Annotated in this window: 122 protein-coding genes, 4 tRNA genes and 1 riboswitch (1 of these 127 running past the window's edge); of the genes, 75 read left to right on the plus strand and 51 right to left on the minus strand. The window is 55.8% G+C overall.

What is annotated here, in order from left to right; genetic code table 11:
* Positions 1–145: 145 nt before the first annotated feature.
* Both fabB and fabA read right to left on the minus strand, forming a co-directional pair.
* Positions 146–1,363, minus strand: coding sequence for a beta-ketoacyl-ACP synthase I (gene fabB / locus RO22_RS17030; RefSeq protein WP_022520896.1), 1,218 nt, complete (start codon positions 1,361–1,363; stop codon positions 146–148).
* 13 nt (positions 1,364–1,376) lie between these two features.
* Positions 1,377–1,892: a 3-hydroxyacyl-[acyl-carrier-protein] dehydratase FabA gene (gene fabA / locus RO22_RS17035; RefSeq protein ID WP_022520895.1), complete on the minus strand. Its 516-nt coding sequence runs from the start codon at positions 1,890–1,892 to the stop codon at positions 1,377–1,379.
* 281 nt (positions 1,893–2,173) lie between these two features.
* On the opposite strand from fabA, the gene RO22_RS17040 reads away from it, so the two are divergent.
* A complete protein-coding gene (locus RO22_RS17040; protein ID WP_041158904.1) occupies positions 2,174–4,015 on the plus strand; it encodes a putative bifunctional diguanylate cyclase/phosphodiesterase in 1,842 nt (613 codons plus the stop codon).
* On the opposite strand, the gene RO22_RS17045 is transcribed toward RO22_RS17040, so the two are convergent.
* From RO22_RS17045 to RO22_RS17080, 8 genes are all read right to left on the minus strand, one after another.
* Positions 3,993–4,502 carry a DUF2878 domain-containing protein gene (locus RO22_RS17045; protein WP_022520893.1) on the minus strand — a complete coding sequence of 170 codons (510 nt, stop codon included), beginning with the start codon at positions 4,500–4,502 and terminating at the stop codon, positions 3,993–3,995. The genes RO22_RS17040 and RO22_RS17045 overlap by 23 nt on opposite strands.
* Positions 4,503–5,771: an SAM-dependent methyltransferase gene (locus RO22_RS17050; RefSeq protein WP_041158905.1), complete on the minus strand. Its 1,269-nt coding sequence runs from the start codon at positions 5,769–5,771 to the stop codon at positions 4,503–4,505.
* Entirely contained in the window at positions 5,768–6,565 is a 798-nt protein-coding gene (locus RO22_RS17055) for a DUF1365 domain-containing protein (protein WP_241254316.1), read from the minus strand. The genes RO22_RS17050 and RO22_RS17055 overlap by 4 nt, the downstream gene beginning before the upstream one ends.
* Positions 6,565–7,932 (minus strand): NAD(P)/FAD-dependent oxidoreductase, encoded by a 1,368-nt coding sequence (locus tag RO22_RS17060; RefSeq protein ID WP_041158906.1) that lies wholly within the window; start codon positions 7,930–7,932, stop codon positions 6,565–6,567. Before RO22_RS17060 ends, RO22_RS17055 begins: the two co-directional genes overlap by 1 nt.
* Complete coding sequence (locus tag RO22_RS17065) at positions 7,929–8,714, minus strand: SDR family NAD(P)-dependent oxidoreductase (protein ID WP_039860229.1); 786 nt, start codon at positions 8,712–8,714, stop codon at positions 7,929–7,931. Before RO22_RS17065 ends, RO22_RS17060 begins: the two co-directional genes overlap by 4 nt.
* Positions 8,715–8,750: 36 nt before the next feature.
* Positions 8,751–9,182, minus strand: a complete 432-nt coding sequence (locus tag RO22_RS17070; RefSeq protein ID WP_041158907.1) for a nuclear transport factor 2 family protein — start codon at positions 9,180–9,182, stop codon at positions 8,751–8,753.
* A gap of 31 nt (positions 9,183–9,213) precedes the next feature.
* Positions 9,214–10,626, minus strand: coding sequence for a deoxyribodipyrimidine photo-lyase (gene phrB / locus RO22_RS17075; protein WP_152618920.1), 1,413 nt, complete (start codon positions 10,624–10,626; stop codon positions 9,214–9,216).
* Between the two features lie 86 nt (positions 10,627–10,712).
* Positions 10,713–11,633: a MerR family transcriptional regulator gene (locus RO22_RS17080; protein WP_009288159.1), complete on the minus strand. Its 921-nt coding sequence runs from the start codon at positions 11,631–11,633 to the stop codon at positions 10,713–10,715.
* Between the two features lie 492 nt (positions 11,634–12,125).
* Here RO22_RS17080 and RO22_RS17090 point away from each other — a divergent pair, with 492 nt between their 5' ends.
* The gene (locus RO22_RS17090) at positions 12,126–13,028 is read left to right on the plus strand and encodes a TIGR01777 family oxidoreductase (RefSeq protein ID WP_041158909.1); all 903 of its coding nucleotides are present in this window, start codon (positions 12,126–12,128) and stop codon (positions 13,026–13,028) included.
* Here RO22_RS17090 and rapA read toward each other — a convergent pair.
* Positions 13,025–15,970 carry an RNA polymerase-associated protein RapA gene (gene rapA, locus RO22_RS17095; protein WP_027958784.1) on the minus strand — a complete coding sequence of 982 codons (2,946 nt, stop codon included), beginning with the start codon at positions 15,968–15,970 and terminating at the stop codon, positions 13,025–13,027. The genes RO22_RS17090 and rapA overlap by 4 nt on opposite strands.
* Positions 15,971–16,083: 113 nt before the next feature.
* Entirely contained in the window at positions 16,084–16,887 is an 804-nt protein-coding gene (locus RO22_RS17100) for a TlpA disulfide reductase family protein (protein ID WP_041158910.1), read from the minus strand.
* Positions 16,888–17,016: 129 nt separating this feature from the next.
* Here RO22_RS17100 and RO22_RS17105 point away from each other — a divergent pair, with 129 nt between their 5' ends.
* The 3 genes from RO22_RS17105 (at position 17,017) to RO22_RS17115 (ending at position 19,722) form a co-directional block, all read left to right on the plus strand.
* Complete coding sequence (locus tag RO22_RS17105; protein WP_041158911.1) at positions 17,017–17,262, plus strand: hypothetical protein; 246 nt, start codon at positions 17,017–17,019, stop codon at positions 17,260–17,262.
* Positions 17,263–17,381: 119 nt separating this feature from the next.
* Positions 17,382–18,590, plus strand: coding sequence for an ABC transporter substrate-binding protein (locus RO22_RS17110; protein WP_009288157.1), 1,209 nt, complete (start codon positions 17,382–17,384; stop codon positions 18,588–18,590).
* 151 nt (positions 18,591–18,741) lie between these two features.
* Complete coding sequence (locus RO22_RS17115) at positions 18,742–19,722, plus strand: Fic family protein (RefSeq protein WP_039860234.1); 981 nt, start codon at positions 18,742–18,744, stop codon at positions 19,720–19,722.
* A 132-nt stretch (positions 19,723–19,854) separates the two neighbouring features.
* Here RO22_RS17115 and RO22_RS17120 read toward each other — a convergent pair whose 3' ends face one another.
* The 6 genes from RO22_RS17120 to typA form a co-directional block, all read right to left on the minus strand.
* Positions 19,855–21,180: a branched-chain amino acid ABC transporter permease gene (locus RO22_RS17120; protein ID WP_009288155.1), complete on the minus strand. Its 1,326-nt coding sequence runs from the start codon at positions 21,178–21,180 to the stop codon at positions 19,855–19,857.
* Complete coding sequence (locus RO22_RS17125; RefSeq protein WP_022520880.1) at positions 21,180–22,184, minus strand: branched-chain amino acid ABC transporter permease; 1,005 nt, start codon at positions 22,182–22,184, stop codon at positions 21,180–21,182. Before RO22_RS17125 ends, RO22_RS17120 begins: the two co-directional genes overlap by 1 nt.
* Before the next feature lie 16 nt (positions 22,185–22,200).
* A complete protein-coding gene (locus RO22_RS17130) occupies positions 22,201–22,920 on the minus strand; it encodes an ABC transporter ATP-binding protein (RefSeq protein ID WP_022520879.1) in 720 nt (239 codons plus the stop codon).
* Between the two features lie 75 nt (positions 22,921–22,995).
* Positions 22,996–23,766: an ABC transporter ATP-binding protein gene (locus RO22_RS17135; RefSeq protein ID WP_022520878.1), complete on the minus strand. Its 771-nt coding sequence runs from the start codon at positions 23,764–23,766 to the stop codon at positions 22,996–22,998.
* A gap of 50 nt (positions 23,767–23,816) precedes the next feature.
* The gene (locus RO22_RS17140; RefSeq protein WP_039860221.1) at positions 23,817–25,262 is read right to left on the minus strand and encodes a sodium-dependent transporter; all 1,446 of its coding nucleotides are present in this window, start codon (positions 25,260–25,262) and stop codon (positions 23,817–23,819) included.
* A gap of 260 nt (positions 25,263–25,522) precedes the next feature.
* Positions 25,523–27,373, minus strand: coding sequence for a translational GTPase TypA (gene typA, locus RO22_RS17145; protein WP_027958794.1), 1,851 nt, complete (start codon positions 27,371–27,373; stop codon positions 25,523–25,525).
* A gap of 230 nt (positions 27,374–27,603) precedes the next feature.
* Between typA and RO22_RS17150 the strand changes: the two genes are divergently transcribed.
* The 16 genes from RO22_RS17150 (at position 27,604) to rpsG (ending at position 43,667) form a co-directional block, all read left to right on the plus strand.
* Complete coding sequence (locus tag RO22_RS17150; RefSeq protein WP_009288153.1) at positions 27,604–28,599, plus strand: biotin--[acetyl-CoA-carboxylase] ligase; 996 nt, start codon at positions 27,604–27,606, stop codon at positions 28,597–28,599.
* Positions 28,596–29,435, plus strand: coding sequence for a type III pantothenate kinase (locus RO22_RS17155; protein ID WP_009288152.1), 840 nt, complete (start codon positions 28,596–28,598; stop codon positions 29,433–29,435). The genes RO22_RS17150 and RO22_RS17155 overlap by 4 nt, the downstream gene beginning before the upstream one ends.
* A gap of 119 nt (positions 29,436–29,554) precedes the next feature.
* Positions 29,555–29,638, plus strand: a tRNA-Tyr gene (locus RO22_RS17160).
* Between the two features lie 106 nt (positions 29,639–29,744).
* A tRNA-Gly gene (locus RO22_RS17165) sits at positions 29,745–29,818 on the plus strand.
* A gap of 13 nt (positions 29,819–29,831) precedes the next feature.
* Positions 29,832–29,906, plus strand: a tRNA-Thr gene (locus tag RO22_RS17170).
* A gap of 258 nt (positions 29,907–30,164) precedes the next feature.
* Positions 30,165–30,240, plus strand: a tRNA-Trp gene (locus RO22_RS17175).
* Between the two features lie 73 nt (positions 30,241–30,313).
* Positions 30,314–30,697: a preprotein translocase subunit SecE gene (gene secE / locus RO22_RS17180; protein ID WP_008959179.1), complete on the plus strand. Its 384-nt coding sequence runs from the start codon at positions 30,314–30,316 to the stop codon at positions 30,695–30,697.
* Positions 30,698–30,705: 8 nt separating this feature from the next.
* Entirely contained in the window at positions 30,706–31,239 is a 534-nt protein-coding gene (gene nusG, locus RO22_RS17185) for a transcription termination/antitermination protein NusG (RefSeq protein ID WP_008959178.1), read from the plus strand.
* 119 nt (positions 31,240–31,358) lie between these two features.
* A complete protein-coding gene (gene rplK, locus RO22_RS17190) occupies positions 31,359–31,790 on the plus strand; it encodes a 50S ribosomal protein L11 (RefSeq protein ID WP_041158912.1) in 432 nt (143 codons plus the stop codon).
* Positions 31,791–31,792: 2 nt separating this feature from the next.
* Positions 31,793–32,485: a 50S ribosomal protein L1 gene (gene rplA / locus RO22_RS17195; RefSeq protein ID WP_027958796.1), complete on the plus strand. Its 693-nt coding sequence runs from the start codon at positions 31,793–31,795 to the stop codon at positions 32,483–32,485.
* Positions 32,486–32,804: 319 nt separating this feature from the next.
* Positions 32,805–33,305 (plus strand): 50S ribosomal protein L10, encoded by a 501-nt coding sequence (rplJ, locus tag RO22_RS17200; RefSeq protein WP_022520871.1) that lies wholly within the window; start codon positions 32,805–32,807, stop codon positions 33,303–33,305.
* A 112-nt stretch (positions 33,306–33,417) separates the two neighbouring features.
* Positions 33,418–33,786: a 50S ribosomal protein L7/L12 gene (gene rplL / locus RO22_RS17205; protein ID WP_022520870.1), complete on the plus strand. Its 369-nt coding sequence runs from the start codon at positions 33,418–33,420 to the stop codon at positions 33,784–33,786.
* Positions 33,787–34,118: 332 nt separating this feature from the next.
* Entirely contained in the window at positions 34,119–38,195 is a 4,077-nt protein-coding gene (rpoB, locus tag RO22_RS17210) for a DNA-directed RNA polymerase subunit beta (RefSeq protein WP_041158913.1), read from the plus strand.
* Positions 38,196–38,205: 10 nt separating this feature from the next.
* Positions 38,206–42,420: a DNA-directed RNA polymerase subunit beta' gene (gene rpoC, locus RO22_RS17215; protein ID WP_009288147.1), complete on the plus strand. Its 4,215-nt coding sequence runs from the start codon at positions 38,206–38,208 to the stop codon at positions 42,418–42,420.
* A 213-nt stretch (positions 42,421–42,633) separates the two neighbouring features.
* On the plus strand, positions 42,634–43,008 hold the full coding sequence (rpsL, locus tag RO22_RS17220) for a 30S ribosomal protein S12 (RefSeq protein ID WP_008959173.1): 375 nt from the start codon (positions 42,634–42,636) through the stop codon (positions 43,006–43,008).
* 188 nt (positions 43,009–43,196) lie between these two features.
* Entirely contained in the window at positions 43,197–43,667 is a 471-nt protein-coding gene (gene rpsG / locus RO22_RS17225; RefSeq protein ID WP_009288145.1) for a 30S ribosomal protein S7, read from the plus strand.
* Here rpsG and RO22_RS25370 read toward each other — a convergent pair.
* Entirely contained in the window at positions 43,600–43,815 is a 216-nt protein-coding gene (locus RO22_RS25370) for a pentapeptide repeat-containing protein (protein WP_083868854.1), read from the minus strand. The two genes, rpsG and RO22_RS25370, sit on opposite strands and share 68 nt — an antisense overlap.
* Positions 43,816–43,914: 99 nt before the next feature.
* Between RO22_RS25370 and fusA the strand changes: the two genes are divergently transcribed.
* The 33 genes from fusA to yegQ all read left to right on the plus strand — a co-directional run bounded on the left by fusA (position 43,915) and on the right by yegQ (position 65,368).
* Complete coding sequence (fusA, locus tag RO22_RS17230) at positions 43,915–46,038, plus strand: elongation factor G (protein ID WP_009288144.1); 2,124 nt, start codon at positions 43,915–43,917, stop codon at positions 46,036–46,038.
* 29 nt (positions 46,039–46,067) lie between these two features.
* Positions 46,068–47,261, plus strand: coding sequence for an elongation factor Tu (gene tuf, locus RO22_RS17235; protein WP_009288143.1), 1,194 nt, complete (start codon positions 46,068–46,070; stop codon positions 47,259–47,261).
* Positions 47,262–47,420: 159 nt separating this feature from the next.
* Entirely contained in the window at positions 47,421–47,732 is a 312-nt protein-coding gene (rpsJ, locus tag RO22_RS17240) for a 30S ribosomal protein S10 (RefSeq protein ID WP_007112007.1), read from the plus strand.
* A 160-nt stretch (positions 47,733–47,892) separates the two neighbouring features.
* On the plus strand, positions 47,893–48,531 hold the full coding sequence (rplC, locus tag RO22_RS17245) for a 50S ribosomal protein L3 (RefSeq protein WP_009288142.1): 639 nt from the start codon (positions 47,893–47,895) through the stop codon (positions 48,529–48,531).
* Positions 48,532–48,546: 15 nt separating this feature from the next.
* A complete protein-coding gene (gene rplD / locus RO22_RS17250) occupies positions 48,547–49,152 on the plus strand; it encodes a 50S ribosomal protein L4 (protein WP_007112005.1) in 606 nt (201 codons plus the stop codon).
* Complete coding sequence (rplW, locus tag RO22_RS17255; protein ID WP_008959167.1) at positions 49,149–49,445, plus strand: 50S ribosomal protein L23; 297 nt, start codon at positions 49,149–49,151, stop codon at positions 49,443–49,445. The genes rplD and rplW overlap by 4 nt, the downstream gene beginning before the upstream one ends.
* A gap of 17 nt (positions 49,446–49,462) precedes the next feature.
* Positions 49,463–50,293: a 50S ribosomal protein L2 gene (rplB, locus tag RO22_RS17260; protein ID WP_008959166.1), complete on the plus strand. Its 831-nt coding sequence runs from the start codon at positions 49,463–49,465 to the stop codon at positions 50,291–50,293.
* A gap of 33 nt (positions 50,294–50,326) precedes the next feature.
* A complete protein-coding gene (rpsS, locus tag RO22_RS17265; RefSeq protein ID WP_013330996.1) occupies positions 50,327–50,602 on the plus strand; it encodes a 30S ribosomal protein S19 in 276 nt (91 codons plus the stop codon).
* 18 nt (positions 50,603–50,620) lie between these two features.
* Entirely contained in the window at positions 50,621–50,953 is a 333-nt protein-coding gene (gene rplV / locus RO22_RS17270; RefSeq protein ID WP_007112002.1) for a 50S ribosomal protein L22, read from the plus strand.
* Between the two features lie 10 nt (positions 50,954–50,963).
* Entirely contained in the window at positions 50,964–51,665 is a 702-nt protein-coding gene (gene rpsC / locus RO22_RS17275) for a 30S ribosomal protein S3 (protein WP_009288141.1), read from the plus strand.
* A 15-nt stretch (positions 51,666–51,680) separates the two neighbouring features.
* Complete coding sequence (gene rplP / locus RO22_RS17280) at positions 51,681–52,094, plus strand: 50S ribosomal protein L16 (protein WP_007112000.1); 414 nt, start codon at positions 51,681–51,683, stop codon at positions 52,092–52,094.
* Entirely contained in the window at positions 52,094–52,285 is a 192-nt protein-coding gene (gene rpmC, locus RO22_RS17285) for a 50S ribosomal protein L29 (RefSeq protein ID WP_007111999.1), read from the plus strand. The genes rplP and rpmC overlap by 1 nt, the downstream gene beginning before the upstream one ends.
* Position 52,286: 1 nt before the next feature.
* Positions 52,287–52,547: a 30S ribosomal protein S17 gene (gene rpsQ / locus RO22_RS17290; RefSeq protein WP_007111998.1), complete on the plus strand. Its 261-nt coding sequence runs from the start codon at positions 52,287–52,289 to the stop codon at positions 52,545–52,547.
* Between the two features lie 49 nt (positions 52,548–52,596).
* Complete coding sequence (rplN, locus tag RO22_RS17295) at positions 52,597–52,968, plus strand: 50S ribosomal protein L14 (RefSeq protein WP_008959163.1); 372 nt, start codon at positions 52,597–52,599, stop codon at positions 52,966–52,968.
* A 14-nt stretch (positions 52,969–52,982) separates the two neighbouring features.
* Positions 52,983–53,297 carry a 50S ribosomal protein L24 gene (rplX, locus tag RO22_RS17300; protein ID WP_007111996.1) on the plus strand — a complete coding sequence of 105 codons (315 nt, stop codon included), beginning with the start codon at positions 52,983–52,985 and terminating at the stop codon, positions 53,295–53,297.
* Between the two features lie 18 nt (positions 53,298–53,315).
* On the plus strand, positions 53,316–53,855 hold the full coding sequence (rplE, locus tag RO22_RS17305; protein ID WP_007111995.1) for a 50S ribosomal protein L5: 540 nt from the start codon (positions 53,316–53,318) through the stop codon (positions 53,853–53,855).
* A 10-nt stretch (positions 53,856–53,865) separates the two neighbouring features.
* Positions 53,866–54,171, plus strand: coding sequence for a 30S ribosomal protein S14 (gene rpsN / locus RO22_RS17310; RefSeq protein ID WP_022520866.1), 306 nt, complete (start codon positions 53,866–53,868; stop codon positions 54,169–54,171).
* A gap of 32 nt (positions 54,172–54,203) precedes the next feature.
* Positions 54,204–54,596 carry a 30S ribosomal protein S8 gene (gene rpsH / locus RO22_RS17315; protein WP_007111993.1) on the plus strand — a complete coding sequence of 131 codons (393 nt, stop codon included), beginning with the start codon at positions 54,204–54,206 and terminating at the stop codon, positions 54,594–54,596.
* 9 nt (positions 54,597–54,605) lie between these two features.
* Positions 54,606–55,136 (plus strand): 50S ribosomal protein L6, encoded by a 531-nt coding sequence (rplF, locus tag RO22_RS17320; protein ID WP_009288139.1) that lies wholly within the window; start codon positions 54,606–54,608, stop codon positions 55,134–55,136.
* Between the two features lie 9 nt (positions 55,137–55,145).
* Positions 55,146–55,496 carry a 50S ribosomal protein L18 gene (gene rplR, locus RO22_RS17325; RefSeq protein WP_022520865.1) on the plus strand — a complete coding sequence of 117 codons (351 nt, stop codon included), beginning with the start codon at positions 55,146–55,148 and terminating at the stop codon, positions 55,494–55,496.
* Positions 55,497–55,507: 11 nt separating this feature from the next.
* Entirely contained in the window at positions 55,508–56,008 is a 501-nt protein-coding gene (gene rpsE, locus RO22_RS17330) for a 30S ribosomal protein S5 (protein WP_007111990.1), read from the plus strand.
* Between the two features lie 6 nt (positions 56,009–56,014).
* Positions 56,015–56,197 carry a 50S ribosomal protein L30 gene (rpmD, locus tag RO22_RS17335; protein ID WP_022520864.1) on the plus strand — a complete coding sequence of 61 codons (183 nt, stop codon included), beginning with the start codon at positions 56,015–56,017 and terminating at the stop codon, positions 56,195–56,197.
* Positions 56,198–56,200: 3 nt separating this feature from the next.
* Positions 56,201–56,635 (plus strand): 50S ribosomal protein L15, encoded by a 435-nt coding sequence (gene rplO / locus RO22_RS17340; RefSeq protein WP_009288138.1) that lies wholly within the window; start codon positions 56,201–56,203, stop codon positions 56,633–56,635.
* On the plus strand, positions 56,636–57,967 hold the full coding sequence (gene secY / locus RO22_RS17345; protein ID WP_008959155.1) for a preprotein translocase subunit SecY: 1,332 nt from the start codon (positions 56,636–56,638) through the stop codon (positions 57,965–57,967).
* A 64-nt stretch (positions 57,968–58,031) separates the two neighbouring features.
* Positions 58,032–58,145: a 50S ribosomal protein L36 gene (rpmJ, locus tag RO22_RS24240; protein ID WP_008959154.1), complete on the plus strand. Its 114-nt coding sequence runs from the start codon at positions 58,032–58,034 to the stop codon at positions 58,143–58,145.
* Between the two features lie 123 nt (positions 58,146–58,268).
* Positions 58,269–58,625, plus strand: coding sequence for a 30S ribosomal protein S13 (rpsM, locus tag RO22_RS17350; RefSeq protein WP_022520863.1), 357 nt, complete (start codon positions 58,269–58,271; stop codon positions 58,623–58,625).
* 39 nt (positions 58,626–58,664) lie between these two features.
* A complete protein-coding gene (gene rpsK / locus RO22_RS17355; RefSeq protein ID WP_007111985.1) occupies positions 58,665–59,051 on the plus strand; it encodes a 30S ribosomal protein S11 in 387 nt (128 codons plus the stop codon).
* A 12-nt stretch (positions 59,052–59,063) separates the two neighbouring features.
* Positions 59,064–59,684 (plus strand): 30S ribosomal protein S4, encoded by a 621-nt coding sequence (rpsD, locus tag RO22_RS17360; RefSeq protein ID WP_008959152.1) that lies wholly within the window; start codon positions 59,064–59,066, stop codon positions 59,682–59,684.
* Positions 59,685–59,782: 98 nt separating this feature from the next.
* Positions 59,783–60,778: a DNA-directed RNA polymerase subunit alpha gene (locus RO22_RS17365; RefSeq protein WP_009288137.1), complete on the plus strand. Its 996-nt coding sequence runs from the start codon at positions 59,783–59,785 to the stop codon at positions 60,776–60,778.
* 39 nt (positions 60,779–60,817) lie between these two features.
* Positions 60,818–61,204: a 50S ribosomal protein L17 gene (rplQ, locus tag RO22_RS17370; RefSeq protein ID WP_008959150.1), complete on the plus strand. Its 387-nt coding sequence runs from the start codon at positions 60,818–60,820 to the stop codon at positions 61,202–61,204.
* A gap of 331 nt (positions 61,205–61,535) precedes the next feature.
* Positions 61,536–62,867, plus strand: a complete 1,332-nt coding sequence (locus RO22_RS17375; protein WP_039860215.1) for a D-alanyl-D-alanine carboxypeptidase family protein — start codon at positions 61,536–61,538, stop codon at positions 62,865–62,867.
* Positions 62,868–62,960: 93 nt separating this feature from the next.
* Positions 62,961–63,836 carry a DMT family transporter gene (locus RO22_RS17380; RefSeq protein ID WP_027958798.1) on the plus strand — a complete coding sequence of 292 codons (876 nt, stop codon included), beginning with the start codon at positions 62,961–62,963 and terminating at the stop codon, positions 63,834–63,836.
* 140 nt (positions 63,837–63,976) lie between these two features.
* Positions 63,977–65,368, plus strand: coding sequence for a tRNA 5-hydroxyuridine modification protein YegQ (gene yegQ / locus RO22_RS17385; protein ID WP_009288135.1), 1,392 nt, complete (start codon positions 63,977–63,979; stop codon positions 65,366–65,368).
* On the opposite strand, the gene RO22_RS17390 is transcribed toward yegQ, so the two are convergent.
* The 6 genes from RO22_RS17390 to RO22_RS17415 all read right to left on the minus strand — a co-directional run bounded on the left by RO22_RS17390 (position 65,361) and on the right by RO22_RS17415 (position 69,576).
* Positions 65,361–66,098, minus strand: coding sequence for a DODA-type extradiol aromatic ring-opening family dioxygenase (locus tag RO22_RS17390; protein WP_009288134.1), 738 nt, complete (start codon positions 66,096–66,098; stop codon positions 65,361–65,363). The genes yegQ and RO22_RS17390 overlap by 8 nt on opposite strands.
* A gap of 92 nt (positions 66,099–66,190) precedes the next feature.
* On the minus strand, positions 66,191–66,628 hold the full coding sequence (locus tag RO22_RS17395; protein WP_051052153.1) for a DoxX family protein: 438 nt from the start codon (positions 66,626–66,628) through the stop codon (positions 66,191–66,193).
* A gap of 78 nt (positions 66,629–66,706) precedes the next feature.
* Positions 66,707–67,627, minus strand: a complete 921-nt coding sequence (locus RO22_RS17400) for a LysR family transcriptional regulator (protein WP_039860214.1) — start codon at positions 67,625–67,627, stop codon at positions 66,707–66,709.
* Complete coding sequence (gene thiE / locus RO22_RS17405) at positions 67,624–68,256, minus strand: thiamine phosphate synthase (RefSeq protein ID WP_039860212.1); 633 nt, start codon at positions 68,254–68,256, stop codon at positions 67,624–67,626. Before thiE ends, RO22_RS17400 begins: the two co-directional genes overlap by 4 nt.
* Positions 68,246–69,055: a hydroxyethylthiazole kinase gene (gene thiM / locus RO22_RS17410; protein WP_039860211.1), complete on the minus strand. Its 810-nt coding sequence runs from the start codon at positions 69,053–69,055 to the stop codon at positions 68,246–68,248. Before thiM ends, thiE begins: the two co-directional genes overlap by 11 nt.
* Positions 69,056–69,078: 23 nt before the next feature.
* Positions 69,079–69,177, minus strand: a riboswitch (TPP riboswitch).
* Between the two features lie 54 nt (positions 69,178–69,231).
* Positions 69,232–69,576 carry a hypothetical protein gene (locus RO22_RS17415; protein WP_022520854.1) on the minus strand — a complete coding sequence of 115 codons (345 nt, stop codon included), beginning with the start codon at positions 69,574–69,576 and terminating at the stop codon, positions 69,232–69,234.
* A 244-nt stretch (positions 69,577–69,820) separates the two neighbouring features.
* Between RO22_RS17415 and gloA the strand changes: the two genes are divergently transcribed.
* Both gloA and RO22_RS17425 read left to right on the plus strand, forming a co-directional pair.
* On the plus strand, positions 69,821–70,357 hold the full coding sequence (gene gloA, locus RO22_RS17420; protein ID WP_009288132.1) for a lactoylglutathione lyase: 537 nt from the start codon (positions 69,821–69,823) through the stop codon (positions 70,355–70,357).
* 9 nt (positions 70,358–70,366) lie between these two features.
* The gene (locus tag RO22_RS17425; RefSeq protein ID WP_022520853.1) at positions 70,367–70,735 is read left to right on the plus strand and encodes a DUF6164 family protein; all 369 of its coding nucleotides are present in this window, start codon (positions 70,367–70,369) and stop codon (positions 70,733–70,735) included.
* On the opposite strand, the gene RO22_RS17430 is transcribed toward RO22_RS17425, so the two are convergent.
* Positions 70,732–71,397 carry a cupin domain-containing protein gene (locus RO22_RS17430; protein ID WP_022520852.1) on the minus strand — a complete coding sequence of 222 codons (666 nt, stop codon included), beginning with the start codon at positions 71,395–71,397 and terminating at the stop codon, positions 70,732–70,734. The two genes, RO22_RS17425 and RO22_RS17430, sit on opposite strands and share 4 nt — an antisense overlap.
* Before the next feature lie 191 nt (positions 71,398–71,588).
* A complete protein-coding gene (gene ampC, locus RO22_RS17435) occupies positions 71,589–72,761 on the minus strand; it encodes a class C beta-lactamase (RefSeq protein WP_039860210.1) in 1,173 nt (390 codons plus the stop codon).
* A 149-nt stretch (positions 72,762–72,910) separates the two neighbouring features.
* Between ampC and RO22_RS17440 the strand changes: the two genes are divergently transcribed.
* Positions 72,911–73,786: a LysR family transcriptional regulator gene (locus RO22_RS17440; RefSeq protein ID WP_039860208.1), complete on the plus strand. Its 876-nt coding sequence runs from the start codon at positions 72,911–72,913 to the stop codon at positions 73,784–73,786.
* A 23-nt stretch (positions 73,787–73,809) separates the two neighbouring features.
* Here RO22_RS17440 and RO22_RS17445 read toward each other — a convergent pair whose 3' ends face one another.
* The 7 genes from RO22_RS17445 to RO22_RS17470 form a co-directional block, all read right to left on the minus strand.
* Positions 73,810–74,838: a metal ABC transporter solute-binding protein, Zn/Mn family gene (locus RO22_RS17445; RefSeq protein ID WP_009288131.1), complete on the minus strand. Its 1,029-nt coding sequence runs from the start codon at positions 74,836–74,838 to the stop codon at positions 73,810–73,812.
* A gap of 35 nt (positions 74,839–74,873) precedes the next feature.
* Complete coding sequence (locus tag RO22_RS17450) at positions 74,874–75,764, minus strand: metal ABC transporter permease (protein ID WP_009288130.1); 891 nt, start codon at positions 75,762–75,764, stop codon at positions 74,874–74,876.
* Positions 75,748–76,482, minus strand: coding sequence for a metal ABC transporter ATP-binding protein (locus RO22_RS17455; protein WP_035539377.1), 735 nt, complete (start codon positions 76,480–76,482; stop codon positions 75,748–75,750). The genes RO22_RS17450 and RO22_RS17455 overlap by 17 nt, the downstream gene beginning before the upstream one ends.
* Positions 76,479–76,628, minus strand: a complete 150-nt coding sequence (locus RO22_RS24785; protein WP_162836274.1) for a hypothetical protein — start codon at positions 76,626–76,628, stop codon at positions 76,479–76,481. The genes RO22_RS17455 and RO22_RS24785 overlap by 4 nt, the downstream gene beginning before the upstream one ends.
* 155 nt (positions 76,629–76,783) lie before the next feature.
* Complete coding sequence (locus RO22_RS17460) at positions 76,784–77,455, minus strand: hypothetical protein (protein WP_041158914.1); 672 nt, start codon at positions 77,453–77,455, stop codon at positions 76,784–76,786.
* Positions 77,456–77,746: 291 nt separating this feature from the next.
* Positions 77,747–78,052: a hypothetical protein gene (locus RO22_RS17465; protein ID WP_041158915.1), complete on the minus strand. Its 306-nt coding sequence runs from the start codon at positions 78,050–78,052 to the stop codon at positions 77,747–77,749.
* Between the two features lie 66 nt (positions 78,053–78,118).
* Entirely contained in the window at positions 78,119–79,087 is a 969-nt protein-coding gene (locus RO22_RS17470; protein ID WP_009288119.1) for an alpha/beta hydrolase, read from the minus strand.
* Between the two features lie 152 nt (positions 79,088–79,239).
* Here RO22_RS17470 and RO22_RS17475 point away from each other — a divergent pair, with 152 nt between their 5' ends.
* Complete coding sequence (locus RO22_RS17475; protein WP_009288118.1) at positions 79,240–80,268, plus strand: acyltransferase family protein; 1,029 nt, start codon at positions 79,240–79,242, stop codon at positions 80,266–80,268.
* 48 nt (positions 80,269–80,316) lie between these two features.
* On the opposite strand, the gene RO22_RS17480 is transcribed toward RO22_RS17475, so the two are convergent.
* A complete protein-coding gene (locus tag RO22_RS17480; RefSeq protein WP_009288117.1) occupies positions 80,317–80,940 on the minus strand; it encodes a hypothetical protein in 624 nt (207 codons plus the stop codon).
* 533 nt (positions 80,941–81,473) lie between these two features.
* Here RO22_RS17480 and glnA point away from each other — a divergent pair.
* Complete coding sequence (glnA, locus tag RO22_RS17485) at positions 81,474–82,880, plus strand: glutamate--ammonia ligase (protein WP_022520804.1); 1,407 nt, start codon at positions 81,474–81,476, stop codon at positions 82,878–82,880.
* 99 nt (positions 82,881–82,979) lie between these two features.
* Here glnA and RO22_RS25250 read toward each other — a convergent pair whose 3' ends face one another.
* A complete protein-coding gene (locus RO22_RS25250; protein ID WP_255200397.1) occupies positions 82,980–83,105 on the minus strand; it encodes a hypothetical protein in 126 nt (41 codons plus the stop codon).
* Between RO22_RS25250 and RO22_RS25255 the strand changes: the two genes are divergently transcribed.
* The 4 genes from RO22_RS25255 (at position 83,055) to ntrC (ending at position 86,159) form a co-directional block, all read left to right on the plus strand.
* The gene (locus RO22_RS25255) at positions 83,055–83,207 is read left to right on the plus strand and encodes a DUF4124 domain-containing protein (RefSeq protein WP_223828040.1); all 153 of its coding nucleotides are present in this window, start codon (positions 83,055–83,057) and stop codon (positions 83,205–83,207) included. The two genes, RO22_RS25250 and RO22_RS25255, sit on opposite strands and share 51 nt — an antisense overlap.
* Positions 83,144–83,428: a hypothetical protein gene (locus RO22_RS17490; protein ID WP_052475667.1), complete on the plus strand. Its 285-nt coding sequence runs from the start codon at positions 83,144–83,146 to the stop codon at positions 83,426–83,428. Before RO22_RS25255 ends, RO22_RS17490 begins: the two co-directional genes overlap by 64 nt.
* A 248-nt stretch (positions 83,429–83,676) precedes the next feature.
* On the plus strand, positions 83,677–84,735 hold the full coding sequence (gene glnL / locus RO22_RS17495) for a nitrogen regulation protein NR(II) (RefSeq protein WP_027958155.1): 1,059 nt from the start codon (positions 83,677–83,679) through the stop codon (positions 84,733–84,735).
* Complete coding sequence (ntrC, locus tag RO22_RS17500; RefSeq protein ID WP_039860203.1) at positions 84,732–86,159, plus strand: nitrogen regulation protein NR(I); 1,428 nt, start codon at positions 84,732–84,734, stop codon at positions 86,157–86,159. Before glnL ends, ntrC begins: the two co-directional genes overlap by 4 nt.
* A gap of 326 nt (positions 86,160–86,485) precedes the next feature.
* Here the strand turns inward: ntrC and RO22_RS24510 are convergent, their stop codons facing one another.
* The 5 genes from RO22_RS24510 to RO22_RS17520 form a co-directional block, all read right to left on the minus strand.
* Positions 86,486–86,659 (minus strand): DUF6435 family protein, encoded by a 174-nt coding sequence (locus tag RO22_RS24510; protein ID WP_007111925.1) that lies wholly within the window; start codon positions 86,657–86,659, stop codon positions 86,486–86,488.
* 88 nt (positions 86,660–86,747) lie between these two features.
* Positions 86,748–87,275 carry a YqiA/YcfP family alpha/beta fold hydrolase gene (locus tag RO22_RS17505; protein WP_009288115.1) on the minus strand — a complete coding sequence of 176 codons (528 nt, stop codon included), beginning with the start codon at positions 87,273–87,275 and terminating at the stop codon, positions 86,748–86,750.
* Positions 87,276–87,280: 5 nt separating this feature from the next.
* Positions 87,281–87,412 (minus strand): entericidin A/B family lipoprotein, encoded by a 132-nt coding sequence (locus RO22_RS17510; protein WP_027958157.1) that lies wholly within the window; start codon positions 87,410–87,412, stop codon positions 87,281–87,283.
* Positions 87,413–88,376: 964 nt separating this feature from the next.
* Positions 88,377–88,916: a phosphatase PAP2 family protein gene (locus tag RO22_RS17515; protein ID WP_022520798.1), complete on the minus strand. Its 540-nt coding sequence runs from the start codon at positions 88,914–88,916 to the stop codon at positions 88,377–88,379.
* Positions 88,879–90,042: a glycosyltransferase family 4 protein gene (locus RO22_RS17520; RefSeq protein WP_022520797.1), complete on the minus strand. Its 1,164-nt coding sequence runs from the start codon at positions 90,040–90,042 to the stop codon at positions 88,879–88,881. The genes RO22_RS17515 and RO22_RS17520 overlap by 38 nt, the downstream gene beginning before the upstream one ends.
* 323 nt (positions 90,043–90,365) lie before the next feature.
* On the opposite strand from RO22_RS17520, the gene RO22_RS17525 reads away from it, so the two are divergent.
* Positions 90,366–91,370 carry a porin gene (locus RO22_RS17525; protein ID WP_022520796.1) on the plus strand — a complete coding sequence of 335 codons (1,005 nt, stop codon included), beginning with the start codon at positions 90,366–90,368 and terminating at the stop codon, positions 91,368–91,370.
* A 308-nt stretch (positions 91,371–91,678) separates the two neighbouring features.
* Positions 91,679–93,349 carry a bifunctional metallophosphatase/5'-nucleotidase gene (locus RO22_RS17530; protein WP_009288113.1) on the plus strand — a complete coding sequence of 557 codons (1,671 nt, stop codon included), beginning with the start codon at positions 91,679–91,681 and terminating at the stop codon, positions 93,347–93,349.
* A 24-nt stretch (positions 93,350–93,373) separates the two neighbouring features.
* On the opposite strand, the gene RO22_RS17535 is transcribed toward RO22_RS17530, so the two are convergent.
* The 4 genes from RO22_RS17535 to RO22_RS17550 form a co-directional block, all read right to left on the minus strand.
* Positions 93,374–93,742: a DUF1428 domain-containing protein gene (locus RO22_RS17535; RefSeq protein ID WP_022520789.1), complete on the minus strand. Its 369-nt coding sequence runs from the start codon at positions 93,740–93,742 to the stop codon at positions 93,374–93,376.
* A gap of 21 nt (positions 93,743–93,763) precedes the next feature.
* Positions 93,764–94,126 carry a YciI family protein gene (locus tag RO22_RS17540; RefSeq protein ID WP_039860201.1) on the minus strand — a complete coding sequence of 121 codons (363 nt, stop codon included), beginning with the start codon at positions 94,124–94,126 and terminating at the stop codon, positions 93,764–93,766.
* Positions 94,123–94,968 carry a YciI family protein gene (locus RO22_RS17545; RefSeq protein WP_009288112.1) on the minus strand — a complete coding sequence of 282 codons (846 nt, stop codon included), beginning with the start codon at positions 94,966–94,968 and terminating at the stop codon, positions 94,123–94,125. The genes RO22_RS17540 and RO22_RS17545 overlap by 4 nt, the downstream gene beginning before the upstream one ends.
* A gap of 144 nt (positions 94,969–95,112) precedes the next feature.
* Entirely contained in the window at positions 95,113–96,024 is a 912-nt protein-coding gene (locus RO22_RS17550) for a LysR family transcriptional regulator (RefSeq protein WP_041158916.1), read from the minus strand.
* A gap of 99 nt (positions 96,025–96,123) precedes the next feature.
* Between RO22_RS17550 and RO22_RS17555 the strand changes: the two genes are divergently transcribed.
* Positions 96,124–97,176, plus strand: coding sequence for an aldo/keto reductase (locus RO22_RS17555; protein ID WP_009288110.1), 1,053 nt, complete (start codon positions 96,124–96,126; stop codon positions 97,174–97,176).
* 7 nt (positions 97,177–97,183) lie between these two features.
* On the opposite strand, the gene RO22_RS17560 is transcribed toward RO22_RS17555, so the two are convergent.
* The 5 genes from RO22_RS17560 to ugpB all read right to left on the minus strand — a co-directional run bounded on the left by RO22_RS17560 (position 97,184) and on the right by ugpB (position 102,912).
* Positions 97,184–98,413, minus strand: coding sequence for an RNA polymerase sigma factor (locus RO22_RS17560; RefSeq protein WP_039860200.1), 1,230 nt, complete (start codon positions 98,411–98,413; stop codon positions 97,184–97,186).
* A 99-nt stretch (positions 98,414–98,512) separates the two neighbouring features.
* A complete protein-coding gene (locus tag RO22_RS17565) occupies positions 98,513–99,568 on the minus strand; it encodes a sn-glycerol-3-phosphate import ATP-binding protein UgpC (protein ID WP_039860199.1) in 1,056 nt (351 codons plus the stop codon).
* 1 nt (position 99,569) lies between these two features.
* Positions 99,570–100,412, minus strand: coding sequence for a sn-glycerol-3-phosphate ABC transporter permease UgpE (gene ugpE, locus RO22_RS17570; protein ID WP_022520784.1), 843 nt, complete (start codon positions 100,410–100,412; stop codon positions 99,570–99,572).
* A gap of 199 nt (positions 100,413–100,611) precedes the next feature.
* On the minus strand, positions 100,612–101,496 hold the full coding sequence (ugpA, locus tag RO22_RS17575) for a sn-glycerol-3-phosphate ABC transporter permease UgpA (RefSeq protein WP_009288107.1): 885 nt from the start codon (positions 101,494–101,496) through the stop codon (positions 100,612–100,614).
* Positions 101,497–101,586: 90 nt separating this feature from the next.
* A complete protein-coding gene (gene ugpB / locus RO22_RS17580; protein WP_041158917.1) occupies positions 101,587–102,912 on the minus strand; it encodes a sn-glycerol-3-phosphate ABC transporter substrate-binding protein UgpB in 1,326 nt (441 codons plus the stop codon).
* Positions 102,913–103,128: 216 nt separating this feature from the next.
* On the opposite strand from ugpB, the gene argE reads away from it, so the two are divergent.
* Positions 103,129–104,292: an acetylornithine deacetylase gene (argE, locus tag RO22_RS17585; protein WP_041158918.1), complete on the plus strand. Its 1,164-nt coding sequence runs from the start codon at positions 103,129–103,131 to the stop codon at positions 104,290–104,292.
* A gap of 82 nt (positions 104,293–104,374) precedes the next feature.
* On the opposite strand, the gene RO22_RS17590 is transcribed toward argE, so the two are convergent.
* Entirely contained in the window at positions 104,375–104,686 is a 312-nt protein-coding gene (locus RO22_RS17590) for a hypothetical protein (protein ID WP_022520780.1), read from the minus strand.
* 184 nt (positions 104,687–104,870) lie between these two features.
* On the opposite strand from RO22_RS17590, the gene RO22_RS17595 reads away from it, so the two are divergent.
* The 8 genes from RO22_RS17595 to RO22_RS17630 all read left to right on the plus strand — a co-directional run.
* Positions 104,871–105,344: a YchJ family protein gene (locus tag RO22_RS17595; RefSeq protein WP_041158919.1), complete on the plus strand. Its 474-nt coding sequence runs from the start codon at positions 104,871–104,873 to the stop codon at positions 105,342–105,344.
* A complete protein-coding gene (locus RO22_RS17600) occupies positions 105,337–105,636 on the plus strand; it encodes a GIY-YIG nuclease family protein (protein ID WP_052475668.1) in 300 nt (99 codons plus the stop codon). The genes RO22_RS17595 and RO22_RS17600 overlap by 8 nt, the downstream gene beginning before the upstream one ends.
* Positions 105,637–105,671: 35 nt before the next feature.
* The gene (locus RO22_RS17605; RefSeq protein WP_027958175.1) at positions 105,672–106,706 is read left to right on the plus strand and encodes a histone deacetylase family protein; all 1,035 of its coding nucleotides are present in this window, start codon (positions 105,672–105,674) and stop codon (positions 106,704–106,706) included.
* 102 nt (positions 106,707–106,808) lie between these two features.
* Positions 106,809–107,144, plus strand: coding sequence for a hypothetical protein (locus RO22_RS17610; protein ID WP_041158920.1), 336 nt, complete (start codon positions 106,809–106,811; stop codon positions 107,142–107,144).
* A 230-nt stretch (positions 107,145–107,374) separates the two neighbouring features.
* Complete coding sequence (locus RO22_RS17615; RefSeq protein WP_052475669.1) at positions 107,375–109,231, plus strand: ABC transporter ATP-binding protein; 1,857 nt, start codon at positions 107,375–107,377, stop codon at positions 109,229–109,231.
* 50 nt (positions 109,232–109,281) lie between these two features.
* Positions 109,282–110,811: an ABC transporter substrate-binding protein gene (locus RO22_RS17620; protein ID WP_041158922.1), complete on the plus strand. Its 1,530-nt coding sequence runs from the start codon at positions 109,282–109,284 to the stop codon at positions 110,809–110,811.
* Positions 110,812–110,905: 94 nt separating this feature from the next.
* Entirely contained in the window at positions 110,906–111,829 is a 924-nt protein-coding gene (locus RO22_RS17625) for an ABC transporter permease (protein ID WP_009287871.1), read from the plus strand.
* Between the two features lie 2 nt (positions 111,830–111,831).
* Positions 111,832–112,007, plus strand: partial view of an ABC transporter permease gene (locus tag RO22_RS17630; protein WP_009287872.1) — the 5' end (the start) only. It continues 679 nt past the right edge of the window; 176 of the gene's 855 nt are visible here — the first part of the coding sequence; the start codon lies at positions 111,832–111,834; the stop codon falls past the right edge of the window.

Raw genomic sequence — 112,007 nt, forward strand, 5'->3', positions numbered from 1 at the left:
TAGCGTTGCACTACTAGTAACTTGAACGCTTCATTATGTTTCGTCATGAAAAACACCCCAATCGTTGGATGAGCGTCCAACTTTTGGGGTGCAGTTCACAATGGGCGCCGTTTTTATGCTTATCATGCGAGTAGCCGTACTAGCGTTAGTCGTTGAAACGCTGGAAGACTAAACACGCATTGGTACCGCCAAAGCCGAAGCTATTAGACAAGGCACGTTCTATCGTCACGTCATCGCGGCGTTCGGTGACAATATCAAAGCCGTCGGCCTGCTCATCCAAATCGGTGATATTCGCTGAGGCGGCAACAAAGTTGTGTTGCATCATCAGCAGTGAGTAGATCGCTTCCTGTACACCGGTAGCCCCCAGGGAGTGGCCGGTGAGCGATTTGGTCGAGCTCATGGCAGGTGTTGTATTCCCAAACACTTCGCGTATCGCCTTCAGTTCGGCAACATCGCCGACGGGGGTCGAAGTGCCATGGGTATTGATGTAGTCAATATCACCATCGACCGTTGCCATCGCCTGACGCATGCAACGCGTAGCACCTTCTCCCGAAGGGGCGACCATATCATGGCCGTCAGAAGTCGCGCCGTAACCCACCAGTTCGCCATAGATCTTGGCGCCGCGGGCTTTAGCGTGCTCGAGTTCTTCCAACACCAGCATGCCACCGCCGCCGGCGATAACAAAGCCGTCACGAGCTTTATCGTAAGGGCGTGAGGCCTTTTCAGGGGTATCGTTGTAGTGGGTAGAGAGCGCACCCATGGCATCAAACAAACAGGAGAGGGTCCAGTGCTCCTCTTCTCCGCCACCGGCAAATACCACATCCTGCTTGTTAAGCTGAATTTGTTCCATCGCGCTGCCAATACAGTGTGCGGAGGTCGCGCAGGCAGAAGAGATGGAGTAATTGACGCCTTTGATTTTAAACGGCGTTGCCAAGCACGCTGACACAGTGCTACCCATTGTCCGAGTGACGCGATAAGGACCAACGCGGCGCAGACCTTTTTCGCGCAGTATGTCGGCTGCTTCAACCTGATTAGCGCTTGAAGCACCGCCAGAGCCCGCAATAAGCCCCGTACGCTCGTTGGAGACCTGCGCTTCGCTTAGCCCAGCGTCTTCGATGGCTTGGGCCATAGAAACGTAAGCATAGGCCGCCGCGTCGCCCATAAAGCGGAGCAGTTTGCGGTCAATGAGTGCTTCAAGATCGATATCGACGCTGCCTGCCACATGGCTACGGAAGCCACGCTCGGCATACTCTTCCTTAAAACGAATACCGCTACGCCCAGTTTTGAGCGCGTCCAGGACCTGTCGTTGGTCGTTGCCAAGGCACGATACGATGCCAAGGCCGGTGACTACCACTCGTCGCATGGGAGCCTCCTGTTCAGAAATTCGCAGTGGAGGTAAATAGGCCAACGCGCAGATCATTAGCCTGATAAATGTCGCGTCCGTCGACGGTTACGGTGCCGTCGGCGATACCCAAGATAAGACGTCGGGTAATAATACGCTTAATATTAATGCTATAGGTCACTTTTTGTGCATCCGGCAGGATCTGTCCGCTGAATTTAACTTCGCCGCAGCCAAGCGCACGTCCGCGACCAGGGTGGCCTAGCCAGCCCAGGTAAAACCCGACTAGCTGCCACATGGCGTCTAACCCTAAACAGCCAGGCATAACGGGATCCCCAGGGAAGTGGCAGTCAAAGAACCACAAGTCAGGCGTGATATCCAGCTCGGCGATCAGCTCGCCCTTGCCATGCTCACCGCCCTCTTCGTGAATGTGCTTGATGCGATCAAGCATCAGCATGTTAGGAGCCGGGAGCTGTGCATTTCCGGGGCCGAATAGCTCGCCGCGGGAGCAGGCCAGCAGTTCTTCGCGATCAAAGGAATGTTGCTTGGTCACTGAATCGTTCCGAATATCAAATTGGTTGTGTGGCTAGTCTACTTCCCGAAACCGCTGAATGCACGTAACAGGCTATTTATCGTCCATCACTAGAGATTTTAGCGGGTTGGCCGATAGCACTAAAAGTGAGCGGCTTGGCTCATTAATAACCGATTATGCACAATAAGTGTTCCATTGCCGTAATATAGAGTATCCAAGTGACTTATTAGGCGGCATGATCAGCATGGCACCTAACGCTAATTTTTATCTGAGTTAATTTGTATAGGGTATAGCGAATCGCCATGTGGCTTCCTGTTTCACTCAATCGTCCGTTAGTTTGGGTCGCACTGACGGCGCTTCCCGCCTGTGTTTGGATACCTGATGCGATGCTACGTCTGGTGGCAGCATCGCTGGTCGCGCTTGGGCTGTGGGACGCCTGGAAACAAGTGCGTCAACAGCAGCTACGTCTGCGACTGTCGCAAGATACGTTAAGACTTGCCAGCGATGCCATGGTGATTAGCGATGCGCAAAATCGCGTGATGGTGGTTAACCCAGCATTTACCGAAATTACCGGCTATGCCAGCCAAGAGATTCAAGGGCTGAAGCTGGAGACACTGGCAGCCCCACGCCATGACAAAGCCTTTTATCAAACGTTTTGGAGTACGCTAAAAAGCACCGGCCGCTGGGAAGGTGAAATGTGGAGCCGCCGTAAACACGGCGACGAGTACCCCGAGTGGCTAAAAGTCCGTGCCGTGACCGACAAACGCGGCAACATTACCCATTTTATTAATTTGTTTGCCGATATTTCGGCACAAAAAGCTCGTGAGCGCGATTTACGCCGTATCGGCTATGAGGACCCTCTCACTGGGCTGCCTAACCGTCGCCGTCTCCACGATCTGCTTGCCTCTCGGCTGCGCCATTTACGCGCAGGTGAGAGCCTGGATATGGCGCTGGTGGATATAGATGGTTTGAAATCAGTCAACGATAGCCTGGGGGTTGAGCAGGGTGATCGGCTGTTAGCACGTTTTGCCCAGCGGCTAACAGGCTATGTAGCAGGGAGCGTGGTAGGGCGCCTGGGCGGCGATGAGTTTATGGTAATCCGTACCACCACTTTTGACGATCACGACCAGTGGGTAGCCACCCTGCGTGAGCATATGAGTCGGCCCTTTGAAATTAACGACCACTCGCTGCGCTTAGGGCTCACGATTGGCAGCTGTCGCGTGCCTGAAGATGGTAACGACTCCGGCGTACTCTTCCAGCGCTTAGAGTCGGCGCTTTATAGCGCCAAACGGCTAGGACGTAACTTAAGTCAGCGCTTTCGCCCGGCGCTGGATAAGCAGGATAATCCTCAACTGGCGCTGGTCAGTGACCTGCGCGCCGCGCTTATTTCCGGTGACCAGTTGGAACTGCATTATCAAACCCAGCATGACCCTGCCAGCGGCGAGCTGGTGGGCATGGAGGCGTTACTGCGTTGGCGCCATCCCAAGGATGGCATGATTTCCCCAGGCGACTTTATTCCGTTGGCCGAGGGGCATGGTTTAATGAGTCAACTGGGAGCCTGGGTGATCGAAAAAGCCTGTGCCCAGCAGGCCCATTGGCGTAATAGTGCTATGCCCAAGCTAACAATTTGGGTCAATATTTCGGCACTGCAGCTGTTTCAAGGTGACCTGGAGAGCCAACTGACGACCTGCCTAAAGCGTTACCAACTGAAGTCTTCGCAAATTGGCTTAGAGCTGACGGAGTCGGTGCTACTCGACGAGCGTGCGGGGGATATGGGGCCACGCTTGCAGGCGCTACGGGATCAAGGCTTTGCGATTGCCATCGACGACTTTGGTACGGGCTATTCGTCGCTTGGCTATTTGAAGCGCTTGCCGGTGGACAAAATTAAACTCGATCGGGCCTTCATTAAAGAGCTGCCGCACGATCAGGCGGACGCCTCGATTGTTAAGGCGGTGCTAGCGATGGCGGAAGGCATGGGGCTAGGAGTGATTGCCGAAGGTGTTGAAACCAAAGAGCAGTGTCAGTTCTTGGTTAATGCCGGGTGCACGTCCGTACAGGGGTTCTACTTTGCTCGGCCGCTTGCCGCCGCTGAGTTGGAAAAACGTCTGGTGCCTGCACCAGTCACCGTCCCCTCTGCCTCATAGGCTTAAAATAGCTAATACCCACACAAAGCAACGCCCAAACGAGCGCCTGAGCGGGCAGTAACCAAGCCGACAGGGTCACCTCTGCCAGTAGTGCGCCGCCATAATAAGAGAGTGGGCCACTAATGGCACCACATAGCGCGGCTAGCAGCGGGTAGCGCCACAGCCAGGCCAGTGAGTGATAGACCAGGGTGGCAAACAGCGGCCAGAGCATCCATAGCCATAGCGGCAGAAGCCCTAGCACCAGCGTTTGATCGTTAAAATCGAAACCACCTAGTAATTGCAAGCCTCCATCAATCACTAGTCCCAGCAGCGCAAATCCGGCGATAAAGCGCCACTCTCCGGGCCACGCGCAGCGCCATAGATGCCAGGCCAACAGGCTGCCCCCTGCAAAGGCTGCTACCCATGAACCACCGAGTACGCATAGTAGCCAGCCAGCCTCAAAGCGCAGGGCATTCAACACCAGCGTCTGCCACTTGCACGATACCATTTAGAGCGCGCCTGTGAGCGGAAGGGGTTTCGCCGCGGGTTTCGCCAGCAGTAGGTGGCAGGTGCCGATGGAGCGCTCGATAAAACCACCCTCGCAGTAGCACAGGTAGTAACGCCACATGCGAATAAAGCGCTCGTCGTAGCCCAGTGTTCTCACCTGCTCCAGGCTGGCTTCGAAGCGGTGGCGCCACTCGCGTAATGTGCGCGCGTAATGTGGGCCAATTTCATCCAGCGCGACGATGTTCAGCGACGTTTTACGCATAACGCTGGTTAACATGGCGTGGTGCGAGGGAAGAAAGCCGCCAGGAAAAATGTAGCGCTTGATAAAGTCCATATCGCGTTTAGCTTCTTCAAAGCGCTGATCGCGGATGGTGATGGCTTGCAGCATGGCCTGCCCATCGTCGGTCAGCAGGCTATCCAGCTTGTTGAGGTAGGTATCGAGGTACTGATGCCCCACCGCTTCAATCATCTCTACCGAAATGAGCCGGTCATAGCGGCCGGTCAATTCCCGGTAATCCTGCTTAAGCAGGGTGATTCTGTCCTCCAGCCCCTCTTCCATGATGCGTTTTGCTGTATGGGCGTGCTGCTCGTCCGAAATGGTGGTTGTGGTGACACGGCAGCCACGGGTTTTGGCTGCATAAATCGCCAGCCCTCCCCAGCCAGTGCCAATCTCTAGCAGGTGATGCTCGGGCTGCACATCGAGCTTTTCCAGCATCAAGTCGAGCTTGTAGGTAGAGGCCTCTTCCAAGCTGGCTTCGGGATAGGGAAACACGGCGCTTGAATACATCCAGTGGTGGCGATCTAAAAACGTCGAAAACAGATCGTTGCCAATATCGTAGTGGGCGGCAATATTGCGTTTCGAGCCAGTTAGGCTGTTGCGCTGAAAGCGGTAGGCGGCACCCAGCAGCCAGCGGGCAATGCGAGCGCTGCCGTTCTCCATTTTCCCATTCACATGCTCAAGGTTGGCAGCGAACAGCCGTACCAGGGCGACCAGATCGTCGGCGTCCCAATCGCCGTCCATATACGACTCGGCAGCTCCTACCGTGCCGCCAAAGGCGAGACGTTTCCAAGCGCGGGAGTGACGTATCACCACGGTCACCTGCAGCGGGCCTTGCTGACCCAAGTGATGACACTGATTGCCCTCAATCAGGGTGATACGTCCGCCGCGAAAGGTGTCCAGTTGGGCCATTAGGCGTGGCTTTAGCCACTTGGTTAAGCGGCTTTCGGCAACCGGTTGAAGGTTAGGGGGCGTGGAACGCAGGGTCGTCACTTTGAAGTCTCCTTGCGCTTGGGGTGGTTATAAACGGGGACGCGCTTAAGCCACAGGCGAAGCGCTTCAAAATGAATACCCGCAATGGTTTTCAGGCTCATCCATGGCTGGCGAGCCAAGGCTTTTAGCAACGTGCCGCGGGTGGCGGGTGAGGCGTCAAGGGTCAACGTGGCATCAAAATGGCACTGCTGATCCTGCCAATTTTCCATATGCAGAAAGAGCTTTTCGCCGGGTGCATTAAACTTCCAACGGTAAGTCATCTCCATGGGGTTAAACGGCGAGACGTGGAGGTCTTTATCGAAATGCGCTTGGTGACTATGGCGTGAGGGATCCACCGCGCTGGCGTAGCAGGTGCGCTCACGCCAGGGCATATTGGTGACCTCACTTAATACGGCTGTCAGTCGCCCCAGGTGGTCGTAAGCGTAGTAGACGGAAATAGGGTTAAACATGCAGCCCAGCGTGCGTAGCTGGGTAAGCACGCAGATACGGCCATTAGGCGCGCTTCCCAACTGCCGAATTAGCTCTTCGCGAACGGCGGTTTTCAGCGGGCGATCAACCGGCCCCAGATAGTCTTCGCGACGAAAACGCGCCAGCGCAGGGCGACGGGCACTAAAGCCGGGCACCTTGTCGAACAGCTCGGGCAGCTCGTCCAGATCCAGCCAGGCCATCCATAGCTGGTAACTAAAGGCGTGGGATTTGGGCGTAAAGCGCCGGTGGCGTAGGGTGCCACGATAAATACGCGAGCGTGGCTGGGTGGTTATCCCAGCTGTCATTTCAGTCAGCATGCTAGCCATCAACTCAGCCCCTCGACACCTTGCGGCGTTAGCAGCTCATGGGCAGGTAGCGCGGAAGGTGGCGCAGGCGGCGGGGCGGCTTCATCACAGCCTAACGCTTGCGCCACCCGCAGTGCGCTCCACACGCCGTCTTCGTGGAAGCCGTTACGCCAGTAAGCACCGCAAAAGTGGGTGCGATGGGCCGTAGACGAAATGTCGGCGTGTCGTGCCTGAGCCGCTTGGCCAGCCAGGGTGAACTGGGGGTGTGCGTAAGTGTAGCGGCCCAGCACCTTGTTTGGATCAATGCTGGCGCTGTCGTTCAGGGTCACGCAAAAAGTGGTGTCGCTCTCTATCCGTTGAAGGATATTCATAGCGTAAGTGACCGATACCCGTGCTTCGCTATCGCGCTGATCCAGGCGGTAATTCCAGCTCGCCCAGGCGCGCTTGCGCCGCGGCAGCAGGGCGGTGTCGGTATGTAGCACCACTTCGTTATCCTGGTACGGCATGGCGCCGAGGATCGCTTTCTCGTCGCCGCTGGCGTCGCCCAGCATGGCAAGGGCCTGGTCGGCGTGGCAGGCGAGCACTACTTGGTCAAAGCGCTGGGTTCCGGAGGGCGTGGTGATACTAACGCCGGTACTGTTGCGGGTAATTCGGGTGACCGGTGTATTGAGGTGAATACGCGATGCATAGGGCGCCGTCAGACCGGGGATATAGCTTTTCGAACCGCCCACCAGGGTGTACCACTGGGGGCGATGGTTGACCGATAGCAGGCCGTGATTGCGAAAAAAACGCACAAAAAACGCCAGCGGGAAAGCGCGTAAATCACTGATGCTGGCCGACCAGATGGCAGCCCCCATGGGCAGTAAGTAGCGCTGCTGAAAATCGCGGTTGTAGTGGTTGCGATCCAGGTATTCACCCAGGGTTATATGTTCGGGAAGCTGTTGGCTCTCCAGCGCGTTGGTGGCCTGCTTGTTAAAGCGCAGAATGTCGCCCAGCAGGCGATAAAAAGAGGGATTAAACAAATTGCGTCGTTGGGCAAACAGCGAGCCCAAGGTATGACCGTTGTACTCAAAATCCCGCGCTGTTTCATGTACCGAGAAACTCATTTCGGTGGCTTGTGAGGCGACGCCCAGGGTGGCCATAAGGCGCTGAAAGTGCGGATAGGTCCAGTCGTTAAAGACAATAAAGCCGGTATCAATAGCGTAGGAGTCTTCCGCAACGTTCACGTCCATGGTGGCGGTGTGCCCTCCCAGGCGTGAATCTGCTTCAAACAGCGTGACGTCATGTTGGGCGGAGAGGTACCAGCCTGCTGCCATGCCGCTAATACCGCTGCCAACAATGGCAATACGTTGTGATGCCCCAGAACTTTGCGATGCCATGGTGCTCATGACGACTCCTTTTGGCTGCGGGTCATGCGCAGGCCAATCTGACGGCGCACAGTGGGGGGCAAAATGCCCAGCAATTTGACCAGATAGGTAAACCGGCGTGGAAAGTGGATATCCAGCCGCCCCTTCACCAGCCCCGCGATAATGGCATCAGCTGCTTGCTCTGCCGTTACCTGCATCGGCATAGGGAAGTCATTACGTTCGGTGAGCGGCGTTTTCACAAAGCCAGGGTGGATCAGGCTGACCTCAATGCCCTCCTGATCAAGGTCTAAGCGCAGCGACTCTAAAAAGTAACTTACCGCGGCTTTAGACGCCCCATAGGCTTCCGCACGAGGTAGCGGTAAATAGGCTGAAGCGCTGGAGGTGGCGGCTAACCGAGCCAGGAGGCCCTCTTTGCGCGCCGCGCGCAACAGCGGCAGTGCGGCTTCGACGCCGTACAAAGTGCCGAATAGATTGGGCTTCAAAACCCGCTCGACTAAGTCCATATCGAACTGCTGAGCATTCAGATATTCGCAGGTGCCGGCATTAAAGAGCGCCAAATTTAACGCCCCGAGCTGCTCGCGGATGTCGTTACCCGCCTTGAGCACTGCTTGACGGTCGCTGATATCCAGCGGGAGAGGGTGGGCATTGGGGTGGCCATGGCTCAGAGCTTCGAGTGCTTCGTCACTGCGCGCGCTAAGCACTACCTGGTGGCCTTGGGCGATGAGCTTACGCGCAAGCGCTTCACCAATGCCGGAGGTGGCACCGGTTAACCAAATGCGTTGGGGCGTTTTCCATGTGCTCATTAAGCCTCCTCGGGTTCCCTGCGGTGATGTTATCGCTTAGGCAAGGTGTTTTTTTAACCAGCGAATGGCGCTTCCCATCAGCGGTAAATGTTCGTAAAGCATGGCGCCCGCATCAAAATAATCGCGATGACGCTCAACGCGCCCATCGGCGGCAAAGGTAAGTGCACTACAGCCTTCCACATTGACCGGCTGGCCACCTGCCAATCGGGGATGAATAAACGTCATGCTCCAGGTGACAAATGCTTGCTGACCCTGTAACTGTCGAGTGTGGTAAGTGAAGTGGCACTGCTCGACATTTTCATACATGGTTGAAAAATAAAGCGCTAACGCGTCGCGACCTTCAATATGGTGCAGCGGGTCACTAAAAATTATATTTTCAGTATATACCTCGTATAGCTTTTCTGTACAGGTATTGTCTAGTTTATTAAAAAAGGCGCAGAACGCCTCTAATACCGCAGGCTCAGCCATCACGGTCTCCCTAGTAGTTGCTACAACAGATTTATTTAGAGAGCGATTTAAATGCCTCTAAGGCGCGCTGACGTGCTGCCTTGTGATCGACAATAGGCGCTGGATAATCGACGTCGCTAAGCAGATCCTGAGGTGGCGCGTGGCGCGCTTTGGCGGGTAGTTTGGCAAGCTCAGGCAGCCAGTGGGCAATAAACTCACCGTCCGCATCAAAACGGGTGGATTGGGTGGTGGGATTGAAAATACGGAAGTAGGGCGCAGCATCAGTACCCGTAGAGGCCGCCCATTGCCAGCCGCCGTTATTGGCGCAGAATTCACCGTCAATCAAGTGGCGCATAAAAAAGGCTTCACCGCGTCGCCAATCAATCAGTAGATGTTTGCTTAAAAACATCGCCGTGATCATGCGCAGTCGGTTATGCATCCAGCCGGTGTTCACTAATTGGCGCATGGGGGCATCAACAATGGGATATCCCGTACGCCCCTCGCACCAAGCCTGAAAGCCTTCGTCATCGTCACGCCAAGCTAGTTGCTTGGTATGCTCCTGAAAGGGCTGGTAACGGCATACCTGCGGAAACCCCACCGCTACGTGCTGATAAAATTCTCGCCAGACCAGCTCGTTGACCCAGGTAGTAAGGCCGGTATCGCCATCGGCTAAGTGGTCGCCGTTTTCGCTCATCACCGCTTGTAAACATTGGCGATGGGAGATCATGCCTAGCGCCAGATAGGGCGACAGTTCACTGGTGCCGCGCACCTTCGGTAGGTCGCGCTGGGCGTTATAGTGACGACCACGAAAGCGTAGGAAGCGCGCTAAGTTATCCGCCGCGGCATTTTCACCGGCTGGCCACAGCTGCCCATCGATAGGGGAGCTATCAAGCTTGGGAAGTTCAGGCAGCGGGTCGCTTTGAATATCCAGCGCCGCTTGTACCTGTGGCGTCGCGCGCAGCGCCAACTGATCAGCGCTGACCTGCTTGTGCCACGCCTTGGAGAACGGTGTAAATACCCCGTAGTAGTCGCCCTTCCCGGTTAGCAGGCTGCCGGGGGCAAACGCTATGGCATCGTGGTAGCCATGTGCGGTAATCCCGGCCTGTTTGAAGGCGTCTTGCACAGCCTGGTCGCGGTGGCGCTCATTGAGCGCGTACTCGTGATTGAAGTGCAACTGCTCAACATCATATTCGCGAGCGATCTCAAGCAGCACCTCGGGTGCCTGGTCATAACGTTCAATATCGCGATGCAGCAGCGGAATATTCAAACCGTTAAGCGCCGTTTTGACGCTAGCGACGCCGCGCGCCCAAAAATCCAGCTTATTAGCGCCGTGGCCATGCGCTTGCCACTGAGGAATGCTGCGCAAAAACACCGCTATCACAGGGCCCTTAACCGCGGCGGCGGCGAGGGCACTGTTGTCGTCAATACGCAGGTCGCTGCGCAGCCATATCAACTGATGCTTTATAGGCTTTCCGGTCATAGGGGCCTCCTGCGGCACAAAAAAATGGCCGGTCGCCACGAAGGCGAACGGCCAGAATAAAGGCGCGCTGGTTAGAGTACGCCAGACTCGCGTAACAGTGGGCGCAACCGGGCAATCGCCTGAGGCAGGTCATCGCCCAGCATGTGTACTGGCCCATCGCGCAAATCGTTTTCGCGCAGACGAGCCACTTCGCCGCATACGCCGATGGGTACGTTAAGCGTCTCAGCCGCTTTAGGCAGCGCCTGGTTGATATAGCTATCGCTCTCCCGCTGACCGCTAGAGAGCAGCACCATGGACGAGTGCAGCCGCGCCACTGCCTGGGGAAGATCCTCAAGCGGCAGCGAGTGGTCAAGCATCTGCACCCGGTAGCCCTGCTCGCTGGCCATTAGCGCCGACATCAGTACCCACAGCGGGCCGGGGTCGTCGGGCATGGCGTTGAGTAGAATCAGCGGGCCACGGGTAGCCTGATTGGCATAGTGCAAGCGGATGCCCACCTGGCTGCGCAGAAAGGCTTCCAACGTGCGGCGAACAAGCTGGTCTGCCTGAATGGCCCACTTGGCTTCTAAGGTCAAAATAACTGGCTGCCAGAGTTCATTAATGGCCACGCTCAGTGGGTAGAGCGCCAAACTCTGATGATAAAACGCCTCCAGCTTGGCGAGATCCAACGCTTCGATAATAGCTTGCAACTGCTGGCGCTGGCTCGCCCAGTCTCCGGCATCAGGTGACGGGGCTTCAATTGTTTCTGGCTGGTCAAGCAAGTCGGCGACTTGACTGACCGGCACACCACGATTGAGCCACTGCAGGATGCGTTCGATGCGGGTGATGTCGTCCTGAGCGTAAAGACGATGACCTTTCGGAGTGCGCTGGGGGCGAATTAGCCCGTAACGTCGTTCCCAGGCGCGAAGCGTGACCGAATTCACCCCAGTTAAGCGAGAAACCTCGCGTATCGGATAGAGTGGCGTATCGGGGGGGTGGGTCGCCTTAAGACTCATGGGCGCCAGTACCTCTTCGTTGACTGCAGCGCGGCGCTGCAGGGGCTTGTTATTGTTCGCCGCGGCGAAGGTGATTCATGTTCCATTTAAAGGTTGCCTGATTTAAAAACTAAACATTAGCACGATACTGTATGCCCATTTGTACAACTTGTCGCTACCCGGTACAACCTTTATAAGAATCCTTCTTAATCATTTAAGCTCGCTCTTTATTGAACCGACCGGCCTATTAGCGCCTTTCCTAAACGGTGGCCGGATAGCCAAGCATCCTCAACGCGGCCGTCGCGGAAGCTGTCGCCGCACAGAGCCAGGCCACTTGCATTGTATAAGAAATCATGTGCGCAAGTAGTTGATGGCTGCGCATAGCGCCAGCGATAAGCAGCGCTTTTGATCATCATTGTGCGCCTGCCGGCCGCGTGAACTAGCCTGATAGGTAAGTGTCGGCCAGGCGGCTATGCAGGATTTCAACGATGCCACCAACAGGAGCAAAACCCCATGCGTGTATTAATCACCGGAGGCAGTGGCTTTGTCGGCCAGCGACTATGCCGGCAGTTAGTTGAACAGGGTCACGAGGTGCAGGTGGTCTCCCGCTCGCCTCACCAAGTGCGGGATCGTTTGCCGAACAATTGTGACATTCGCGATAGCGCCCAGGCGTTTATTGAATCGCCTCCGGACGCCTTGGTTAACCTGGCCGGTGAGCCGATTGCCGCCAAGCGCTGGAGCGATGAGCAGAAAGCCAAGCTGATTAACTCCCGGGTGGCGGCGACCGAGCAGTTGGTGGCGCTTTGCGAGCAGCTCAAAGCTAACGGCCAGCCGCTGCCCAAGGTGATGGTATCGGGTTCAGCGATGGGCTACTACGGCGATCAGGGCAAGCGCGTGGTGACTGAGAAGACCATGCCTAACGATGAGTTTGCCCATCGGCTGTGCAAACAGTGGGAGGCAGCCGCTAAGCCTATTGAGGCCATGGGCGTGCGGCTGGCAATTGTGCGCATTGGCCTAGTGCTAGAGGCGGGTGGAGGCAGCCTGGAGAAGATGCTGCCGCCGTTTAAGTGGGGGCTGGGTGGCCGCTTTGGCAGCGGTGAGCAGTTTATGCCGTGGATCCACCGCGACGATTTAGTCGCGGCGATCCTGTTTCTCATCAATCAAGAGGGCTTGAGCAGTGCCTTCAATGGCTGCGCCCCGCATCCAGTGACTAATGCCACCTTCACTAAAACCCTGGCCAGTCACCTCAATCGCCCGGCCATTTTCCCAGTACCCGCTTTTGTATTAAAAGCGGGCTTTGGAGAAATGTCGCGGTTACTGCTGACCGGAGCAGATATGCGCCCCGTGCGCCTGGAAGAGGCAGGGTTTAGCTTCCAATACCCCACCCTGGACAAGGCGCTTGAGGCGATCCTTTAGCGGTCGGCATCAACGGTGATAATCACCCGTACTGAGTCCAGCCGCAGGCGAGTGTTTTCAATGGCTTCGCTAAGTGCCTTGCGCTCATCTTTTAGCGCGTCGATTTCCGCACTGCGCACCGCCGGGTTGTGCTCGGCAAGTGCCGTTAAGCGGGCAATCTCGGCGTCCAACTGAGTGCGCATACGCGCTTCGGCGTTCTCGACGATGCTGGGCAACTGGCGCTCGGCTTCGCCTTCACCCTGCGTTAGCAGTTCACGCAGCTGGTCGTGACGGCTCTTGATCAAATCCCGCGCCAGCGACTTGTTGACCTTCTGCAGGTTTTTGCCCAAGCCGGTGAAGGAGATCTTGCTGGTCAGGTTGGCGCCCGATTCATCCAGCAGCAAACGCACCGCGGTGGGTGGCAGGAAGCGGTTAAGGTGCAGCTTCTTGGGTGCCGGGCAGTGAGTGCGAAACACCAGCTCGGCCATCAAGCGGCCGCTGGGAATGGCGTCGTGGCGCAGCAGAGCCAGCGCCGAGTTGCCCATGGTGCCATCCAGCACCCGACCCATCATTTCACGCAGCAGTGGGTGTTCCCAGGAGAGCCGCTGCACATCGTCACGGGCCAGCGCCTGGGAGCGGCTGTAGGTGGCGGTAAAGCCCTCTTCACCTTTAACCAGGCCCGGCAGGCCATCCAGCATATGTTGGCTGGGCTGCAGGTGCATTAAGCCCTTGCCGATCTCCTGGCTATCCACGCCGAAAATATCCAACGCTCGCTCAAGATAGCGCGGCAGGGCGGCGTCATCGTCAAGCTCGCGCACCGCGTCGATCACCTGCTGAGCGCGGGCGGGGCGGCAGGCGTTGAGCTCCAGCAGTCGGTTGCGGCCCGCATCGTGCTCCGCCAGCTTGGCGCTAAACATCGTGCGGGTTTCGGCGATGATCTCGTCAAGTGCCTCATCATCCAGCAAGGCATCAGCCAGGGCGTCACCAAAGGCATCAAACAGCTCGTTGCCGACCCCATGGGGGGCACTGAACGCATCCATACCTTCGTGGTACCAACGCAGCAGACGCTCGCCGGGGCTGCCCTCAAAAGTAGGAATATGCAGCTCAATAGCGTGGCGTTGACCGATGCGATCCAGGCGGCCAATGCGCTGTTCGAGCTGATCTGGGTGCTGGGGCATATCGAACATGACTAGGTGGCGGCAGAACTGGAAGTTGCGCCCCTCCGAGCCAATTTCCGAGCAGACCAGCACCTGTACGCCCTCATCCTCATCGGCAAACGCCGCCGCCGCGCGGTCACGCTCGATCAGGGAGAGGTCTTCGTGGAACACCGGAGCGTGGTAGCCGCCCAGCACCCGTAGCCCTTCAGCAAGGCCTTCAGCGGTTTCCCGGTGGTGGGCAATGACCAGGACTTTTTCGTTGGCGAAGCCGCTCTCACTGTCGTCGCTAAGCTTTTCCAGTAGCCAGTTAACCCGCGGGTCGATGTGCCACCAGTCTTCGCCATTGAGGGGATCATTGCTGAGCTCGCGGTAGGCCGCGTCGGGGTAGATCAGCACGTCGGGGTGATCCATGCCGGTCTCGATCAACAGCTCGTCGAGGTAGTCGTCGTCGCGCTCTAAGCGGCGCACCACGCGACGGTAGGCCGAAGGCAGCGCTAACGGTGCCAGGTTTAAGCGCCGCTCCGGGAAGCCTCCTACGTGACGGCGGCTGTTGCGGAACATCACTCGACCGGTACCGTGGCGATCCAGCAGCGCTTCGCTCAGCTGGTCGCGAGCGGTGTCCTGCTGCGCTTTGCTTGCCTCCGGGTTGCACAGGATGGCCAGCAGCGCCTGGCTGTCGCGGTCATCGGCTACCGCAGAGACGTCGGTACGGGCGCTAGGGTCGTCAGGCAGTGCCTCCAAGGCGTCGATGGCGCGGGCCACTTCGGTGTAGTGGCTCTCTTCGGCTTTGAAGCGCTCAAGATCGTGGTAGCGCTCGCTATCCAGCAACCGCAGGCGGGCAAAGTGGCTCTTGATACCCATCTGTTCGGGGGTCGCGGTGAGCAGCAGCAGGCCGGGAATCACCGCCGAAAGCTGTTCGACGCACCGATAGCCGGGGCCGCTGCCTTCTTCACTCCAGTCGAGGTGGTGCGCTTCGTCAACAATCAGCAGGTCGAACTGGCTGGCCAGTGCCTGCTCTTGACGCTGAGGGTTGGCAAATAGCCAGCCCTGGCTCGCTAGCACCAGTTGGGCGCTCTCAAAGGGGTTGGCGCTGCCGTGGGCCTGGCTCTGGGTTTCATCCAGTAGCGAGACGTTGAGCGAAAAGCGTCGCAGCAGCTCGACCAGCCACTGGTGAGTGAGGCTGTCGGGTACCAGAATCAGCGCCCGCTCTACGCGGCCATTGAGCAGTAGGCGGTGCAGAATCAGGCCAGCTTCAATGGTTTTACCCAGGCCCACTTCGTCCGCCAGCAGTACCCGAGGTGCATGGCGGTTGGCAACTTCATTGGCAATGTAGAGCTGATGGGGTATCAGATCGATGCGCGGCCCAGAAAAGCCCAGCGCGCTGTGCTGCTCGATACGTTGATAGTGGTGCAGGGTACGAAAGCGCAAATCAAACCAGTCGTTGCGATCGACCTGGCCGGTCAGCAGGCGGTCGCGAGCCTGGTCGAACTGCATGGTATCGGCGAGTTTGGCCTCGGGCAGCTCGCGCAGATTGCCTTCCTTGTCTTCACCGATATAGGTGATCAGGCCGTTGGACTCTTTGCTGTCATCGACAACGATCTGCCAGCCGTCAGCAGAGAGTACGCGGTCGCCGCTGCCGAACATAACGCGGGTCAGCGGGGCTTGGCGGGTGTTGTAGGTACGGGTTTCCTGACTGGCACTGAACAAAATGGTAACGCTACGGGCGTCGCAGTTAAGCACGGTACCGAGCCCAAGCTCGGCTTCGCCGTCGCTAATCCAGCGTTGGCCGGGAGAAAAATCGCTCATGATGCCTCGGGAGAGTCTGCAAAACGGGTCGACTGCCGCCGGTAGTGAGCGCCGGCAGCAACAGGGCGGGGGATTCTAACGCAAAGCAGCGGGGGGATTAAGGTGTATCGGCATCAATCTTGTAACCAGCGATCCAGCTGGGCGCGAGTAAGCTCGCCAACGTGGATATCCAGGGTGTTCCCCTGGCCGTCGAACAGCACTGTGGTGGGCAATCCCGGTGCTTGAAAAAGCGCCATCAGCTGCTGGCTGGGGTCACGCAGGGCGTAGCGAAATTCAAGCTGCTGCTCATCCAGGTAGCGCACCATGGGCAGTAGGTCTTCGCCTTGGTTAGCAACCACCACGCTGACACCATCGCGTTTTGCGGCCTCCTCGAGCAGCGGCATTTCACGCAGGCAGGGAGGGCACCAGGTCGCCCACAGGTTGACGATAATCAGGTCAGCGTTGTCGGTCAGTGAGGGCAGATGCACGTCATTGCCTTCCACATCCTCAAGGGTGATCTCCGGTAGGGCGTCAACCGCAAAGTCATTGCCCAGGGGCGCCAGGGTGACCAGCACCAGCCATAGGCTGGAGGCGGCGACCAGCATGGCCATTGCACCGCCCATAGCCAATAACCGCGCCCGCAGCGTCCAGGCCGTCCATACCAGGCCAGCCGTCATCCCCCATAGGCCATGGTAGCCGGGTTGCCACACTTTGAGCGCTTCAAGCGGGGCGTCGCTATAGCTATCCAGGTTGAGCAGGATATGGCCCACCCGAGCGCCCACTAACCAAACAATAATAAGCCCGGTAAACCAGCGCTGCTGAGCCGGGCGGGGCAGCCCTAACAAGAAGCGCGCGCAGAGCAGCAGTAGCAGCGCACAGCCAACGGCGTACAGGCGTGGTAGCGAAATCAGTAGCGGGCCGAGAGCAATGGCGTTCATGGGTATCCCGTTCAGGTTTTCAACGTAGGTTTTCAGCTTAGGTTTTTGATTCAGGTTTCCAGTTAAGCATGCTGCGAAGCAGGTACACTAGGAGACCATATCATTTGAGCTGAAAATTACGGAGACGTTATGCCCTCACCCGCTTTCGATAAGCTGCGCGCGCTAGCGATCGGATCCCAGGCGATTGGCTTGATCCTGATAATGACTCTGGAAACGGTGATGGGCAATGCGGCTCGCCCCTGGCAGGGTGTGGTGTTGGCCGCCATGCTGGTCACTGCGTTAACGATTGCGTTGGTGCGGCTTTACCGACGCAAACGCCTTCAAAAGCAGCTCGCTGAACGCAGGCGATATCTTGAGGAAGGCGAGGAGCGTTAGAAAGCGTTGCTTGTGTTTTTGCCGTTCCAGTTCCAGATTAATAGCAGCCTTAACGATTGTCCGCTGGGGCACACTAAAAAATTGCACAACTTTTTACGACACTGGGAGCGACAAATAATATGATCAATAAGCGCGCATTAGCCACCGCTGTGGCGGCCTCAACCCTGGCAATGACCGGGTTCGCACAGGCAGAGGTCAAAGTTGGCTTCTTGGGCGGCTTTACCGGGGGAATCGAAAGTTTAACGCCACCCATTTTTGAAGGTGCTCAACTAGCCGTAGAGCAGATCAATGAGCAGGGCGGCATTCTAGATGGCCAAACGTTGGTGATGCCGTCCGGTGATACCACCTGTTCCGATGCATCGGCTGCCTCTAACGCCGCCGACCGCATGGTGAACTCTGAAAATGTCACCGCGATTGTCGGTGCGCTGTGTACTGGTGCGACCATTGCTGCGGCTAATAACGCCGCCATTCCCGGTGGTGTGTTGATGGTGTCGCCCGCTTCGACTGCCCCTGCGGTATCTGAGCTGGACGATAATGATCTCGTCTTCCGTACCGTGCCGTCGGATGCTTTCCAGGGCGAGATCCTTGCCAAGCTGTTGCTTGAAAAAGGTATCGACGCAGTGGCGGTCACTTATGTCAACAATGATTATGGTCAGGGGCTTTCTGACGCCTTTAGCGCTGCTTTTGAAGCCGGCGGAGGTGAGATTACTGAGAACCTTGCCCACGAAGATAACCGCGCGGATTATCGCTCTGAGCTAGGCTCACTGTCAGTCAGTGGCGTGGATACTCTCGTCGTGCTGGCCTACGCCGACACCTCGGGTCAGACCGTGCTGCGCCAAGCCTATGAAAGCGGTATGTTTACCCAGTACGTAGGTGCTGACGGCATGGTCGGCGATAGCCTTATTGAAGCCATCGGTGCAGACGTGCTGGATGGCATGATCGCCACGCGCCCCGGCAGCCCTGACCTGCCCGGTACCGATATCTTTATCGAAGCCGCCGAAGCTGCTGGCTTCGATCCAAGCGCAGTATTTGCCGCCCAGGCCTACGATGCCGCTTTCCTGGTCGCATTGGCGATTGAGCAGAACGGCAGCGCCGAGCGTGAAGGCCTTTCCGAAGCACTGCGCAGTGTTTCCAGCGCCCCCGGCGAGGTCATTCTGCCCGGCGAGTGGGAAAAAGCGGTTGAGCTGATTGCCGCAGGCACCGACATCAACTACGAAGGCGCCTCTGGTTCGCATGAGTTCGATGACAACGGCGACGTGCCTGGCGTGGTGGTCGAGATGGCTGTGGAAGACGGCACCTTTACCAGCAAAGGTCAGGTTGATCTTTAATTCTCAGCATTAGTGTTAAAAATGCCGGGCTTATTAAGTCGGGCATTTTTTATTTGGCATGGCCCACCTTGTTGTCCTTAATCTTCCCTGCAATTCCACGTGTGATAGGATCAGAATTAAATTCTGAATGTGTGGGGGGATGATTAAACCCATGAGTTATAAACCCCCGTTTACCATCACCGCCGATATTCTCAATCTGGTCGCAGAGATCAGCGAGCAAGTGGGCAGACTGAACGCTAATGCACTGGATGCTTCGCCTCAGTTGCGCAAGCAAAACCGCATTAAAACCATTACCGGAACGTTGGCGATTGAAGGCAATACCCTGACTGAAGAGCAGGTCACCGCGATTGTAGACGGCCAGCGCGTGATGGGGAGTGTGCGCGAGTTGGCTGAGGTCAAAGGGGCGATTCAGGCTTACGATGCCTTACCCAAGCTGCAACCTGATAGCATCAATGACTTACTCACCGCCCATGGCTTGATGATGTCGGATATTCTGGTAAATGCTGGCGAGTTTCGGCATAAAGCGGTGGGCATCCACAAAGGGAATGTAGTACATCATGTTGCGCCACCTGCTCATCAGGTATCGGGGCTAATGGAGGATTTAACCCATTGGCTAAAACAGGCTAAAGACCATCCTTTAATTACCAGCAGTGTATTTCATTACGAGTTTGAATTTATCCATCCTTTTAACGATGGCAATGGTCGCATGGGACGCTTGTGGCAAACGCTGATTTTGTCGCAATGGCATCCGCTGTTTTTATCGTTGCCGCTGGAAAGCGTTATCAAAGACAACCAGCAGCGCTATTACCAAGCGCTTGAACAAGCGGATCAGCAAGCCGAGAGCACGCCCTTTATTCATTTTATGTTATCGGTCATCGCTCAGACACTAGTACAAAACGCCCCTGTAAATGTCCCTGTAAACGCCCCTGTAAATGTCTCTGGGCTAAAAACACCTGAAGCGATCATGGCGTTAATTCAGCACAACCCGGCGATTACTCGCCAGCAAATAGCCGACACCACAGGGAAAGACATACGTACTATTGGCCGTGCGATGGCCAAGTTACAGCAAGCGGGCAGGTTGAAAAGAGTAGGGTCAGATAAGTCGGGCCATTGGGAGATTATCAGTGAGTGAGCCCCACCCCACGCTTTTCGTTATACGAGTATTGATTGTTACCAAAACTTGTCGTACTGAAGGCGCTTGGTGACCTGTTGCTGCCCGAAAGCGCGCCAGATCTGGCGCGCCGGGCTTAGCTCATAGGTCATATCAATTGTGACTTTTGATTTTCTCGGGTAGTAGCCCTTTGGGCGCGAAGCGCAGCACCATGGTGATCAATAAGCCAATCACCAGCACCCGTGCCTGCAGGGCGCGGCTATCCATATTGCCTGGTGCATCCCAGCCGAAAGCGCCTTCGCCAAAGGCCACCGCTAACTGCATTAAGAACAGCGCCAGGGGCTCGGACATAATCCAGATAATGTACACCGCCACGGCGCCAAAAATGGTGCCCAGGTTATTGCCCGGTCCGCCCAGGATCACCATCACCAACACCAGGAAGGTATGGTTGAGCGGCAGGTAGCCTTGAGGATCGAAGAGGCTGTTGAAGGTGCCCAGTATGCCGCCGCCCAAGCCCATCAGAATGCAGCCCAGCACGAAGATTTCCAGACGCCGTTTGTTGATATCCTTACCCATCGCCGCAGCGGAGACTTCATTGTCGCGAATCGCCCGGATCATACGGCCCCAAGGGGCGTTGTAGGCGCGATTGAGTAAAAAGAAGATTACCGCGATGATCACCGCCGTAAACGAAAGGTAGATCGCTCGTGAGAGCGTAAACCCCAGTTCGGCAGGCCCCGGTGTGGGCCAGGGAAGTGGGGAAACCGTAGCGGTGCCGCGGGTCAGCCAGTCGGAGTTCTTTAGAAACGCCTTGATGATCTCGGCAATGCCGAGGGTGGCTATCGCCAGATAGTCGCTGCGCAAGCCCAAACAGATATGGCCAATAAAGTAGCCGACGCCACCCGCCAGCGCGCCACCGACAATCCAGCCGATCCAGGGCGGTAAGCCCAGCCCACCGACGAAGCCTGCCTGGCTTTCAATCGCATCAGTGACTTCACGCAGCTGGCTAATCACCACGAGGTAAAGCACCACACCCAGCACCACCGCGATCAACGTACGCAGGGGCTTGGGTACGCCCAGTCGATCCAGCTTGCTGGCGCCAACAATCAATACAATAGCGGCTGCGCCATAAAGCAGCACGCGGCCAAATTCGCCGGGTAGCGCCGTGCCCCAGAAGGCATCGTTGACCGGTACACTGAAAAACATCGCACAGAAGCCACCCAGGGCGACAAAGCCCATTACCCCGGCGTTGAACTGACCGGCATAGCCCCACTGGATGGTTAATCCCAGCGCGAGGATGGCGTAGCAGGCAGCTTCTACCAGCATGCGCGTGCTGTAGGCGGCGCCCATGATGGCGTAGACCGCCAAAACCGCTACGAGCAGCACACCAAACAGAATCAGCTCGCGCAGCGGGAAGCGACGGGCAGACGTGGCGTCTTGGGGAGTGTAGGCAGGGTTGCGCGTTTTTTCTGAGTTGCTCATTAGATCACCTTGCCCTTAAAGAGTCCGGTGGGACGCCACACCAAAATGGCTACCAGAATGAAAAACGGCACCACAATTTTGTACTCGGTACCCACAAAGGCCAGATTCGACGGTAGCTCGAGCCAGGCGGGCAGGCTGTCGCGGAAGGGGCGTAGCAGCACATTCCAGTTAAACACCGCCAGGGTTTCGGCAAAGCCGACCACAAAGCCACCGGCAATGGCGCCGTAAGGGTGACCAACGCCCCCCACAATAGCGGCGGCGAAAATAGGCAGCAGCAGAAAGAAGCTCAAATCGGGTTTGAAGGTAACGTCTAAGGAGAGCAGCGTTCCAGCAATAGCCGCCAGCGCTCCGGCAATCATCCAGGTCACCGCCACGATGGTATTGGTATTAATACCCGATGCTTGGGCGAGTTCAGGGTTATCCGACATGGCGCGCATTGCCTTGCCTAACCGCGAACGGTTAAGGAAAAGGTGTAGTGCGACGACCGCAACGATAGTGATCACGAACAGATAAATCTGCGGTTCGGTAACCACAATCGGTGCACGGGCACCCTCGAAGGGCAGCGCAAGGCGGAAGATCTCTTTACGGTCGTCGACATATAAACTCTGCCCGCCGGTGCCGGAAAAGAGGCGGATCAAGCCCTGTAGAATCAACGTGACCCCCAGCGAGCCAATCACCAGCACAATCGGTTTGACCCCATGGGCACGTAGCGGTTTATAGAAGGTTTTATCGATCCCCACGGCCAAAGCGGCGGTGAGCAGCATCGCCAGAGGCAGCATTAGCACGGCGGTGGGTACACCTAGGCTGGCGCCCGCTGCTGGGAACAGCGTGGTAAGCAGAAGCACCATAAAGGCGCCGAAGGTCATCATGTCGGCGTGGGCGAAGTGGGCAAAGCGCATAATGCTGAAAATCAGCGTTACCCCAATGGCCCCAATGGCATAAATAGAGCCGCTGACGCTGCCCGAAATCACCACATTATTGATGAAAAAAACCAGTTCGTTCACGTCTATCTCCCTGGGGCTAGCCGCCCAAAAAGCTTTTGGCGACATCGGGGTCGGCGAGCAGTGCCGCCCCAGTGTCGGTAAAGCGGTTTTGGCCAGCAGCCAGCACAAAGCCCTTATCGGCTATCGCGAGTGCCTGTTTGGCGTTCTGTTCCACCATCAAAATACCCACGCCAGCGGCGTTGATCTGTTTGACGCGGTCGAAAATCTCATTCATATACAGCGGCGACAGCCCTGCGGTGGGTTCGTCCAGCAACAGTAGGCTCGGCTCGGCCATCAGAGCGCGGCCCATGGCGACCATTTGGCGCTGTCCACCGGAAAGCTCACCGGCAGGCTGGCGGCGCTTTTCGTACAGCGGTGGGAAAAACTCATAGATCTGAGCGAGCATGCGCTTGACGTTTTGCGGCTTTAAAAAGGCGCCCATCTCCAGGTTTTCCTGCACCGAAAGGCTGGGGAAAACGTTCTTCTCCTGGGGCACGAAGCCCATGCCGCGCTGCACCAGCTGGTTAGGCGGCAGGTTTTGGATGGGCTGGCCGTTAAGCAGTATCTCGCCCTGATTAACATGCAGCAGGCCAAAGACCGCTTTCAGCATGGTGGATTTACCCGCCCCGTTAGGGCCGACGATAACACCGACCTCATCGGCTTCCAGCGTCATGTTTACCCCGTTAAGGATATTCATGCCGCCATAGCCGCCGTGCACATCCCGTGCGTCGATTAATGGCCTGGTTGTTGATGACATAAGCAAAGTATTCCAGCAAGGTCGCTTGGCAGCGACATCATTATATTAATTGGCTAATGGGAGAAAACGTCACGTTTAAGCGGCATCTGTACCGAAGTAGGCCTCGATGACCTCAGGGTTATTCTGGATGTCGTTGATATGCCCCTCCACCATCACACTGCCCTGAGCCAGCACGATAACCGGGTCGCAAAGGCGGGCAATCATCTCCATGTCGTGCTCAATGACCAGAAAGGTGTAACCCATTTCGCGGTTGAGCCGCTCAATATTGCCGATCAAATCACCCAGCAGGGTGCGGTTTACCCCGGCGGCGATCTCATCAAGTAGCACTACCTTGGCGTTGGTCATCATGGTGCGGCCAAGCTCCAGCAGCTTCTTTTGCCCTCCGGACAAATTACCCGCCAGCTCGTTGCGCACATGGTGCAGGCCAACAAAGTCGATGACTTCCAGGGCGCGGCGGCGCACCTCCGCCTCTTCTCGCTGCACTTTGCCGGGCTTTAGCCAGGCACTGAAAAGGTCTTCACCGGCTTGCTTGGGCGGTACCATCATGAGGTTTTCCAGCGCGCTCATCTGGCTGAACTCGTGGGCGATCTGAAAGGTGCGCAATAAGCCGCGATGAAAGCGCTGGTCGGCGCTGAGCGAGGTAATGTCTTCTCCATCAAGCAGCACATGGCCGCTGTCAGGGGTCAGGGCGCCAGCAATGAGATTAAACAGGGTTGATTTACCTGCGCCGTTGGGGCCAATCATCCCGGTAATGGAGCCCTTCTCCACTTGAATGGAGCAGTCATTAATCACCTGTAGGCCGCCGAACGCTTTGTTGACTCGCTGTACTTCAATAAGAGGGGTCATGGTGTCTCCACGCGATACAGGCGGCTAATTAAGCCGCCTGCACACTGTTATTAAGTTATTTGTCGTGGTTTTTTCAGCCACCGCTGGCTGGCTGCAAAGGCACCAATAATGAGCAGTGCGCCGAGGGTGGGGATAAGATAGCCATCCACCTGAGGAATGGTGCGTAAAAACACAAAGGCTACGGCGGCGGGGGCCACAAAGCGCACCAGAAACCGCCAGAATTTAAACCAAGTGACGCTGCTGCCCAGTTCCTTCATCACTTCGCTCTGGGTTAGCGCCCAACCGGCGAATAGGGCTATCAGCAGGCCGCCCACCGGCATAAATATATTGGTGAGTAGCTCGATAAACTCAAACGCACTGCGCCCAAACAGGCTATGGAAAATCGTCCCCTCGGCCCACATATTGAAGCTAACCACCGTCAACAGACCCATTGCCCAGGCGGCAATCACCATAATGGTAACGGCTTGTGGGCGGGTCATGTCGAAACGCTCCACCAGGAACGCCGCGACGGGCTCGATCAACGAAATAGAGGAACTGATAGCTGCGCCGAGAACCAGAATAAAGAACACCCCGCCCACCAAAGCGCCAAACGGCATTTCGGCAAACGCCAGCGGAAGGGTAACAAACATCAGCCCAGGGCCTTGCCCGGTTTCCAGACCGGCGCCAAACACCAGAGCAAAAATGGCCAGGCCCGCCACCATCGCCACGGCGGTATCGACGATGGCAACAGCAAAGGCGGTGCGGGTTAGTGAGACCTCGCTGGGCATGTAGGCGCCGTAAGCCATAATTGCCCCCATCCCCAGGCTAAGGGTGAAGAATGATTGGCCCATGGCCTGCAGCCAGCCTTCAAGGCTGAGGTCGGCGATATTAAAGGTAAACAGGAAGCTGGCAGCGGCACCTATATCGCCATTCACTACGCCGTAGGCCAGCACTACCAACAGAATTACAAACAGCGCGGGCATCATAATGCGCAGGCCTGATTCGATGCCTTTATGAATCCCCATGCCGACAATCAGCGCGGACGCGGCAATGAAAAGGGTGTGATAGAGCGTCATTAGGCCAGGGGCGGCCAGTAGTGCGTCAAAGCCAGTGCTAATGGTCTGAGCGTCGGCACCGACCAGTGAGCCGGTCAGCATCAGCCAAGTGTAGTGAATCGCCCAGCCGGCAATCACCGAATAGAAGCTTAAAATCAAAAACGCCGAGGCAGCGCCCAGCCAGCCGATCGTTTCCCAGGCCCGAGAGGTGCCATGGGTTTTGGTCAGGTGCCGCATACCCATAATCGGGCTCTGGCGGCTGGTGCGACCCAGCATGATCTCGGCAATCAGAATCGGTATGCCAACGGCGAAGATCGTCAGTGCGTAAACCAATATAAAGGCACCGCCACCGTTTTCACCGGTTAGGTAGGGGAAGCGCCATAGATTGCCCAAACCGACGGCGGAACCAACGGCGGCGAGAAGAAAAGTGCCTTTATGCGTCCAGACGTTATGACCGCTCATGGGTAAGAGTGTCCGTGTTTGGGCGTCAGGATGGGGGTAAGTATCCAAACACCTGTATGAATGTAGCGATGTCAGCGTGCCTTGGACGCGCTGAATTTAGCGTCACTGTGCGATAGAACGCGGCACCTTTCCAGCGTATTAGCGTTTAGGCTGCGTTTAGGGAAGTATCTTGGCAGCTATTGAGCGGTCATGAAGTGTGGCAACGAGGCATAAAAAAACCCGCTTTCGCGGGTTTTTGGGTACTGACTGCTTGGAACGGATTACTTCTTGCTGTAACGCTTACGCTCGGTTTCTTTCAGCAGCTTTTTGCGCAGGCGGATGTGCGCCGGCGTGACTTCGACGAGCTCGTCAGAGTCGAGGAACTCGATGGCCTGCTCCAGGGAGAACTTAACCGGCGGGGTTAAGACGATGTTTTCATCGTTACCGGTGGAGCGCATGTTGTCGAGCTTCTTGCCTTTGGTGGGGTTAACCACCATGTCGTTAGCGCGGTTGTTGATACCGATCAGCATGCCTTCGTAAACTTCCGTGGCGTGATCGATAATCAGCTTGCCGCGCTCTTGCAGCGCATACAGCGCATAGGCAAGGGCTTTACCGTCGACCATCGAAACCAACACGCCGTTGCGACGCTCGATAGAGGCTTCAGGCTTCAGCGGGCCGTAGTGATCAAAGCGGCTGGTCAGGATGCCGGTGCCCGAAGTCAGGGTCAGAAACTGGCCACGGAAACCGATCAAGCCGCGGGCAGGAATGATGAAGTCCAGGCGAACCCGTCCTTTACCGTCCGGCAGCATGTTGGTCATCTCACCTTTACGGTAGCCCAGCTCTTCCATGATCGAGCCTTGGTGCTGCTCTTCACAGTCGATGATGACCTCTTCGTAGGGCTCCTGCTTCTCACCGTCGATCTCTTTGATGATGACTTCAGGGCGGCCTACGGCCAGCTCAAAGCCTTCACGGCGCATGGTTTCGATCAGCACCGAGAGGTGCAGCTCGCCACGGCCAGAAACCTTGAACTTCTCAGGGGTTTCGCCCTGCTCAACGCGCAGGGCCACGTTGTGAATCAGCTCTTGATCAAGGCGATCCTTGATGTTGCGGCTGGTCACAAACTTACCGTCTTTACCGGCGAACGGTGAATCGTTGACCTGGAAGGTCATTGAAACGGTCGGTTCGTCGACGGACAGTGGCGGCAGCGCTTCGACCTTGGCCGGATCGCATAGCGTATCCGAAATCGACAGATCGTCGATGCCGGTAACACAGACGATGTCGCCCGCGGTGGCTTCGTTGGTCTGCACGCGCTCAAGGCCCATATGGGTCATGACCTGACCGATTTTGCCCTTACGCACATTGCCGTCAACGCCGATGATCGACACCTGCTGGTTCGGTTTCACCGCGCCACGCTTGATGCGACCCAGGCCGATAACGCCTACATAGCTGTTGTAATCCAGCGCAGAGATCTGCATCTGGAAGGGGCCGTCAAGCTCAACCTTCGGCGGCTCGACGATATCGACGATGGCCTGGAACATGGGATCCATGTTGTCCGCCAGCTCTTCAGGATCCATACCGGCAATGCCGTTTAGGGCAGAGCAGTAGATGATTGGGAAATCGAGCTGTTCGTCAGACGCACCGAGGTTGTCGAACAGGTCAAAAATCTGGTCGATAACCCAGTCAGGGCGTGCGCCGGGACGGTCAATTTTGTTGACCACCACGATCGGCTTCAGGCCTTGGGCAAAGGCTTTCTGGGTCACAAAGCGGGTTTGCGGCATCGGGCCATCAACGGCGTCTACTAGCAGTAGCACCGAATCGACCATTGACATGACGCGCTCAACCTCGCCGCCGAAATCGGCGTGCCCAGGCGTATCCACGATGTTGATGTGGTAGTCGTTACCTTGGCTGTCTTGCCATTGAATGGCCGTATTCTTGGCCAAAATGGTAATGCCACGCTCTTTTTCCTGATCGTTTGAGTCCATGATGCGCTCTTGACCTTCTGCTTTACGGTCAAGGGTGCCGGACTGGCTCAGGAGCTTGTCGACCAGTGTGGTTTTACCATGGTCAACGTGGGCTATGATCGCGACGTTGCGCAGGTTATTAACCGCGCTGGAGTTTTGCTGGTTTTGCATGCTGAGAGAGAACTCTTGTGAACACCCGTTCGTCCACGGGTCGGAAAATGCGGGTCGCAAGGGCTGGCAATTTGCCGACCATCTTGGCTCAGGGCTTGCGTCCAATAGCCATTCTACCATGTCGAAGGCTTCGCTGATATTACTGCCTCTCATATCAACCTTGGTCTAGGAATGTTTTCGCCATGAACCTCCATCCGCTAGACTAGCGCTTTTCCCACTGGGGCAGGAGCATGACCATCGGCAACCTGATGCGTTTGTTAAGCGATGGCGAGGTTCACTCTGGCGAGCAGCTGGGTGAAGCGCTGGGTATTTCTCGTGCGGCGGTGTGGAAACAGTTAAAAAAACTGGAAGCACTAGGGGTGGAGGTAGTGGCGGTGAAAGGCCGTGGCTACCAGCTCTCGCAGCGCCTGGAGCCCTTGGAGGGCGCCAAAATCGTGGAGCGGCTGCCCGCACAGGCGCGCCACCACCTTGCGCGCCTGTTTGTTGAGGACCAGTTACCCTCCAGCAATGAGTATCTGCGCCAACGCTTTGAGCAGGGCGCTGGGCATGGCGAAGTGTGCCTGGTTGAGCTGCAAACGGCGGGACGTGGGCGCCGTGGTCGTGTCTGGTCGACGCCCTGGGGTCAGAGCTTAATGCTATCGCTGGGCTGGCGCTTTGAGTCGGGTATTGCGGTGCTGGAGGGCTTGAGCTTGGCGGTAGGCGTTGTCGTTGCCCAAGTGCTTGAGCAGCATGGTGTGGCGCCGAAGCTTAAGTGGCCTAACGATATCCTGCTCTCCGAGCAGGGTGATGGCCCAGGCGACGAGTTAGGCAAGCTGGCCGGTATTCTTATCGAAGTGACCGGGGATGCCGCAGGCCCCTGCGAAGTCGTCATTGGTATGGGCATGAATCTTTGGCTGCCCGCTGCCCAGCGGGCAGCGATCGACCAACCTGTTGCGGCGCTTTTCGAGCGACTGCCGGATATCTCGCGTAATCAGTTGGCCTCAGACGTAGTGTCGGGCCTGCTGGCGATGCTGGCTAACTTTGAACAACATGGCTTTGCCGCCTGGCGGGATGCGTGGAATCAGCGTCACGCCTATGCGGGGCTGCCGATTAGAGTGATTCAAGGACAGCAGACCAGCGATGCGATCGCCGGAGAAGTGGATGAGAGTGGTAACCTCTGGGTTGCCGAAAATGGTCACTCGCGACGCCTAGCCGGCGGTGAGATCAGCGTGCGCAGGCGTTTATGATTCTGGATCTGGATATCGGCAACACGCTGTCTAAATGGCGGCTCAAGGATGCCGAGAGTAGCGAGATACGTTCCCGCGGGGCTGTGTGGACCCGGGAGGAGTGGCGCCCAGGGGCTGATATTCCCGACCTGGACGTGGTCGAGGCGGTGCGTATATCCAGCGTTGCCAGGGCAGCCGTGCTGGAAGAGACGGTCGCCTTGTTGCGCCGCCGGGTGCGTCATGTGCACGTGGCGCACTCAACCCATGAGGCACTAGGCGTGGTTAATGGCTACGAAGAGCCGGGGCGTTTAGGCGTCGATCGTTGGATGGGGGCGCTGGCGGGCTATCAGCTAGCAGGCGGTTGCTGTGCGGTGGATTGTGGCAGCGCGATTACTATCGACTTTGTGCTGCCAGGCGGCCAGCACCTGGGCGGCTTTATTATCCCCGGTCTTCGCCTGATGAAAGAGAGCCTGAAGCTTGGTACTCGCAATGTGGCCATCGACCCTGAAAGTGAGGCCGATGAGTTGCTGGAGCCAGGACGACGCACCGTTGATGCGGTTAATCACGGTATTTATATGGCTGCCGTCAGTGCCATTAACCGCATTTATAGCGAAGTGTGCGATCAAGAGGGTGTGGCGCTGCCAATGCTGTTGACGGGGGGCGATGCGCGCGTTGTCTCACGGGGAGTGCAGGTGCCTCATGCGGTGTGGCCGGATATGGTTTATGGCGGCTTAGAGGCGTGCTTTCCGATGACTTTCGCCGAGCGTGCGGGCAAAATGTCGGGTGCGCCGCGGGTGCCTGAGCCGGTAGCGCTAGAAAAGATTCGCGCGGCACTTGCATTCTCCATGCTGCTTTGACAGAATGCAGCGCGTTCCAAGGCAGGCAGAAGATGCGCTGGCATCGCAAGCTACGATAAATTAAGTAAATATCTAGCTTGACACTGTTTTGGAGGCTGGCATAATGTGCCGCCACAGTTGGAGAGGTTCCCGAGTGGCCAAAGGGAGCAGACTGTAAATCTGCCGCGAAAGCTTCGAAGGTTCGAATCCTTCCCTCTCCACCAAGTTTATCAGGCGCTGAACTGTTCAGTGTTTGGGAATGAAAAGCCGGTAAGCGGGCGTTAGCTACTGTTTCTCGTGCAGCGGATTGTCATTCTATAGGCAAGTTCGGCGGGCGTAGTTCAATGGTAGAACCTCAGCCTTCCAAGCTGATGGTGCGGGTTCGATTCCCGCCGCCCGCTCCAGTTGATGTGTTTGGCTCATGTAGCTCAGGGGTAGAGCACACCCTTGGTAAGGGTGAGGTCGACGGTTCAATTCCGTCCATGAGCTCCATATTGCAGATCAAGCGAGCGAAGCTCGCTTTTTTTGTCTCTGCGTTTGGGTGGGTTTTTTTGTCTCTGCGTTTGGGTGGGTTTTTGTGACGCTTGAGCGTAAAGAAGGGGTTGTCAGGTGTGGGATTCTCCGCTACCATGGCGCCCGCTGTTGTATAGGCGGTCGAAAAGACGCTTATTAACAGAAGTAAGAAGCAAAAAGTAGATAGACGTTAGAACGTCTAGAAAGTACGAAGATAGAAAGTCAGTACGACGATACAGGCCAGTAGCTCAATTGGCAGAGCAGCGGTCTCCAAAACCGCAGGTTGGGGGTTCGATTCCCTCCTGGCCTGCCAACCTTCCCCAGGTTGGTATGTCTTTTTCCAAAATTCTTTTATCGTTCGCCGCACCCTGAGGAGTCTCGTTTTTATGAAGCCTGGTTCTGTAAAACATGGCGCCGAGGTGCAACAGACGCGCCATGACGGGCTCAAGTGGGCGGCGGTCGTAGCGCTGCTTGTCGTTGCTGTTGTTGGTAATACCTATTTCGCCGATATTGGCCTGCTCTACCGCGTGCTTGGTGTGGTGGTGTTGTGTGTGATTGCGGGTTTGATCGCGCTAACCACTACCAAGGGTCGTGATTTAGTAGAGCTTGCCAGAAGCGCCAAGAAAGAGATTCAGCGCGTTGTATGGCCGACCCGAGCCGAAACCATTCAAACCACGGCCATTGTGCTAGTGGCCGTTTTGGTGGTGGGGCTAATGCTGTGGTTGATCGACACTCTTCTTGGCTGGGCGATGTCCGGCGTCATTGGTTAGGAGTATTCATGTCCAAACGTTGGTACGTCGTTCACGCTTATTCTGGCTTTGAAAAGCATGTCATGCGCTCATTGATTGAGCGTGTGAAGATGTATGGTATGGAAGATCGCTTTGGCGAAATTCTGGTGCCGACCGAAGAAGTTGTCGAAATGCGTGACGGCAAGCGGCGCAAGAGCGAGCGCAAATTTTATCCCGGCTACGTGCTAGTCGAGATGGAAATGGCCGACGAAACATGGCACCTCGTCAATGAGACGCCGCGTGTTATGGGCTTTATTGGCGGAACAAAAGAGAAGCCAGCGCCAATCACTTCTCGCGAAGCAGATGCCATTTTGCTGCGCGTTAAAGACGGTACTGATAAGCCGCGGCCTAAGACGATGTTTGAGCCGGGCCAATCAGTGCGTGTTGTCGACGGGCCGTTTGCCGATTTCAACGGTGTTGTCGAAGAAGTTAATTATGAAAAGAGTCGTCTGCATGTCAGCGTGCTGATCTTCGGGCGCTCTACACCTGTTGAGTTAGAGTTCTCTCAAGTTGAGAAAGAGTAACGGGTGAGTAGTAAATAGTAAGTAAGCGGTAAGTTTTAATTCGTGTGAAATGGCTGGTTCAGCTGTTTCACTGGTACCGGGGAGCCTTCGGGCGCTATTACCCAACTGGAGTGTTAAAGATGGCCAAGAAAGTACAGGCTTATATCAAACTGCAGGTTGCTGCAGGTAAAGCCAATCCAAGTCCGCCGGTAGGCCCTGCGCTGGGTCAGCACGGCGTGAACATCATGGAATTCTGTAAGGCGTTCAACGCTGCGACTCAAGAAATTGAGCCGGGCCTGCCGACGCCAGTCGTGATCACCGTCTACTCTGACCGTAGCTTCACGTTCGTCACCAAGACGCCGCCTGCTGCCGTGCTGCTGAAAAAAGCCGCTGGCATCAAGTCTGGTTCTGGTGAGCCGAACAAGAAGAAGGTCGGCACCGTAACGCGTGAACAGCTTGAAGAGATCGCCAAGGCTAAAGAGCCTGATTTGACGGCTGCGAATCTCGATGCCGCTGTACGCACCATTGCTGGCAGCGCTCGCAGCATGGGCCTAAACGTGGGGGGTCTCTGATCATGGCTAAACTGTCTAAGCGTGCGAAAATCATTCGCGAAAAAGTAGACACTACTAAAGCCTACTCTATTGAAGAAGCGGTAGCGCTGCTCTCTGAGCTGTCTACAGTTAAATTCAAAGAGTCTGTTGATGTTGCCATCAACCTGGGCGTTGATCCACGCAAATCCGACCAGGTTGTACGTGGCGCTACCGTCATGCCTAACGGTACCGGTAAAGACGTACGCGTTGCAGTCTTCACCCAGGGTGCCAATGCCGATGCCGCTAAAGAAGCCGGCGCCGACATCGTGGGTATGGACGACTTGGCTGAGCAAGTGAAAAAAGGCGTGATGGATTTTGACGTCGTTATCGCTTCGCCAGACGCCATGCGCGTTGTGGGTCAGTTGGGTCAGATTCTAGGTCCGCGTGGCCTGATGCCTAACCCGAAAGTTGGCACCGTAACGCCCGATGTGGCGACAGCGGTCAAGAATGCCAAAGCGGGTCAGGTGCGTTTCCGTACCGACAAAAACGGCATCATCCACACTACCCTGGGTAAAGTGGATTTTGACGCCGCAGCAATTAACGGCAACCTGGAAGCACTGGTTGCTGACCTGAAGCGCCTCAAGCCGAGCGCCTCTAAAGGTATTTACTTCAAAAAAATGACCCTGTCTACTACTATGGGCCCGGGTTTAACAATCGATCACTCTGCTTTCGCGTAAGCGAGTAATCGTTGGTTTTTTTGTAAGAACCGAGCAAGAACTTTGCGGTCCCCCGTTTGGTGGCTATCACTGGCCGGGGCATCGTCAAAGACCGCAGGTGCCGCGCTTGATAAGTACGCAAGTACTTACAAGGGCGGCTTAATTGCCCTATAAGCGCCTGCGCAGATGGTGTGGCCGCCAGTTGGTTAAGCTTAAGACGGCTTTCTGGTGAGCACCATCCCCAAGGCTTCCCGCTTTGCAGCGCTTTTAGCACAGCAGAGTGGGGAGAGATGGTAACCACCGGAACCTTCCTGGGTTCCGGCACGAAGGAGTGATCACTGTGCCACTAGCACTTGAAGGCAAGAAAGCGATTGTTGCCGAGGTCAGTGAAGCGGCCAAGGGCGCACTCTCCGTCGTAGTTGCTGATTCTCGCGGCGTTACGGTTGGTAAAATGACCGATCTGCGCAAGCAGGCGCGTGAGAATGGTGTAGAGCTGCGTGTTGTACGTAATACGCTGGCTCGCCGCGCTCTCGAGGGCACTCAGTGGGAGTGCTTGAACGATAGCTTCGTTGGTCCTACGTTGTTGGCCTTCTCTACTGATCATCCGGGCGCTGCCGCTCGTCTGTTCAAAGAGTTTGCTAAAGCGGACAAGAACTTCGAAGTAAAAGCGTTGGCCTACGAAGGTGAGCTGATTCCGGCTGCTGACATCGACCGTCTGGCAACCCTACCGACTCACGACGAAGCAATTGCCAAGTTGATGTCGGTAATGAAAGAAGCCTCCGCTGGCAAGCTGGTTCGTACTCTGGCCGCTCTGCGCGACCAGAAGCAAGAAGCTGCATAAGCAGTTCTTCTTGCAGGTGGCGTAAACGGTTTAACCAGGGCGCTGCCTGAACCGAGCAATGAATCCTGAGTCCTCGGCTGACCGAGACTCCCGCAAAGTTAGGAATGAAACAATGGCACTGTCTAAAGACGATATCATCAATGCTGTAGCCGACATGACCGTAATGGAAGTTGTCGAGCTGATCGAAGCAATGGAAGAGAAATTCGGCGTTTCTGCTGCCGCTGCCGTAATGGCTGGTCCGGCTGCTGGCGGCGAAGTAGCTGAAGAACAGACTGAGTTTGACGTAGTTCTGACCGCTGCTGGCGACAAGAAAGTTAACGTGATCAAAGCAGTACGTGAGATCACTGGCCTTGGCTTGAAAGAAGCTAAAGGTGCTGTTGACGGCGCTCCGGCGACCATCAAAGAAGGTCTGTCTAAAGACGACGCTGAAGCAGCTAAAGCCAAGCTGGAAGAAGCGGGCGCAACCGTCGAGCTCAAGTAAGCCTTGTGCGGACGGCTTTACGCGCTGCGTGAGCTTCCACGGCTGGCGGCGGGATTTCCCGCTGCCGGCCTTTTTCTGTTGTAGCTGATGTTGGACAGTCGATGATATTGAACAACAGCAGTGCTGCTCATTGAGAGCAGCCACGACAGAAACGTAACAGCGTTATTGAAGATGGCGTTATTGAAGATAGTGTTATCGACGACTGAGTTATCGAACTAGATTTTCGACGGCGAGCTACCGATTTAGGAGCTTGCTGTCTGCGTCTGACGAAGCCCGCCGGGCAGCGATGACCACGCATCGGTCACCCATGGTGAACAAGCTGGGGAATACAGATGGCTTACTCATATACTGAGAAAAAACGCATCCGCAAGGATTTCGGCAAACTGCCCCAAGTGATGGATGTGCCTTACTTGCTGGCGATCCAGCTTGATTCCTATTACGACTTCCTCCAGCAAGATCGTTCGCCCGACGAGCGTCACGAGGTCGGTCTGCACGCGGCATTCAAGTCCGTGTTTCCGATTGAGAGCTTCTCCGGCAATGCAGCGCTTGAGTATGTCAGCTACCGCTTCGGTACGCCGGCGTTCGATGTTAAGGAGTGCCAGCTGCGCGGCGTGACTTACTCCGCCCCGCTGCGCGTCAAGGTTCGCTTGATCATCTATGATCGCGACTCCTCGAACAAAGCAATTAAAGATATTAAAGAGCAAGAAGTCTACATGGGGGAAATCCCCCTGATGACTGAGAACGGTACCTTTGTTATCAACGGTACTGAGCGGGTTATCGTCTCCCAGCTCCACCGCTCGCCCGGTGTGTTCTTCGATCACGACAAAGGTAAGAGCCACTCTTCCGGCAAGCTGCTCTATTCAGCTCGCGTGATTCCTTATCGTGGCTCCTGGTTAGACTTCGAGTTTGACCCCAAGGATAACGTTTTCGTACGTATTGACCGTCGCCGCAAGCTGCCGGCCTCGGTACTGATGCGTGCGCTGGGGATGAACACCGAAGAGATCCTGGCCGAGTTCTTTGAAACCAGCGTCTTCCACATTGAGAAATCCGGTTTCTATGTTGAGTTGGTTCCGTCGCGCCTGCGCGGCGAGACAGCTACTTTCGACATCAAGGATGGCGAAGGCAATGTGATCGTTGAAGAGGGGCGTCGGATTACCCAGAAGCACATTCGTCAGCTTGAAAAAGCCGGCCTTGAGCGTCTGGACGTGCCGATGGAGTACCTGTTCGGCAAAACGCTGGCTAAAGATCAAATCGACTCCAAAACAGGCGAGCTGATCTGCCCGTGTAATACCGAGATCACTCCCGAGGTGCTTGAGCGCATGGCCCAGGGTGGCATTACCTTGGTGAAAACGCTCTACACCAATGATCTCGACTGCGGTTCATTCATTTCCGACACCTTGAAGCTGGATGCTACTAATTCCGCGCTTGAAGCGTTAGTCGAAATTTACCGCATGATGCGTCCCGGCGAACCGCCCACCAAAGAGTCTGCCGAGACGCTGTTTAACAACCTGTTCTTCTCTGAGGACCGCTACGACCTGTCTGGCGTTGGCCGCATGAAGTTCAACCGTCGCCTGCGTCGTGATACTGATACGGGCTCCGGCGTACTGGATCGCAAAGACATTCTTGATGTGCTGCGCGAGCTGATCAGTATCCGTAACGGCTTCGGTGACGTTGACGATATCGATCACCTGGGTAACCGCCGTATTCGCTGTGTGGGCGAGATGGCAGAGAACCAGTTCCGCGTAGGCCTGGTGCGTGTAGAGCGCGCCGTGAAAGAGCGTCTTTCCATGGCGGAAAGCGAAGGCCTGATGCCCCAAGACTTGATCAACGCCAAGCCGGTCGCGGCGGCGGTGAAGGAGTTCTTCGGTTCCAGCCAGCTTTCGCAGTTTATGGATCAGAACAACCCGCTTTCTGAGGTTACCCACAAGCGTCGTGTGTTGGCACTCGGCCCCGGTGGTTTGACCCGTGAGCGTGCTGGCTTCGAAGTACGTGACGTTCACGCCACGCACTACGGGCGTCTATGCCCGATCGAAACGCCAGAAGGCCCGAACATCGGTCTGATTAACTCGCTGGCCACTTACAGCCACACTAACAGCTACGGTTTCCTCGAAACGCCGTACCGTAAAGTGGTTGATCGTCAGTTGACCGACGACATCGTTCACCTCTCGGCGATCGAAGAGGGCGATTTCGTTATCGCCCAGGCATCAGCAGCGGTAGATGAGTCCAACAAGTTAAGTGATGACCTGGTTCAGGTTCGTCACCGCGGTGAAACGACCTTTATGCGTCCTGAGCAAGTGACGCTAATGGACGTGTCGCCACGTCAGGTTGTATCAGTCGCAGCGGCATTGATTCCGTTCCTGGAGCACGATGACGCCAACCGCGCCTTGATGGGTTCTAACATGCAGCGTCAGGCGGTACCGACCCTGCGTGCCGATAAGCCGCTGGTAGGTACGGGCATGGAGCGCTTTGTTGCCCGTGACTCCGGCGTCTGTGCGGTGGCCAATCGCGGCGGCGTGATTGATTCCGTCGATGCGCGTCGTGTGGTGGTACGGGTTAATGAAGATGAAATCATCGGCGGTGAAGCCGGCGTTGATATCTACAACCTGACCAAGTACACCCGCTCGAACCAGAACACCTGTATGAACCAGCGCCCCATCGTGCGGCCTGGCGACAGCGTGGCACGTGGTGATATTCTCGCTGACGGCCCGTCGGTGGATATGGGCGACCTGGCGCTGGGCCAGAACATGCGCATCGCGTTTATGCCCTGGAACGGTTACAACTTCGAGGACTCCATCCTGCTTTCCGAGCGGGTCGTTCAAGAAGACCGTTTCACCACGATCCACATTCAGGAACTGACCTGTGTGTCCCGCGACACCAAGTTGGGCTCGGAAGAAATTACCTCCGATATCCCTAACGTGGGCGAGTCTGCGCTCTCCAAGCTGGATGAAGCGGGCGTTGTCTACATCGGTGCCGAAGTCGGCCCGGGCGATATTCTGGTCGGTAAAGTAACGCCGAAGGGTGAAACCCAGCTGACGCCTGAAGAGAAGCTGCTACGTGCCATCTTCGGCGAGAAAGCGTCTGACGTTAAAGACACTTCCCTGCGTGCCCCGACAGGCATGAAAGGTACGGTCATCGACGTTCAGGTGTTTACTCGTGACGGCGTTGAGAAAGATTCACGCGCCCTGTCGATCGAGCGCACTCAGCTTGACGAAGTTCGTAAGGATCTCCAAGAGACTTACCGTATCGCCGAAGACGCCACTTTTGAGCGTCTAAAGCGTACCCTTGACGGTCAGGCTGTTAACGGCGGCCCGAACCTCAAGAAAGGTGACGTGCTCGACGAGGCATACCTGGATGAATTGCCGCGTCAGCAGTGGTTCAAACTGCGCATGCAGGATGAGTCCTACAACGAGCTGCTGGCACAGGCCGACGAACAGCTGGAAACCCGTCGTAAAGAGATGGACGAGCGCTTTGAAGATAAGAAGCGCAAGCTGACCCAGGGCGACGATCTCGCACCGGGCGTGCTAAAAATCGTCAAAGTCTATATGGCGGTTAAGCGTCGCATCCAGCCGGGTGACAAGATGGCCGGTCGTCACGGTAACAAAGGTGTTATCTCGGCGATTATGCCCATCGAAGACATGCCGTTTGATGAAAAGGGCGAGCCGGTCGACGTGGTGCTGAACCCGCTGGGCGTACCGTCGCGTATGAACGTCGGTCAGATTTTGGAAACCCACCTGGGTATGGCGGCACGTGGCTTGGGCGTCAAGATCGAAGCCATGCTGCGCGACGCACGTGGACAGCAAGTGGCCGAGATCCGTGATTTCCTGGGGCAGATCTACAATACGCAAGGTACGCGCGTTGAAGATCTCGACTCCCTGACGGATGACGAGATCATCGCCCTGGCGAAGAACCTCAAAGGTGGTGTGCCTATGGCCACGCCGGTGTTTGACGGTGCTAAAGAGCACGAAATCAAGCACCTGCTGAAGCTGGCGGACATCCCCGAGTCGGGTCAGATGGCCCTGTTCGATGGCCGTACCGGTGATGCTTTTGACCGTCCGGTCACCGTTGGCTACATGTACATGCTGAAGCTTAACCACTTGGTAGACGACAAGATGCATGCGCGTTCTACTGGTTCTTACTCGCTGGTTACCCAGCAGCCCTTGGGTGGTAAGGCGCAATTCGGTGGTCAGCGCTTCGGTGAGATGGAAGTGTGGGCGCTGGAAGCTTACGGCGCTGCATACACGCTACAAGAGATGCTCACCGTCAAGTCGGACGACGTCGAAGGCCGCACCAAGATGTACAAAAACATCGTGGATGGCGACCACACCATGCAGGCAGGCATGCCGGAATCCTTCAACGTACTCGTGAAGGAAATCCGCTCGCTGGGCATCGATATCGAGTTAGAGAGCTAGGAGCCGTCCCATGAAAGATTTGGTGAAAGTACTCAAATCGCAGTCTCAGTCCGAAGAGTTTGACGCGATCAAGATTACCCTGGCGTCGCCGGACATGATTCGCTCCTGGTCGTTTGGCGAGGTGAAGAAGCCTGAGACCATCAACTACCGTACCTTTAAACCGGAGCGGGATGGCCTGTTCTGCGCCAAGATTTTTGGCCCGGTTAAGGATTACGAGTGCCTGTGCGGCAAGTATAAGCGCATGAAGCACCGCGGTATCATCTGCGAAAAGTGTGGCGTAGAAGTGACCAAGGCCGCCGTGCGCCGTGAGCGCATGGGGCACATCGAGCTCGCTTCGCCGGTGGCACACATTTGGTTTTTGAAGTCACTGCCGTCGCGTATCGGCATGTTCCTCGATATGACCCTGCGTGATATCGAGCGCGTGCTGTATTTCGAAAGCTTTGTCGTTATCGATCCAGGTATGACCACGCTGGAGCGTGGTCAGCTGATGAACGACGAGCAGTACTTTGAAGCACTGGAAGAGTTCGGTGATGACTTCGACGCCCGCATGGGTGCCGAAGCCGTTCAGGAGCTGCTCAAAGATATCGATCTGGAAGAAGAGATTAACCACCTGCGCGAAGAGATTCCGCAGACTAACTCCGAAACCAAGATCAAGAAGCTCTCCAAGCGCCTCAAGCTGCTTGAAGCCTTCTACCACTCCGGTAACGCGCCGGCGTGGATGGTCATGGAAGTGCTGCCCGTGCTGCCACCGGATCTGCGTCCGCTGGTACCGCTGGACGGTGGCCGTTTCGCGACCTCCGATCTCAACGACCTTTACCGTCGTGTAATCAACCGTAACAACCGCCTGAAGCGTCTGCTCGATCTCAATGCGCCGGACATTATTGTGCGCAACGAGAAGCGTATGCTGCAGGAAGCCGTCGATGCACTGCTCGACAATGGTCGTCGTGGCCGCGCGATCACGGGCTCTAACAAGCGCCCGCTGAAATCGCTCGCCGACATGATCAAAGGTAAGCAGGGTCGTTTCCGTCAGAACCTGCTGGGTAAGCGCGTCGACTACTCGGGCCGCTCGGTAATTACCGTTGGTCCGACCCTGCGTCTGCACCAGTGTGGTCTGCCCAAGAAAATGGCGCTTGAGCTGTTCAAGCCGTTTATCTACTCCAAGTTGCAGTCGCTGGGCTATGCCTCCACGATCAAAGCCGCCAAGAAGATGGTCGAGCGCGAGCTGCCGGAAGTGTGGGACATCCTTGCCGATGTTATCCGCGAGCACCCGGTACTGCTTAACCGCGCCCCCACGCTTCACCGTCTGGGTATCCAGGCGTTTGAGCCGCTGCTGATCGAAGGTAAAGCGATTCAGCTGCACCCGCTGGTATGTGCCGCCTACAACGCCGACTTTGACGGTGACCAGATGGCGGTACACGTGCCGCTGACCCTGGAAGCCCAGCTCGAAGCGCGTGCGCTGATGATGGCCACCAACAACGTGCTTTCGCCCGCTAACGGCGAGCCGATCATCGTGCCGTCCCAGGACGTTGTACTGGGTCTCTATTACATGACCCGCGAAAAGATCAACGCCAAAGGCGAAGGCATGGTGTTCTCTGACCTTAATGAAGTTGAGCGCGCGTTTGGTACCCAGTCAGTATCGCTGCACGCCCGGGTCAAAGTGCGTCTGGACGAAATCGATATCGAAGAAGAGAGCGGCGAGCGTAGCTTCCACCGCCGTATTTACGATACGACGGTAGGCCGTGCACTGCTGTTCCGCATTCTGCCCGAAGGTGTGCCTTTCGAGCTGATCGACCAGCCGATGAAGAAGAAGGCGATCTCTAGCCTGATCAACGAAGTTTATCGTCGTGCCGGCCTCAAGCCGACCGTCATTTTCGCTGACCAGCTGATGTATACCGGTTTCCGTCTCGCGACCTGGTCCGGCGCCTCAATCGGTGTTAACGACTTCGTTATTCCCGAAGCAAAAACTGAAATCGTTGATGCAGCGGAAGCCGAAGTTAAAGAGATCGAAGACCAGTTCTCTTCTGGCCTGGTAACAGCGGGCGAGAAGTACAACAAGGTTATCGATATCTGGTCCAAGGCCAACGACAAAGTCGCCAAGGCGATGATGGTGGGTATCTCTAAAGAGACCGTCATCGATCGTGATGGCAACGAAGTTGAGCAGGACTCGTTCAACAGCGTCTTCATCATGGCCGACTCCGGTGCCCGTGGTAGTGCTGCCCAGATCCGTCAGTTGGCGGGTATGCGTGGTCTGATGGCCAAGCCGGATGGCTCGATCATCGAAACGCCGATCGTCGCCAACTTCCGTGAAGGTCTGAACGTACTGCAGTACTTCATCTCGACCCACGGTGCACGTAAAGGTCTTGCGGATACGGCGTTGAAAACCGCCAACTCCGGTTACCTAACCCGTCGCTTGGTAGACGTAGCGCAAGACCTGGTCATCACCGAAGTCGACTGTGGTACCGAAAATGGCTTGACCCTGCACCCGATCATCGAAGGCGGCGACATTATCGTACCGCTTTCCCAGCGCGTGCTTGGTCGTGTAGTCGCCCAGGATGTGGTTCACCCTGGCAGCGGTGAAGTCTTGATCGCGAAAGGCACCTTGCTCGACGAGAAATGGTGTGCCGAGCTCGACACCATGGGTGTAGACGAGATCATCGTTCGCTCTACGATTACCTGTGAGACCGCACACGGCGTGTGTGCCTCCTGTTACGGCCGTGACTTGGCCCGTGGCCATCAGGTCAACATCGGTGAAGCCGTCGGCGTTATCGCCGCACAGTCCATCGGTGAGCCGGGTACCCAGCTGACCATGCGTACCTTCCACATCGGTGGTGCGGCATCGCGTTCGTCTGCTGTGGATAGCGTACAAGTGAAGCACGGCGGTAAGGTTCGTCTGCACAACATCAAGCATGTAGAGCGTGCCGACGGCAAGCTGGTTGTCGTATCTCGCTCCAGCGCCCTGGCCGTTGCTGACGACCATGGCCGTGAGCGTGAGTACTATAAGCTCCCTTACGGTGCTGAGCTTTCTGTACGCGACGGCGACGTGGTCGACGCTGGTGCGACGGTCGCCAAATGGGATCCGCACACTCACCCGATCGTTGCCGAAGTAGAAGGTAAGGCGCAGTTCATCGATCTCGACGAGGGTGTCACCATGCACCGCAGCGTCGATGAGATGACCGGCCTCTCCTCTATCGAGGTGATCGAGTCTGCAGCACGTCCCATGGCCGGTCGCGACAAGCGCCCGATGGTCATGCTGCAAGACAGCTCGGGCGAGTACGTCTCTGTATCGGGCTCCAACACCCCGGTTCAGTACCTGCTTCCGGGCAACTCGATTATTTCGGTCGACGATGGTGTGACGATCGGGGTGGGTGAAGTGGTTGCCCGTATCCCGGTAGAAGCCTCGGCGAACAAAGACATCACCGGTGGTCTGCCGCGGGTTGCTGACTTGTTTGAAGCGCGTAAGCCGAAAGAGTCCTCGATCCTGGCCGAGATCAGCGGTGTGATCAGCTTCGGTAAAGAGACCAAAGGTAAGCGTCGTCTGACCATTACCCCGGAATCTGGCGATCCGTTTGAAGCGCTGATTCCGAAATGGCGTCAAATTGCCGTCTTCGAAGGCGAAACCGTCGAGAAGGGCGAGGTGATTTCCGATGGGCCGAGCAATCCGCACGATATCCTGCGCTTGCTGGGTGTTGAGGAGCTCGCCAAGTACATCACTGCCGAAGTACAGGACGTTTATCGTCTGCAGGGCGTAGGCATCAACGATAAGCACATCGAAGTCATTGTGCGTCAGATGCTGCGTAAGGTAGAGATTACTGACTCGGGCGATTCTGACTTCATCACGGGCGACCAGGCTGAACTGGTTCGCGTGCTGGAACAGAACGAACGTCTTGAAAAAGAGAAGAAATTCCCGGCCAAGTATCAGCGTATGCTGCTGGGTATCACCAAGGCCAGCCTGGCCACCGAGTCGTTCATTTCCGCGGCCTCCTTCCAGGAGACAACCCGCGTACTGACCGAAGCGGCGGTGACTGGCAAGCGCGATTACCTGCGCGGCCTGAAAGAAAATGTGGTGGTTGGTCGCCTGATACCGGCCGGTACGGGCTTGACTCACCACGCAGAACGTCGTCGCAAGCGCGAAGACGTTGAGCAACTGTTCAATCCTTCGGCTACCGAAGTCGAACAGGAGCTGGGTGCACAGTTGACCGCTCTCGATTCTGACGACGAGCTGTAGATTTGGCGCCTAAAGCAGTAGGTAACATGAGTAAGTAAAACGAATAGCTGACCTGAAAAAGTGTCACCTTGCCGGTAAAACCGCCGGCAAGGCTTGACGCGACCTAGGGTCAGCCTTTAGAATGCGCAGCCTTTAACAGTGGGGTGGGTGCGCCCGCATCCGCTGCCCGCATTTGTTAAAAGGCAAGGCAACCATTGGAGTCAGCTAAACACCATGGCAACGATTAATCAGCTAGTGCGCAAGCCGCGCAAGCGCCCCGTCACAAAAAGTGACGTGCCAGCGCTGCAGGCCTGTCCGCAAAAACGTGGCGTTTGTACGCGCGTTTACACCACCACCCCGAAGAAGCCTAACTCGGCTCTGCGTAAGGTTTGCCGTGTGCGCCTTACCAACGGCTTTGAAGTGTCTTCTTATATCGGTGGTGAAGGTCACAACCTTCAAGAACACTCTGTCGTTTTGATTCGCGGCGGTCGTGTAAAGGATTTGCCAGGTGTGCGTTATCACACCGTTCGTGGCGCCCTTGACACCTCTGGCGTTCAAAATCGTCGTCAGGGTCGTTCTAAATACGGTACTAAGCGTCCTAAGTCCTAAGTTTTAAGTCCTAGGGCTAGGTCAGCTGTGCAGCGTCGCCCCGTCAAAAGGGCATGCTGAGTAACGATTTTCACGAATTTGACGGTCTGATAAGAGTAAGGTCGGGCTGCACTTGTGGTACTTGAATAGCGTACACAGGTTGCATGAGTTCCGGGTTTACCTGAAAGATCCTTAATTGAGGGCTTATCATGCCTAGAAGAAGAGTAGTAGCTAAACGCGAGATTCTGCCGGATCCTAAGTTCGGAAGTGAGCGTCTGGCGAAGTTCATGAACCACCTGATGGTCAGCGGCAAGAAGTCCATAGCTGAGCGTATCGTCTACGGTGCGTTGGACAAGGTTGCCGAGCGTAGTAAAGAAGATCCGCTGGAGATCTTCGACAAAGCGCTGGAAGCCATCCAGCCGATGGTCGAAGTGAAGTCGCGCCGCGTTGGTGGTGCGACCTATCAGGTGCCGGTTGAAGTACGTCCGTCTCGCCGTCAAGCGCTGGCAATGCGCTGGCTGGTGGACGCGGCGCGTCGTCGCGGTGAGAAAACCATGGTTCAGCGTCTGGCGGGTGAAATGCTGGATGCCGCTGAAGGTAAAGGTTCTGCCGTTAAGAAGCGCGAAGACGTGCATCGCATGGCAGAAGCCAACAAGGCCTTCTCGCACTACCGTTTTTAAGGTCGGCGTTTTTAAGGTCAGCGTTTCTAAAATCGGCGTTTCTTTGTACGGCGTTTTTAAGTACGGCTTTCTGGTTTATATATGCACGTTGTTCAGCATGGTGAAATGTTTGCTGAGTCGCGTTGTTGCAATTCAAAAGTTGCAACACTCAGCCGCTACCATGATGCAGTGGTAGCGGTGGCCGCATAAACCTCGCTTGCATACGCCGCTAAATTAACGAGCATCGCCAACAAACGGGAGTTTCACCGTGGCACGCAAGACTCCACTAAATCGCTACCGTAATATCGGTATCGTCGCTCACGTCGACGCGGGTAAAACCACGACGACTGAGCGTGTACTGTTCTACACCGGTCTCTCCCACAAAGTGGGCGAAGTACACGACGGTGCTGCGACCATGGACTGGATGGAGCAGGAGCAGGAGCGTGGTATCACTATCACCTCAGCTGCAACTACCTGTTTCTGGCAGGGCATGAACAAGCAGTTCCCTGAGCACCGTATCAATATTATCGACACCCCGGGGCACGTTGACTTCACCATTGAAGTTGAACGTTCTCTGCGCGTACTCGATGGTGCGGTTGTTGTACTGTGTGGTTCTTCCGGCGTTCAGCCGCAGACCGAAACAGTATGGCGCCAAGCCAACAAGTATGAAGTTCCGCGCATGGTTTTCGTCAATAAGATGGACCGTACCGGCGCTGACTTCTTCATGGTTGTCGAGCAGTTGAAAGAGCGTTTGGGTGCCAAAGCTGTGCCAATCCAGATTAACTGGGGCACGGAAGAGGACTTTAAAGGCGTTATTGATCTGATTCAGATGAAGGCTATCCTGTGGGACGAGGAAAGCCTGGGTATGAATTATGACCTCGCGGACATTCCTGCTGAGCTACAAGAAACAGCAGAAAAGTACCGCGAAGAGATGGTCGAAGCTGCTGCCGAAGGCTCTGACGAGCTGATGGAAAAGTACCTTGAAGGCGGTGAGCTATCGGTTGAAGAGATCAAGGCCGGTCTGCGTGCGCGCACCCTGGCTAACGATATCGTTCTGGTTACCTGTGGTTCTGCCTTTAAGAACAAAGGCGTTCAAGCAGTGCTGGATGGCGTTATCGAATACATGCCTTCGCCGACGGAAGTTAAGGCGATCGAAGGTGAGCTCGACGATAAAGACGGCACCGTTGATACCCGTGAAGCTGATGACAGTGCGCCGTTTGCGGCCCTGGCGTTTAAGATCGCCACTGACCCCTTCGTTGGTACGCTGACCTTTATTCGCGTCTACTCGGGTGTTCTTAAATCTGGTGACGGTGTCTATAACTCCGTTAAGCAGAAGAAAGAGCGCGTTGGCCGTATCGTTCAGATGCACGCCAATTCCCGTGAAGAGATCAAAGAAGTTCTGGCGGGCGACATCGCTGCTTGTATCGGTCTGAAAGACGTCACCACGGGTGATACCCTGTGCGACATCGATAACAAGATCGTTCTCGAGCGCATGGAGTTCCCGGATCCGGTTATCTCGGTTGCTGTAGAGCCTAAATCTAAGGCAGACCAAGAGAAGATGGGTGTTGCGTTGGGCAAGCTTGCTCAAGAAGACCCTTCCTTCCAGGTCAAAACCGACGAAGAAACCGGCCAGACGATTATTTCTGGCATGGGTGAGCTTCACCTGGATATCCTCGTTGACCGTATGCGTCGCGAGTTTAAGGTTGAAGCCAATATCGGTAAGCCTCAGGTTGCCTATCGCGAAACGATTCGCGGCAGCATTGAGCAAGAAGGCAAGTTCGTACGTCAGTCCGGTGGTCGTGGTCAGTATGGTCACGTATGGCTGCGTATCGAGCCGCTGACAGCAGAAGAGAAGGGTGAAGGCGAAGACGAACTGTTCTTCAAGTTCAACTCTGAGATCGTGGGTGGTGCGGTTCCCAAGGAATACGTTCCCGCGGTTGAGAAGGGTGCTTTTGAGCAGCTCAAAAACGGCGTCATCGCGGGTTACCCGATGATCGACGTTAAAGTAACGCTGTTTGATGGCTCCTTCCACGACGTAGACTCCAACGAGACTGCGTTTAAGATTGCTTCTTCTATGGCAGTAAAAGAAGGTGCCAGGAAGGCCAAGGCCGTGCTGCTGGAGCCGGTGATGAAGGTCGAAATCGTGACCCCCGAAGAATTTATGGGTGACGTCATGGGTGACCTGAGCCGTCGTCGCGGCCTGGTGCAGGGTATGGATGACTCCTCTTCTGGTAAAGTCATTCGTGCGACGGTGCCACTGGGCGAGATGTTCGGTTATGCAACCGATCTGCGCTCACAAACCCAGGGCCGTGCGAGCTACTCTATGGAGTTCTCGAAGTACGACGAGGCGCCCTCCAGCGTCGTTGAAGCCGTCATCAATCAAAACGGTTAACCGTTAGCTAACGTAAAGAGGTTATAGCAGTGGCTAAGGAAAAATTTGAACGTTCCAAACCGCACGTCAACGTCGGCACCATTGGTCACGTCGACCACGGTAAAACGACTCTGACGGCGGCCCTGACCCGCGTGTCTGCTGAGGTTTTCGGCGGCGACTGGCGTGAGTTTGATACCATCGATAACGCTCCTGAAGAGCGTGAGCGCGGTATCACAATCGCTACTTCCCACGTGGAATACCAGTCTGAAGATCGCCACTACGCGCACGTTGACTGCCCGGGACACGCTGACTACGTCAAGAACATGATCACCGGTGCTGCGCAGATGGACGGCGCTATCCTGGTATGTTCTGCCGCAGACGGCCCGATGCCGCAAACTCGCGAGCACATCCTGCTGTCTCGTCAGGTTGGCGTACCGTTCATCGTTGTGTTCCTGAACAAAGCGGACATGGTCGATGATGAAGAGCTGCTCGAGCTGGTAGAAATGGAAGTTCGCGAACTTCTAGACCAGTACGACTTCCCGGGTGACGACACGCCGATCATCACTGGCTCTGCGCTGATGGCGCTGAACGGTGAAGATGACAAGGGCATGGGTACGACTGCCGTCGCTAATTTGATCAAAGCTCTGGATGCTTACATCCCTGAGCCGGAGCGTGCCATCGACCAGCCGTTCCTGATGCCGATCGAAGACGTGTTCTCTATCTCTGGCCGCGGTACTGTTGTTACCGGTCGTGTAGAGCGCGGTATCGTCAAAGCGGGCGAAGAAGTGGAAATCGTGGGTATCCGCGATACCACCAAAACGATCGTTACCGGTGTTGAAATGTTCCGTAAACTGCTCGACGAAGGTCGTGCTGGTGAGAACGTTGGCGCCCTGCTGCGTGGTACTAAGCGTGATGACGTCGAGCGTGGCCAAGTACTGGCCAAGCCGGGCACCATCAACCCGCACACTACCTTCGAAGCAGAAGTTTACGTACTGTCCAAAGAAGAGGGTGGTCGTCACACGCCTTTCTTCAAGGGCTACCGTCCGCAGTTCTACTTCCGTACCACCGACGTAACTGGTACCTGTGAACTGCCGGAAGGCGTTGAAATGGTCATGCCGGGTGACAACGTTCAGATGGTTGTTACCTTGATCGCCCCGATCGCAATGGACGAAGGCTTGCGCTTCGCTATTCGTGAAGGCGGCCGTACTGTCGGTGCTGGCGTTGTGGCCAAAATCGTCAAGTAAGCAGCATGCTTGAATGATGAAGGGGGCTCTGATGAGCCCCCTTTTCTGCGCACCAACAGCAAATGTTTGACATGGGCTTTTGGCGTGCCTATAATGCGCATCCTTTGAATGCGTGGGTAGACGGCTCGCGCCGTCGACATCCATTGGAGTTTAGGGCAAATGCAGAACCAAAAGATTCGCATTCGGTTGAAAGCTTTCGACCATCGCCTGATCGACCAGTCTACAGCGGAGATTGTTGAAACCGCTAAACGTACTGGTGCTCAGGTTCGTGGTCCGATTCCGCTGCCGACCAACCGCGAGCGTTACACCATTCTGATCTCACCGCACGTCAACAAAGATGCGCGTGACCAGTATGAGATTCGTACGCACAAGCGTGTGCTCGACATTGTTGAGCCGACTGAAAAAACTGTTGATGCTTTGATGAAGCTTGATCTCGCCGCAGGCGTTGACGTGCAAATCAAACTCAACTAATTACACTAGTCACTTGCGGCCCAGCGCTCATCGTTCTTTGTAAAGAGCTAGCATGAGCAGCAGCCGCCGCGCCGTGAGGCGCCATACAATGTGCTAGTGGAATGCTCTGGAAAGGGCAGCCATAGCGGGTGATAGCCCCGTACACTATAGGAGACTGAGTATGACTATCGGTTTAGTCGGTAAAAAGGCCGGGATGACCCGTGTCTTTACCGAAGACGGCGCGTCTGTGCCCGTAACCGTTATTGAAGTTGATCCTAATCGTGTTACACGCGTTAAATCTGTCGAGTCTGACGGTTACGCAGCGATTCAGGTCACATCTGGCTCTCGTAAAGCTAAGCACCTCACCAAAGCGCAAGCGGGTCAGTTTGCCAAGGCGGGTGTTGAAGCTGGTCGTGCACTGATGGAATTTCGTCTTGCAGAAGGCGAAGAGATTCCTGAAGTAGGCGGCGAACTCACCGTATCCCTCTTCGAAGCTGGTCAAATGGTTGACGTGACTGGCACCTCTAAGGGTAAAGGCTTCCAGGGTGCTGTTAAACGCTGGAATTTCCGTACCCAAGATATGACTCACGGTAACTCTCTGTCGCATCGCGCGCCGGGTTCTATCGGCATGTGTCAGACTCCGGGTCGCGTTTTCAAAGGCAAAAAGATGGCCGGTCAAATGGGTAACGCCCGTTGCACCGTGCAGAGCCTTGAGATCGTCCGTGTCGACGCCGAGCGTAACCTGCTGCTGATTAAAGGCGCCGTACCGGGTGCTCCCGGTAGTGACGTTATCGTTCGCAGCGCCGTGAAAGCAGGCTGAAGGGGATAATTACCAATGAATCTGAATCTTGCTGCAGGCGCGGGTACCGTTGAAGTAGCCGACGCCACTTTTGGCAAAGAATTCAACGAAGCGCTCGTTCACCAGGTTGTCACTGCCTATTTGGCGGCTGGTCGTCAGGGAACCCGCGCACAAAAGAGTCGTTCCGACGTTCGTGGCGGTGGTAAAAAGCCGTGGCGTCAGAAAGGCACCGGTCGTGCACGTGCCGGTACCATCCGCTCTCCGCTATGGCGTAGTGGTGGCGTAACCTTCGCGGCGCGTCCGCAAGACTACACCCAGAAGGTTAACCGCAAGATGTACCGTGCAGCGATGCGCTCCATCTTGTCAGAGCTGGTACGTCAAGAGCGTTTAGTCGCGATTGAAGAGTTCGTCGTCGATGCGCCTAAGACCAAGCAGGTAGCTGCCAAGCTAAAAGAGCTCAACCTTGAAAAAGTGTTGATCGTCACTGAAGAAGTTGACGAAAAGCTCTATTTGGCCGCACGCAACCTTCCCCACGTTGACGTGGTGGATGTCGCGGCAGCTGACCCGGTAAGCCTGGTAGCCTTTGATAAGGTGCTGATTACCGTCTCCGCCCTGCGTAAATTCGAGGAGAAGCTGGCATGAACCAGGAACGCGTATTTAAGGTTCTGCTTGGGCCGCACGTGACCGAAAAGGCCGCAATGGCAGCCGAGCGCAACCAGTACGTTTTCAAGGTGGCATCTGATGCTACCAAGCCCGAGATCAAAAAGGCCGTTGAAGCACTTTTCGGCAAAAAGGTCGGTAGTGTTCAGGTACTGAACATGAAGGGTAAAACAAAACGTACTGCGAACGGCGTTGGCCTGCGTAAGGGTTATCGCAAAGCGTATGTGACCCTGGCTGCGGGTGAAACGCTCGAAGACTTCTCTGGCGCCGAATAAGGGCAGGAGTACGGATAATGGCAATCGTCAAGACCAAACCCACTTCCGCCGGTCGTCGCCACGTCGTCAAGATCGTTGGCGAGGAACTGTTTAAAGGCCGTGCCTATGCACCGCTTTTAGAAAAACAGTCCAAGTCCGGCGGCCGTAACAACTACGGTCGTATCACCACCCGCCACGTGGGCGGTGGTCATCGTCACCACTATCGGTTGATCGATTTCAAACGCACCAAGGATGGCATTCCTGCCACCGTTGAGCGTCTTGAGCACGATCCTAACCGCAGTGCGCACATTGCGCTGCTGAAGTATGCCGATGGTGAGCGTCGTTACATCATTGCACCGAAAGGTGTCAGCGCGGGTGACGTGCTGGAATCTGGTGTTAACGCGTCAATCAAGAAAGGCAATGCCTTGCCGCTGCGCAACGTCCCGTTGGGTTCTACGGTGCACTGCATCGAACTCAAGCCGGGTAAAGGCGCGCAGATTGCTCGCAGTGCCGGTACAAGCGCCCAGCTGGTTGCTCGTGAAGGTAACTATGCCACCCTGCGTCTTCGCTCTGGCGAAATGCGTAAAGTGTTGGCCGAGTGCCGCGCGACCTTGGGTGAAGTGAGCAACTCAGAGCACAGCCTGCGTCAACTTGGCAAGGCCGGTGCGAAGCGCTGGAGAGGTGTGCGTCCGACTGTTCGCGGTGTCGCGATGAACCCAGTCGATCACCCGCACGGTGGTGGCGAAGGCCGCACCAGTGGTGGTCGTCACCCGGTATCCCCATGGGGTGTGCCGACTAAGGGTCACAAGACGCGTAAGAACAAGCGCACCGACAAGCTGATCATTCGTCGTCGTAATAAGACGCGTTGATCTACATTGCCAAGACATTAAGAGGTAACGGCTGTGCCACGTTCACTAAAGAAAGGTCCCTTCATTGACCTTCATCTTTTGAAGAAGGTAGAGGTTGCAGTGGAGAAGAACGATCGCAAACCGATCAAGACTTGGTCGCGTCGTTCTATGATCCTGCCCAATATGGTAGGCCTCACTATCGCGGTCCATAACGGTCGCCAACACGTCCCGGTGCACGTCTCCGAGGAAATGGTTGGCCACAAATTGGGCGAATTCGCTGCTACTCGCACTTATCGCGGGCATGCGGCGGATAAAAAAGCCAAACGGTAAGCCAGAGAGGATTGAGAGATGGAAGTCACAGCTAAGCTGCTTGGCGCTCGTTTATCCGCCCAGAAGGCCCGTTTGGTGGCTGACCAGGTGCGCGGTAAACCTGTCGCCGAGGCACTCGACCTGCTGACCTTCTCACCGAAGAAGGCTGCCAAGCTGGTTAAGAAGGTGCTGCAATCCGCGATTGCAAACGCGGAAGAAAATAACGGCATGGATATTGACGAGCTGCGTGTCTCGACCATCTGCGTCGATGAGGGCATGACGCTCAAGCGTATCAAGCCGCGTGCCAAGGGGCGTGCGGATCGTATCTTGAAGCGCACGTGCCACATCACCGTCAAGGTAGCCGAGAAGTAGGAGTCGACCGATGGGTCAGAAAGTCAATCCAACAGGCATTCGACTGGGCATCGTCAAAGACCATGCTTCTGTCTGGTATGCTGAGCGCGGCGCTTACGCCGATAAGCTCAATAACGATCTCGAAGTGCGTAGCTTCCTGGAAGAGCGTCTTAAAAGCGCCTCTGTTAGCCGCATCCACATCGAGCGTCCGGCGAACAATGCCCGCATCACCATTCACACTGCCCGTCCGGGTATCGTGATTGGTAAGAAAGGTGAAGATGTCGACCGTCTGCGTCGCGATCTCACTCAGATGATGGGCGTTCCCGTGCATGTGAACATCGAAGAAGTTCGCAAGCCGGAGCTGGATGCCAAGCTAGTCGCTGCTAACGTAGCGGGTCAGCTTGAGCGTCGCGTCATGTTCCGTCGTGCTATGAAGCGCGCGGTACAGAACGCAATGCGTCTTGGCGCTGGTGGCATCAAGATTCAGCTGTCAGGTCGTCTTGGTGGCGCTGAAATCGCACGTACCGAATGGTACCGCGAAGGTCGCGTTCCGCTGCACACGTTGCGTGCGGATATCGACTACGCCACTTACGAAGCTCACACCACCTATGGCGTTATCGGCGTCAAAGTGTGGATCTTCAAGGGTGAAATCCTCGGCGGTATCGAGGAAGTACGTGCCAAGGCTAAACAACAGCCTGCCGGCAACGCGCCCAAGAAGAAAGGTTCCAGGTAAGGGGAGAGCGAGTCGATGTTACAGCCCAAGCGTATGAAATTCCGCAAGATGATGAAAGGCCGCAACCGTGGCCTGGCGCATCGCGGAAGCAAGATCAGCTTCGGGGAATACGGCCTTAAAGCTACTGGTCGCGGCCGCATCACTGCGCGTCAGATCGAAGCAGGCCGTCGTGCGATCACACGTCACGTAAAGCGTGGCGGTAAAATCTGGATCCGCGTCTTCCCTGATAAGCCGATCTCCAAGAAGCCGCTCGAAGTTCGTATGGGTAAAGGTAAAGGTTCTGTTGAGTACTGGGTTGCCCAGATCCAACCGGGTCGGGTCCTGTATGAAATTGAAGGCGTGTCGGAAGAGCTCGCTCGTGAAGCGTTTGAGCTTGCCGCACAGAAAATGCCCTTATCCACCACCTTTGCGAAACGGACGGTGATGTGATGAAAGCCCAGGAAATTCGTGAAAAGTCCGCAGGAGAGCTCCAGGAGCAACTCCTCGAACTCCTCCGCGAGCAGTTTAACCTGCGCATGCAGAAGGCCACTGGCCAACTGAGCCAGACTCATCTGCTCAAGCAGGTCCGCCGGGATATCGCCCGCGTTAAGACTTTGCTCAACGAGAAGGCAGGTGATTGAGATGGCCGAAGAAAACACAAAGCGTACGCTCACCGGTAAAGTGGTGAGCGATAAGATGGACAAGTCCATCGTCGTCATGATCGAGCGGCGCGAGCGTCACCCGATCTACGGAAAATACGTTAAGCGCTCCACCAAGCTGCACGCCCATGATGAGGCGAACCAGGCTAAGGCAGGCGATACGGTTTCCATTCAGGAGTGCCGTCCGCTTTCCAAGAAGAAAGCCTGGACGCTGGTCGAGGTGGTTGAACACGCCAAGGGTTAATCCCAAGGCCTGTCAATCAGTGCAGTCAGATTAGGTTTGGAGAAAACCGATGATTCAGACTCAGACAATGCTGGATGTCGCCGACAACAGCGGAGCGCGCCGGGTGCAGTGCATCAAGGTGTTAGGCGGTTCACATCGTCGTTACGCTCGCGTTGGTGATATCATCAAGGTCACGGTTAAGGAAGCGATTCCGCGTGGCAAGGTCAAAAAAGGCCAGGTGCTAAAAGCGGTCGTGGTCCGGACCCGTAGTGGCGTCCGTCGTCCCGACGGTTCGCTCATCCGTTTCGATGGAAATGCGGCAGTTTTGTTGAATAACACCAACGAACAGCCCATCGGTACCCGTATTTTTGGGCCGGTGACTCGTGAACTTCGTAATGAAAAGTTCATGAAGATCATTTCCTTAGCGCCTGAAGTGCTGTAAGGAGCGAGGCGGATATGCAAAAGATCAAACGTGACGATGAAGTCATCGTCATCGCCGGGAAGGATAAAGGCAAGCGTGGCACCGTTAAGCGGGTATTAGAAAACCGCTTTTTGGTGTCCGGTGTGAACATGATTAAACGTCACACCAAGCCAAATCCCATGGCGGGTAATCAGGGCGGTATCGTCGAGCGTGAGGCTCCGATTCACGCGTCCAACGTAGCCATCTTCAATTCGGAGACCGGTAAGGCGGATCGCGTCGGCTTCCAAGTGAAGGAAGACGGTACCAAGGTACGTATCTACAAGTCGACGCAGACGCAGATCGACGCCTAACGCGAGTCGGGTAGCACAATGGCGAACTTGAAAGAACGTTATCAAAACGAGGTAGCAGCTCAACTCAAAGAAGAGTTCAGCTATGCCAACGTTATGCAGGTACCCCGGATCACGAAAGTGACTCTGAACATGGGTATCGGCGAAGCAGTCAACGATAAAAAGTTGATTGACAATGCCATCGGCGATCTAGAGAAACTCTCTGGTCAAAAACCGTTGGTGACCAAGGCACGTAAGTCCATCGCGGGCTTCAAGGTGCGCGAAGGTTGGCCAATCGGCATCAAGGTAACTCTGCGCGCTGAGCGTATGTGGGACTTCTTGGACCGTTTGGTTTACATCGCGATTCCCCGCGTGCGTGACTTCCGTGGTCTCAACCCGAAGTCTTTCGACGGTCGTGGTAACTACTCCATGGGTGTGCGTGAGCAGATCATCTTCCCGGAGATCGAGTATGATAAAATCGATCGCATCCGGGGGTTGGACGTCACTATCACTACGACCGCCAAAACCGACGAGGAAGGTCGTGCGCTACTAACCGCACTGAACTTCCCGTTCAAGAAATAGGGGCGAGATCATGGCTAAGAAAAGTATGGTAGAGCGTGAGCTTAAGCGTACTCAGCTGGTCGCGAAGTATGCGACCAAGCGCGCTGAACTCAAGAAGATCATCTCAGACGTGAACACGTCTGAGGAAGACCGCTTCGAGGCGACGCTGAAGCTGCAGCAACTGCCGCGCGACTCAAGCCCGGTGCGTCAGCGTAACCGCTGCCGTATCACCGGTCGTCCGCACGGTTTTTACAACAAGTTCGGCCTTGGCCGTAACAAGCTGCGTGAAGCCGCCATGCGTGGCGACGTTCCTGGGTTGAAAAAATCCAGTTGGTAACGCCACGTAGAATTATCAGGAGCGCACATTAAATGAGCATGCAAGACACTCTGGCGGATATGTTTACACGTATCCGCAATGCGCAGATGGCCACCAAGGAGACGGCTACCATGCCGTCCTCCAAGTTGAAAGTGCAAGTGGCCCGAGTGCTAAAGGAAGAAGGCTACATTGCCGACTTTGCGGTAGCGGAGGGCGCTAAGCCCGAGCTAACCGTAACTCTCAAGTACTTTGAGGGTAAGCCGGTCATTGAGCACATTCAGCGGGTTTCCAAGCCGTCCCTGCGCCGCTACATGGGCAAGGATAACTTGCCTAAGGTTGCCGATGGCCTGGGTATCGCGATTGTCACCACATCCAATGGTGTCATGACCGATCGTGCCGCGCGCCAAGCGGGTGTCGGTGGCGAAGTCATCTGCACCGTATTCTAGGAGGCTGGAATGTCCCGCATAGCGAAATATCCGGTTAAAGTGCCTGCCGGCGTTGAGATTAAAATCAATGCTGACCAGCTGACCGCCAAAGGCGGCCAGGGCACGCTATCTATGACCATCCACTCTGATGTAGTGGTCGGTCAAGAAGATGGCCAGCTGACCTTCGCCCCGAGTGAGTCTGCCAAGAGCTGGGCCATGGCCGGTACTACCCGCGCCTTAGTTCAGAACCTGGTAACGGGCGTATCCGAGGGTTTCACAAGAACTCTCGAAATTGTTGGCGTCGGTTATCGTGCCCAAGCTAAGGGCCAGACGCTCAATCTTTCACTGGGCTTCTCGCACCCGGTCGACTATGAACTGCCTAAAGGTGTCTCAGCGGAAACGCCGAAGAACACCGTTATCGTGCTGAAAAGCGCGGATAAGCAGATGCTCGGCCAGTGCGCCGCGGAAATCCGCGCCTTCCGTCCCCCTGAGCCGTATAAAGGCAAGGGTGTTCGGTACGCCGACGAGCAGGTGCGTCGCAAAGAAGCCAAGAAGAAGTAAGGCAGGGTTATGAACGCGAAGAAAGAATCTCGTCTCCGTCGTGCCCGCCGCGCTCGCGCAAAGATCCGCGAGCTGGGCGTGTATCGCCTGTGCGTCAACCGTACCCCGCGTCACATCTATGCGCAGATTATCTCGCCGGATGGTGGCAAAGTGCTAGCCAGTGCTTCTACGCTGGACAAAGTACTGCGCGAGGGTGCGACCGGCAACTCAGATGCGGCCTCTAAAGTGGGTGCTCTGATTGCTGAACGCGCTAAAGAAGCAGGCATCACCCAGGTGGCCTTCGACCGTGCTGGCTTTAAGTATCACGGCCGCGTCAAGGCGCTGGCCGACGCCGCACGTGAAGGCGGCCTGGAATTCTAAAGGGTTTTACGATGGCGAAGAACGAACAGCAAAGCGGTGATCTGCAAGAGAAGTTAGTGCAGGTCAACCGCGTCGCCAAGGTGGTCAAGGGTGGTCGTATTTTCGGCTTCACCGCACTGACCGTCGTTGGTGATGGTAAAGGTCGTGTCGGTTTCGGTCGTGGCAAGGCGCGTGAAGTGCCTGTCGCAATCCAGAAAGCGATGGATCAAGCTCGTCGCAACATGGTCAAGGTGAACCTTGCTGGCCATACGCTGCAGTACCCGGTCAAAGCCCGTCACGGTGCTTCCAAGGTGTACATGCAGCCGGCTTCCGAAGGTACCGGTATCATCGCCGGTGGCGCCATGCGCTCTGTATTAGAGCTCGCCGGTGTCCACGACGTACTGGCCAAGTGCTACGGTTCCACCAACCCGGTTAACGTGGTACGAGCGACTGTTAAAGGTCTCTCCTCCATGCAAGCACCGGAAGACGTGGCCGCCAAGCGCGGTCTGTCTGTCGAAGCGATCACGGGGTAAGGCACCATGGCAGCAACGATCAAGGTTACCCAGATCCGCAGCACCATCGGCATTATGCCCAAGCACAAGGCTACTATGAAAGGCTTGGGCCTGCGTCGCATCGGTCATACGGTTGAACTGGAAGACACCCCTGCCGTACGCGGCATGATCCACAAGGTGAACTACCTTGTGCGCGTTGAGGGAGAGTAATCCATGAAACTCAATAACCTAAGCCCGGCTCCGGGCTCCAAACACGCTGCAAAGCGCGTTGGTCGTGGCATCGGTTCCGGTCTTGGTAAGACCGGTGGCCGTGGTCACAAAGGTCAGAAGTCACGTAGTGGCGGCAGTGTTAAGCCCGGTTTCGAAGGCGGTCAGATGCCTTTGCAGCGTCGTTTGCCGAAATTCGGCTTTACGTCTGCAAAATCTCTGGTCTCTGAAGAAGTACGCCTGGCTGAGCTTGCTAAAGTTGCCGGTGGCGAAGTCACCCTGGCATCTTTGAAAGAAGCCAACGTGCTAAAGGACTCTACGCTACACGCGAAGATCATCCTTTCTGGCGAACTGAAAACGGCGGTTACCGTTCGCGGAATCAAGGTCACCAAAGGTGCCCGTGAAGCGATCGAAGCCGCTGGCGGCAAGGTAGAGGACTAAATGGCCAAGTCAGGAAAAATGCCGGCGATGGGCAGCGGTCTGAGTGAACTGTGGGCGCGTTTGCGCTTCGTGCTCCTCGCCATCGTGGTGTACCGTATTGGTGCCCACATTCCCGTTCCCGGTATCAATCCTGACCAGCTTGCTGCCTTGTTTAGGGAGCAACAGGGCACCATTCTGGGCATGTTTAACATGTTCTCTGGTGGCGCCCTGGAGCGCATGAGTGTTCTCGCCCTGGGTATAATGCCCTATATATCGGCGTCGATTATCATGCAGCTCATGACTGCGGTCTCCCCTCATCTTGAGCAGCTCAAGAAAGAGGGTGAGGCTGGCCGCCGCAAGATTAGCCAGTACACCCGCTACGGCACGGTGATACTGGCGTTTGTCCAGGCTACCGGCATGTCCGTCGGTCTGGCTAGCCAAGGCATCGCGTACAGTGCTGACTTCAGCTTCTATTTCACCGCCGTGATTACGTTTGTATCGGGCGCGGTGTTTATGATGTGGCTAGGTGAGCAGATTACCGAGAAGGGCATCGGCAACGGTATTTCGCTGCTGATCTTCGCCGGTATTGTCGCTGGACTGCCCAGTGCCGTGGGCCAAGCCTTCGAGCTTGCCCGTAATGAAGGGGCCTGGAATGTTCTGCCGCTGTTAGCGCTGTCAGTGTTAGGTATTGCGACTGTCGCCTTTGTGGTTTTCATTGAGCGCGGCCAACGCCGTCTCAAAGTTAATTATCCTCGGCGACAAGTGGGCAATAAGATGTATGCAGGGCAAAGTAGCTACCTGCCTTTGAAGGTCAACATGGCCGGTGTTATTCCGGCGATTTTTGCCTCCAGTATCCTGCTTTTCCCGGCCTCTATTGGTCAGTGGGTAGGTGCCGGTGAAGGTATGGAGTGGTTGCAGCGTGCATCTCAGGCATTAGGCCCAGGTCAACCGCTTTACATCTTGCTTTTCGCGGCGGCAGTGGTATTCTTCTGCTTCTTTTACACAGCGCTGGTCTTCAACCCCAAGGATGTGGCTGACAATCTTAAAAAGTCAGGCGCTTTCCTGCCGGGCATTCGCCCCGGCGAGCAGACCGCTCGCTATATCGACAAGGTCATGACACGTTTGACCCTGTTCGGTGCCTTGTATATCACTGCGGTTTCCTTGATGCCCCAGTTCTTGATTGTGGCGTGGAACGTGCCGTTTTTCTTCGGCGGTACCTCGTTGTTAATCGTAGTCGTGGTCATCATGGACTTCATGGCCCAGGTGCAGTCGCATCTCATGTCGCATCAGTATGACTCAGTGATGAAGAAGTCCAACCTGAAAGGCTACGGTAGCGGCGGTATCATGCGCTGAGGCGCCGTCCACCCCTATTTAGTTAGAGAGGGCGCGCCGCGAGCCGGTTTTTGGAGAAAGATCGATGAAAGTTCGAGCTTCCGTAAAGAAAATGTGCCGTAACTGCAAGATCATTCGTCGCAATGGCGCTGTCCGCGTCATCTGCAGCGAGCCACGGCACAAACAACGCCAGGGTTAATAGCCTGGGTTGTATTAAGCGGGTGCCAGCATACCCCTTGCCTTAGGGCAAATGATGGGGTATGCTGTTGCGCCTTTTGTAGATGAATAAACGAGCAAGCCGCTCAAATTTCGGAGTAAGCTGATGGCCCGTATTGCAGGCGTCAATATCCCGGACAACAAGCATGCGGCGATCTCGCTGACCTATATCTTCGGGATTGGCCGTACCCGTGCTGAGCACATCTGTGCTGCAGCCGGTATCGCGCCTACTGCCAAGATCCAGGATCTGTCTTCTGAAGAAGTCGACACCCTGCGTTCTGAAGTTGGCAAGTACACCGTAGAAGGCGACCTTCGTCGTGATGTCACGCTTAACATTAAGCGTCTCATGGACTTAGGCTGCTACCGTGGTCTGCGTCATCGTCGTAGTCTTCCGCTGCGTGGTCAGCGGACTAAGACTAACGCGCGCACCCGTAAGGGCCCGCGTAAGCCGATCCGCAAATAACACGCACGTTCTGGCGTAAAGACAGGAATAGACATCAACATGGCTAACCCGCGTAGTAACCGTAAAAAGGTTAAAAAGCAGGTAGTGGATGCGATTGCGCATATCCATGCCTCTTTTAACAACACGATCGTGACGATCACAGACCGCCAGGGCAACGCTCTTTCTTGGGCGACTGCCGGTGGTTCGGGTTTTCGTGGTTCTCGCAAGAGCACCCCGTTCGCTGCTCAAGTGGCAAGCGAACGTGCAGCAACTGCTGCAGCCGAGTATGGTGTGAAAAACGTAGATGTACTGGTTAAAGGCCCAGGTCCCGGTCGTGAATCCGCCGTGCGCGCACTGAATGCCGCCGGCTTCCGCGTGCAAAGCATCGTAGACGCGACGCCCATTCCCCATAATGGCTGCCGTCCGCCTAAGAAACGCCGCGTTTAAGGAGACAGATTCATGGCTCGTTATATTGGACCGAAGTGCAAACTGTCTCGTCGTGAAGGCACCGACCTCTTTTTGAAGAGTGGTGTTACTCCCTTCGAGAAAAAGTGTAAATCCGAGCAGATCCCGGGTGTACACGGCCAGCGTCGTCAGCGTCTTTCAGACTACGGCTTGCAGCTTCGCGAGAAGCAAAAAGTACGTCGCATGTATGGCGTACTCGAAAAACAGTTCCGTAACTACTACAAAGAAGCCGCTCGCCTGAAAGGTGCGACCGGTGAAGTATTGTTGCAGTTGCTCGAATCCCGACTGGATAATGTCGTCTACCGCATGGGCTTCGGCTCGACTCGCTCTGAAGCGCGTCAGCTGGTCAGCCACAAAGCGATTTCCGTGAACGGCCGCACCGTTAACGTTGCTTCCTATCAAGTGAAGCCGGGTGACGTTGTTTCCATTCGCGAAAAGGCGAAAAACCAAGCACGTATTCAAAGCGCGTTGTCCATTGCGGCCAACCGTGGCGATATCGCTTGGATCGAAATCGACGCCAAGAAGATGGAAGGCACTTTCAAGGCTCTGCCTGAACGCGGTGACCTGTCTGCCGACATCAACGAAAACCTGATCGTCGAGCTGTACTCCAAGTAAGCAGTTTTCTGTTTCTTGTCAATCTGGTGCCGGTTTAACGCCCGCGCCAGATCTTACCGAGTACCAAGTATCCGTTTGGCAGCCTGAAAGGTGTTCATATGCAGCGTTCAGTGACAGAGTTTCTCCGTCCTCGCGACATCAAGGTCGAAGAAATCAGCGCACATCACGCCAAAATCGTGCTCGAACCGTTCGAGCGTGGCTTTGGTCACACCCTGGGGAATGCACTACGTCGCATTCTGCTTTCGTCCATGCCCGGCTGTGCCGTGGTAGAGGCTGAAATCGCCGGCGTCGAGCATGAATACAGTGCGCTTGAAGGGGTGCAGGAAGATGTCATTGAAATCCTCCTGAACTTGAAAGATGTTGCGATCAAGATGCACAGCCGCGATGAGGCGGTGCTCACGCTGAACAAGCAGGGCCCAGCCGTCGTCACCGCTGGCGACATTGCGCTTGATCATAGCGTCGAAATCGTCAACCCGGACCACGTCATTGCTCATGTCAATGAAGGTGCCGAGCTGAAAATTCAGCTTAAGGTAGCGCTGGGTCGTGGCTACGAACCGGCTGACGCGCGCGGCTCTGATGAAGAGTCACGTGCCATTGGCCGCCTGCAGCTGGATGCCACCTTCAGCCCTGTCCGCCGTGTTTCCTACTCGGTTGAGGCCGCTCGTGTCGAGCAGCGCACCGACCTCGATAAGCTAATTATCGATCTGGAAACCGACGGTACCCTGGATCCGGAAGAGGCTATCCGTCGCAGTGCGACCATCCTGCAAGAGCAGCTGGCCGCCTTCGTCGACCTGGAAGCTGATAAAGAACAGGAAGTCGAAGAGGAAGAGGATCATGTCGATCCAATTCTATTGCGCCCCGTAGACGATCTTGAGTTGACCGTTCGTAGCGCGAACTGCCTAAAAGCCGAGAATATTTACTACATCGGTGATCTTATCCAGCGCACAGAAGTTGAGCTGTTGAAGACACCGAACCTCGGTAAAAAGTCTTTGAATGAAATCAAAGATGTATTGGCGGCTCGCGGCTTGTCCCTTGGCATGCGGTTGGAAAATTGGCCACCGGCAAGCCTGAAGGACGACAAAGCCTCCGCGTGAGCGTCGACTTGAGTCCCAGTTTGGTAAGGAATTACAACCATGCGTCATCGTAAGAGTGGTCGTCATCTGAATCGCACCAGCTCGCATCGTCAGGCCATGTTCAAGAACATGTCTGTCTCGCTGGTCGAACATGAAGTCATTAAGACAACCCTGCCGAAAGCCAAGGAGCTGCGTCGCGTAATCGAGCCGCTGATCACCTTGTCTAAGCAGGATAGCGTTGCAAACCGTCGTTTGGCGTTTGCCCGCACGCGCTCTAAAGAAGCCGTCGGCAAACTGTTCAACGAATTGGGTCCGCGTTATGCCGAGCGTCCGGGCGGTTACGTCCGTATTCTCAAGTGCGGTTTCCGCACCGGCGACAACGCGCCTATGGCGTTCGTTGAACTAGTTGACCGTCCGGTTGTTGAAGAAGCCGCTGCAGAAGAGTAATCCTCTGCGCCAGGCCTCTTTGGTAGCGAATGAAAACCGACCCTCAGTGGTCGGTTTTTTTTATGGGCGCATTTATCTTCTGTTTTCTACACTTAACGGCGTCTATTCTTCGTACTAATACCCTATACTCGGCCTATTATTAAATTGAGTAAGCGTCGCGTGCCGCTTGGGCAAGCCTTGTGTTGTAGCTTGAGTGTGGCATGGTAGTTAAGCAGCGGCAGGTTGGTTAAACAGCGATTCGAACTAGCGCATTGATAACAAGCAAGGGGCAGGTATGTATGCGAGGATAAAAAGCGCTGCCGGGGGAGCGTCGGCGATAGGGTTTTTGAGTATGCTAATGCTGCTCATACTTGCGATGGTCACTACTGCGCATGCCGACAACCCGCGCTATGCGGGTATTGTCGTTGATCTGGATAATGGCGAAGTGCTTTACGCCGAGAATATTGACGATCAGCGCTATCCTGCGTCGCTTACCAAAATGATGACGCTCTATCTAACCTTTGAAGCGTTAGAAGAGGGTACGCTGCGCTTGGACCAACCCTTGCCGGTTTCCCATTACGCTGCCGCCAAGCCTGCTGTCAAACTGTGGCTGGCGGCGGGCAGCTCAATTCCGGTGGATACCGCTATTCGCGCACTCGCGGTTCGCTCTGCCAATGATGTTGCCGCAGTGGTTGCCGAAGCCCTGGGCGGCAGCGAAGCCCACTTTGCCCAAATGATGACCACCAAGGCACGCGAGCTGGGCATGCATGCCACCACCTTTCGCAATGCCTCTGGCTTGCCGGATGACGGCCAAATCACCACCGCGCGGGATATGCTCACGCTTTCGGTACGCGTGATGCAGGACTTCCCCCAGTACTACCACTACTTCGGCCTGCAAGAGTTTACCTACCGCGGCACCCGGCACACCAGCCACAATCGATTGGTGCGTGACTACCCAGGTGCCGATGGCCTAAAAACGGGGTTCATTCGCGCCTCTGGCTTTAACGTGGCCACTACCGCAGTGCGCGGTGATCGGCGGCTGGTGGGCGTCGTCATGGGTGGTTTTTCATCCCAGTCCCGGGATACCCATATGGCCAATCTGCTGGATCGTAGCTTCTTGCGTGCGTCGCTACGCGACCAGCAAAGCTGGATGGGTGACACCAGCTTCTCGCGGGAATTTATGGCCTTTGCACCCCCTGCTCAGCCGGTGGCACCACAGCAGCCAGCGCCACGCCAACCCCTGCTGGCGGTGGTCGAAACGTCAACATTGTCACCATCGAGTAACTCTACCCCCTCAACGCCGGTTGTCGATCTTGAAGAACAGCTAGCCGATATCGTCACCATTCAGCGCCCCACGCCGGCAAGCGAAGATCCACAGCCCGACCCACTTCAAGCGTTCATTGAGCGTGAACGCAAGATGGCTTCTGTCACTGAAACGGGCGGTGGCTGGGGGGTGCAAGTGGGTGCTTTCAGTCGTGAAGCCCAGGCACGGCAATTGGCGCAGCAGGCGGCTCAGCGGATTGCTCAGACTTTAGGCGGACGCATTGCTGTAGACACGGTAGAGGGCCAAAACCCGGTTTATCGCGCCCGGCTAATGGCATTGGACGAGCAGCGCGCTCGCCAAGCGTGCCGTGAGCTGCACTCCCAAGGTATGGACTGTATGGTCGTTAACGCCAGCTTGTAAGGGGGGGGGGGGCGTCATCMCCCCGCCAATGGCTAATTGGCGGGGTTTTTCTTTTTTGGCACTTTGTATTGACCAGTGAACAGGGAGATCGCGGTGACAACCTCGCTGAAAGGCATACTCTGCATGTGTTTGGGCGTTCTTTTCCTCGCCCTAGGCGACGCTGTTTCCAAGTGGTTAGGTGAAGTGCACTCGCCACTGCAGATTATTTTCTTCCGTGCCTTGGTATCGCTACCGCTGATTGCGCTGCTTGCCCATTTTGCCGGTGGGTTACGCAAGCTGCGTACGAAACGGCCGGGTGTCCATTTGCTGCGCGGATTGATTTATACCGCCACCATGGTCTGTTTCGTATGGGGGCTAACGCTGCTCCCCCTGGCGGAGGCCACGGCGATTGCCTTTGTGGCGCCGCTGTTTGTGACCCTGCTTTCGGTGCCATTGTTGGGTGAGCGCATTGATCCACCGGTGCTGATCGCATCCTTGGTGGGGTTTGCGGGGGTGCTGATCGTGGTGCGGCCCAACGGCGATGCGTTTCAGATGGGCGCGCTGGTATTGGTGGGGGCGGCGCTATTCTATGCGCTGATGATGATTACCGCCCGGCGCTACGGCGCCCGCGAACACCTCTGGGCAATGCTGTTTTACATGACCTGTGTGCCGCTGGTGGTGACCGCGCTAACGCTGCCCTGGGTGTGGCAGACACCCCAGCCGTGGCACTGGGTAGGCTTTTTCGCCTCGGGAGTATTGGGCGTTGCGGCCACCGCTTTCATCACCTTGGCCTTTCGGTTTGCTCCTGCGGCCATCGCCGCCCCGTTTGATTACACCGCCATGCTCTGGGCGGTACTGCTGGGCTGGTGGTTCTGGGGTGAAATGCCGGATCTCTGGGTCTGGGTAGGCAGCGCCTTGATAATGGGCAGCGGGTTAGCGGTGGCGTATCACGACCGTAGGACAACCCTTAAACGTCGTCCTACCGCTTAACTGACGTCACTCTACCGCCACTTTTTGATCTAGGTCACGGAAGCGGTGAGCTTGCCAAAACGGCGGATTTGGGCTGGTTATAATCCTGGCCTTTCATCGCAGTCCGCTGCGAGCCATCGTCCTGATCACGGTGACTGTCTATGCAAGCCCCCGAACGACTGAAGCAAGCTCCCGAACTACTTTCCCCTGCGGGCACCTTCAAGAACATGCGTTACGCCTTTGCCTATGGGGCCGATGCGGTTTACGCGGGGCAGCCGCGCTACTCTCTCCGGGTGCGCAACAACGATTTTAAAATTGATAACTTACATCGTGGTATCGAGTATGCCCATGCCCGAGGCAAGCAGTTTTATGTTGCCTCCAACATTGCCCCTCACAACAGCAAACTGAAAACCTACCTCCAGGATATGGCGCCGGTGATCGAGGCAGGGCCCGATGCACTGATTATGTCGGATCCCGGTTTGATTATGATGGTTCGTGATCGCTGGCCGGATCAACCTATCCACCTCTCGGTGCAATCGAACGTCGTCAACTGGGCTGCCGCCCAATTCTGGCAGCGGCAGGGTATCAGCCGCATCATTTTGTCTAGGGAGCTATCACTGGAAGAGATCGGCGAAATACGCGAACAGTGCCCAGGCTTAGAGATCGAAACCTTTGTTCACGGCGCACTGTGTATCGCCTATTCAGGGCGTTGCCTACTGTCGGGTTATTTCAATCATCGCGACCCTAATCAAGGCACCTGTACCAACGCGTGTCGCTGGAAATACAACACCGTAGCAGCGACCCAGGATGACACGGGCGACTTAATAGCCGCCCAAGGAAGTGGCAGTGCAGCGGTCGGCAGCCCAGACGAGCTTTCGGCGCTGATTGAAGATGTTTCCCGCCCTGGCAAGCTGATGCCTGTGTATGAGGATGAACACGGCACCTACATCATGAACTCCAAGGATCTGCGCGCGGTGCAGCATGTCGCTCGGCTGACGCAAATGGGCGTGGCGTCACTAAAGATTGAAGGGCGCACCAAGTCCCATTATTACGTTGCGCGTACAGCGCAAGTCTATCGCCAAGCCATTGATGACGCAGTCGCTGGGCGCCCCTTCAATAAACGGCTAATGGATGAACTTGAGAACCTGGCGAATAGAGGGTACACCGAGGGCTTCTATCAACGCCATGTGCACGGTGAGTACCAAAGCTATGAGCAGGGGAACTCCATCGGCGTTCACCAGCAGTTCGTCGGTGAAGTGCTGGATTTCGATCCGGCTCGTGGCAGGTTGGAAGTCGAGGTTAAAAATCGCTTTGAAGTGGGGGATGGCATGGAGCTGATGCTGCCAGGTGGTAATCACCGCTTCGTGCTCGAGCATATCGAGAACTTGCGAGGTGAAGCGCAGAGCGCAGCACCTGGTTCTGGGCATCGCGTGCGAATCCCCGTTCCCAAGGTCAGCATTACCCCTGAACAGCTTGAGTTTGCGCTGTTAATGCGTGATCTCAAGCCTTCCAGAGCAGCACAACCTGAATCGTTAGGGGTAGCGATCAGCTAAACGCATAAACGTCCATCGCAAGCACACCGTGCTCTACGCTGTGGTGCAGCTGTTTTGCGTCGCCTCCTGCCCCCATGGCCACCAGCAATGGCTGAAAGTGTTCAGGGGTCGGGTGGTTCTCCTGCGCATAGGGTGCGCGCTCCCAGCTAAGCAGCGCTTCACGATCATTGGCGATAAGGCGCTCGCTTACCCAAGTGGCAAATTCATCTACCCAGGCGGGCACAGGGCTCTCCTGGGGCATGATTTCATACAGGTTATGGGTCAGGCTGCCCGAGCCGATCACCAAAATCCCCTCTTCCCGCAGAGCCGACAGGCGCTCGCCCAGCGTGGCCAGCTCCGCATTGCTCCAGCGCACCGGAAGCGACAGCGAGACAACCGGCACATTGGCGTCAGGAAACATCAGTGAAAGGGGCACCCAGGCGCCGTGATCCAGGCCGCGCTCTACCCGCTCGGCGCCCAGTAACACGGCCAGCCGTTCAGCCAGTTCCGGCTCACCCGGGGCAGGATACTGGCACTCGAAAAGCGCCTGTGGGAAGCCGCCAAAGTCGTGAATGGTTTCTGGTTTGGCGCTGATGCTGACCTTGAGCGCCAGGCTCTCCCAGTGCGCTGAGACTACCACCACCGCCTTGGGCGAAAGCTGCCTGCCCAGTTCGCGTAGAAAGGCATGAGCCGGGGTTTTATTGAGGGCCAGCATGGGCGAGCCATGGGAAATAAACAGACTAGGTAACATGAGTGAGTCTCCTCAGCAGCATGGCCAACGCTGGCGGTAAGCAAGCGCTGGCAATAGGGTTAGGCGATAGTTTTAGGCGATAGTTTTAGGTGTTAGGCGAATCGGTTGCTTAACACCCAGCGGCCGCTGCCCAGGCCCGCTTGCACGATTAACGCCAGCGTCCAGAACACCGGGAATTCCCAACCGCCGCCGGCATTTGAGAACATCCAGCCGTTGCCAAGATGCACCCAAGCAGCGCCGAGCAGTACCGGCACCAGTGCCAGGCTCACCCAGCGGGTGTAAACACCCAGAATCAGGGCGGCTCCACCGCCCACTTCCGCGGCAATGGTCAAGTAGGCCAGAAACCCTGGTAAACCCAGTGATTCAAAATAGCCGACGGTGCCCGGTAGGGTAAATACAAACACCTTGAGCAAACCGTGAGCAAGGGCCATCACACCCAGTGCGACGCGCAGTAGCGAGATGGCCTGGGGTTGTAAAGAGTGCTGTACAGAGGGCTGTAGAGAGGGGGCAGAGTGAGTATGCGTTGTCATCGTAGTAGCTTCCATCGAGTGGTTGATGACGCTACTTTACAGCCGGATCAGATCGAGATAATCAGCGAATTTTGCACATCACTGTTGCGTTATTGGCGATAATCCAATGTTTTGCTCCCAAATCGGCGGATCACCCCATGCCTCGGTGAGCAGGTCGATGAAGCGCTCCACCTTGGCGGGCAGGTAGCGCCGGGCGGGGTAGAGCGCGTGAACATCGAGCCGTACCGCTGGCTCATTAGTTAAGATGGGCACTAAATGCCCGCTGGCGATACTCTCTGTGACCAGAAAGCTGGGCTGCTGAGCGATGCCCAGGCCAGCTTCCGCGGCGTGGGTGAGTACATCGCCGTTATTGCTTTCCAGTGGGCCATTGACCGTCAATGACTGCGTGGCAATCTTCCAGTCAGCGCTCTGTTGGCCGCTGCGGTAGCGTAGGCAGTGGTGCTTGGCAAGGGCTTGAACGCTGTCGGGTTCACCGTGGTTGGCAAGATATTCAGGCGAGGCGCAAAACAGTAGGCGGCACCGCGTCAGTCGGCGCGCCACCAGGCTGGAGTCGGGCAGGCTGCCGATACGGATCGCTACGTCGTAACCCTCTTCCAGCAGGTCGACACGGCGGTCGTTCAAATCCAGGCGCACTTCCAGCGCCGGGTGAGTGTGCATAAATTGCGCGACGAGTGGCGCTAGGTAGCGGGTGCCAAAACTCATCGGCCCATTAACGCGCAGCCGCCCACGCACATCGCTGGTACCTTGGCCCACCTCGGCGGCGGCCTCATCGAGCGCTTGCAGTACCCCTTGGGCGCGTATCAGGTAGCGCTCCCCGGCCTCAGTGAGATGTAGCCGTCGTGTGGTGCGCTGTATCAGTCGCGCGCCCAATGTCTCTTCCAGTGCCATGACCTGGCGGGATACGCGAGTGCGGGAAATATCCAGCGCTTCAGCAGCACGGGTATAGCTACCCAACTCGGCTACCCGCACAAAAGCGACGATATGCTCTAACTGATTCATGACGCCGAATCGGCTTGGAAAATCTGAAAAGCGCGCGCTGCCTGGTAAGGGTCGGGCTGGCCACAAATGGCTGATATCACCGCTAAACCGTTCGCTCCCGCGCGCTGTACGCTAATCGCATGATCCGCTTTCAGCCCACCAATGGCCACGCTGGGCAGTGGGCACGCCTTGACCAGCGCCGCTAAACCGCCAAAGCCGATGGGCTGGGCGTGATCTTGTTTGCTCTCGGTGGCAAACACGGGGCCAATCCCGACATAATCGAGTAGCTCAAACGGAGAGACTTGCAGCTGGGCGATAGTATTGATCGACAGGCCGATAATCGCTTGATCACCTAGCACCCGGCGCGCTTGCTGAACGGCAGCGTCGCTCTGACCGACATGCAGGCCATCTGCCTGGCTTTCTAGTGCCACCTGCAAACGGTCGTTAATGATCAGCGGGACACCGGTGCCCGCCAGAAGCGCTTTTAACCGTTTGGCTTGGGCAATCATCTGTTCGTCGCTGGCATGCTTGTCACGCAACTGCACGATGGTGACGCCGCCTTTTACCGCTGCCTCAACCGTTTGTTCCAAACCATGCTCTCGGCAGAGCGTGGCATCGGTGACCAAGTAGAGCGATAGATCAAGCGGCATGGATTGCCTCCAGTTGGGCATAAGTAGTGAGGTCGTCAGGGGTGAGTTGATACAGCGCATCCAGTAGTGCCACTTGAAAACTACTAGGCCCGTTGGCGTGGCTTCCCGCACGCTCCCCTGTGACCGCAAAGCAGGCCAGCGCGGCTGCCGTTGCACCCAGTGGGGCGTCGCGGTTGGCAGCCACAAATCCCGCCACTAGCGCGCTCAGCCCACAGCCAAGCGTTGTTACGCGGGGCATCAAAGGATGGCCACCGTTAATGCGGTAGTGCTGTGTGCCGTCCGTCACCCAGTCGCTTTCACCGGTCATCGCGACAATACAGCCGTGTTTTTGCGCTAATGCTATTGCAGCGTCCACGGCTTGGTCGGTGGCGGCTGTGGCGTCCACGCCGCGGCCTTGGCTAGCTAAACCGTTAAGGGCAAGAATTTCAGACGCATTGCCACGGATCACGCTGGGTTTAGCGGCCAGCAGCTTCGCGCACAGCGTTTGGCGATAGCGCGTGGCGCCAACGGCGACGGGATCTAATACCCAGGGAATGGCATGCTGATCGGCAGTCGCTGTGGCGGTGAGCATAGCGTCAGCCCAGTGGGCAGAGATCGTACCGATATTAATCGACAGCCCCGCGGAGATAGCCGTGAATTCAGCCACTTCTTCAGGCGCATGCAGCATGGCGGGCGACGCGCCGGTGGCTAACAGCAGGTTGGCAGTGCTGTTCATGGCCACATAGTTGGTCATGCAGTGAACCAGCGGTGTCAATGAGCGCAGCGTCTCAAGGTAATCGCCAAGCGGGCGTAGGGTCATAGCATCCTCCCGGCAGGGAGGTGGTAAGCGTTACCACGACTCCCTACGCCGGTGTTATCCGGTTCAGGTTCAAAGGGTGCTTCTCAGCCCAACCGTAACGGAGGGCGCCCCTGTCGAGGGATTACTATCCTTGCCTGAAGTAGCCCTGTAAAGCCCCGGATGCGGACGATAGCAATCTAACGAAACGAAATACGCGTACCGTAGGTAAGCATTTCATCAGGTGTCATCGCTTTACCCTCGACCCCAATCATCTCGTCACCACACTGGTCGGCGAAGGTTAGCACGCCGTGGGTCAAGCCCAGTTGGCCCAGGGTATCGCGGATTTCGCCCGTGCCCAGAAAAGTACTGACGTGGCCCTTGTTATCGCTCAGCTCAGACACGCCGTTAGCATGGTGAAAACGCACTTTGTAGATTCCATCCATCGACTCGACTTCAACAATCGGCGAAAAACCGTTGTGAAGCGCATTGGAAAGCTGTTTTAGCGTCAGGTGGTCACCCAGCGTCATATCGATCGCACTCATGGAAAACTCCTGTGGACGCCTCAAAGGTGGGGCATCACTCATGTTGCGGGAACTGCTTTTTGTAAAGCTTATGAAGAATAAGTGTAGGGTTTTTGTTTAGTATTGCCAGTGCGCTTATCGGCACCTCGATACGACACTGCCTACGTGCTTGTAAGGGCTGTTATTATGGCCATAAAGCCCCCATGGTAAGCGGTACGTGAAGCTCAATGGATTCAATGATCAACATCAGCGATAGGAGAGCAAAATGAGTTTTCAAGGCGAGCAGCATCCCGGCGTCGTGGCTACGCCGCCCCAAACTCAAGGGTTTCGTTTAAACCACACCATGCTGCGGGTGAAAGACCCTGAGCAGGCATTGGCGTTCTACTCAAAAGTGTTTGGTATGCAGGTGATGCGGCGGCTGGATTTCGAAGAGATGCAGTTCTCGCTCTACTTCCTGGCCAACCTGGAACCCAGCGACAGCGTTCCGGACGATGCGCAAGCGCGTACCGCCTGGACGTTTAGCCAGAAAGGGCTGCTGGAGCTGACCCACAACTGGGGGACTGAAGACCAGGAAGATTTCGCCTATCACGATGGCAATGCCGAACCCCAGGGCTTTGGGCATATCTGCTTCAACGTACCGGATTTGGCAGCGGCCCAGGCGTGGTTCGACGAGCATGACGTCACCTTCGTCAAACGCTCCGATCAGGGCAAGATGAAAGATGTTATCTTCGTTAAAGACCCGGACGGCTACTGGATCGAAGTGATTCAGGCAGACCTGATGGTGGGGAAGAGCGACTCTTGAGGCACGCCAATGGCTGAACTACTGTTCCGGCTGCGCCATGTGACCGACGAAGAGGCCATGGAGGTGCGTGACCTGCTCGCTGCCCATGGCTTTGATACCTATGAAACCCAGGCGGGCTTTTTCCGCCTGGGCGTTGACGCGATTTGGCTGCGCAATCCACATCAGCACGACGCTGCCATCGCGGCGTTAGAGGCCTACCAGGCGGAGCGCCTTGAGCGCGCCCAACGCGAGCACCAGGCGGCGGTTGAGCGGGGTGACGCGGAGACGCTGTGGCGTCGTTTGGCCGCTCACCCGGTGCAGGTCGTGTTAGTACTGCTAGCAGTGGGGCTTATTGCCGCCCTTACGCTGCTGCCGTTCCTGGGTATGTCGCGAAGCTAAGCGGCTGGCAGATGGCCGCGTTTGAGGTACATCATGACGCCATCATCACCGGCGGTAAGTGCCGGAGCAGAACCGCTGGGGTAGCGGCACCAGGTGCCTGCCGTGTAACTCTGTTCGCTATCGCTCAGTGTGCCTTCCAGAATCAAAAACTCCAGCCCGCCCAGCAGCGTGGGGTAGGTAATGGAGGTGCCCGCCGACCAGCGCTCCAGGCTGGTGCGCTCCTGCTTGTAGGTGTGCAGCATTTTATAGGCAATGCGCGGGCGTCGATCAGGCTGCCAGGGCAGCCGATGCGCTGGCACTGCCAACTGTAGCGTGTCGTTGGGGTCAAACTGGTGCAGTTTGACAAATATCAGCGCGCCTTCCTCGCCAATTTGCGGGGTATGGCCGGTGCCAATGGGGTTTCTTAAGTAGCTGCCCGCCGCGTAGCGCCCATGCTCATCGGCGAACACGCCTTCCAATACCAGAATCTCTTCGCCGCCGCCGTGGGTATGCCGCTCAAACTTTGTATTGGGGGCGTAGCGCACAAGGCTGGTAGCGCGAGCAACTTCATCACCAATCCGGTCAAACATCATGCGCTCTACCCCCGCGCTGGGGGAATCGACCCACTGATACTCTTCCGGGGTAACACAGGCAAAGTGGCTAAAATCGGCGTTTAGACGCATGGGAAAGGGCTCTTCGCAGTGAAGGTAAGTGACGGGGGAGGGTGCTAGTCTCCTTATCGACAGCAAAAAATGCAACTTTCGGTTGTTTGATCTTCGTTATATCGCCATAAAAAACACCCCAACCATTGGACGAATATCCAACGATTGGGGTGCAGTTCACGAAGGCGGCATCAGGTTGTCTGGCTGCTTGCTTAGGGCGCTTCAGTCAGCTTGGTAAGAATATGGTGTGCAGCTTCGATGCGCGCCTGATTGGGGTAGTTGCGGTTAGCCAGCAGCACAATGCCGATTTGCTCGCTGGGTACAAAAGCCACGTAGCCGCCAAAGCCGTTGGTAGCGCCGGTTTTGTTATAGAGCGCTTCCTGCCTGGGGGCTAGCGGTGGGGTTAAGCGGTTGGCGGGGTTGGGCTGCAAAATCATCTCAAGCGAGTTGCCTACCAGCAACTGATCGAGCGCCACCGGGTAGGCATAGCTTTCCCACCCCAGTCCTTGGGTCATATTGCCGACCTCAAAGTACCCCGTGCGCGTAGCGGCCAAGGCTTGGCTTAGTGGTTCATTAAGCTCAGCACCACTCATATTGGCTTCCACCAGCGTTAGTACGTCTGCAGCAGTCGATTTCAATCCGTAGGCCTGGGCATCCAGCATGCCTGGGTTCACCCGAATGGGTTCATCCTCTTTAGAGTAACCGTAGGCATAGTTCGCCTGCTGCGCTTCAGGCACCTGAAAGTAGCTATGCTCAAGCCCTAACGGGGTAAACAGCGCTTCCTCCATCGCCATCTCGAAGGGCTGACCAAGGCTTTGTGCGGCGAGATAACCGAACAGGCCCAAGCTCGGGTTGGAGTAGAGCCGATGGCTGCCAGGGGCGGATTCAGGCTGCCACTGGCGGTAGTAGTCGATCATCGTCTCTTCGCTTTGAACCGACTCAGGGAACTGCAGCGGCAGCTCGCCCGCCGTGTAGGTTCCCAGTTCCAGCAGCGTGATCTCATCGAAGGCGCTGCCTTCAAGTTCAGGCAGGTAGCGGCTGGCCGGGTCGGAAAGCGAGAGGGCGCCACTAGTCTGGGCATAGCCAGCGAGTGCAGCCGTGAAAATCTTGCTGACAGAGCCGAGTTCGAACAGCGTCTCATCGGTGACTGGAATCCCCGCTTCTTGATTGGCGAGGCCATAATTAAAGTAGTGCTGTTGGCCGTTGAGGCTAAGCGCGACCGCCATGCCGGGGATACGGTGTTCGGCCATCAAAGGCGCGATAGTATCGTTCACCAGGGCCTCAATGTCGGCGCTTTCAGGCGTGCCGGAGGCCCAAGCAGAGCCGTTGAGTAGAAGCGAACCTGTCATGATAAGGCCGCAGTTTGCTGCTAACATCTTACGCATACCAAAATCCTGTTGTGAATAATGCCGAGAGAGGGCGGAGAGTTATTTCCAGTCGCAAAGCCCGTGACAGTGGTTAACTTACGGCGCGCTGCGGCAATTCACAAACAGCGATATTTTGCATAAGCCATTAGAAAAATTTGGGGGTCAAGGTGGTGCGTCCCTACCTGCCGTTGAAGGCGCTGCGCGCGTTTGAGGCGTCGGCCAGGCATTTAAGCTTTACCCGCGCGGCAGAAGAGCTTCATGTGACCCAAGCGGCGGTAAGCCATCAGGTTAAGCTGCTCGAAACGCTGTTGAAGGTGCCGCTGTTCAAGCGTTTGCCCAGGGGGCTAATGCTTACTCAGGAGGGCGAACTGCTGCTGCCGGTATTGAAGAGTTCATTCGACCAGATAGCCCACACGCTGGAGCGGGTGGGCGAGAGCAGCTATCGGGAGGTATTAAACGTCGGCGTGGTGGGGACTTTTGCCGTCGGCTGGTTGCTGCCGAGGCTGGGAGATTTTCAGCGCCAGTACCCTTACGTCGATTTACGGCTCTCCACCCATAACAACCGAGCGGATATTGCCGGCGAAGGGCTGGATTTTGCGATCCGCTTTGGCACGGGGGCCTGGCACGGTACCGCGGCACAGCCGCTACTACCGGCGTCACTCTCGGTAATGTGCATACCTGATATCGCCGCGCGGCTGAACACCCCAGCCGATGTGCTGGGGGAAACCTGGCTGCGCTCTTATCGCGCCGATGAGTGGACAGAGTGGCTATTGGCGGCAGGGCTACCACGCAGCTTTCCGATGACCAACAGCATTGTGTTTGACTCTTCCATCGCCATGGTGGAAGCAGCCCTACAAGGGGCAGGCGTGGCGCTGGCGCCACCGCTGATGTTTCCCCGCCAACTAAACAGCGGCGCACTGGTACAGCCTTTCGACACCGCTGTCAGTCTGGGCGGTTACTGGCTGACTCGCCTGCAGACACGCCCCGAAACCCACGCCATGGCGTCCTTCCGGGAGTGGCTGCTCACGGCCATTAATGCCTGAGCAGCACTATTGACGTTAACTGCTTAGTGGCTGTGACCATGATCATCGTGGTCGTTATGACCCGGCTGGGCCAACGCGTCGTGCAGCACATGGGCATTGTGGCGCATCATACCCAGATAAGTGCTCGCTTCACCCTCTGCTGCCAGCGCATCGGCGTAGAGCGTGCCCGCAATGGGCAGGCCGGTCTCTTCGGCGAGCTGGGTGATGATCGACTGGTTGGTCATGTTCTCGTGGAACAGCGCCTTCACGTTCTCCTGCTCAATCACATCCACTAGCGCCGCCATGCTGGCGCCACTGGGGTCGGCTTCCGTGGAAAGCCCTACTGGAGAGAGGAAGGTCACCCCGTAGGCGCTTGAGAAGTAGCCAAAGGAGTCGTGGCCGGTAATCACGCTGGTGGAGGCCGGGATCTCGTCAATCAGCGCACGAATCTCGTCGTCTACCTCGGCCATTTCCTGTAAATACTGCTCCGCATTGGCGCGGTAGGCATCGGCGTTATCGGCGTCGGCGGCGATTAAGCCATCGCGGATATTGGCGATATACACCTCGGCTTGATGCATATCCTGCCAAGCGTGAGGGTCTTGATTGCCATGGTCATGCCCCGCGTGCTCATCGGCATGCTCTTCGTGGTCATGGTCGTCGTGCCCATGGTCGTGCTCGTCATGATCATCATGGCCGTGCTCTTCATGTGCAGCGAAAGAGAGCGGTTCAATACCATCGGTCGCGGTGACCATCGGCCCGTTGTAGTCGCTGGCGCTAATCAGGCGCTCCATCCAGCCCTCAAACAGCAGACCGTTGAAAACGACTAAATCGGCATTGGCCAGGGAGCGTGCGTCGCCAGGGCTGGGGGAGTAAACGTGGGCATCGCCATCGGCAGCCACCAGCGGGGTCACCTCGACATGCTCGCCGCCTACGTTTTCCACCATATCCGCCAGGATAGAGAAACTGGTCACCACCTGAACGCGCTCATTAGCCATGGCAGCAGGCAGAGCCAGCATAGCGGAAACACCGACTAACCAGCGCGAAGGCCGAGATGATAAATAGGCAAGCGACATACAACACTCCTTACGATAAACATGAAGACTGATAATTAAGCCCCTTGCTCCACTTCAAGCGGCGTGGTTTTACGCCTCAGCTTGGCTGCCAAGCTGTGGTAGCGACCAAACAGGGCCGAAAAGAGATAACCGAACCCCGCCAGCAGAATAATGCTCGGGCCAGAGGGGATATCCAGATGAAAAGAGAGCAGCAGGCCACCGGTGCTCGCTACCATGGCCAGCACAATAGCGATGCCGATCAAGCCCTCCAGGCGTTTGCTCCAAAAGCGCGCCGAGGTGGCGGGCAGCATCATCAGTCCCACCGCCATTAGCGTACCCAGGGTTTGAAAGCCGGCGGTTAGGTTCAGCACCAGCAGGCCCAGGAAAACGCTGTGTACCCAACCGCTGCGGCGGCTTTGGCCACGTAAAAACAGCGGGTCCAAACACTCCACTACCAGGGCGCGAAACACCACTGCCAGGGTCAGCACAATCAACGTACTGATACCCGCGATTAGCAACAGCGCGGTGGAGTTGATCGCCAGAATCGAGCCGAACAGCACATGGGTAAGGTCAACGCTGCTACCGCCCAGCGAAATCAGCATCACGCCTGCGGCTAGCGAGATAATAAAAAAGCTCGCCATGGCGGCATCTTCGCGTTGGCCGCCCATTTTTGAGACCGCCCCCGCCAGCAGCGCGACCATTAAGCCAAATAGCACCCCGCCAATGCTCATAATCGGCAGCGAAAATCCCGCCAGCAGGAACCCCAGCGCGACACCGGGCAGAATCGCGTGGGCCATGGCATCGCCAATCAGGCTCATACCGCGTAGCACCAAAAACACACCCAGCGGCGGCGCGGCCAACGAAAGCGCCAAACCACCCACCACCGCGCGGCGCATAAAGCCGTAATCGAACGGGCTGACAAACCACGCATTAAGCAGATCCAGCATGGCGTCCTCCCATGGTAAACGGCACTACCTGAGCGGGTGCGTGTTGATGGGTCAGCGCACTGGGCGCGACCCAACGGCCATGGCCGCCGTTTAGCATCAGTACTTCATCGGCCAGGCGGCGCAGGTGATCCATATCGTGCAGCACGACAATGATCGTCGCGCCGTCGTCCGCCATTTGGCGCAGGATACGGATCAAAATATCCACGGTTTCGCTATCCACGTTGGCAAACGGCTCATCAAGCAGCAGTAGCTCGGCTTCCTGCATTAGCGTACGGCCGATCAGTGCACGCTGGCGCTGGCCACCGGAAAGTTCGCCCAGCGGGCGGTGGGCCAAGTGCGAAATACCCAGCCGCGCCATAATCTCGCGGCCTTTACGGTAGTGCCCTGCACAATAGCCGGTTAACGCGCCGTGGCTGGGCCAGCTGCCGGTCATGACTAACTCTTCCACACTCATCGGGAAGGTGAGATCCAGCGCCAACTGCTGTGGCAGCCACGCCCGGCGCTCTTTTGCGACGGTGCAGACCACTTCGCCGCTAATGGGCCGAAGTTCGCCCATAATGGCCTGAATCAGCGTGCTTTTACCGGCGCCGTTAGCGCCAATCAGCGCGGTAATCGCACCCGGCTTAAAGTCGCCCTCGATATGTTCCAGCACCGTGCGGCGCGCCTGGGCCAAATGCAGGTTGTGCAGCTGTAAGCGTGATAAAGAGCGTTGACTCATCCTAACCACCCGCTAGCCCAAACCACCAAACCCCACAGCGCCAATAGCGGCACGGCAACAAACAACAGCCGTTTAACAGCCGATAGCGACATCAAGGAGAAGTGACAAGGGCCCTCCTTGTTATGGCGGTGCGTATGCTCACTCATCAAGCGGCCTCGTATAATTTCAAATAGGTTATAACATAACGTTTGGCAAAGCCAAAAAATTGCTGAGTATTTTACTCGTTCACGCCGCGCTAGCAACGATAAAGCGCTAGCGGAAAACCGTCGCCAGCGCTTTAAGGGAATAACCGTAGGGTGTATCAATAGCGCCAGGTAGCACCTAGCTGCTGCGGCGCTACATGCAGCGCGTATTCACCGGGAATAGTGATCGGCCCCAGCGATAGATTAGCGGGTTGGAAGCGATTAATCGCAGAAGACGCCTGATTCGGCTGTGTCCAAATTTGTAGCTCATTCACCAGCATGCCGGTAGCAAAGTTGATAGCACCATCACTTTTTCTGCCATCGGCGGCAATCACTGCACCCGCCACGCCATTCACCACTAGCGAACTTATCTGGGCACCCCAGCCGCGGCGCTCACGCTCTGCCTGGGCGAGCTGCAAGCCTAGCGCCTGTACGCCGCTTAAATCGCCACTGGCTTTCAAACGCTCATATTCGGCCAGTGCCTCGGGGTGCGGCTGGCGGTCGGTCAGCATACCACCCAAGGCCAGCGCTGATTTCACCACACCCACCCGTGCATCAAAGCGGTCATCCGGATCGCTCGCCTCGCTGGATTGGTAAGCGTTCACCGCCAGACTGGTGGCGTAAATGCCCGTCCAACCCCACTGCCAAATATTAGCGTGGCGTGCGCCGTCCTCAAACACGTCATCGTACTCACTCCACTGTCCCTCGGTTTGAGCCTGGACGTGTAAAGAGACAGGCAGAGTGATCACCAAGGTGGTAATCAGCGCGGCAAAAAGACGAAAAGCATGCATGGTGAAGTGCCTATATAGGGGGAGCAGTCGCGCTAAGCGTAGCACGCAAAACAAATGAGACGTGGGGGCAGGGTGTAGAAGTGTGCGCTGCCGCCCAGCCAGTATGGCTATAGATTTAAGGTATGTGCCCTTGGCACTGCTGCGCCTGAGGCTGACGCCGCGCTACTAGTAGCTTGAACGCTTCATTGTATTTCGCCATGAAAAACACCCCAATCGTTGGATGAATGTCCAGCTTTTGGGGTGCAGTTCACGTTGGGTGGCTTTCGCTGAATTTCGATCAATGCTAGGGCTTTAATCTTCTTGCGGCGGTGTTTCTAGCGCGCGTTTGTCGTCGGGTACCCGGACGATATGGCCGACTTCCAGCTTGTTGTGGCTTTGATGGCGGCTGCCGTCGGTGTCGATGATGGCGGCGACTTCACCGATGCTGACGGCGTCATCTTCTCGGTAGGCTTCTACTTTAACGCGCACCATGGCGCCTTGGTAGCGTGCGGAAATGATGTCGCCCGGGTCGGGTTGGCTGCTTTGATCCGGGTGTTTTTTAAAGTACTGCATAACACTGGCGCTGCCGGGTTCGTCCCATTCGATATGCTGATGCATCGCTGTCTTCCTTGTCTTGTTGAATGACGTGATGAGTGTAGTTTCAGTGTAGTGCCTTCAATGGGGTTATGTATGCTGTTCATCCTCCGCCCTGTTGGTCTCCACCTCTGGGCTGTTTTCTTGTCCCACGTATTGAAAGAGAAAGTTTAGCGCTGCCGGTAGGCTGGCGCGCCATACTTTCCATGTATGGCCACCGGGGTAGAGGTCGAGGCGCACATCGTTGGGCTGGATGCGTTCCATGGCTTGGCGCAGTATGCGGGCGTGAAATTCTGCATCATAAACGTCGCTACGCCCGGCGCTGATATACAGCGGTACGGGGGAAAGGTCGCCCTCATCTTCGGTACCGCGGGGGGTTACGCGCAGGCGATACTCTTCCAAGTAGTTGGTGTAGTTAAGGTTTTGCCACAGCTCGCGATCAAATCGACCCTGGTCATTGATAAATGAGGGGTGGCGCCAGGCGGTGGAGTTACGCGGCGGCAGGGGGGCGTAGCTGGCGGGGCTTAGCGCGGCTACCGCGGCAAACAGTTCAGGCCGTTCCAGGGCAAAGTTGAGTGCGCCGTAACCGCCAGCGGAATAGCCTGCCACGCCACGCAGGTGGCGCTCTTGTCCCACGCGATAGGTTGCTTCCACATGTGGCATTAGGTCGTTAAAAAATGCGCTGCGGGCGGGTTCGTTGTGGCCATCTACCCACCAACTGCGACTGCCGGGCATAATGAAAACGGCCGGAGGAATATGCCCGGCAGCGATTAACCTATCCGCCACCTGCTGCAAGTTGCCGCGAGAAACCCAGTCGCGGTCAGTGTTAAATGAGCCGTGCAGCATATAAACGACCGGATACGCGTCTGTCGCTTGGGCGTCATAATTGTCGGGTAAATAAATACTGTAGGGGTAGTCGTAACCTAGCGTGGGCGAGAAAAACTGATGGTGTTCAACCTCGCTGGCTAGACTATGGCCACTGAACGTTAGCCAGCCAATAAATGCCGTAAGTAGGGAGTGAAATCGGTACGAGAATACTGGTGGCTTAGGGATGAACACGTTTCCTCCGGGAATTAAAACTGTTCAATGGGGTCGGACAGCGCGAAGGCTTTTATTGTTCATCATAGCCATATAAGACAGTCAGTTAGCATAGTCATTCATCATCGCCATGCAAAATGCCAGGGTAGGAGTAGGTCGAGGCGGGAGGCCCAATGCGCAAAATTGAAGAGATCTATTGGTTGCGTGCTTACGGCTGTATAGCCGTTTTTTTGTTTCACTTACTAGATCATGTCAATCAGCGCCTCGATAATGTTGCCACCGATTTGATGCGCATACCGCTGGTGTTGGGTACCCCGATTTTCCTGTTTATTGCGGTCTTTGTGTTTGCCGTTCGCTACGATAAATCCGTGCCGGAAGGATTCCTTGCCCAGCGCGTGAAGTATGTAATGGTGCCCTATTTTGTGTATGGCTTTATTTATTCGACGGCTGAATGGCTAAGCCAACAGCCATCGGATGAACCGGTGGGGTTCGTGGCCAACGCCATTGAGTATTATGTGTACGCGGGCTGGCATGGCTATTTTTTGATTATTGCGATGCAGTTTTATGTGGCCTATTGGCTGTTTACCCGTTGGCAGCTGTGGCGTTTGAACCCGGTGCCGTGGCTGTGGGGCGCTTGTGTGATCAGCATGGCGTATTGGGGGTTGGCTTACTGGTTTGAGGTTGACCTGCCCGGCTATCTGCTGTGGATTGCTCCACTGGGTTGGATCTATGTGTTTTTTCTTGCCCTGGTGCTGGTGCGCTACTACCCGCTACCCCCTGAGAGCGTGATGCTGGCGCGGCCTGCCTGGATGCAGCAAATGGCCCGCCCGGTCTGGTTGGTGCTAATGGTGGCGCTGATTATTGCCGCGACCTTTGCAGGTTGGCTGGCCTTCTCTTCCAAAGAGGTGTGGGTCATTCCTTTCTTCGTGCTGTTCACGCTGTGTGCCATGCGCTACTTGGCCGGGCGTCCTGCGCCTTTGTGGGTGCGCCACATTAATGCGTATTCGTTTGGCATTTACTTGGCTCACCCCATGTTCTTTGTGCTCGCTGATCTGGCTGTCGAGCCGTTGTCGTTGCCCATTGGCGTGTATGCACTGGCGCTTATGGCGGTTGGTGTGGTGGGGTCAGTGGGGCTTAATAAGCTCGCCAATACCACGACACTGGGCGCCATGCTGTTCGGCAAGCGATTAAAGGTAAGCTAGTCAGAGAGTGGCGGTGGATGGTATCTGTGGATAGCGGCAGAAAACGCATTATAGGCGTGGAGTGAAAGCCGTAGCCGGGGGGTTAGGTAGAAAAGGGTTTTCTGGCTCTTTCGTTAGTCTAAGCAGGTTTCCGTTGTAGGTTTTTAAACGCGTAGGGCAGGCGTGTAAACGTTGCAGAAAATCGTCGATCGCGCTGTTATCGTCCAGCTCAGGGTCAAACCCACCCAAGCGTTCTAGCCAGGCTCGCCTCACGGCAATGTAGGGCGGCAAAAGTAAAGCACTGGCCAATAAGCGCCGCAGGATGCGTTCCGACAGCGATGGCCGGGTGAGGCCAATAATCAAGGCGTCAAGGGTGTAAGTGTTGAGCTGTGAATAGAGTGCACACCAAAGCTCCGCAGGCAGTGGTTTTTTCTGTAGCGCAATGATGAGCCACTCTGCTTGGCTGGTAAACGCGGCTTTATTCAAGCGAGCCCCCAGCGGCCTTGATGGTGTAATCAGCGAATGAGCATGGTAGCGCTGTTCAATAGCACTCAGGCGTGCTTGCGCTTGAGTGGCTGTCACCAAAATGGGCAGCAAGTGGTCGGCGACACCGGATTCACGTATGGATTTTAAGTGGCGTGGCAACATTTCACCCGTCACCATGGCATCAACGATAAAGCAGACCGATCCCATTTGCCGACTCCGATTGTAAGCAAATCTATCAAATTGTAATTTATTGTAGTATCTGGTTTATTTGCGTAGCAAGTAAAAAAATTTGCGAGCTAAAAAACAGCGCTAAGTATGACTTGTGCACTTTGATGGGGCGCGCGGCATTATTTTTGTTCTATTTTGGTGCATAAGAGGTTTTTTAGACGGTTCAGAATAGCCTGTTGCGCCGTTATGCGTCATCAAGAGGCATTTGAAGCCATTTTTTAATGTTTATAAAACAGATAGTTGTTGTTTTTTTATGCCATATTGGTGCAGTGTTGGCATGTTCTCTGCATTGTATTTGCAAGCGGCTAGCGGGCCGTAGGCATAAGCCCTGCGGCGTGCTAAAACGATAGCCGGTCTGAAATGCTCGCTGAGCGATTTGTTAACCAATGTCAGGCAAACGTTGAGCGAACAAGAATGACAAACGTGCGGTTTAGCACGTATTTTGTCGAACAACACTTTTATCGGTAGCTTACTGTCGTTAGCTTTAAGCCACGCTCATACCGGAGGACACTATGTCAGCCAAGACTCTCGCGCTAATTGAAGAACACGATGTTAAATGGGTAGACCTGCGTTTCACCGACACTCGCGGTAAAGAACAGCACGTGACCGTGCCTGCGCGCGATGTAGACGAAGAATTCTTCGAGAATGGCCAAATGTTCGATGGCTCTTCTATTGAAGGTTGGAAGGGCATTAACGAATCCGACATGATTCTGCGCCCGGAAGATGGTACGGGCTACCTTGACCCCTTCACCGAAGATGCGACGCTGGTGCTGCGCTGTGACATCATCGAGCCGGCCACTATGCAGGGCTATGATCGTGACCCGCGCTCTATCGCTAAGCGCGCAGAAGCTTACCTGCAGTCTACTGGCCTGGGCGACACCGCGTTCTTCGGTCCTGAGCCTGAATTCTTTATCTTTGACGAAGTGCATTGGAAGTCTGATATCCAGGGCTCCATGTACAAAATCACCTCCGACGAAGGCGCTTGGGCAACCGACAGTGTCGTGGAAGGCGGCAACCTTGGCCACCGTCCGCGCGTTAAAGGCGGCTACTTCCCGGTTCCTCCGGTCGATAGCTTCCACGATATTCGTGGCGCAATGTGTAATACCCTGGAAGCGATTGGTCAGACCGTCGAGGTACACCACCACGAGGTTTCCAACGCAGGTCAGAACGAAATCGGCGTTAAGTTCAACACGCTGGTGAAGAAAGCTGACGAAGTTCAGGAAATGAAGTACGTGATCCACAACGTGGCCCACGCGTATGGCAAAACGGCCACCTTTATGCCGAAGCCGCTGGTCGGTGATAACGGTTCGGGTATGCACGTTCACCAGTCGTTCTGGAAAGATGGCAACAACCAGTTCGCCGGTGACGAGTACGCTGGTCTGTCTGAAATGGCGCTTTTCTACATCGGCGGCATCATCAAGCACGCCCGTGCCCTGAACGCCTTTACTAACGCTTCTACCAACTCGTACAAGCGTCTGGTGCCTGGCTTTGAAGCGCCGGTCATGCTGGCCTACAGTGCCCGCAACCGTTCGGCTTCAATCCGTATTCCTTACACCGCCAGCCCGAAAGGCAAGCGTGTGGAAGCGCGCTTCCCTGATCCGACTGCCAACCCTTACCTGGCGTTCTCTGCCATGTTGATGGCGGGTATCGACGGTATCAAAAACAAGATCCACCCTGGCGATGCCATGGACAAAAACCTGTACGACCTGCCGCCAGAAGAAGGCAAGTCAGTACCGACTGTGGCGCACAGCCTGGATCAAGCACTGGAAGCCCTCGACGCTGACCGTGCGTTCTTGACCGAAGGTGGCGTATTCACCGACGAAATGATCGATGCCTACATTGACCTCAAGATGGAAGAAGTGGAGCGTATTCGTATGACCACTCACCCCATCGAGTTTGATATGTACTATAGCTGTTAAGTACAGCTGCGAATCAGCGTTACTCGCCCTTGGCTGTTACTATCAGCCAGGCGGTGGTAACAATGATTGCCAATAGAACCCCGCTACGGCGGGGTTTTTTTATTGCTGGGAGGCTGAGAAGCGTGCCAGAGGGGCGATGAGCAGTGTGCTGGTAGCTCTCTTGGGCGTGGGGGAGTGGGTGGCACGGCGTTCGGGCAGGCGGTGTATCGGGTGACCGATCAGCACGGCAACGTTACCTTTACCGATAACCCAAGCAGCCCTTTATGCCCTGCGACCACTTTTCCATCGCTCTGCCCCAGCAAGGCGCACAGGTGGAAGAGGGGATGACCGTGGTGGAGGTGGTTATTGCGCCACCGTTGCGCGACGACAATCAGGTACGGCTGTTGGTGAATGGCGAGATTAGCCAGAAAGCGCTGCACAGCGATGTCTTCTGGTTAACGGGCCTGCCGCAAGGGGGCACGAGATCCAGGCAGAATGCTGGAGAGCAGCCAGCGTTTACAGCACCGCACGGCAGCGGTGACGATTACGGTTCCTTAAGAGCGCTTTAATAAACGCGATCAAAAAAACAGCCCTAAGTATTACCTACCAAAACCTGGGCGCACTAAAGTGGTGCATGAGCAGGAGCATTTGGCACGGCAAGTGCGCTAAAACGATTCGCGCTCTTTCGCTGCGATGCCCGCAAGCCGTGCAAATGGACATAAACGTATAGTTGGCGCGCTTTTTGCAGCTCCCTCATTGATCATCCACCTGTAGGTCTGTATCGGCGATGGAAGACGCGATTTTTCAGGACACCACCATGCATCAGCGTTTGCTTGAGCATCTCACCACAGCGGTATTGCTGCTAGACGGCGAACTGCGTGTGCGATGGATGAACCCTGCCGCTGAAGCGTTGTTAGCGGTCAGCCTTAGCCGTGTTCACGGCATCAGCCTGGATACGCTACTTGGCGGGGATGTAAGCATTGACGAAGTATTGGCCAAGGCGCGGGATGCGTTTCACCCCTATACCCAGCGTGAAGCACGCATTACCCCGTTGAATAGCGAACCGCTCACGGTGGACTACACGGTGACGCCCTTATCCGACGATGAGCTGCTACTGGAAGTAGAGCCGCGGGATCGGCTGATGCAGATCTCCCGGGAAGAGGCGCTAACCACACGCCAGGAGACCATCAAGGTGCTCGCCCGCGGGCTCGCCCATGAAGTCAAAAACCCGCTGGGTGGCATTCGCGGGGCAGCACAGCTACTAGAGCGTGATCTAGACGACCCGGCGCTGCGCGAATATACCCATATCATTGTTGAAGAGGTGGATCGGCTGCGCGACCTGGTCGACTCCATGCTCGGCCCTAACCGGATGCTTAAACACGAGCCAGTCAACATCCACAAGGTGCTGGAGCGAGTGCGGGCGCTGCTGATTGCCGAACACCCTAGTGTGACAATCAGCCGTGATTACGACCCCAGTTTGCCCGACCTTTCCGGCGATGAATCGCAAATGATTCAGGCGGTGCTCAATGTGGCGCGCAATGCGGTACAGGCCATGAGCGATGCACAAACGCCGGAGCCCACTTTAATACTACGCACCCGCGCCCGTCGCCAGTTTACGCTTGGCGCCGAACGTCACCGGCTGGTCAGTGAAGTCGCCGTGATCGATAACGGCCCCGGCATTCCCGATACGCTGCAGGAAACACTGTTTTACCCCATGGTGTCGGGACGCGCGGAAGGCAGCGGCCTTGGGCTCTCTATTGCCCAGTCGATTTTGCACCAGCATCAAGGATTGATTGAATGCGATTCACGTCCTGGACACACCGAATTTCGTTTACTGATTCCCATGGTTATTAATTTCACCGGAGAAGCGTCATGACTGAGGCTGCACGTAATGATGTTGCGCGGGTGGTCATTGTCGATGATGACCGCGCTATCCGCTGGGTGTTGGAGCGCGCCTTGGCGCAACCCGACCTTGACGTTGAGTGTATCGAGCGCGCCGACGTTGCCCTGACACGCTTGTTGGAAAACCCACCCGACGTGCTGGTCACCGATATTCGTATGCCGGGTATCGACGGGCTGGATCTAATGTCCCGGGTACGCGAAGCGCATCCTGACCTGCCGGTGATCGTGATGACCGCGCACTCCGACCTGGACAGCGCCGTGGCCTCGTACCAGGGCGGGGCATTTGAATACCTGCCCAAGCCGTTCGATGTTGACGAGGCCCTGGCGCTGGTGCGCCGCGCCGTGGCCCACGCCCGTGAACGCCAGCGTCCGGTGACTGTGCCGGAAGGCTTGAACGCCGAAATTATCGGCGAAGCCCCCGCCATGCAGGAGGTGTTCCGCGCCATTGGTCGCCTCTCTCACTCCCACATCACGGTGTTGATTAATGGGGAGTCGGGTACCGGCAAAGAGCGCGTTGCCCAGGCGCTCCATCAGCACAGCCCTCGTGAGGGCAAGCCGTTTATTGCCCTCAATATGGCGGCGATTCCCCGTGATTTGATTGAGTCTGAGCTGTTTGGTCACGAGAAGGGTGCGTTTACAGGGGCGACCCAGCAGCGCCAGGGGCGGTTTGAGCAAGCCAACGGCGGTACGCTATTTTTAGACGAAATAGGCGATATGCCCGCTGAAACCCAAACGCGGCTACTGCGCGTGCTGGCCGATGGAGAGTTCTATCGCGTTGGCGGGCATACGCCGGTCAAAGTGGATGTGCGCATTATTGCTGCCACCCACCAAAACCTAGAAGTGTTGGTGGATGACGGCCGCTTCCGGGAGGATTTGTTCCACCGCCTGAACGTGATCCGTATTCACCTGCCCAAGCTTGCCGAGCGCCGCGAAGATATCCCTCGTTTAACGCGGCACTTTTTAGCTGAAGCGGCGAAAGAGCTGACGACCGATATCAAGGTGCTGACCAGTGAAGCGGAAGCCCACCTAACGCGCTTGCCGTGGCCCGGTAACGTGCGGCAGTTAGAAAATATCTGCCGTTGGCTCACCGTGATGGCATCAGGGCGTGAAATTCTGGTTGAAGATCTACCGCCGGAGCTGCGTTCACCCAGCGCTTCTGAAAGCAGCGCCCACGGCGATTGGCGCACGGCGTTTCGTGACTGGGCGGATCATGCCCTGGCCGAAGGCCATACCCATCTACTGGAAGAAGCGGTGCCCGATTTTGAGCGGATTCTGATTGAGACAGCGCTAAAACATACTGGCGGGCGCAAAGGTGAAGCCGCCGAGCTGCTGGGCTGGGGGCGCAATACGCTCACGCGTAAACTGAAAACACTGCTACCGGCACTCGCTGACGAGTAAACGTTAGGAGCCTGTCTGGCTTAACACTGATCTACTGCGAATCCCGGTATTTTGGCCAACTTTATTCGATCGATTTCGTTAAATAGCACGCTATTCGCCTCAATCGATCGATAAATTTGGCTCAAAATTCGTGCTTCTCGCGACGATCGGCCAAGCCAGACAGGCTCCTAGTCGCCAGCGAGTATATATACCGCATCGGCTAGGGTGGTGGGGTTGGGCAAAGTGCAGTCGCTACTGGTGAGTGGCTGCTCATCCTGCCACCACTACCCTGGGCTTGGGTAGGCTGCCGAAGTGACGCTGGGCAGCAACAGCGTTGTCTATGGCAGTTATTGTGTCGCTTCAATGCGCCTGATCTCGGCAAGTAACGCTTCTGCTTCTTCAGTAAGCGTGGCATTGGCACGCATATCGCCATTGCGTGAAGCCTCCATAGCGGCTTGTAGTTTGCGCTCATACTCTTGTTGAAGCTTCTTTTTGGGGTCGCGCTTAAACATACCTAACATGAGCAATCTCCTCGCTATCGATGTTTTTTGTACACTATTTGTATAGGATTGAGGTGCTCGTGTCGAATGTTTGCTTTAACTAGCCTTGCTAATCGTAGGGATTAGGCGCGGCGCACTGGCATAAGAAGCGCTCAAAATCACATAAAATAGTTTCCAGGCTCGCGTGCAGGCGGTGATCGTCGTCAACCATCCGCAGCGATAGGCGCTGAAGACGAGCACGTTCGATCACCGATTCAGGGGCAACCACATCATCCCGCCAGCCGTGAATAATATGGGTGTGCTGCGCCTGAATAACCGGTGACGTTTCCGGGTAGTCGGCAAGCCCCAATGCAGGCGCCAGCAGAAAGCATCCCAACACCGGCTGCTGAGCGCTAACCGTCGCGCTTAACCAGCCTCCCAAGCTTGAGCCTGCCAGCACACACTGGGCAGGGTCGTCACCGCGCTCGGCTAATACTCCCAGCAGATGTTGAAGGCGCTGCTGTGGCTCTGCTATGCCTCGGTAGTCCATGACCACGGGCTCACAGTCATCCAGCTTTTGCGCAACACCTTTCATTGCCTGGGTTTTCAGTGCGCCTGGCCCGCTCTCAAGGCCATGGGATAGATAAACAGTCATCATAACGGTTAGCTCGCTGCACGCTGGATAGCTTCGCCACCCTGTTGAAGGTCTTCACCCGCACCGCGAATGGTATTACAGCCACTGACCAGCATCAGGGTCACCACCATCACGAAGCCGAGGGCGATAGTGCGTTTCATAAAAGCCTCCTTCGAAGGCATACCGTTAGTGAAAGGAGTAGAAAGCAAAAATACCCTCTGTCGTGACGATACGCTACGGTTTTCAATACGTTTAAACACAAGGAAGCATAGCAGTGTGCCTCGAAACCGTATGTTTATGTCGCATGTGCCACTTCTATACATGAAAAATAGAGGTGGAGAGTGCTTTGCCATTCACTTTTTATTGTTTTAAGTAGTTGTTTTTTAATGTTTATATTCGTTATTGGCATGGTTTGGCTCATTGCCTGCAGTTACTAAGTAGAATCCAGCAAGAAACCAAGTAAATACTCGCAAATGAATAAAGTAAGTCATTTTTAAATTCAGTCACTTAACGCTAGTCGAGTTAACATTTTTCACCAGTAACTGAGTGAGTGGGCTAACAGCAAAATGGAAGGCAGGAAGCCGAAAAATGAACAGGATGTTTAAGGGACAATTAGCCCACTCACTGGTTGCAGCGTAAGGAGGCGCTGTTCATCAAACCAGGGAGCGGACCGATGCGAATCAACCATCTCATGCAAGTGAGGTGGTTTTTTCGCATGTGTGATTTAAATAATCATTTGATAGATAAGTACTTTCTATAAGGCTCTGGTTTTTGCACAGCTTTTGTACAGAAAAAAGTGTGATTTTGGTCTATCCTTCGATGAAACCAAAATGCAGCGGTTAGAAAACGTCAACGTAACGACCGCGCACGATCAGGGACAAGATTATGGCGATGGCATTGATGTTATGCATGTTTGTTTTGTTCTTAGGGTTTTCAGGCGTGGGCGTGTATATGATGCTTAAGACATCGTTTACGGCCAGTATTGATGAACGCGATGACATGCCGCCCGACGTTTAACTATCTGCCTTGAAAGTAAAACGCCCGCTTATGCGGGCGTTTTTGCGCTGGTGTCTATCACGCGGCTGTCCATCAAAGGGTTGTCCATTGGGGGGGGCAGGACGCGCTTTACCCCATCCAATACAGGCTGGCCAAGGCAAAAGCGTAGCCCATCGCTGCCCCTGCCAGTACATCGCTGACATAGTGCAGCCCTAAGCCTACCCGTGAGACCGCTATTAGAAGCGTTAATGGCAATACCACCGGTAGTAGCCAGGGCGTGTGGGCGGCGACCAAGACGCTAAACATCACCGCGTGCATGGTGTGGCCGCTGGGAAAACTGTAACGGTCGCGGGCAGGTTCACAGCACTCGATGCCTTCACTATAGGTAATGAAGGGTCGTTCACGGCATAAGCGAGTTTTCACCAGTCGATAAACCGCCACGGCAAATAGAGCGATAACGCTGTACTGCAGTACGCGCCAGGCGCCATTGGGTTGAAGCCAGGGCTGGGCGAGAATCAGCAGCACCCAAATAGGCCAATCGCCTAAGCGGCTGGCGGCCTGAAGCGTGATTCGCCAGGGGCGGTAGATCGATAGCCGCGCAATGCGCTGGCAGAACTGCCACTCCAGCAGGTCAAGACGATCGAATACGACAAGCGGACGCGGGCGCATGATGAGCCTCCTGGGCTTGGTGTAAGTAACGCAAAAACTGCTCGGCAATACCTGTCCAACTCTGCTCAAGGGCGCGTAAACGCGCTACTCGGCCTAAACGAGCGTAGTCAGCTGGGTGTTGGCACAACTCAACTGCTGCCTGTTGAAAAGCGGTGCTATTGCCAGCGGGTACGGTGACACCGTTGTGGCCGCTGCTAATGAGCTCAGCGCTGGCTGCATGATCATAGGCCACCACGGCTAAGCCGCTGGCCATGGCTTCCGCCACCACATTGCCCCAGGTTTCTGAAAGCGAGGGGAAAATAAACAGGTCGGCGCTGGCATAGTGGCGAGCAAGCGATCCCTGCCCCACAAAGCCGGTGAAGTGGGCGTCGGGCAGCGCCTTTTCCAACTGTGCCCGTGCGGGGCCATCGCCGACGATCACTTGGGCGATATCGGGCCGCACCTCACGCATGGCTTGAAGGCTTTCATGGAGCAAGGTGAGATTTTTTTCTGCGGCTAGTCGGCCAACGTAAAGGGCCACCGGCTGATGCTCGCTAACTCCCCAGCGTTCGCGTAATGAAGGGTCACGGTGGGCAGGTGAAAAGCGCTCGCCATCCAGCCCGCGTGACAGCACATGAACCCCCCGAATCCCTTGACGCTGCAGTGCTTTAGCCTGCTGATGAGTAGGCACTAACGTTAGGTCACAGCCGTTATGGAAGTAGCGCAGGTAGCGGCGTGTGGTCGAGGCCAGCCAATTGACGCCATAATCTTCACAGTAGTGGTCAAAGTTGGTGTGCCAGCCCGCTACCAGGGGGATATTGAGTTGCCGTGCCGCTTGGCGTGCCGCCCAGCCGAGAGGGCCTTGGGTCGCTACATAGATGATATCGGGGCGATGTTGGCGCCAAAAGCGGCGCAGTGTAACGGGCCTAACCAGCCCTACCTGCACATCGGTGTAGCCAGGTAGGGCAAGGCGCTGCACCTGTAGCTCGCGGTTAATACCGGTTGCATTACCCGCAGATCGTGGCCGAGGGCGGATCACATCCACCGGCACTCCTTGCCGGTTAAGTTCATAGCTTAACCGGCTCAGCGTATGGGCAACGCCATTGATGTCCGGTGACCATGTCTCACTAACGATGCAGAGCCGCATGAGCGATTCATCCCTTTATCACGTTTTCGTACAGTGTGGGTGGGGTGAATGACACTGCCGAGACAAACAGGTGAATAAGTGATGACACGCTTAAATAAATAGGCTAGTAGACAAAGTGCTACAGCCATCTGTTCTAATATCAGTTCAATGTTAAATTTGGATGGCAGTTTTATTTAATAGCGCATAAAAAAATAAGTTCCCAAAAAATAAAACTTTAAGATTAATGAAACATAACTCCTTTAAGGTTCCCTGTGTTGAGGCGTTATTCGTCCTTCATTGTGCCTTCGCAAGCGCAAGCATTAACTACTTCAATGGGAACGATCATGTTTAAAAAAACGACACTGGCCCTAGCCGTTAGCGGTTTATTGGCAGCCTCTGCAGCACAAGCAGCAACCGTTTATGACCAAGACGGTACCGATCTCGAAATCTATGGTCGCATCGCTATGGGTCTTGAAGGCGGTGGTGTTGACAACGGTGTTGATAACGGCGAAGAGTTCCGTAATTTCGGCTCGCGTTTACGGATTACCGCTGGCCACCAGATTTCCTCTGACCTGCGTGCATTCGCCCGTGTAGAGTGGCGTTTTACGGGTGATGAGCGTAATACATCCTCTGGTTTCGATGAGGTACGTAACAGCTACCTAGGCCTGGAAAGCCAGCAGTTCGGTACCTTTATGGCCGGGAACTACAACAGTTTCTACGATAACTACGTGATGACGCCGTTCGATGTTTACGTTGAGCGCGGCTACGAGTTTGCGGGTGGTGGTACCCAGGCACGCGGCGACTCTATTGGCTATAAAACGCCTAAAATGAGTGGTTTTCAGGCGGTTATTTCTGCCAAGCACTTCTCTGAGCGTGGTTTGACTGAAGCCGAGCAGACTTCCGAAGGATCCGTTATCGCCACTCAGGGTGGTGTTGTCTACGAAACAGGCCCAGCTCGTTTAGCGCTTGGCTATGTGGAAGATACGGTACGTGGTGGCGGTAACGGTGAAGTGCGTTATGGCGCTACGGGCGAGTTTGCTGTTACAGATGCTTTCGCTGCTCGTGTAGGTTATGAAACCCGCGGTGATGACGATGTTAACGGTGGTGGTTTCGATAAAATCGGCGTTGGTGCTACGTACGCCATCGATTCCTGGAAGTTCTTCGCCGATTACTACAACATCGACGTAGACGGCGCTAGCGATGAGCGTAACGCTTGGGCGCTAGGGTCAATGTACAAGCTGTCTAGCAATTTCGATATGTTCCTTGAGCTGAACGATCGTAACCTGGATGCTGTTAATGACTTCGAAGAAGATATGTACTACGCATTAGGCGCTCGCTATCACTTCTAATTAATAGAGTGATGTTAGCGGTAGTGTTGCATTAGTTTTTTGCATTAGTTCTTTAGCTTTTAGTTAGCTCGCATGTTTCGATCTTTACCGGTGTGGATAATTCCACACCGGTTTTTAGCGTTTTTATATTTTATGCTTTACTTGCCTGCCTTAAAAGAGGCGCTCTTTTTCTCGGTGAGTTATTCCTCTCAATATAAATTTAGGGAGAGGGGGGTAAGGCAATACTTTTACCATGGAGACGAAATGTCGCTGGTAGGCTATCTTTGCTGCTAAAGTGTCTGAACACTGTTATGAAAGGAGTCATTTAAATGCGTTTTCACCGCTATGGCTTGGCGCTAGGGACAGCGCTATTTGCCACCGTTCCTCCTGCCTTTGCTGATAACTACACCCTGACGCTATTTCACACCAACGATCTACATGGGCGTACCGATCAGTACCCCTATCTAATTACCACGCTGAACGAGGCGCAGGAGCGCTTTGGCGAAGGGTTGCTGCTGGATGCCGGTGATATCTTTACAGGCACGCTCTACTTCACAGAGTTTCAAGGCCAGGATGCCCTCGAATTTATGAATTTAATGGGCTACGACGCCTTTGTGCCCGGCAACCATGAGTTCGATTTGGGTGACCCGGAACAGGGGCACCAAGCGCTAGCGGCGTTTTTCGCAGGCGCCGAGTTTCCTATTTTAGGGGCGAATCTGGACTTCTCCGCAGGCCCGGAGTTTGCTGACATGTTGGGTGATTCAGTCAGCGCTGAGCCGCAGGCGGGGACGCTTTATGACGGCATGATCGTTGAGCATAACGGCGAGCCAATCGGCATCTTTGGGTTAAACACTCAGGACAGTGAGACGATTTCCAGCCCTGGCCACGTCACCATCAGCGATTATCGCCAAGCGGCTGAAGCCATGGTGGCAAGCTTTGAAGAGCAGGGCGTTAACAAGATTATTGCCCTTACCCACTTGGGCTACGACAGTGACCCCAGCGTAGGTAATGACCTGCTGCTGGCAGAGCATGTCGAAGGCATCGACATTATTATTGGTGGCCACAGCCATACTCAAGTGTCGCCCCCCAGGCTGCTGAGCGAGAGCCGCACTGGTGAGAAGCTCCCATCACCGACGGTGATTGGCCAGGCAGGCGAGTATGGCCAGCACCTGGGCGTTATGCAGGTCACCTTCGACGAGAACGGTGTGGTGGTGGATGCCAGCGGTGAACTGCTCGCTGCCGACGATCGCGAAGCGGACGCTGATGCCGCCAAGCGGCTTGAATCCTACACCGCTGAGATTGAGACACTGCGCGATACCCAGGTCGGCGCCAAGGTAATCTCCACGCTACCCAACCCGCGCCATGGGCGTGGCGATGAACGGAGCGTGCGTGCCAATGAAACAGCGCTGGGCAATTTAATCGCCGATGCCCAGTTGCATGCTGCGCAGCAGGTGGCACCCGACACGGTTATGGCGATTCAGAATAGCGGCGGCATCCGTGAAGCGATTGAGAGTGGGGATGTGTCTGTGGGTGATTTGATCGCCGTGCAGCCATTTGGCAATCGCCTGACGCTGCTTGATGTCACCGGCGCCGAGCTGCTGGAAACCTTCGAGATCGCCCTGGCTAATGCACCCGGCGAAGACGGCGGTTTTCTGCAGGTGTCGGCAGGCGTAGAGTTGATATACGACAGCGGTGAGCCGTCGGGCGAGCGGCTGGTTAGCCTAAGCGTTGCCCAGGAAGGCGCAATGCAGGCGATTGACCCCGAGCGTACTTACACCATCGCCACCAATAACTTTACCGCTGCTGGCGGCGACGGTCATACGGTACTTGGCGCTGCCTATGAAGATGGGCGCAACACCATCGTCGGCAATACGGATTGGGAGATGCTGCGCGACTATATGGTGGAACGTAAAGAGGTGTTCTACCAGGTGGAAGGGCGGATTACTGATGTAGCTCAAGAAGGTGTGGTGCCAGAGGATGTGGCCCAGGAAGCGTCGTAGTGAGTTCCGGGCCACGGGTAGCGCTTACTCATCAATGATGCTTTCAAAGCCGCCAAAGATGAGCCGCTTGCCATCAAAGGGCATCGGGTTAACGTCCATCTGCAAGCGCGGGTCTTGCATGACTTTCGGCATGGCCTCATCGCGCACGCTGCGCGATGGCCACTCTATCCAGGAAAAGATGATGCTTTCGTCATCCTTGCGCTTGACCGCCATGGTGAAGGAGGTCACTTCCCCTTCGGGGACATCGTCTCCCCAGCACTCCACGACCCGCAGTGCGCCGTGTTCCTTGAAAACAACGGCCGCGGCACGGGCATGCTCAATAAACTCATCTTTATTAGCGCTGGGCACGGCAGCGACGAAACCATCTACATAAGGGTGTGTAAGCTTGCTCATGGCTGTTCTCCTATTACTGTTTTATTCTGCTTTAGGGGGGAGTTCTCGAACGGGGCGTATCTCAATGCTGCCCAGCCGGGCTGGTGGAATACGGCTAGCCAGCTGCAGTGCTTCATTCAAGTCGTGGGCTTCGAGCATGTAGAAACCGGCCAACTGCTCCTTGGTTTCCGCAAAGGGGCCATCGGAGATTAACGTCTCGCCATCGCGTACGCGCACGGTGGTGGCGGTCTCCGTCGGTTGTAACGGCTGCCCGGCCAGGTAGTGGCCGCTGGCGCTCAGGCGCTCAACCCCAGCAATACACTCCTGGTTGAGGTCGTGCCACTCCTGTTCGCTCATGGCGTTGATAATCTGTTCCTGGTAATAGACCAGCGCAACGTACTTCATGGGGAGTCTCCTTCTGTGGCCAAGGGGCAGTTGTCTGACGGAACGTTTACCATCCAGCCGACGCCAAAACGATCTACCGTCATGCCGAACCCTGGTGACCAGAAGGTCGCTTCGAACGGCATGATCATCTTTCCACCTTCCGCTAGTTGAGCAAAGGTTCGTGCGGCCTGCTCGATATCCTGATACTCCAATTGAACCTCTATCCCTTGCGGTGGTGTATAGCAGTCAGCCGCCATATCGGCACCCATCAAGCGGCGTCCACGCAGGTTCAGTGAGGCATGGATGATGCGGTCATGAAGGTCGGGCGGCGTGTGTTCAGCGGCGGGTGTGTCAGCATAGGTCAACAGGCACTCCAAATGCCCTCCGGTGACATCGGCATAGAACTGCATGGCCTCCCGACAGGTGCCGGGAAAGGCAACGTGCACGTTCATGGCATCCGGTATACGAGCAAGGTTACGGTGCTGCTCAATTCCGGCACCGGGCTCAAAATCCTCCAGCGAGAAGTAGCGCCGTAATTCAAGGGTCACGTTGCCATCGGCATCCTGGGTGGGCCACTGCTGGGCCCACTCAATGGCCGCCTGCAGGGAAGGGGCTTCGAGCACACTATAGCCAGCAATACGCTCACTGGCTGGAGACAAAGGCCCGGGGATGATGGTGGGCTCACCGTTTTTGAAACGGATCAGACACCCGTCACTGGTCGGATGTAAGCCATCGCCGCTCAAAAACACGCCTGCCTCGGTCATGCGCTGGTTATAAGCAGCCATGGCGGCAAACATTTCTTGGGATGGCATAGCACCATTCTCGGTGTTGGCATCGGCACGGCGTATCAGCATGAATTTCATTGAGAGCCTCCTGGTTGTTCAGGGTAGTGACTCTCTGTAGTCGTTTGACGTGCTCACGGATCGACACAGCCTAGATATTATTTTTGGTAATCGGAATATCTGGTTGATTTCCTTCTGCTATCGGATGCAGGTTAAATGATCTTATTACGTAGCAACGACTTTCCGACGGCGCGCCATGACATGATCGAGAAACGCCCGAAGTTGCGGAGTGACTAGTCGGTTGCCTGGGTAGTAGAGGTAGAACCCTGGCTCCCTTGGACACCAAGACTCCAGCACCTCAACGGCATCGCCGGCCGATAGCAAGCCCCTCACCTCCGGCTCAAGGAAATAACCAATACCAAGTCCATCCTTGACCGCACGCAGTCGCGTTGCCACATCGTTGGTACACAGCGGGCCGGTCACAGCCACCCGAACGGACTGACCTTCGCACTCGAATTCCCAATGGAACAGATGTCCTCCGCTGGGCCAGCGCATATTGATACAGGTGTGTTCCTTCAAAGCAGCGGGATGCTCCGGTGTCCCTGCCCGAGCCAGATAGAGCGGCGATGCCACCGCAATCCAACGTAGCGGCTCGCTCATTGGCACTCCCACCATATCCTGTTCCAGGCTCTCACCGAGCCGCAGTCCGGCATCACACTCACTAGCCACCACATTTTCCAAACGATCAGAGACGACGATCTCGACTTCAATTCCAGGGTAAGTCTCGGCAAAGCTAGCCAGATGTGGTGCCAGCGCATAAGCAGCCCCAGCGCGCGACGCATTGATCCGCAACCGTCCGCCAAGCTCGTCCTGTTGCTCCAGCAACTGCGCTTGAGCCGCTGAAATCTCCTTCAGAGCGGGCCGAACTCGCTCATACAACTGTTGGCCCGCCTCCGTTGGCCGCGTGGTTCGAGTGGTTCGGTTCAAAAGGCGCTGTCCTAAGCGTGCCTCTAACCGCTGGATCGTCTGGCTGAATGCCGAGGGCGAAACACCGAGCCATCCCGCCGCTCGTGCGAAATTGCCATGTTCAACGATTGCCACGAAGGCACCCAATTCCGCCACATCGCTACCTTTCATTGTTCATTTCAGCTTCATAGTCCATGAATATATCGGTGTATTCTGTCAGTTTAAGAACAAGCCCACCATTGCGGAAACCAACAGCTTAGGGAGAATCCCATGCAGCTCGACCATTACCGCTTGCTGGGCCGTTCTGGCCTGAAAATATCGCCTATGGCGCTAGGCACCATGACTTTCGGCACGAAATGGAGCTTCGGCGCCGACGAGTCGACCTCCCGCGCGCTCTTTGATCGCTACGTCGATCACGGCGGCAACTTCATTGATACGGCGAATTACTATACGGGTGGCACTTCCGAGTCCTTTGTCGGCCGTTTCGCCCAGGGGAAACGGGATCGCCTGGTCATTGCCACAAAATACACCTTGCCGATGCGCGGTGATGACCCCAACTCTGGAGGCAACAGCCGACGTAGCATGGTTCGTTCGGTAGAAGACAGCCTGACGCGCCTGGGCAGCGACTATATCGACCTGCTGTATCTGCACGCCTGGGATTTCACCACTCCCGTGGAAGAGATTCTGCGCGCCATGGATGATTTGGTGGCAGCAGGAAAGGTCGTTTATCTGGGGCTGTCGGATATCCCTTCCTGGCAGGCTTCACGGATGCAGGCTATCGCCGATCTCCGGGGCTGGTCGCCAATGGTTGCAATGCAGCTGGAATACAATCTGATTGAGCGCAGCGTGGAAGGTGACTTGGTTCCGATGGCGCGTGAAATGGGGATGGGTATCATGCCCTGGTCACCGCTGGCGAGTGGACTCCTGACGGGGAAGTACAATCGTGCTGCACTCGTACCCGAAAACGTGGTCAGCGGCAGCCGTGCCGCCATCGTGACCGAGGCGGGGCCCGTCCCCGAACGCAGCTTTCGCATTATTGACGAAGTGAAACAGGTCGCTACGGAACAAAATACATCACCTGCCACTGTGGCTTTAGCATGGCTGCTCACCCGTCCTGGTATGGCTGCACCGCTCATTGGAGCGCGATCGATAAGTCAGCTTGAAGCCAATCTGGCTGCACTCGAACTGGAACTGACAGGTGACCAATTGGCACGGCTCGACGAGGTCAGCGCGGTGCCTTTAGGATTTCCCCATGAGTACCTGCGGCGCCCGACGGTTCAGGCAAATATCTATGGCGACATGTCGATCTCTATGCGGGGCTAACGAATGTTTATGGAGCTGGCTCTAGTTCGTTTAACCGCTTTAGCAAAAAGCGTTTTTCTGGATCCAGGGTGACCAATAGTAGCGCCTGTTGATAGGCGCTGCGCGCGGCCTCATGCTGGCCTTGGCGACGCAGTAAATCCGCTTTGGCGGCATGAAATAGATAATAGCGGTTGATTTGCGGGTGTTGAGCGATGTCGTCGAGTAACTTCAGGCCGGTATCGGGTGCACCATTCATGGCAATGGCGACCGCACGGTTCAGCGCCAGGATGGGTGATGGAAAACGTCGGCAGAGGGCGTCGTAGAGCCTGACGATGCGCCCCCAATCAGTCAGCTCGGCGCGGCTAGCCTGGGCATGTACGGCGGCAATCGACGCCTGAAGGGTGTAGTACCCGGTGGGGGTGAGCGCCAGCGCCTGTTCCAGCCATGCAATGCCGGTCTGGATATCCTCTTGGCGCCATAGGCGTCTGTCCTGAGCATCCAGGGTGACCAGTTCCCCGTCGCTATCCTGACGCGCATCCCGGCGGGCATCATTAAGCAGCATTAAGGCCATCAGCCCAAATACCTCCCCCTGGGGCAGTAGCCGTGCCAGCTCATTGCCCAGTCGCATGGCTTCTTTTGTTAGGCTGATATCGACCACGCTGGCGCCCGTGCTGCGCGAGTAGCCTTCGTTGAAGACCAGATAGATGACTTGGAGCACATCGGGTAAACGCTCGGGCAGCTCTTCCTGGGTAGGCACGGCATAAGGGATATGCGCATCGCGAATTTTGCGTTTGGCTCGTACGATACGCTGTGCCAGCGTCGTAGGCTTCATCAGTAGCGCGCTGGCTACTTGCTCAGTGGTCAAACCGCACATCTCGCGAAGCGTCAGGGCAATCCGTGCTTCCATGCTCAAACTTGGGTGGCAGCAGGTGAATAGCAGCCGCAAGGCGTCATCTTCGATGGTGGTGGGCTCAAGATCCAGCGCTTCATCTGTGGGTAATAGCAAGTGAGCCCGACGGCGAGCAGTACTGCGTTGGCGAATTTGGTCTATTCCGCAGTGGTAGCCGGTGCGAATTAGCCATGCCGTGGGGTTGTCAGGTTTGCCGTTAACCGGCCACTGTTGAACCGCCGCCACAAAGGCATCCTGCATGGCTTCTTCGGCTAGTTCAAAATCCCCCAGCAGGCGTATCAGCGTCGCCTGCACGCGCCGGGAGTGCTCACGATACAGGTCATCGACGTATGAAGGTTCAGTACTCATCAAGGGAGATCCGTAAGCTTTATCTCAAACGTAGCGCATGGTTTCTCCGTTGACTTGTTTTTCTTGTTTTTCTTGTTTTGTCTTTCGGGGGATAGGTATTCAATCCCCGGTGCGTTTTCCCGTGGCGCTGTTGAAAGGATGCAGAGCGTCGCGGGTCACAAAAAATCGCAGGGTTTCGCCTTCGGCAACGGGCGGCTGCCCCGAAACGCGGATGACTGTAGGCTGGTCGCTATCGGCGAGGGTCACATATAGGTGGCTTTCGGCCCCCGCGGCTTCAAACAGCGCCAGCGTTGAGTCGACAATTAGGTGAGGCGCGGTCGGCGGCGTTAGATGCATATCATCCGGTCGAATGCCGACGACATCGGTGCCGTCGGGCAGGTTATCCAGCAGGCCATTGGCGCCTTGTTCGTTCAAGTAATCCACCGGCAGCATGTTCATGGCGGGGGAGCCGATAAACCCGGCCACAAACATGCTGGCGGGGCGGGCGTAGATATCCATGGGTGTGCCCACTTGCTCAATCTGCCCGGCGTTAAGAACCACTAAACGGTCACCCAGTGTCATGGCTTCCAGCTGGTCGTGGGTCACATACAGGCTGGTAGTCTTCAGGCGCCGCTGCAGCTGTTTGATCTCCACGCGCATCTGCACGCGCAGTTTGGCATCCAGGTTGGAAAGTGGCTCATCGAATAGAAAGGCTGCCGGGTCGCGCACCAACGCGCGGCCCATGGCGACGCGCTGGCGCTGACCACCAGAGAGCTTGCGCGGTTTGCGCTCCAGAAACTCTTCGATCTCGAGCATTTTGGCGGCAATTCGCACGCGCTTTTCAATGTCTTCTTTGTTAAACCCGCGGTTCTTGAGGCCGTAAGCTAGGTTGTTGTACACCGTCATATGCGGGTAGAGCGCGTAGTTCTGGAACACCATGGCGATATCGCGCTCGGCGGGCTCTAGCTTATTGACCACCCGGTCACCGATTTTGAGCGTGCCTTCGGTAATGGTTTCAAGCCCCGCCACCATGCGGAGTAGGGTAGATTTGCCGCAGCCGGAAGGCCCCACCAGCACCACAAACTCGCCATCTTCAATCTGTAAGTCGATGCCTTTGACGGCATGAACATCGCCGCTATAGGTTTTCTTTAGCCCTTCCAAGGTAATGCTGGCCATCTTATTTCTCCGTCTCGGTCAGGCCTTTCACAAATAGGCGTTGCATAAACAGAATCACTAATACAGGCGGCAGCGCTGCCATGACCACCGCGGCCATCACTAATTGCCACTGTGGGTTCTCTTCAGAAGTCATGCGCTGAATGCCCATTACGATGGTGTAATAATCAGGGTCGGTAGTGATAATTAACGGCCAGAGGTACTGGTTCCAGCCGTAGATAAACATGATCACAAACAGCGCGGCGATATTGGTCACCGACAGCGGCATTAAGATGTCTTTAAAAAACTTCAGTGGCCCGGCGCCATCGACTCGGGCGGCTTCGAGCATCTCTTCGGGAATGGTCATAAAGAACTGGCGGAACAAGAAGGTTGCGGTAGCCGAGGCAATCAGCGGGATCGATAGCCCGGCAAAGCTATTGAGCATTTTAAGATCCGCAACGACCTGAAAAGTCGGAATAATGCGCACTTCCACCGGCAGCATCAACGTGACGAAGATCACCCAGAAGAAGAACATCCGGAAGCGGAAACGGAAGTAGACGATGGCAAAGGCGGAAAGCAGCGAAATAGACAGCTTACCCACTGTGATCGCCATGGCCATTATAAAACTGTTCCACAGCATCAGGGCGGCCGGCGGTGCGCCGGCATTGGAGACGCCCGACTGCCACATGCGCGTGTAGTTTTCGATCCCGTGGCCACCGGGCAGCAGTGGCAGCGTACCCTGCAGCAAACCCGATAGGGAATGGGTAGAGGCGATGATCGCGACATACACCGGAAAAACCACCAGCGCGACACCAGAGATCAAAACAATATGGGCTATCAGGTTAGCCCAAGGGCGGTTTTCAACCATTAACGTTCTCCCAAAGGCTAGGGCCTGTTGACGTTTCATCGCGAACCGCGATTTGTGGGGCAACCCGTAGGGCTGGGCCCGTTTTTACCCGCGGCGGCGTTAGTCGTCGTTCATTTGGAATCACCAAACCTCTCTCCTCCTGCCTTGCCGCGAATAAAAACGGGCTCCAGCGCGGCCGTGAGTGAAACCTCAACAGGCCCTAGTAGTTGACGCGGCGCTCAATAAAGCGGAACTGAATCATCGTTAATGCCACCACAATCACCATCAGAATCACCGACTGAGCCGCGGACGAGCCAAGGTTTAGCCCGACAAAGCCGTCGGCATACACTTTGTAAACCAGTATGTTCGTGGCCTGAGCGGGACCGCCTGCGGTGGTGGCGTGAATGATCGCGAAGGTGTCGAACATGGCGTACACCACGTTAACCACCAGCAAGAAGAAGGTGGTAGGCGTGAGCAGCGGGAAAATAATCGTCCAGAAGCGCTTAGTCGGGCTGGCGCCGTCAATGGAGGCGGCTTCAATCAGCGATTGCGGGATTGACTGTAAGCCCGCCAGGAAAAACAAAAAGTTATAGGATATCTGCTTCCAGGCGGCGGCAAAAATCACCAGCAGCATGGCGTCACTGCCCGAGTTACGGTGGTTCCACTGGTAACCCACCATTTCCAGCATATAGGGCACAATGCCGATAGAGGGGTTGAAGATAAACCACCACAACACGCCCGCAAGGGCGGGGGCGATGGCGTAGGGCCACACCAGTAGCGTGGTGTAGGTGCTGCGTGAGCGAATCATCCGGTTGACGGTACTGGCCAATAAAAGCGCCACTGTCATCGATAGCAGGGTAGTGCCCACGGCGAATACCACCGTCACCGATAGCGAATTGACATAACTGCCGTCACGAAATAGACGGGCAAAGTTCTCAAGACCCACAAACGTTGAGCGCAGCCCAAAGGCGTCTTCGCGCAGTAGCGACTGATACAGCGCCTGGCCCGCAGGCCAGATAAAGAAAATCAGTGTCACAATCACCTGGGGCGCCAGCAGCGCGTAGGGCAAAAAGCGACCAGGGTAGGTCATGCGTTTGGTTTGCATGGGCAGCTCTGCAAATTGTTAGCAAAAATAAGCATCAACAAACGAAATCGCCGCCTACCCAGAAGGGTAGGCGGCGAAGTGAGTACTTATTTACTGGTTGGCAGCTTCAAAATCACGGAGCAGATCATTGCCGCGTGCTACTGCTTCATCCGCTGCTTCCTGACCCGATTTGTCACCGGTCATCACCGCTTCCATCTCTTCGGAGATGATGTCGCGAATCTGCACGAAGTTACCAAAGCGTAGGCCTTTGGAGTTCTCGGTCGGCTCGTTGAGAGTCATCTGTTTCAGCGAAATATCCGCGCCTGGATTCTCTTCGTAGTAGCCCTGTTCTTGGCTCAGATCCCAAGCGGCCTGAGTGATGGGCAGGTAGCCAGTTTGCTGGTGCCACTGTGCCTGTACTTCGGGCTGGGAGAGGTACTCAAAGAACGCCGCAACGGCTTCGTATTCGTCATCGCTATGGCCCTGCAGTGCCCACAGAGTGGCGCCACCGATAATTGAGTTCTGCGGTGCGCCTTCTACGTCGTCGTAGTAGGGCTGCATGCCAAAGCCAACTTCAAATTCTGAATTGGCGGCGACATCCGCACGTGAAGCAGAAGAGCCGAAGAAAATCGCGCAGTCCTGGGAGTAGAACATCGGCTCAGAGTCGGGGCCGGAGCCGGGGCCACCCCATTTAAAGACACCTTCTTCCTGCCAGTCGTGGAGGTTGTCCCAGTGGCGAGCGACCAGCTCATTGTTGAAGGTAAACTCGGTTTCCATACCGCCAAAGCCGTTTTCCAGTGTACCTAGCGGCACGTTATGCCAAGCGGAGAAGTTTTCCAGCATGACCCAGCTAGGCCAGGAGGTGGTAAAGCCACAGCTGGCCGCACCAGAGTCGACAATTTGGCGTGAAAAATCGGCCACTTCGTCCCATGTTTGTGGGGGCTGCTCGGGATCCAGGCCTGCTTCTTCAAACATGTCCCGGTTGTAGTACATGATTGGCGTAGAGGAGTTAAACGGGAAAGAAAGCATATTGCCGTTGGTGTCGGTGTAATAACCCACGACGGCGGGCAGGAAGGCTTCTTTATCGAAAGCGCGGCCATGCTCTTCCATCAGCTCGTACACTGGGTAGATGGCGCCTTTGGCGTTCATCATGGTGCCAGTGCCGACTTCAAACACCTGCAGGATATGCGGCTGCTCGTTGGCACGGAAGGCGGCGATCGCGCCCGTCATCGTTTCGGTATAGGTGCCGCGATAGCTGGGAGTAACGTGGTAGTCGTCTTGAGACTCGTTGAAGTCTTGGGTCATCTCTTCGAGAATTTCGCCCAGTTGGCCGCCCATGGCGTGCCACCAGCTAATCTCTGTTGCCGCCTGAGCAGACAGGCTTAGGCTGGCCGTCGCCACCCCTACGGCAAGCGCGTGCAGTGTGAAACGAGACATAACAAGCTCCTTATAGGCCTGAACTTAGTCAGGCGTGCAATGCGTTTGTTGAGATTTTTAGATGCACTGAACAGTAAGAAGTGTAGATGACGTTTTAGTGAATGCACGATGAACCTGCCGTGACAGTCAACATTGCGCTGCCAGCAGGCCTACTGAGTAGGAAAAGGAAGAGGGCGATGATAGTGTGATAGGAAGAGTCCAACTAACGAGAGCAGTATGACTGACGTGACCACTTTACTGACGAAGCTGGTGTCATTCGATACCACTTCCAGTGAATCTAATCTGGCGCTGATTGAGTATGTGGAAGGCTATTTGGCCGAGTATGGCGTTAGCGCCGAGCGGGTGATGAGCCCCTGCGGTACCAAGGCCAACCTGATCGCAAGAATTGGCCCAGAGGCGCCGGGCGGTGTGATGCTTTCCGGGCATACCGATGTGGTACCGGTGGCGGGGCAGCCGTGGTCGAGCGATCCGTTCACCCTGCGTGATGGTGGCGATGGGCGCCTTTATGGGCGTGGCACCTGCGATATGAAAGGTTTTATCGCCTGCGTATTGTCGATGGTGCCCACTTGGACGAAAGCGCCTCTGCAGCAGCCGATTTATCTGGGTTTCTCCTATGACGAAGAGATCGGCTGCGTGGGTGCGCCAAGCCTCATTAAGCGCTTTTACGAGCACTACTCCACCACCGCCCATGTGATTGTCGGCGAGCCCACCAGCATGCAGCCAGTGGTAGCGCAGAAAGGGGCGACCAATCTGCGTACCACCGTGATTGGTCAGGAAGCTCACAGCAGCCAGGTCAATCAAGGCACCTCAGCCATTCACGTAGCGGCAAGGCTAGTGACCTTTATTGAGGACACCATGGCGGCGTTGGTGGAAGAGGGGCGCATCGATGAGGCCTTTAACGTGCCTCACACCAGCCTGCACGTCGGCAAAATCAAAGGTGGTACGGCGATCAATATTATGGCGCGGGAGTGCCAGTTCGAGTGGGAAATTCGCCATCTGCCCACGGACACCTTCGACGAAATATACGCGCGCTTTGAGGCCTATTGCGCCCAGCTAAGCGCTGAGCTGCAGGCCAAAGGCAAGCACGTTGAAATTACTACTGAGCCGCTAAACGTGACAGTGCCGGGCCTGGCCGACCGCGAAAACGATCAGGTACTTCGCCTAGCCAAAGACCATTTGCCAGCAGTGTGCTGCGACCACGCGGTGGCTTACGCCACGGAAGCGGGGCAGTTCCAGGGCCAGGGCTTGCAGACAATAATTCTTGGCCCTGGCAGCATCGCCCAGGCGCATCAGCCCGATGAATATATTGATATTGAGCAGCTTGAAGCGTGTGAGGATTTTCTAACGAAGATGGGTAGAGCGTTAGAGAAGACTGTCTAACTAGCTAATCACTGCCCAAAAAAAATCCCACCCGGTTAATGGGGTGGGATTTTTTGTAGTGCTTTCATACCATGTCGCTTTTTCAGTGCTGAGGATGTTGTTCAAACAGCTCAGCTTTGGCATGGCGCATCACATCTTCGCACGCCTGCTGTTGGGCTAACTGCGTTAGCAGGCGTTGAGTTACTTCGAAGCCCTTGCCTAAGCAAGTGTCGACTTCCTGTTGGCTAACCGCTGGCGTCACTCGGTAATCGATTTTTACCGTGCGCCCACCACCTTCCAGCCGATCCGCAACTCCCCTGAGCCGCCACGCGATTTTCTCTTTCCAAGTTGCTGATTCTTCCGCGCCTTCGTTTACGCTAAACGTGCACTGCCATTCCGGTTTAAAGACCTTCATAGGAGAACCTCCAAAAATTTTGGAAAGAATGATCGATCGTGTTTCGTACCCCATCGTCTGAATGTATTGCCCCACTACTATATACCTAACGCAGCATAAATATCGAACAATAGTGATACGCGTCGGGCGACGCGCATAGGGCGTATCGGTTAGGCTATAAAAGATGTGACTAACGAGCTTTTCTATGACCTCCACAACTAATCCAAGTTGCCCCTGTGGTAGCTTATTAACGCTTGATAAGTGCTGTGGCCGTTATCACCAAGGCGGGCTTGCCCCCACGCCTGAAGCTTTGATGCGCTCTCGCTATGTGGCTTTTGTGCTAGGGCGTAGCGACTACCTGTTGGCGACATGGCACCCCTCTACCCGCCCTGCAGAGCTTGCGCCTGATCCTGACGCTGAGTGGAAGTCGCTATCTATCGTCTCCGCAGAACCGCCGCTCGACAATATCGGTTACGTGCATTTTCGTGCCTGTTTTTATGAAAGGGGGCGAGTGCAAAAAGGCTGGCATGTATTAGAAGAGGTCTCCCGCTTCGTTAAAGAGCAGCAACGCTGGTGGTATATAGACGGAACACCCACGCTTACCCGCCTGAAACCACGCCGCAACGACCCGTGCTTATGTGGTAGTGGGCGTAAATTAAAGGTATGTTGCGGTGAATAGTGGCATCGTTCAGCCTCACAAAGCCGAACCGCAATGGTATCTCTATTTGCTGGAGTGCCAGCGCGGCACCTATACCGGCATTACCAATAACCTGGCAAAGCGTTATCAAGCGCACTGCACCGGCAAAGGGGCGCGTTATACTCGTGCGAATCCGCCCGTTGCGCTGTTGGGTGCCGAACCGTTTGAAGACCGCGCCGCTGCAAGCCGGGCTGAATATCAGTTAAAGCAACAATCGCCGAGCCAAAAGCGCCGCTGGGCCAAGCAGTGGCCTGTACAATTAGAAGCTAACTAGTATCTTTACCGTTAGGCGTAGATTAAGGAACCCACATGCTGACATTTTATTCAGAGGATAGCCGTTTACGCCAAGCGCGCACGGAGTTGCACGATGGCGCTTTGGTGACTCCGTTTGAGTGCCCCGAACGCCTTGATCTAGTGCTAAAGCATCTTCACCAGTCCGGGCTTGGCGATATTCGTACCCCTAGCGCTTATGGGTTAGCCCCCGTATTAGCGGTGCATGACAAAGAGTACGTAACGTTTCTAGCCAACTGTTGGCAAGAGTGGCGGGCGGCTGGGCATGAGGGGGAGGCGATTCCCAATATTTGGCCCGCACGAACCATGCGTGGTGACCGCATCCCGCGATCGGTTAGTGGTCAGCTAGGCTACTACGCGCTGGCGGCGGAAACGTCGATCTCAGCAGGCACCTTTGAAGCCGCCATGGCGAGTAAAGACGTGGCGTTAGGCGCGCTAGAACATACGCTACAAACCGGCGAACCCAGTTTTGGTTTATGCCGGCCGCCAGGGCACCACGCCGCGTTTGATCAGTTTGGCGGTTACTGCTTCTTTAACAATGCCGCCATTGCCGCCCAGCGAGCGCTGGATGCAGGCAAACGTCGGGTCGCCATTCTTGATGTCGACTTTCACCACGGCAACGGCACCCAGCAGATTTTCTACAAGCGTGATGATGTGCTGTTTATCTCACTGCACGGCGACCCTGAAGTCACATTTCCTTACTATTTGGGCTACGCTGATGAAAACGGCGAAGGGCAAGGCAAGGGCTTTAACGTCAATTACCCGTTGCCTCCGGGCACCAGCGTTACCAGGTGGATGGCCACACTTGAGCTAGCCTTGGCGCAAATTAAAGCCGCGGAGTGTGAATGCCTGATCGTATCGTTAGGGGTCGATATCTTCGAAGGTGACCCCATAAGTGCCTTCACCTTTACCAGCGCAGATTTCACAGCGTTAGGTGAGCGCCTGGCCCAAGTAGGCTTACCCAGCGTGTTTCTGATGGAAGGGGGCTATGCTGTAGATGAAATAGGTGTCAATGTAGTCAACGTGTTACAAGGTTTTGAACAGGCGCTATAAAACGGTCTGGAACTGCATCTAAACAAGGGTAAAGGTTAACCGTGACAGCGGCCCCTAAATCGGGCAGGCTATTGCCCTTTCAACGGGGCAGGGAGCTCAAGCGTGGCAGTGTATGGTGGAATTCAGGCACATGAATTGGAGCGTTGGCTTAATGCGTTAACCAACGCTGCCTATGACCGACGCTGCCCGCTGGTAAAAGTACACGGTGGCAACGCCCGTGCGCGTACCGCCCGTCAAGACCTCCTTCATTTGGCGAACGACTACCGCTGCGGCGATTCTAGCCGCGAGGAGAGCGCCGCCGACCTTGGCCGCTGGTGCCAAACCTACCTTTCAGAGGTCGAGTGGTACGTGCTGGTCGGCACCCGTCAAGCACCTTCCCAGCCGCAAAGCGAGGAAGAGAGAAGCCTTACCGTGCTCAAGCAGCACCGGGTGGGGTAACAGCACCCATCAGCACTAACTGCGATCAAAAGCTCCTGCGATGGGGCTTTTTTTGTGCGCGAGATGTATGTCTTAACAGGTAGCCGAATTTTTTAATGGCAGAAGAATTAGTAGGTGCTTAATAACGATGTATTGACAAAAGTTTAATAAGATGAGTAGTTTGAAAGGATATGTCTACTCGACTAACGTTTTAAAAAAACGCTATCTAAGAGCAGGGGGCAATACATCTTGTGACCATTACACCAGCGCTATCGGTTCGCTCCTTGGGCGTGAATTTTGGCTCCAACCAGGTTGTTAAAAACCTGAGTTTTGATGTTTATCCCGGTAAAACGACGGCAATCGTTGGCGAATCTGGCTCGGGTAAATCGGTGACTTCACTGGCTATTATGCGCTTGGTGGAGTACATGAATGCTGAGATTACCAGCGGCACAATACTGTTCCACCGTGACGCCAGTGGCTCTCAACCGCAAGATCTTACCCAGCTTTCGGATAAGGCGATGCGCAAGATACGTGGCAAAGAGATTGCCATGATTTTTCAGGAGCCAATGACATCGCTGAATCCGGTTTACACTATTGGCGATCAGATTACCGAAGTGCTGGTATTGCATGAGAAGCTAACCCAAGACGCGGCGCGGGTCGAAGCAGTAAAACTGTTAAAACTGGTGCGCTTGGCCGATGCTGAAGCGCTGTTAAAACGATACCCCCACCAGCTATCCGGCGGCATGCGCCAACGAGTGATGATAGCGATGGCGCTGGCCTGCCGACCAAAAGTGCTGGTTGCCGATGAGCCCACCACCGCATTGGATGTCACCATTCAAGCGCAGATACTTACCATCATGCGTGACCTGCAGCAGGAACTAGGGATGGCTGTTATCTTCATTACCCACGATATGGGGGTGGTGGCGGAGATGGCCGACCAGGTAGTAGTCATGCGCCATGGCGAAAAGGTCGAGGAAGCCTCGGTGGAGGAGATTTTCGCCCGCCCCCAACACCCCTATACCCAAGCACTGTTAGCGGCGGTGCCTAAACTTGGCAGCATGCAGGGCGAAGTCCTTCCACGCATGGATCCATTAGTGGTGCTGGATGGCAATGTTGCGCGCACTCTGGGTGAAAGTCGTCAGCAGGATACCGCTAGAACCGATGCAGCCCCGGTGGTGGAGATAGAAAATTTAGTCACCCGCTTCGATATCCGAAAAGGCTTCTTTGGGGGGGTTAGCCATCGCGTCCATGCGGTGGAAAATGTCAGTTTCAGCATTTTTCCTGGAGAGACGCTGGCGCTGGTAGGGGAGTCGGGATCTGGCAAGTCGACCATCGGGCGCACCATTCAGCAGTTGCAGGAAAGCACCAGTGGCACGATACGCTTTGGTGGCAAGGCCGTAGCCGATATGTCCCGGGCAGAAAAAATGCGCCTGCGCCAAGAAGTGCAGTACATTTTTCAAGATCCGTTTGCCTCCTTGGATCCCCGCAAAACCGTGGGCTTTTCGATAGCCGAACCCATTCGTACGCACGGCTTGTTGCACGGTGCTAAAGCAATCCGTCAGCGCGTTAATCAGTTACTTGAGCGCGTTGGTTTGAGTGCTGATCAGGCTGAGCGCTATCCCCATGAATTTTCCGGCGGCCAGCGCCAACGGGTATGTATTGCCCGCGCTCTGGCTTCCAAGCCTAAGTTGATCATTGCTGATGAAGCGCTATCCGCCCTCGATGTTTCCATCCAGGCGCAGATCATTCACCTGCTCATGGAGTTGCAGCAAGACGAAGGCTTGGCCTATCTGTTCATTAGTCACGATATGGCAGTGGTGGAAAAAATGAGCCACCGCGTAGCGGTATTACACCTTGGCCAAGTCGTTGAGTTAGGCGAGCGCCGAGCGGTGTTTGATTCGCCTCAGCACTCCTATACACGCAAGCTGTTGAGCGCTGTGCCCGTGGCCGACCCCGCACAGAGGCGGGAGCGTACATTGCTGCAGGGCGATATTCTTAGCCCCATTCGTAAGGTCGGTGATGAGCCAGAACATTGGCCATTAGTGCAGGTGGCTAGCGGTCATTTCGTTGCCCAGGAAGTAGGCAGCGCCGAGCGTTTGGCATCATAGTTAGTTTCCTGATGGTATAAAAACTGTGAGACAACAACAGGAGTAATCCCATGAAGAAAAACAAACGCGTGCTCAATGGTGCCATCGCCGGTATGGCTCTGAGCGCTGCCTTCTCTGCCTCTGCGCAGGCTGGTTCATTAACGATTGCTTCGCCGCAAGATCCGGGTAGCTGGGATCCCATCGACACTTTTTTGGTGAATTGGGCCTCGGTTGCCACCAATATTTTCGATGGTTTGACTTATCGAGGCCCTGATTTAGAGCTGGTGCCCGGTCTGGCAACCGAGTGGGAGGAACTGGATGATGGTACCCGTATCCGTTTCACTCTGCGTGAAGGCGTCACCTTCCATAATGGCGAGCCCTTCAATGCTGAAGCGGTAAAGTTTACCTTTGATCGCTTATTAGGTGAGGAAGGTGGGCAGGGGCCCCAGCGCTCCAACTACACGGCGATTGAAAGCGTGGAAGTCATCGATGAGTACACAGTTGACTTCCACCTGAATGAGCCCGACCCAGTACTGCTCACTAAGCTAGCAGGCTACGGGGCGATGATTGTGCCACCGGAGTATCTGACCGAGCATGGTGATGAACACTTCAATACCCATCCGGTAGGCACTGGGCCTTTCAAAGTAGTGGAATATAATCCTCGTGAAGACGTTCAGCTTGAGGCCTTTGCTGACCACTGGGGCGGCGCGCCGAAACTTGACGAAGTGACTTACCGCTTTATCTCCGAGCCTTCCACCGCCGTGGCTGAACTGCAGGCTGGGCGGGTTGATATCGTTATTCCGCCGACGATTCCTATCGGCATGATCGACACCATCAATAACCACGACGGCGCCAGCATCGTTAGCGTGGCTTCGCCGACGGTGGAAGCGATTCGGTTCAACACCCAATCCGGTATTACCGCCGACGAACGCGTGCGTAAAGCCTTGATCATGGCCGTGGATCGACAGGCGATTATCGACTCCATCCTGGCTGGTGAGGGAGAAATGATCGCCAGCTTCCAGGGCGCTCAGTCCTTCGGCAACGACCCTGATATGGAGCCCCTGCCGTACGATCCGCAGCAGGCTCGCAAACTGCTGGATGAAGCGGGCGTCGAGCAAGGCGCAACAGTACAGATTGATGTGCGCGGTAACGACGCCACCTTTGGTGAGGTGGCCCAGGTAGTGGCGTCTTACCTACAAGGGGTGGGGATTACCGCTTCGATCCAGCCATATGAAACCAATGTGCTACTTAACGACATTATCCCGGCAGGCCGCACTGGGGAGATGTTCCAGCAGAAATGGGGCGGTTGGACGTTCGACTTCGACAATACCGCTTACCTGATGTACCACACGGGCGAACGCTGGAATCCTTATGATAGCGACGCTGAGTTAGATGAAATGCTCGAAGCCCAGCGCAGCATTACTGATCAGGAAGAGCGAGAAACGCTGCTCCAGGCGATTGCGCAGTATACCCAGGATCGCGCCTTGGAAATGCCGCTCTATAGCATCAATGCCCTCTACGGTGTCAGTGACCGGGTGGAGAATTTTGAACCTGCCCCGGATAACCGTATGCGTTTAACCAACGTGGACGTTAGTGAATAAACGTGACGCCATCCGGCCGCTTGAAAGGGCGGTCGGCTCTTCACACTGACACTTCACAAAAGCTTCATGTAAGCGTTTCGGGCTTGGGGTCATAGTGGCAAAATTTCTTCTTTATCGAATACTGCAGGCCGTCTTTGTGGTGATCGCCGTGACGCTGATCGTCTCTTTTGCGATCAGGTTAACCGGTGATCCGGCGGTCATGCTGGCGCAAGGGGCGGGTAGTATTACCGAGGCGGATCTGGAAAGGATTCGTGAAGCCTTGGGTTTGAATCAATCCTTCCTGGCCCAGTACATCGGTTTCCTGCGCGGTCTGGTGGTGGGTGATTTTGGGCGCAGCTTTATGGGCGGAACCCCAGTGAGTGACTTGATTGGTCGCGCGCTGCCCGCCACCTTGGCGCTGGCTTTTGCCTCGCTGTTTGTGTCTATCGTGGTATCGATACCGCTGGGTATTAAGGCCGCGGTATCGCGGGGAAGGTGGCCCGACCAGATGATCAGGATTTTTTCCCTGATCGGGCTCTCTTTTCCTAACTTCTGGCTGGCCATCATGCTGGTGCTGCTGCTCTCCATCACTTTTAATCTGCTGCCGCCCAGTGGCATGGAGGGCTTCTCCAGCTTCATTATGCCCGCGGCGACGATGGGGATCATTCTAACCGCCACCAACGTGCGCCTTGTGCGAACCACTATGCTGGATACCCTCCGCTCTCAGTACATCATGGTGGCGCGGGCAAAAGGCCTTTCCAACACGGTCGTACTCTACAAACATGCGCTGCGTAACTGCTCCATTCCGCTGATCACCTATTTTGGTTTGCAGTTCGGTGGTCTGTTGGGCGGTATCGTGGTGGTCGAGCGTGTCTTTAACTGGCCAGGACTAGGCACCTTGGCTTTCGAAGCCGTATCGGCCCGGGACTACCCCGTCTTACAAGGCGTTATTACCGTGCTCTCGTTAATGATCATCTCCATTAACCTGCTTGTTGATATCGCCTATGGCCTGGTTGACCCCAGGGTGCGCAAGGAATAACCATGACCGCAGCTATTAAAACCGACAAATTGAAACGCTTTAAAAACCTTGAGTTTATCCTTGGCGTACTGCTTGTGGGCGGTATTGGTTTAGCGGTGATCTTCTCCGGCTGGCTATTTCCCGGAGGAGGTTCAGAGCTTAACTTAGCCTACCGTTTAACGCCGCCACTGGTGGAGCC

It is taken from the genome of Halomonas sp. KHS3 (assembly GCF_000830495.1).
Taxonomy (GTDB): domain Bacteria; phylum Pseudomonadota; class Gammaproteobacteria; order Pseudomonadales; family Halomonadaceae; genus Vreelandella; species Vreelandella titanicae.

Bases quoted from the DNA above. Each gene is read 5' to 3' on its own strand.
- rplO (WP_009288138.1), top strand. From the start codon at position 56,201: ATGAAACTCAATAACCTAAGCCCGGCTCCGGGCTCCAAACACGCTGCA.
- rpsC (WP_009288141.1), top strand. From the start codon at position 50,964: ATGGGTCAGAAAGTCAATCCAACAGGCATTCGACTGGGCATCGTCAAA.
- rpsK (WP_007111985.1), top strand. From the start codon at position 58,665: ATGGCTAACCCGCGTAGTAACCGTAAAAAGGTTAAAAAGCAGGTAGTG.
- RO22_RS17450 (WP_009288130.1), bottom strand. From the start codon at position 75,764: ATGCTGGATCTGCTTAATGCGTGGTTTGTCAGCCCGTTCGATTACGGC.
- rplK (WP_041158912.1), top strand. From the start codon at position 31,359: ATGGCCAAGAAAGTACAGGCTTATATCAAACTGCAGGTTGCTGCAGGT.
- rpsJ (WP_007112007.1), top strand. From the start codon at position 47,421: ATGCAGAACCAAAAGATTCGCATTCGGTTGAAAGCTTTCGACCATCGC.
- RO22_RS17090 (WP_041158909.1), top strand. From the start codon at position 12,126: ATGCGTGTATTAATCACCGGAGGCAGTGGCTTTGTCGGCCAGCGACTA.
- thiM (WP_039860211.1), bottom strand. From the start codon at position 69,055: ATGACCCTACGCCCGCTTGGCGATTACCTTGAGACGCTGCGCTCATTG.
- rplF (WP_009288139.1), top strand. From the start codon at position 54,606: ATGTCCCGCATAGCGAAATATCCGGTTAAAGTGCCTGCCGGCGTTGAG.
- RO22_RS17070 (WP_041158907.1), bottom strand. From the start codon at position 9,182: ATGGCTGAGCCTGCGGTATTAGAGGCGTTCTGCGCCTTTTTTAATAAA.
- RO22_RS17475 (WP_009288118.1), top strand. From the start codon at position 79,240: ATGCGCAAAATTGAAGAGATCTATTGGTTGCGTGCTTACGGCTGTATA.
- rpmJ (WP_008959154.1), top strand. From the start codon at position 58,032: ATGAAAGTTCGAGCTTCCGTAAAGAAAATGTGCCGTAACTGCAAGATC.
- RO22_RS17400 (WP_039860214.1), bottom strand. From the start codon at position 67,627: ATGAATCAGTTAGAGCATATCGTCGCTTTTGTGCGGGTAGCCGAGTTG.
- RO22_RS17560 (WP_039860200.1), bottom strand. From the start codon at position 98,413: ATGAGTACTGAACCTTCATACGTCGATGACCTGTATCGTGAGCACTCC.
- RO22_RS24510 (WP_007111925.1), bottom strand. From the start codon at position 86,659: ATGTTAGGTATGTTTAAGCGCGACCCCAAAAAGAAGCTTCAACAAGAG.
- rplL (WP_022520870.1), top strand. From the start codon at position 33,418: ATGGCACTGTCTAAAGACGATATCATCAATGCTGTAGCCGACATGACC.
- RO22_RS17465 (WP_041158915.1), bottom strand. From the start codon at position 78,052: ATGCATCAGCATATCGAATGGGACGAACCCGGCAGCGCCAGTGTTATG.
- RO22_RS17045 (WP_022520893.1), bottom strand. From the start codon at position 4,502: ATGGTATCGTGCAAGTGGCAGACGCTGGTGTTGAATGCCCTGCGCTTT.
- RO22_RS17065 (WP_039860229.1), bottom strand. From the start codon at position 8,714: ATGAGCACATGGAAAACGCCCCAACGCATTTGGTTAACCGGTGCCACC.
- rpsD (WP_008959152.1), top strand. From the start codon at position 59,064: ATGGCTCGTTATATTGGACCGAAGTGCAAACTGTCTCGTCGTGAAGGC.
- rplC (WP_009288142.1), top strand. From the start codon at position 47,893: ATGACTATCGGTTTAGTCGGTAAAAAGGCCGGGATGACCCGTGTCTTT.
- RO22_RS17595 (WP_041158919.1), top strand. From the start codon at position 104,871: ATGACCTCCACAACTAATCCAAGTTGCCCCTGTGGTAGCTTATTAACG.
- glnL (WP_027958155.1), top strand. From the start codon at position 83,677: ATGCATCAGCGTTTGCTTGAGCATCTCACCACAGCGGTATTGCTGCTA.
- rpoB (WP_041158913.1), top strand. From the start codon at position 34,119: ATGGCTTACTCATATACTGAGAAAAAACGCATCCGCAAGGATTTCGGC.
- secE (WP_008959179.1), top strand. From the start codon at position 30,314: ATGAAGCCTGGTTCTGTAAAACATGGCGCCGAGGTGCAACAGACGCGC.
- rplW (WP_008959167.1), top strand. From the start codon at position 49,149: ATGAACCAGGAACGCGTATTTAAGGTTCTGCTTGGGCCGCACGTGACC.
- rplN (WP_008959163.1), top strand. From the start codon at position 52,597: ATGATTCAGACTCAGACAATGCTGGATGTCGCCGACAACAGCGGAGCG.
- rplD (WP_007112005.1), top strand. From the start codon at position 48,547: ATGAATCTGAATCTTGCTGCAGGCGCGGGTACCGTTGAAGTAGCCGAC.
- rpsM (WP_022520863.1), top strand. From the start codon at position 58,269: ATGGCCCGTATTGCAGGCGTCAATATCCCGGACAACAAGCATGCGGCG.
- gloA (WP_009288132.1), top strand. From the start codon at position 69,821: ATGAGTTTTCAAGGCGAGCAGCATCCCGGCGTCGTGGCTACGCCGCCC.
- RO22_RS17545 (WP_009288112.1), bottom strand. From the start codon at position 94,968: ATGAAATTCATGCTGATACGCCGTGCCGATGCCAACACCGAGAATGGT.
- RO22_RS17535 (WP_022520789.1), bottom strand. From the start codon at position 93,742: ATGAGCAAGCTTACACACCCTTATGTAGATGGTTTCGTCGCTGCCGTG.
- RO22_RS17550 (WP_041158916.1), bottom strand. From the start codon at position 96,024: ATGAAAGGTAGCGATGTGGCGGAATTGGGTGCCTTCGTGGCAATCGTT.
- RO22_RS17040 (WP_041158904.1), top strand. From the start codon at position 2,174: ATGTGGCTTCCTGTTTCACTCAATCGTCCGTTAGTTTGGGTCGCACTG.
- rpsG (WP_009288145.1), top strand. From the start codon at position 43,197: ATGCCTAGAAGAAGAGTAGTAGCTAAACGCGAGATTCTGCCGGATCCT.
- RO22_RS17375 (WP_039860215.1), top strand. From the start codon at position 61,536: ATGCTAATGCTGCTCATACTTGCGATGGTCACTACTGCGCATGCCGAC.
- RO22_RS17140 (WP_039860221.1), bottom strand. From the start codon at position 25,262: ATGAGCGGTCATAACGTCTGGACGCATAAAGGCACTTTTCTTCTCGCC.
- RO22_RS17525 (WP_022520796.1), top strand. From the start codon at position 90,366: ATGTTTAAAAAAACGACACTGGCCCTAGCCGTTAGCGGTTTATTGGCA.
- rplV (WP_007112002.1), top strand. From the start codon at position 50,621: ATGGAAGTCACAGCTAAGCTGCTTGGCGCTCGTTTATCCGCCCAGAAG.
- argE (WP_041158918.1), top strand. From the start codon at position 103,129: ATGACTGACGTGACCACTTTACTGACGAAGCTGGTGTCATTCGATACC.
- RO22_RS17530 (WP_009288113.1), top strand. From the start codon at position 91,679: ATGCGTTTTCACCGCTATGGCTTGGCGCTAGGGACAGCGCTATTTGCC.
- RO22_RS17060 (WP_041158906.1), bottom strand. From the start codon at position 7,932: ATGAGCACCATGGCATCGCAAAGTTCTGGGGCATCACAACGTATTGCC.
- rplB (WP_008959166.1), top strand. From the start codon at position 49,463: ATGGCAATCGTCAAGACCAAACCCACTTCCGCCGGTCGTCGCCACGTC.
- RO22_RS17100 (WP_041158910.1), bottom strand. From the start codon at position 16,887: ATGAACGCCATTGCTCTCGGCCCGCTACTGATTTCGCTACCACGCCTG.
- RO22_RS17455 (WP_035539377.1), bottom strand. From the start codon at position 76,482: ATGAGTCAACGCTCTTTATCACGCTTACAGCTGCACAACCTGCATTTG.
- RO22_RS17120 (WP_009288155.1), bottom strand. From the start codon at position 21,180: ATGAGCAACTCAGAAAAAACGCGCAACCCTGCCTACACTCCCCAAGAC.
- RO22_RS17115 (WP_039860234.1), top strand. From the start codon at position 18,742: ATGAGTTATAAACCCCCGTTTACCATCACCGCCGATATTCTCAATCTG.
- rpmC (WP_007111999.1), top strand. From the start codon at position 52,094: ATGAAAGCCCAGGAAATTCGTGAAAAGTCCGCAGGAGAGCTCCAGGAG.
- typA (WP_027958794.1), bottom strand. From the start codon at position 27,373: ATGCAAAACCAGCAAAACTCCAGCGCGGTTAATAACCTGCGCAACGTC.
- RO22_RS17135 (WP_022520878.1), bottom strand. From the start codon at position 23,766: ATGACCCCTCTTATTGAAGTACAGCGAGTCAACAAAGCGTTCGGCGGC.
- nusG (WP_008959178.1), top strand. From the start codon at position 30,706: ATGTCCAAACGTTGGTACGTCGTTCACGCTTATTCTGGCTTTGAAAAG.
- RO22_RS17130 (WP_022520879.1), bottom strand. From the start codon at position 22,920: ATGTCATCAACAACCAGGCCATTAATCGACGCACGGGATGTGCACGGC.
- RO22_RS17110 (WP_009288157.1), top strand. From the start codon at position 17,382: ATGATCAATAAGCGCGCATTAGCCACCGCTGTGGCGGCCTCAACCCTG.
- RO22_RS17425 (WP_022520853.1), top strand. From the start codon at position 70,367: ATGGCTGAACTACTGTTCCGGCTGCGCCATGTGACCGACGAAGAGGCC.
- RO22_RS17520 (WP_022520797.1), bottom strand. From the start codon at position 90,042: ATGCGGCTCTGCATCGTTAGTGAGACATGGTCACCGGACATCAATGGC.
- ugpA (WP_009288107.1), bottom strand. From the start codon at position 101,496: ATGCAAACCAAACGCATGACCTACCCTGGTCGCTTTTTGCCCTACGCG.
- rpsN (WP_022520866.1), top strand. From the start codon at position 53,866: ATGGCTAAGAAAAGTATGGTAGAGCGTGAGCTTAAGCGTACTCAGCTG.
- RO22_RS17365 (WP_009288137.1), top strand. From the start codon at position 59,783: ATGCAGCGTTCAGTGACAGAGTTTCTCCGTCCTCGCGACATCAAGGTC.
- RO22_RS17565 (WP_039860199.1), bottom strand. From the start codon at position 99,568: ATGGCCAGCATTACCTTGGAAGGGCTAAAGAAAACCTATAGCGGCGAT.
- rpmD (WP_022520864.1), top strand. From the start codon at position 56,015: ATGGCAGCAACGATCAAGGTTACCCAGATCCGCAGCACCATCGGCATT.
- rplP (WP_007112000.1), top strand. From the start codon at position 51,681: ATGTTACAGCCCAAGCGTATGAAATTCCGCAAGATGATGAAAGGCCGC.
- fabB (WP_022520896.1), bottom strand. From the start codon at position 1,363: ATGCGACGAGTGGTAGTCACCGGCCTTGGCATCGTATCGTGCCTTGGC.
- secY (WP_008959155.1), top strand. From the start codon at position 56,636: ATGGCCAAGTCAGGAAAAATGCCGGCGATGGGCAGCGGTCTGAGTGAA.
- RO22_RS17505 (WP_009288115.1), bottom strand. From the start codon at position 87,275: ATGATGACTGTTTATCTATCCCATGGCCTTGAGAGCGGGCCAGGCGCA.
- RO22_RS17540 (WP_039860201.1), bottom strand. From the start codon at position 94,126: ATGAAGTACGTTGCGCTGGTCTATTACCAGGAACAGATTATCAACGCC.
- rplE (WP_007111995.1), top strand. From the start codon at position 53,316: ATGGCGAACTTGAAAGAACGTTATCAAAACGAGGTAGCAGCTCAACTC.
- rapA (WP_027958784.1), bottom strand. From the start codon at position 15,970: ATGAGCGATTTTTCTCCCGGCCAACGCTGGATTAGCGACGGCGAAGCC.
- RO22_RS17395 (WP_051052153.1), bottom strand. From the start codon at position 66,628: ATGACAACGCATACTCACTCTGCCCCCTCTCTACAGCCCTCTGTACAG.
- RO22_RS17155 (WP_009288152.1), top strand. From the start codon at position 28,596: ATGATTCTGGATCTGGATATCGGCAACACGCTGTCTAAATGGCGGCTC.
- RO22_RS17390 (WP_009288134.1), bottom strand. From the start codon at position 66,098: ATGTTACCTAGTCTGTTTATTTCCCATGGCTCGCCCATGCTGGCCCTC.
- RO22_RS17430 (WP_022520852.1), bottom strand. From the start codon at position 71,397: ATGCGTCTAAACGCCGATTTTAGCCACTTTGCCTGTGTTACCCCGGAA.
- RO22_RS17510 (WP_027958157.1), bottom strand. From the start codon at position 87,412: ATGAAACGCACTATCGCCCTCGGCTTCGTGATGGTGGTGACCCTGATG.
- ugpB (WP_041158917.1), bottom strand. From the start codon at position 102,912: ATGTCTCGTTTCACACTGCACGCGCTTGCCGTAGGGGTGGCGACGGCC.
- ntrC (WP_039860203.1), top strand. From the start codon at position 84,732: ATGACTGAGGCTGCACGTAATGATGTTGCGCGGGTGGTCATTGTCGAT.
- RO22_RS17080 (WP_009288159.1), bottom strand. From the start codon at position 11,633: ATGAGTCTTAAGGCGACCCACCCCCCCGATACGCCACTCTATCCGATA.
- yegQ (WP_009288135.1), top strand. From the start codon at position 63,977: ATGCAAGCCCCCGAACGACTGAAGCAAGCTCCCGAACTACTTTCCCCT.
- RO22_RS17105 (WP_041158911.1), top strand. From the start codon at position 17,017: ATGCCCTCACCCGCTTTCGATAAGCTGCGCGCGCTAGCGATCGGATCC.
- ugpE (WP_022520784.1), bottom strand. From the start codon at position 100,412: ATGGTTGAAAACCGCCCTTGGGCTAACCTGATAGCCCATATTGTTTTG.
- rplR (WP_022520865.1), top strand. From the start codon at position 55,146: ATGAACGCGAAGAAAGAATCTCGTCTCCGTCGTGCCCGCCGCGCTCGC.
- ampC (WP_039860210.1), bottom strand. From the start codon at position 72,761: ATGCGTAAGATGTTAGCAGCAAACTGCGGCCTTATCATGACAGGTTCG.
- RO22_RS17055 (WP_241254316.1), bottom strand. From the start codon at position 6,565: ATGGCTAGCATGCTGACTGAAATGACAGCTGGGATAACCACCCAGCCA.
- RO22_RS17480 (WP_009288117.1), bottom strand. From the start codon at position 80,940: ATGGGATCGGTCTGCTTTATCGTTGATGCCATGGTGACGGGTGAAATG.
- RO22_RS17590 (WP_022520780.1), bottom strand. From the start codon at position 104,686: ATGAAGGTCTTTAAACCGGAATGGCAGTGCACGTTTAGCGTAAACGAA.
- RO22_RS17415 (WP_022520854.1), bottom strand. From the start codon at position 69,576: ATGAGTGCGATCGATATGACGCTGGGTGACCACCTGACGCTAAAACAG.
- glnA (WP_022520804.1), top strand. From the start codon at position 81,474: ATGTCAGCCAAGACTCTCGCGCTAATTGAAGAACACGATGTTAAATGG.
- RO22_RS17445 (WP_009288131.1), bottom strand. From the start codon at position 74,838: ATGTCGCTTGCCTATTTATCATCTCGGCCTTCGCGCTGGTTAGTCGGT.
- rpsE (WP_007111990.1), top strand. From the start codon at position 55,508: ATGGCGAAGAACGAACAGCAAAGCGGTGATCTGCAAGAGAAGTTAGTG.
- thiE (WP_039860212.1), bottom strand. From the start codon at position 68,256: ATGCCGCTTGATCTATCGCTCTACTTGGTCACCGATGCCACGCTCTGC.
- RO22_RS17460 (WP_041158914.1), bottom strand. From the start codon at position 77,455: ATGCATGCTTTTCGTCTTTTTGCCGCGCTGATTACCACCTTGGTGATC.
- rpsL (WP_008959173.1), top strand. From the start codon at position 42,634: ATGGCAACGATTAATCAGCTAGTGCGCAAGCCGCGCAAGCGCCCCGTC.
- RO22_RS17555 (WP_009288110.1), top strand. From the start codon at position 96,124: ATGCAGCTCGACCATTACCGCTTGCTGGGCCGTTCTGGCCTGAAAATA.
- RO22_RS17620 (WP_041158922.1), top strand. From the start codon at position 109,282: ATGAAGAAAAACAAACGCGTGCTCAATGGTGCCATCGCCGGTATGGCT.
- rplQ (WP_008959150.1), top strand. From the start codon at position 60,818: ATGCGTCATCGTAAGAGTGGTCGTCATCTGAATCGCACCAGCTCGCAT.
- RO22_RS24785 (WP_162836274.1), bottom strand. From the start codon at position 76,628: ATGAGTGAGCATACGCACCGCCATAACAAGGAGGGCCCTTGTCACTTC.
- rpsQ (WP_007111998.1), top strand. From the start codon at position 52,287: ATGGCCGAAGAAAACACAAAGCGTACGCTCACCGGTAAAGTGGTGAGC.
- RO22_RS17515 (WP_022520798.1), bottom strand. From the start codon at position 88,916: ATGCGCCCGCGTCCGCTTGTCGTATTCGATCGTCTTGACCTGCTGGAG.
- rpoC (WP_009288147.1), top strand. From the start codon at position 38,206: ATGAAAGATTTGGTGAAAGTACTCAAATCGCAGTCTCAGTCCGAAGAG.
- rplX (WP_007111996.1), top strand. From the start codon at position 52,983: ATGCAAAAGATCAAACGTGACGATGAAGTCATCGTCATCGCCGGGAAG.
- rpsH (WP_007111993.1), top strand. From the start codon at position 54,204: ATGAGCATGCAAGACACTCTGGCGGATATGTTTACACGTATCCGCAAT.
- rplA (WP_027958796.1), top strand. From the start codon at position 31,793: ATGGCTAAACTGTCTAAGCGTGCGAAAATCATTCGCGAAAAAGTAGAC.
- RO22_RS17490 (WP_052475667.1), top strand. From the start codon at position 83,144: ATGCCCTGCGACCACTTTTCCATCGCTCTGCCCCAGCAAGGCGCACAG.
- RO22_RS17150 (WP_009288153.1), top strand. From the start codon at position 27,604: ATGACCATCGGCAACCTGATGCGTTTGTTAAGCGATGGCGAGGTTCAC.
- RO22_RS17605 (WP_027958175.1), top strand. From the start codon at position 105,672: ATGCTGACATTTTATTCAGAGGATAGCCGTTTACGCCAAGCGCGCACG.